110 protein-coding genes and 2 tRNA genes (2 of these 112 running past the window's edge) are annotated in these 113,700 nt (G+C 64.0%); 42 read left to right on the top strand and 70 right to left on the bottom strand.

The genetic code is table 11. The features are described 5' to 3' along the window. The 10 genes from AC0GNO_RS04450 to AC0GNO_RS04405 form a co-directional block, all read right to left on the bottom strand. On the bottom strand, window positions 1–754 hold the 5' portion of the coding sequence (locus tag AC0GNO_RS04450) for a Bug family tripartite tricarboxylate transporter substrate binding protein (protein ID WP_472903085.1). It extends 221 nt beyond the left edge of the window; only the first 754 of its 975 coding nucleotides appear in the window; its start codon is at window positions 752–754; the stop codon falls past the left edge of the window. A gap of 162 nt (window positions 755–916) precedes the next feature. Then, entirely contained in the window at window positions 917–2,140 is a 1,224-nt protein-coding gene (locus AC0GNO_RS04445; protein WP_472903084.1) for an FAD-dependent monooxygenase, read from the bottom strand. A 110-nt stretch (window positions 2,141–2,250) separates the two neighbouring features. Further along, the gene (locus tag AC0GNO_RS04440) at window positions 2,251–3,303 is read right to left on the bottom strand and encodes a VWA domain-containing protein (protein ID WP_472903429.1); all 1,053 of its coding nucleotides are present in this window, start codon (window positions 3,301–3,303) and stop codon (window positions 2,251–2,253) included. A gap of 97 nt (window positions 3,304–3,400) precedes the next feature. Beyond that, entirely contained in the window at window positions 3,401–4,411 is a 1,011-nt protein-coding gene (locus AC0GNO_RS04435) for a DUF58 domain-containing protein (RefSeq protein WP_472889356.1), read from the bottom strand. A 15-nt stretch (window positions 4,412–4,426) separates the two neighbouring features. After that, a complete protein-coding gene (locus AC0GNO_RS04430; RefSeq protein WP_472889355.1) occupies window positions 4,427–5,428 on the bottom strand; it encodes an AAA family ATPase in 1,002 nt (333 codons plus the stop codon). Between the two features lie 13 nt (window positions 5,429–5,441). Beyond that, window positions 5,442–6,386, bottom strand: a complete 945-nt coding sequence (locus AC0GNO_RS04425) for a S1C family serine protease (RefSeq protein ID WP_472903083.1) — start codon at window positions 6,384–6,386, stop codon at window positions 5,442–5,444. A gap of 59 nt (window positions 6,387–6,445) precedes the next feature. Next, window positions 6,446–9,343: an aconitate hydratase gene (locus AC0GNO_RS04420; RefSeq protein WP_472903082.1), complete on the bottom strand. Its 2,898-nt coding sequence runs from the start codon at window positions 9,341–9,343 to the stop codon at window positions 6,446–6,448. A gap of 172 nt (window positions 9,344–9,515) precedes the next feature. Further along, the gene (locus AC0GNO_RS04415) at window positions 9,516–10,370 is read right to left on the bottom strand and encodes a hypothetical protein (protein WP_472903081.1); all 855 of its coding nucleotides are present in this window, start codon (window positions 10,368–10,370) and stop codon (window positions 9,516–9,518) included. Window positions 10,371–10,471: 101 nt separating this feature from the next. Then, complete coding sequence (locus tag AC0GNO_RS04410; protein WP_472889351.1) at window positions 10,472–10,630, bottom strand: DUF3309 family protein; 159 nt, start codon at window positions 10,628–10,630, stop codon at window positions 10,472–10,474. Between the two features lie 29 nt (window positions 10,631–10,659). Next, a complete protein-coding gene (locus tag AC0GNO_RS04405; protein WP_472903080.1) occupies window positions 10,660–10,995 on the bottom strand; it encodes a collagen-like protein in 336 nt (111 codons plus the stop codon). 186 nt (window positions 10,996–11,181) lie between these two features. On the opposite strand from AC0GNO_RS04405, the gene trhP reads away from it, so the two are divergent. Further along, complete coding sequence (trhP, locus tag AC0GNO_RS04400) at window positions 11,182–12,564, top strand: prephenate-dependent tRNA uridine(34) hydroxylase TrhP (RefSeq protein ID WP_472903079.1); 1,383 nt, start codon at window positions 11,182–11,184, stop codon at window positions 12,562–12,564. 1 nt (window position 12,565) lies between these two features. Next, entirely contained in the window at window positions 12,566–13,432 is an 867-nt protein-coding gene (locus AC0GNO_RS04395) for a Rossmann-like domain-containing protein (RefSeq protein ID WP_472903078.1), read from the top strand. A 56-nt stretch (window positions 13,433–13,488) separates the two neighbouring features. Here AC0GNO_RS04395 and acnB read toward each other — a convergent pair whose 3' ends face one another. The 3 genes from acnB to AC0GNO_RS04380 all read right to left on the bottom strand — a co-directional run bounded on the left by acnB (window position 13,489) and on the right by AC0GNO_RS04380 (window position 18,190). Next, a complete protein-coding gene (gene acnB, locus AC0GNO_RS04390) occupies window positions 13,489–16,089 on the bottom strand; it encodes a bifunctional aconitate hydratase 2/2-methylisocitrate dehydratase (RefSeq protein ID WP_472903077.1) in 2,601 nt (866 codons plus the stop codon). Window positions 16,090–16,162: 73 nt separating this feature from the next. Continuing rightward, window positions 16,163–17,185, bottom strand: a complete 1,023-nt coding sequence (locus AC0GNO_RS04385) for an HpcH/HpaI aldolase/citrate lyase family protein (RefSeq protein ID WP_472903076.1) — start codon at window positions 17,183–17,185, stop codon at window positions 16,163–16,165. An 18-nt stretch (window positions 17,186–17,203) separates the two neighbouring features. Then, on the bottom strand, window positions 17,204–18,190 hold the full coding sequence (locus AC0GNO_RS04380) for a malate dehydrogenase (RefSeq protein WP_226463025.1): 987 nt from the start codon (window positions 18,188–18,190) through the stop codon (window positions 17,204–17,206). A gap of 224 nt (window positions 18,191–18,414) precedes the next feature. Between AC0GNO_RS04380 and AC0GNO_RS04375 the strand changes: the two genes are divergently transcribed. The 20 genes from AC0GNO_RS04375 to AC0GNO_RS04280 all read left to right on the top strand — a co-directional run bounded on the left by AC0GNO_RS04375 (window position 18,415) and on the right by AC0GNO_RS04280 (window position 38,787). Then, the gene (locus AC0GNO_RS04375) at window positions 18,415–19,251 is read left to right on the top strand and encodes a GntR family transcriptional regulator (protein WP_472903075.1); all 837 of its coding nucleotides are present in this window, start codon (window positions 18,415–18,417) and stop codon (window positions 19,249–19,251) included. Between the two features lie 162 nt (window positions 19,252–19,413). Then, entirely contained in the window at window positions 19,414–19,845 is a 432-nt protein-coding gene (sdhC, locus tag AC0GNO_RS04370; RefSeq protein WP_472889344.1) for a succinate dehydrogenase, cytochrome b556 subunit, read from the top strand. Between the two features lie 26 nt (window positions 19,846–19,871). Beyond that, entirely contained in the window at window positions 19,872–20,237 is a 366-nt protein-coding gene (gene sdhD, locus AC0GNO_RS04365; RefSeq protein WP_472889343.1) for a succinate dehydrogenase, hydrophobic membrane anchor protein, read from the top strand. A 4-nt stretch (window positions 20,238–20,241) separates the two neighbouring features. Beyond that, window positions 20,242–22,047, top strand: a complete 1,806-nt coding sequence (gene sdhA, locus AC0GNO_RS04360) for a succinate dehydrogenase flavoprotein subunit (protein WP_472889342.1) — start codon at window positions 20,242–20,244, stop codon at window positions 22,045–22,047. Window positions 22,048–22,086: 39 nt separating this feature from the next. Next, a complete protein-coding gene (locus AC0GNO_RS04355; protein WP_472889341.1) occupies window positions 22,087–22,791 on the top strand; it encodes a succinate dehydrogenase iron-sulfur subunit in 705 nt (234 codons plus the stop codon). 19 nt (window positions 22,792–22,810) lie between these two features. Then, entirely contained in the window at window positions 22,811–23,101 is a 291-nt protein-coding gene (locus AC0GNO_RS04350; protein WP_305362902.1) for an FAD assembly factor SdhE, read from the top strand. A 20-nt stretch (window positions 23,102–23,121) separates the two neighbouring features. Continuing rightward, window positions 23,122–24,432, top strand: a complete 1,311-nt coding sequence (locus AC0GNO_RS04345; protein WP_472889339.1) for a citrate synthase — start codon at window positions 23,122–23,124, stop codon at window positions 24,430–24,432. Window positions 24,433–24,636: 204 nt separating this feature from the next. Further along, window positions 24,637–25,587, top strand: a complete 951-nt coding sequence (locus tag AC0GNO_RS04340; protein WP_472903074.1) for a LysR substrate-binding domain-containing protein — start codon at window positions 24,637–24,639, stop codon at window positions 25,585–25,587. Between the two features lie 28 nt (window positions 25,588–25,615). Beyond that, a complete protein-coding gene (gene leuC, locus AC0GNO_RS04335; protein ID WP_472889337.1) occupies window positions 25,616–27,037 on the top strand; it encodes a 3-isopropylmalate dehydratase large subunit in 1,422 nt (473 codons plus the stop codon). Between the two features lie 35 nt (window positions 27,038–27,072). Further along, the gene (locus AC0GNO_RS04330; RefSeq protein WP_472903073.1) at window positions 27,073–27,327 is read left to right on the top strand and encodes a hypothetical protein; all 255 of its coding nucleotides are present in this window, start codon (window positions 27,073–27,075) and stop codon (window positions 27,325–27,327) included. A gap of 29 nt (window positions 27,328–27,356) precedes the next feature. After that, entirely contained in the window at window positions 27,357–28,001 is a 645-nt protein-coding gene (gene leuD / locus AC0GNO_RS04325; RefSeq protein WP_472889335.1) for a 3-isopropylmalate dehydratase small subunit, read from the top strand. Window positions 28,002–28,028: 27 nt separating this feature from the next. Further along, window positions 28,029–29,099 carry a 3-isopropylmalate dehydrogenase gene (gene leuB / locus AC0GNO_RS04320; protein WP_472903072.1) on the top strand — a complete coding sequence of 357 codons (1,071 nt, stop codon included), beginning with the start codon at window positions 28,029–28,031 and terminating at the stop codon, window positions 29,097–29,099. 300 nt (window positions 29,100–29,399) lie between these two features. Then, window positions 29,400–30,530 carry an aspartate-semialdehyde dehydrogenase gene (gene asd / locus AC0GNO_RS04315; RefSeq protein ID WP_472903071.1) on the top strand — a complete coding sequence of 377 codons (1,131 nt, stop codon included), beginning with the start codon at window positions 29,400–29,402 and terminating at the stop codon, window positions 30,528–30,530. Between the two features lie 262 nt (window positions 30,531–30,792). Next, the gene (locus AC0GNO_RS04310; RefSeq protein ID WP_472903070.1) at window positions 30,793–33,399 is read left to right on the top strand and encodes a FimV/HubP family polar landmark protein; all 2,607 of its coding nucleotides are present in this window, start codon (window positions 30,793–30,795) and stop codon (window positions 33,397–33,399) included. A gap of 74 nt (window positions 33,400–33,473) precedes the next feature. Beyond that, window positions 33,474–34,259: a tRNA pseudouridine(38-40) synthase TruA gene (gene truA, locus AC0GNO_RS04305; protein ID WP_472890076.1), complete on the top strand. Its 786-nt coding sequence runs from the start codon at window positions 33,474–33,476 to the stop codon at window positions 34,257–34,259. A gap of 104 nt (window positions 34,260–34,363) precedes the next feature. After that, the gene (locus tag AC0GNO_RS04300) at window positions 34,364–35,041 is read left to right on the top strand and encodes a phosphoribosylanthranilate isomerase (protein WP_472903428.1); all 678 of its coding nucleotides are present in this window, start codon (window positions 34,364–34,366) and stop codon (window positions 35,039–35,041) included. Between the two features lie 41 nt (window positions 35,042–35,082). Beyond that, window positions 35,083–36,372: a tryptophan synthase subunit beta gene (gene trpB, locus AC0GNO_RS04295; protein WP_472903069.1), complete on the top strand. Its 1,290-nt coding sequence runs from the start codon at window positions 35,083–35,085 to the stop codon at window positions 36,370–36,372. Further along, window positions 36,369–37,178, top strand: a complete 810-nt coding sequence (gene trpA / locus AC0GNO_RS04290; protein ID WP_472903068.1) for a tryptophan synthase subunit alpha — start codon at window positions 36,369–36,371, stop codon at window positions 37,176–37,178. The genes trpB and trpA overlap by 4 nt, the downstream gene beginning before the upstream one ends. A gap of 53 nt (window positions 37,179–37,231) precedes the next feature. Beyond that, window positions 37,232–38,110, top strand: a complete 879-nt coding sequence (gene accD, locus AC0GNO_RS04285; protein ID WP_472890066.1) for an acetyl-CoA carboxylase, carboxyltransferase subunit beta — start codon at window positions 37,232–37,234, stop codon at window positions 38,108–38,110. Continuing rightward, window positions 38,107–38,787: an LON peptidase substrate-binding domain-containing protein gene (locus AC0GNO_RS04280; protein WP_472890065.1), complete on the top strand. Its 681-nt coding sequence runs from the start codon at window positions 38,107–38,109 to the stop codon at window positions 38,785–38,787. The genes accD and AC0GNO_RS04280 overlap by 4 nt, the downstream gene beginning before the upstream one ends. A 1-nt stretch (window position 38,788) precedes the next feature. Here AC0GNO_RS04280 and nagZ read toward each other — a convergent pair whose 3' ends face one another. From nagZ to AC0GNO_RS04170, 22 genes are all read right to left on the bottom strand, one after another. Next, window positions 38,789–39,880: a beta-N-acetylhexosaminidase gene (nagZ, locus tag AC0GNO_RS04275; protein WP_472903067.1), complete on the bottom strand. Its 1,092-nt coding sequence runs from the start codon at window positions 39,878–39,880 to the stop codon at window positions 38,789–38,791. A 19-nt stretch (window positions 39,881–39,899) separates the two neighbouring features. Next, entirely contained in the window at window positions 39,900–40,355 is a 456-nt protein-coding gene (gene acpS / locus AC0GNO_RS04270) for a holo-ACP synthase (RefSeq protein ID WP_472903066.1), read from the bottom strand. A 7-nt stretch (window positions 40,356–40,362) separates the two neighbouring features. Beyond that, the gene (locus AC0GNO_RS04265) at window positions 40,363–41,139 is read right to left on the bottom strand and encodes a pyridoxine 5'-phosphate synthase (RefSeq protein ID WP_472903065.1); all 777 of its coding nucleotides are present in this window, start codon (window positions 41,137–41,139) and stop codon (window positions 40,363–40,365) included. Then, window positions 41,136–41,936, bottom strand: a complete 801-nt coding sequence (gene recO, locus AC0GNO_RS04260) for a DNA repair protein RecO (RefSeq protein WP_472903064.1) — start codon at window positions 41,934–41,936, stop codon at window positions 41,136–41,138. Before recO ends, AC0GNO_RS04265 begins: the two co-directional genes overlap by 4 nt. Before the next feature lie 18 nt (window positions 41,937–41,954). Next, window positions 41,955–42,977, bottom strand: coding sequence for a GTPase Era (gene era, locus AC0GNO_RS04255; protein ID WP_472903063.1), 1,023 nt, complete (start codon window positions 42,975–42,977; stop codon window positions 41,955–41,957). A 99-nt stretch (window positions 42,978–43,076) separates the two neighbouring features. Beyond that, entirely contained in the window at window positions 43,077–43,754 is a 678-nt protein-coding gene (gene rnc / locus AC0GNO_RS04250; protein WP_305362922.1) for a ribonuclease III, read from the bottom strand. Between the two features lie 30 nt (window positions 43,755–43,784). After that, window positions 43,785–44,132, bottom strand: a complete 348-nt coding sequence (locus tag AC0GNO_RS04245) for a DUF4845 domain-containing protein (protein ID WP_472903062.1) — start codon at window positions 44,130–44,132, stop codon at window positions 43,785–43,787. 27 nt (window positions 44,133–44,159) lie between these two features. Beyond that, window positions 44,160–45,137 (bottom strand): signal peptidase I, encoded by a 978-nt coding sequence (gene lepB / locus AC0GNO_RS04240; protein ID WP_472903061.1) that lies wholly within the window; start codon window positions 45,135–45,137, stop codon window positions 44,160–44,162. After that, entirely contained in the window at window positions 45,137–46,945 is a 1,809-nt protein-coding gene (gene lepA, locus AC0GNO_RS04235; protein WP_472890056.1) for a translation elongation factor 4, read from the bottom strand. Before lepA ends, lepB begins: the two co-directional genes overlap by 1 nt. Window positions 46,946–47,476: 531 nt before the next feature. Next, entirely contained in the window at window positions 47,477–48,973 is a 1,497-nt protein-coding gene (locus AC0GNO_RS04230; RefSeq protein WP_472890055.1) for a DegQ family serine endoprotease, read from the bottom strand. Between the two features lie 83 nt (window positions 48,974–49,056). Next, window positions 49,057–50,097, bottom strand: coding sequence for a MucB/RseB C-terminal domain-containing protein (locus AC0GNO_RS04225; protein WP_472903060.1), 1,041 nt, complete (start codon window positions 50,095–50,097; stop codon window positions 49,057–49,059). 59 nt (window positions 50,098–50,156) lie between these two features. Beyond that, the gene (locus AC0GNO_RS04220) at window positions 50,157–50,864 is read right to left on the bottom strand and encodes a sigma-E factor negative regulatory protein (RefSeq protein WP_472903059.1); all 708 of its coding nucleotides are present in this window, start codon (window positions 50,862–50,864) and stop codon (window positions 50,157–50,159) included. A 60-nt stretch (window positions 50,865–50,924) separates the two neighbouring features. Next, the gene (rpoE, locus tag AC0GNO_RS04215; RefSeq protein WP_305362929.1) at window positions 50,925–51,569 is read right to left on the bottom strand and encodes an RNA polymerase sigma factor RpoE; all 645 of its coding nucleotides are present in this window, start codon (window positions 51,567–51,569) and stop codon (window positions 50,925–50,927) included. A gap of 113 nt (window positions 51,570–51,682) precedes the next feature. After that, the gene (locus AC0GNO_RS04210) at window positions 51,683–52,171 is read right to left on the bottom strand and encodes a hypothetical protein (protein WP_472890052.1); all 489 of its coding nucleotides are present in this window, start codon (window positions 52,169–52,171) and stop codon (window positions 51,683–51,685) included. Between the two features lie 36 nt (window positions 52,172–52,207). Then, window positions 52,208–53,452 carry a beta-ketoacyl-ACP synthase II gene (fabF, locus tag AC0GNO_RS04205; RefSeq protein WP_472890075.1) on the bottom strand — a complete coding sequence of 415 codons (1,245 nt, stop codon included), beginning with the start codon at window positions 53,450–53,452 and terminating at the stop codon, window positions 52,208–52,210. A 92-nt stretch (window positions 53,453–53,544) separates the two neighbouring features. Further along, the gene (acpP, locus tag AC0GNO_RS04200; protein ID WP_177135589.1) at window positions 53,545–53,784 is read right to left on the bottom strand and encodes an acyl carrier protein; all 240 of its coding nucleotides are present in this window, start codon (window positions 53,782–53,784) and stop codon (window positions 53,545–53,547) included. Between the two features lie 119 nt (window positions 53,785–53,903). Continuing rightward, window positions 53,904–54,665 (bottom strand): 3-oxoacyl-ACP reductase FabG, encoded by a 762-nt coding sequence (gene fabG, locus AC0GNO_RS04195; RefSeq protein WP_472890051.1) that lies wholly within the window; start codon window positions 54,663–54,665, stop codon window positions 53,904–53,906. 15 nt (window positions 54,666–54,680) lie between these two features. Further along, on the bottom strand, window positions 54,681–55,634 hold the full coding sequence (gene fabD, locus AC0GNO_RS04190) for an ACP S-malonyltransferase (protein ID WP_472903058.1): 954 nt from the start codon (window positions 55,632–55,634) through the stop codon (window positions 54,681–54,683). A gap of 53 nt (window positions 55,635–55,687) precedes the next feature. Next, window positions 55,688–56,665, bottom strand: a complete 978-nt coding sequence (locus AC0GNO_RS04185; protein WP_472890049.1) for a beta-ketoacyl-ACP synthase III — start codon at window positions 56,663–56,665, stop codon at window positions 55,688–55,690. A 19-nt stretch (window positions 56,666–56,684) separates the two neighbouring features. Beyond that, a complete protein-coding gene (gene plsX / locus AC0GNO_RS04180) occupies window positions 56,685–57,749 on the bottom strand; it encodes a phosphate acyltransferase PlsX (protein ID WP_472890048.1) in 1,065 nt (354 codons plus the stop codon). A gap of 136 nt (window positions 57,750–57,885) precedes the next feature. Beyond that, window positions 57,886–58,068, bottom strand: coding sequence for a 50S ribosomal protein L32 (gene rpmF / locus AC0GNO_RS04175; RefSeq protein WP_066086119.1), 183 nt, complete (start codon window positions 58,066–58,068; stop codon window positions 57,886–57,888). A gap of 139 nt (window positions 58,069–58,207) precedes the next feature. After that, on the bottom strand, window positions 58,208–58,774 hold the full coding sequence (locus AC0GNO_RS04170) for a YceD family protein (protein WP_472890047.1): 567 nt from the start codon (window positions 58,772–58,774) through the stop codon (window positions 58,208–58,210). A gap of 49 nt (window positions 58,775–58,823) precedes the next feature. On the opposite strand from AC0GNO_RS04170, the gene AC0GNO_RS04165 reads away from it, so the two are divergent. Further along, window positions 58,824–59,426, top strand: a complete 603-nt coding sequence (locus AC0GNO_RS04165; RefSeq protein ID WP_472903057.1) for a Maf family protein — start codon at window positions 58,824–58,826, stop codon at window positions 59,424–59,426. Further along, complete coding sequence (locus tag AC0GNO_RS04160; RefSeq protein ID WP_472890045.1) at window positions 59,423–60,226, top strand: SAM-dependent methyltransferase; 804 nt, start codon at window positions 59,423–59,425, stop codon at window positions 60,224–60,226. Before AC0GNO_RS04165 ends, AC0GNO_RS04160 begins: the two co-directional genes overlap by 4 nt. A 26-nt stretch (window positions 60,227–60,252) precedes the next feature. On the opposite strand, the gene galU is transcribed toward AC0GNO_RS04160, so the two are convergent. The 6 genes from galU to AC0GNO_RS04130 all read right to left on the bottom strand — a co-directional run bounded on the left by galU (window position 60,253) and on the right by AC0GNO_RS04130 (window position 64,752). Continuing rightward, window positions 60,253–61,128: a UTP--glucose-1-phosphate uridylyltransferase GalU gene (gene galU, locus AC0GNO_RS04155; RefSeq protein WP_472890044.1), complete on the bottom strand. Its 876-nt coding sequence runs from the start codon at window positions 61,126–61,128 to the stop codon at window positions 60,253–60,255. Window positions 61,129–61,165: 37 nt separating this feature from the next. Next, window positions 61,166–62,149, bottom strand: coding sequence for a S49 family peptidase (locus AC0GNO_RS04150; protein WP_472890043.1), 984 nt, complete (start codon window positions 62,147–62,149; stop codon window positions 61,166–61,168). A gap of 12 nt (window positions 62,150–62,161) precedes the next feature. Further along, window positions 62,162–62,542 carry a Rieske (2Fe-2S) protein gene (locus AC0GNO_RS04145; protein ID WP_472903056.1) on the bottom strand — a complete coding sequence of 127 codons (381 nt, stop codon included), beginning with the start codon at window positions 62,540–62,542 and terminating at the stop codon, window positions 62,162–62,164. Between the two features lie 14 nt (window positions 62,543–62,556). After that, window positions 62,557–63,216, bottom strand: coding sequence for an HAD family hydrolase (locus AC0GNO_RS04140; RefSeq protein ID WP_472890074.1), 660 nt, complete (start codon window positions 63,214–63,216; stop codon window positions 62,557–62,559). Between the two features lie 147 nt (window positions 63,217–63,363). Next, window positions 63,364–63,648: an H-NS histone family protein gene (locus tag AC0GNO_RS04135; RefSeq protein ID WP_472890041.1), complete on the bottom strand. Its 285-nt coding sequence runs from the start codon at window positions 63,646–63,648 to the stop codon at window positions 63,364–63,366. Window positions 63,649–63,744: 96 nt separating this feature from the next. Continuing rightward, window positions 63,745–64,752, bottom strand: coding sequence for an RluA family pseudouridine synthase (locus AC0GNO_RS04130; RefSeq protein ID WP_472890040.1), 1,008 nt, complete (start codon window positions 64,750–64,752; stop codon window positions 63,745–63,747). A gap of 643 nt (window positions 64,753–65,395) precedes the next feature. On the opposite strand from AC0GNO_RS04130, the gene AC0GNO_RS04125 reads away from it, so the two are divergent. Beyond that, window positions 65,396–68,359 (top strand): Rne/Rng family ribonuclease, encoded by a 2,964-nt coding sequence (locus AC0GNO_RS04125; RefSeq protein ID WP_472903055.1) that lies wholly within the window; start codon window positions 65,396–65,398, stop codon window positions 68,357–68,359. A 153-nt stretch (window positions 68,360–68,512) separates the two neighbouring features. On the opposite strand, the gene AC0GNO_RS04120 is transcribed toward AC0GNO_RS04125, so the two are convergent. The 4 genes from AC0GNO_RS04120 to hemC form a co-directional block, all read right to left on the bottom strand. Continuing rightward, complete coding sequence (locus tag AC0GNO_RS04120) at window positions 68,513–69,799, bottom strand: heme biosynthesis HemY N-terminal domain-containing protein (protein ID WP_472903427.1); 1,287 nt, start codon at window positions 69,797–69,799, stop codon at window positions 68,513–68,515. A 26-nt stretch (window positions 69,800–69,825) separates the two neighbouring features. Continuing rightward, a complete protein-coding gene (locus AC0GNO_RS04115; protein ID WP_472903054.1) occupies window positions 69,826–70,947 on the bottom strand; it encodes a uroporphyrinogen-III C-methyltransferase in 1,122 nt (373 codons plus the stop codon). Window positions 70,948–71,020: 73 nt separating this feature from the next. Further along, window positions 71,021–71,902 (bottom strand): uroporphyrinogen-III synthase, encoded by an 882-nt coding sequence (locus AC0GNO_RS04110; RefSeq protein WP_472903053.1) that lies wholly within the window; start codon window positions 71,900–71,902, stop codon window positions 71,021–71,023. A gap of 4 nt (window positions 71,903–71,906) precedes the next feature. Further along, complete coding sequence (hemC, locus tag AC0GNO_RS04105) at window positions 71,907–72,869, bottom strand: hydroxymethylbilane synthase (protein WP_472903426.1); 963 nt, start codon at window positions 72,867–72,869, stop codon at window positions 71,907–71,909. Between the two features lie 153 nt (window positions 72,870–73,022). Between hemC and ppc the strand changes: the two genes are divergently transcribed. The 7 genes from ppc (at window position 73,023) to AC0GNO_RS04070 (ending at window position 81,388) form a co-directional block, all read left to right on the top strand. After that, entirely contained in the window at window positions 73,023–75,863 is a 2,841-nt protein-coding gene (gene ppc, locus AC0GNO_RS04100; protein WP_472903052.1) for a phosphoenolpyruvate carboxylase, read from the top strand. A 174-nt stretch (window positions 75,864–76,037) separates the two neighbouring features. Further along, the gene (locus AC0GNO_RS04095) at window positions 76,038–76,892 is read left to right on the top strand and encodes a 3',5'-nucleoside bisphosphate phosphatase (RefSeq protein ID WP_472903051.1); all 855 of its coding nucleotides are present in this window, start codon (window positions 76,038–76,040) and stop codon (window positions 76,890–76,892) included. Next, window positions 76,892–77,800, top strand: a complete 909-nt coding sequence (locus AC0GNO_RS04090; RefSeq protein WP_472890034.1) for a DMT family transporter — start codon at window positions 76,892–76,894, stop codon at window positions 77,798–77,800. The genes AC0GNO_RS04095 and AC0GNO_RS04090 overlap by 1 nt, the downstream gene beginning before the upstream one ends. Before the next feature lie 47 nt (window positions 77,801–77,847). Continuing rightward, window positions 77,848–78,483: an L-threonylcarbamoyladenylate synthase gene (locus AC0GNO_RS04085; RefSeq protein ID WP_472890033.1), complete on the top strand. Its 636-nt coding sequence runs from the start codon at window positions 77,848–77,850 to the stop codon at window positions 78,481–78,483. Window positions 78,484–78,569: 86 nt separating this feature from the next. After that, a complete protein-coding gene (locus AC0GNO_RS04080) occupies window positions 78,570–79,238 on the top strand; it encodes a site-2 protease family protein (protein WP_305362949.1) in 669 nt (222 codons plus the stop codon). An 18-nt stretch (window positions 79,239–79,256) separates the two neighbouring features. Then, entirely contained in the window at window positions 79,257–80,552 is a 1,296-nt protein-coding gene (locus AC0GNO_RS04075) for a tryptophan--tRNA ligase (RefSeq protein WP_472903050.1), read from the top strand. A 242-nt stretch (window positions 80,553–80,794) separates the two neighbouring features. Further along, window positions 80,795–81,388 carry a LuxR C-terminal-related transcriptional regulator gene (locus tag AC0GNO_RS04070; RefSeq protein WP_305362950.1) on the top strand — a complete coding sequence of 198 codons (594 nt, stop codon included), beginning with the start codon at window positions 80,795–80,797 and terminating at the stop codon, window positions 81,386–81,388. 43 nt (window positions 81,389–81,431) lie between these two features. Here the strand turns inward: AC0GNO_RS04070 and AC0GNO_RS04065 are convergent, their stop codons facing one another. Continuing rightward, window positions 81,432–82,877 (bottom strand): sensor histidine kinase, encoded by a 1,446-nt coding sequence (locus AC0GNO_RS04065; protein WP_472903049.1) that lies wholly within the window; start codon window positions 82,875–82,877, stop codon window positions 81,432–81,434. Window positions 82,878–82,969: 92 nt separating this feature from the next. On the opposite strand from AC0GNO_RS04065, the gene AC0GNO_RS04060 reads away from it, so the two are divergent. Both AC0GNO_RS04060 and AC0GNO_RS04055 read left to right on the top strand, forming a co-directional pair. Then, a tRNA-Ser gene (locus AC0GNO_RS04060) sits at window positions 82,970–83,061 on the top strand. A 272-nt stretch (window positions 83,062–83,333) separates the two neighbouring features. Continuing rightward, on the top strand, window positions 83,334–83,876 hold the full coding sequence (locus AC0GNO_RS04055; protein WP_472903048.1) for a hypothetical protein: 543 nt from the start codon (window positions 83,334–83,336) through the stop codon (window positions 83,874–83,876). A gap of 125 nt (window positions 83,877–84,001) precedes the next feature. Here AC0GNO_RS04055 and AC0GNO_RS04050 read toward each other — a convergent pair whose 3' ends face one another. The 4 genes from AC0GNO_RS04050 to AC0GNO_RS04035 all read right to left on the bottom strand — a co-directional run bounded on the left by AC0GNO_RS04050 (window position 84,002) and on the right by AC0GNO_RS04035 (window position 88,222). After that, window positions 84,002–84,661 (bottom strand): YbjQ family protein, encoded by a 660-nt coding sequence (locus AC0GNO_RS04050; protein ID WP_472903047.1) that lies wholly within the window; start codon window positions 84,659–84,661, stop codon window positions 84,002–84,004. Window positions 84,662–84,683: 22 nt separating this feature from the next. Continuing rightward, window positions 84,684–84,815 (bottom strand): hypothetical protein, encoded by a 132-nt coding sequence (locus AC0GNO_RS04045; RefSeq protein ID WP_472903046.1) that lies wholly within the window; start codon window positions 84,813–84,815, stop codon window positions 84,684–84,686. A 13-nt stretch (window positions 84,816–84,828) separates the two neighbouring features. After that, window positions 84,829–85,398: a hypothetical protein gene (locus tag AC0GNO_RS04040; RefSeq protein WP_472903045.1), complete on the bottom strand. Its 570-nt coding sequence runs from the start codon at window positions 85,396–85,398 to the stop codon at window positions 84,829–84,831. A 184-nt stretch (window positions 85,399–85,582) separates the two neighbouring features. Further along, window positions 85,583–88,222 (bottom strand): hypothetical protein, encoded by a 2,640-nt coding sequence (locus AC0GNO_RS04035; protein ID WP_472903044.1) that lies wholly within the window; start codon window positions 88,220–88,222, stop codon window positions 85,583–85,585. A gap of 74 nt (window positions 88,223–88,296) precedes the next feature. Between AC0GNO_RS04035 and AC0GNO_RS04030 the strand changes: the two genes are divergently transcribed. Next, window positions 88,297–88,584, top strand: a complete 288-nt coding sequence (locus tag AC0GNO_RS04030) for a hypothetical protein (protein ID WP_472903043.1) — start codon at window positions 88,297–88,299, stop codon at window positions 88,582–88,584. Between the two features lie 112 nt (window positions 88,585–88,696). On the opposite strand, the gene AC0GNO_RS04025 is transcribed toward AC0GNO_RS04030, so the two are convergent. Further along, a complete protein-coding gene (locus AC0GNO_RS04025) occupies window positions 88,697–88,924 on the bottom strand; it encodes a hypothetical protein (RefSeq protein ID WP_472903042.1) in 228 nt (75 codons plus the stop codon). 423 nt (window positions 88,925–89,347) lie between these two features. After that, window positions 89,348–90,685, bottom strand: a complete 1,338-nt coding sequence (locus AC0GNO_RS04020; RefSeq protein ID WP_472903041.1) for an integrase arm-type DNA-binding domain-containing protein — start codon at window positions 90,683–90,685, stop codon at window positions 89,348–89,350. A gap of 88 nt (window positions 90,686–90,773) precedes the next feature. On the opposite strand from AC0GNO_RS04020, the gene AC0GNO_RS04015 reads away from it, so the two are divergent. The 3 genes from AC0GNO_RS04015 to AC0GNO_RS04005 all read left to right on the top strand — a co-directional run bounded on the left by AC0GNO_RS04015 (window position 90,774) and on the right by AC0GNO_RS04005 (window position 93,751). Next, window positions 90,774–90,911 (top strand) — tRNA-OTHER (locus AC0GNO_RS04015). A 172-nt stretch (window positions 90,912–91,083) separates the two neighbouring features. Beyond that, window positions 91,084–92,307 carry a tyrosine-type recombinase/integrase gene (locus tag AC0GNO_RS04010; protein ID WP_472903040.1) on the top strand — a complete coding sequence of 408 codons (1,224 nt, stop codon included), beginning with the start codon at window positions 91,084–91,086 and terminating at the stop codon, window positions 92,305–92,307. A 250-nt stretch (window positions 92,308–92,557) separates the two neighbouring features. Beyond that, entirely contained in the window at window positions 92,558–93,751 is a 1,194-nt protein-coding gene (locus tag AC0GNO_RS04005) for an ATP-binding protein (protein WP_472903039.1), read from the top strand. Window positions 93,752–93,869: 118 nt separating this feature from the next. Here AC0GNO_RS04005 and AC0GNO_RS04000 read toward each other — a convergent pair whose 3' ends face one another. Continuing rightward, a complete protein-coding gene (locus AC0GNO_RS04000) occupies window positions 93,870–94,445 on the bottom strand; it encodes a hypothetical protein (RefSeq protein ID WP_472903038.1) in 576 nt (191 codons plus the stop codon). A gap of 619 nt (window positions 94,446–95,064) precedes the next feature. Here AC0GNO_RS04000 and AC0GNO_RS03995 point away from each other — a divergent pair. Next, complete coding sequence (locus AC0GNO_RS03995; protein WP_472903037.1) at window positions 95,065–95,694, top strand: hypothetical protein; 630 nt, start codon at window positions 95,065–95,067, stop codon at window positions 95,692–95,694. A gap of 466 nt (window positions 95,695–96,160) precedes the next feature. Here AC0GNO_RS03995 and AC0GNO_RS03990 read toward each other — a convergent pair whose 3' ends face one another. The 12 genes from AC0GNO_RS03990 to AC0GNO_RS03935 all read right to left on the bottom strand — a co-directional run bounded on the left by AC0GNO_RS03990 (window position 96,161) and on the right by AC0GNO_RS03935 (window position 106,362). Next, window positions 96,161–97,138 (bottom strand): D-2-hydroxyacid dehydrogenase family protein, encoded by a 978-nt coding sequence (locus AC0GNO_RS03990; RefSeq protein WP_472903036.1) that lies wholly within the window; start codon window positions 97,136–97,138, stop codon window positions 96,161–96,163. A 36-nt stretch (window positions 97,139–97,174) separates the two neighbouring features. Beyond that, entirely contained in the window at window positions 97,175–98,365 is a 1,191-nt protein-coding gene (locus AC0GNO_RS03985) for a PrpF domain-containing protein (RefSeq protein ID WP_472903035.1), read from the bottom strand. A gap of 113 nt (window positions 98,366–98,478) precedes the next feature. Further along, window positions 98,479–98,706: a hypothetical protein gene (locus AC0GNO_RS03980; RefSeq protein ID WP_472888315.1), complete on the bottom strand. Its 228-nt coding sequence runs from the start codon at window positions 98,704–98,706 to the stop codon at window positions 98,479–98,481. An 80-nt stretch (window positions 98,707–98,786) separates the two neighbouring features. Next, window positions 98,787–100,511, bottom strand: a complete 1,725-nt coding sequence (gene soxB, locus AC0GNO_RS03975) for a thiosulfohydrolase SoxB (protein WP_472903034.1) — start codon at window positions 100,509–100,511, stop codon at window positions 98,787–98,789. A gap of 122 nt (window positions 100,512–100,633) precedes the next feature. Next, a complete protein-coding gene (soxX, locus tag AC0GNO_RS03970) occupies window positions 100,634–101,284 on the bottom strand; it encodes a sulfur oxidation c-type cytochrome SoxX (protein ID WP_472888317.1) in 651 nt (216 codons plus the stop codon). Between the two features lie 16 nt (window positions 101,285–101,300). Beyond that, window positions 101,301–102,122 (bottom strand): sulfur oxidation c-type cytochrome SoxA, encoded by an 822-nt coding sequence (soxA, locus tag AC0GNO_RS03965; protein WP_472903033.1) that lies wholly within the window; start codon window positions 102,120–102,122, stop codon window positions 101,301–101,303. Between the two features lie 81 nt (window positions 102,123–102,203). After that, entirely contained in the window at window positions 102,204–102,515 is a 312-nt protein-coding gene (gene soxZ, locus AC0GNO_RS03960) for a thiosulfate oxidation carrier complex protein SoxZ (RefSeq protein ID WP_177135562.1), read from the bottom strand. A 64-nt stretch (window positions 102,516–102,579) separates the two neighbouring features. Then, window positions 102,580–103,035 (bottom strand): thiosulfate oxidation carrier protein SoxY, encoded by a 456-nt coding sequence (gene soxY, locus AC0GNO_RS03955; protein WP_305723098.1) that lies wholly within the window; start codon window positions 103,033–103,035, stop codon window positions 102,580–102,582. A 31-nt stretch (window positions 103,036–103,066) separates the two neighbouring features. Then, window positions 103,067–103,399 (bottom strand): c-type cytochrome, encoded by a 333-nt coding sequence (locus tag AC0GNO_RS03950; protein WP_472903032.1) that lies wholly within the window; start codon window positions 103,397–103,399, stop codon window positions 103,067–103,069. Between the two features lie 122 nt (window positions 103,400–103,521). Then, window positions 103,522–104,604, bottom strand: coding sequence for a c-type cytochrome (locus tag AC0GNO_RS03945; protein WP_472888320.1), 1,083 nt, complete (start codon window positions 104,602–104,604; stop codon window positions 103,522–103,524). After that, entirely contained in the window at window positions 104,604–105,950 is a 1,347-nt protein-coding gene (gene soxC, locus AC0GNO_RS03940) for a sulfite dehydrogenase (RefSeq protein WP_472888321.1), read from the bottom strand. The genes AC0GNO_RS03945 and soxC overlap by 1 nt, the downstream gene beginning before the upstream one ends. Beyond that, window positions 105,943–106,362: an ArsR/SmtB family transcription factor gene (locus tag AC0GNO_RS03935; protein ID WP_472888433.1), complete on the bottom strand. Its 420-nt coding sequence runs from the start codon at window positions 106,360–106,362 to the stop codon at window positions 105,943–105,945. Before AC0GNO_RS03935 ends, soxC begins: the two co-directional genes overlap by 8 nt. Window positions 106,363–106,722: 360 nt before the next feature. Here AC0GNO_RS03935 and AC0GNO_RS03930 point away from each other — a divergent pair, with 360 nt between their 5' ends. The 3 genes from AC0GNO_RS03930 (at window position 106,723) to AC0GNO_RS03920 (ending at window position 109,008) form a co-directional block, all read left to right on the top strand. Then, window positions 106,723–107,025: a c-type cytochrome gene (locus tag AC0GNO_RS03930; protein ID WP_305723101.1), complete on the top strand. Its 303-nt coding sequence runs from the start codon at window positions 106,723–106,725 to the stop codon at window positions 107,023–107,025. Window positions 107,026–107,040: 15 nt separating this feature from the next. Continuing rightward, entirely contained in the window at window positions 107,041–108,321 is a 1,281-nt protein-coding gene (locus tag AC0GNO_RS03925; protein ID WP_472888434.1) for an FCSD flavin-binding domain-containing protein, read from the top strand. A gap of 69 nt (window positions 108,322–108,390) precedes the next feature. Further along, window positions 108,391–109,008 carry a c-type cytochrome gene (locus tag AC0GNO_RS03920; protein WP_472888322.1) on the top strand — a complete coding sequence of 206 codons (618 nt, stop codon included), beginning with the start codon at window positions 108,391–108,393 and terminating at the stop codon, window positions 109,006–109,008. Between the two features lie 133 nt (window positions 109,009–109,141). Here AC0GNO_RS03920 and fba read toward each other — a convergent pair whose 3' ends face one another. From fba to tkt, 5 genes are all read right to left on the bottom strand, one after another. After that, on the bottom strand, window positions 109,142–110,209 hold the full coding sequence (gene fba, locus AC0GNO_RS03915; protein WP_472903031.1) for a class II fructose-bisphosphate aldolase: 1,068 nt from the start codon (window positions 110,207–110,209) through the stop codon (window positions 109,142–109,144). Window positions 110,210–110,246: 37 nt separating this feature from the next. Continuing rightward, window positions 110,247–111,446: a phosphoglycerate kinase gene (locus AC0GNO_RS03910; RefSeq protein WP_472903030.1), complete on the bottom strand. Its 1,200-nt coding sequence runs from the start codon at window positions 111,444–111,446 to the stop codon at window positions 110,247–110,249. 14 nt (window positions 111,447–111,460) lie between these two features. After that, on the bottom strand, window positions 111,461–112,468 hold the full coding sequence (gap, locus tag AC0GNO_RS03905; protein ID WP_472903029.1) for a type I glyceraldehyde-3-phosphate dehydrogenase: 1,008 nt from the start codon (window positions 112,466–112,468) through the stop codon (window positions 111,461–111,463). 42 nt (window positions 112,469–112,510) lie between these two features. Next, the gene (locus tag AC0GNO_RS03900; RefSeq protein ID WP_472888326.1) at window positions 112,511–113,221 is read right to left on the bottom strand and encodes a phosphoglycolate phosphatase; all 711 of its coding nucleotides are present in this window, start codon (window positions 113,219–113,221) and stop codon (window positions 112,511–112,513) included. Window positions 113,222–113,347: 126 nt separating this feature from the next. Beyond that, on the bottom strand, window positions 113,348–113,700 hold the 3' end of the coding sequence (gene tkt / locus AC0GNO_RS03895) for a transketolase (protein ID WP_472903028.1). Its footprint extends 1,729 nt past the window's final position; 353 of the gene's 2,082 nt are visible here — the last part of the coding sequence; its start codon lies beyond the right edge, outside the window; the stop codon is at window positions 113,348–113,350.

The raw sequence follows: 113,700 nt of genomic DNA, 5'->3' as shown, positions 1-113,700 counted from the left end.
AGATTTCCAGCTGCAGGTCTTTCACACCGGCCTCGGCCAGGCTCGGCACCTCGGGCACCACACTGCTGCGCCCGGCCGAGGTCACGCCGATGGCCTTGAGCTTGCCCGCGCGCACCTGCGCCATGGCCAGCCCGGGTGGCAGCAGCGACATCTGGATCTGCGCGCCGAGCAGCGCGGTGATGACCTGCGGGTTGCCCGGGTACGGCACATGCAGCGGCGCCATGCCGGCCTTGGCCTTGAGCAGTTCCATGCCCAAATGGGCCACGGTGCCCAGACCCGGGGTGCCGTAGTTCCAGCGGTCACCCGACTGGCGCGCGGCTTCAAAGTACGCGGCGCCGGTGGCCGTGGTGCCCGCGGGCACGGTCAGCACCAGGGGCGAGGTGGCGATCAGCGTGACCGGTGTCAGGTCCTTCAGCGGGTCGTAGTTGATGGCCGGGTTGAGGATCTTGGCAATGGTGAGGTTGCCGTTGATCATGAGTCCGATGGTGTGGTCATCGGTGGCACGGGCCACCAGCGCGGCGGCGATGTTGCCACCCGCACCGACCTTGTTCTCCACCACCACCGGCTGGCCCAGCGCCTGCTGCAGCGGCTCCGCCAGCGCGCGGGCCATCAGGTCGGGCGAGGAGCCGGCAGGGAAACCGACCACGATCTTCAACGGCTTGCTCGGCCATGCGGTCTGGGCGAACACGGTGGGCACACTGCAGGCCATGGCGATGACAGCAGCGATGACATGACGGCGTTGGACGTGGCGCATGCAGCGAATCCTTGAAGTTGAAAACAGGCCCACAGGTTAGCAGCCCGCCCGCCGGCATACCACCAGCACACACCATGGAACCGGCTTCGCCGGGCCACTGGTGTGGTCCCCCCTGGGGGGGAAGCCGCGCAGCGGCGCAGGAGGGTTACACCAGCTCGGAGGCTATACCGGTTCCGGCGGCCCGCTGTAGAGCCAGGGGTTGTCCATGAGTCCCTCGCCCATCAGACTCATGGACATGTTGCGCGCCCAGCGCAATGCACCGCTGGCATGGAAGATGGTGCCGTTGCGCTGCGAGCGGTTTTGCACCCGCGCGTTGCGCTGCCAGCGGGTCTGCGCATAACGCGCGAACAGGGCCGGCCAGTCCACGGGCTCGGCCACGGGCTGCGTCTGCAGCAGCCGGCCGAGCGTCCAGGCGTCTTCGATCGCCATGGCCGCTCCCTGCGCAAGGTAGGGTCGCAAGGGGTGTGCGGCATCGCCGAGCAGGGCCACGCGCCCCTGGGCCTGTTCCTGCGCGCTGGCCACGGGTGCGCGGTCGTTCAGTGCCCAGAGTTTCCATTCGGTCACGGCTTCGAGCATGCCCATGAGATCGCTGCACACCTGCCCCAGTGCGCGCTGCAGGTCGGCGCTGCGCGCCGCGTGGCTCCAGCTCTGCGGATCGCTGCCGGGCGGACCGCCATGGCCCTGCCCGAGCACGCCATGCACCACGGCCACGACGTTGAACCACTCCCCGCGCTTGACCGGGTAATGCACCACATGCAGCTGAGGCCCCAGCCAGGCGGTCACGCACGAAGCGCGCAAGGCCGCAGGCAGGTCTGCTGCGCGCACCATGCCGCGGTAGGCCAGGTGGCCACTCACGCGCACCGGGTGGGCGCCCAGCATCTGGGTGCGCACCCGGCTCCACAAACCATCGGCCCCAACCAGCGCCGCGCCCTGGAACACCGAGTCGTCTTCGCAGGTGGCACGCACCGAGACCTGGGTCGGCTCGTACGCCGTCAAGCGCGCGCCCAGGTGCAGACGCACGGCGTCCTGGCGCTGCACGGCCTGCAACAGCAATTCGTGGAGGTCGGCGCGGTGGATGGTGGCGTAGGGTTGGCCGTAGCGGGCGCGGATCATGGCGCCCAGCCGCAGGCGACCCAGGTGCACGCCCCGGTGGGCGTCACGCACCCGGAGTTCGTCGGGGAAAGCGGCGCGGGCGTGCAATTCGTCGATCAGGCCCCAGTCGTCCAGCACGCGCACCGCGTTCGGACCGAGCTGCAAGCCGGCGCCCACTTCACCCAGGGCACCCGATTGCTCCATCACATCGACCGAGGCACCCGTCCGCGCCAGCGCCAATGCACAGGCCAGACCACCGATGCCCCCCCCCGCCACCAAGACATGCGTATTCATCGGCGCATTTTGCCGTGCGTCCAGTCCCGGTCTTTTGACACAGCGCAGGAATCGGCTGCGCAGGCGTGCCGCCCGGGCTTGGGCAACCCGGGGCCACCGGCCAGGCCGATCTACAGCACGCGGTTGAACCAGAACAGCGACAGGCCCGAGGCGAGCAGCACCAGCAGTGCGGCCACCAGTGCCAGCAGGCCCGAGATCTCGGTTTCCTTTTTCTCCACCGTGAGCCGGGTGCTCAGGGTCTCGTAGACCTTCTTCAGGCTCTCGGCCGTCCCGGCGTAGAAGTATTCGCCTTGGGTCGTGCGGGCGACTTCCTTGAGGGTGTCTTCGTCCAGCCGCACCCGCATGGACCAGCCTTCAAAACCGATCACCTCGCCGCTCACGGTGCCCACGCCCACGGTGTACACGCGCACACCCCGGTCGGCGGCCATCTTGGTGGCCTCTTCCGTGTCCACGCCGGTGGTGCGCTGACCGTCGGTGAGCAGGATGATGGCGGCCGAGGTGTAGGAGCCGGGGGGCACCGGTTCAAACGCCTTCTTCTCGGTCTGGGGCTGGTCGATGGCGCGACCCTGGGGCGCAAACGGATCGTTGTGGCGTCCAAAGGTCATGTTGCCCAGGTCGATGCCCTGGTCCGGGAACAGCTCCGAGAGCGCCACCACGATGGCGCTGCCGATGGCGGTGGCGCGCTGCAGCTGGAACTTGTCGATCGCGGTCACCAGGTCTTCTCGGCTGAGCGTGATGGGCTGCACCACCTGCGCCGTGCCGGCAAAGGCCACGATGCCGACGCGCACATGGCGCGGCAACTCGGCCAGAAAGGCCTTGGCGGCGTTCTGCGAAGCGACCAGCCGGTTCGGCTCCACGTCGGTGGCGCGCATGCTGCCCGACACATCCATGGCGAGGATGATGGTCTGCTGGGTCGACGGCAGCAGGATGGTCGCCATGGGTCGGGCCGAGGCCAGCAGCATGGCGGCAAAAGCGAACAGCAGCAGCAGCGGCGGCACGTGCCGGCGCCAGCCCGGGCCTTTGCCCATGGCCTCGCGCACGATGGCCAGGCTCGCAAAACGCAGGGCCGTCTGCCGGCGCCGCCGCAGCAGCCACCAGTACAGCAACACCAGCAGCGGCAGGATCAGCAGCAGCCAGAGCAACTGGGGCCACAGGAAGGACACCGGCGACTGGACCAGCAGGGCGTTGAGGCTGTTCACTGGACTTTCCTCCGTGCTGCGCACTGCGGGGCTGAGCACCTTCGGAGCGGCCGGGCGGTGCTCATGCGCGTGCTCCGAGGTGCGCCGGCAACGGGCGGCGCGGTTGGGCGCGGCGCTTGCGCATGTCCACAAAACGCAGCACGGCGTCGGCCAGGTCGTCGTCGGTGGCGAGCTCCAGGGTGTCCACGCCCGCGCGGGTCAGGCTCTCGCGCAGCTGGGCTTCGCGCTGCGCGGCGATGCGGGCAAAGCGCTGGCGGAAACCGCTGTCGTGCGTGTCGACCAGCAGTTGCTCGCCGGTTTCGGCGTCGCGCACGGTGACCAGCCCCAGGTCGGGCAGGTTCAACTCCAGCGGGTCCAGCAGGCGCACGGCCACCACGTCGTGGCGCCGCGCGAGTTCACCCAGCGGCTGCTCCCAGCCCGGTTCGCTGATGAAGTCGGAGACCACGAACAGCGTGCAGCGCTGGCGCACGGTGTGGGTGGCGGCGCGCAGCAGGTCGGCCAGGCGGGTCGAGCCATCCTTGCCGGGTGTCTTGCCGCCCGACAGGGCCGGGGGGCGACGGATCATCTGCATGAGTTGCAGCACCTGGTTGCGCCCACCACGCGCAGGCAGCACCGCGTCCACCACCGGCTGGCCGCGCGAGCCGTACAGCACCGCGCCCACGCGGTTGCCGTGGCGGCTGATCAGGCGCGCGAGCACCGCCACGAAGCCCAGCAGCACCTGGCTCTTGCGCTGCTCGCCCGAACCAAAATCCACCGATGGGCTCAGGTCGAGCAGGAACCAGGCCGCCATCTCGCGGTCTTCGGTGAACACGCGCACATGCGGCGTCTGCAGCCGCGCGGTGACGTTCCAGTCGATGTGACGCACGTCGTCGTGGTGCTGGTATTCGCGCAAGTCGGCGAGGTCGAGGCCACTGCCGCGCATGAGCGTGCGGTAGTCGCCCTGCAACAGACCGTCGAGCCGGCGGATCACGGTCCACTCCAGCTCGCGCAGCAGCGCATCGGCCTTCGCCGCCTGAGCGAGCACCGGCGGCTCAGGGGCTTGGGAACGGGATTTGAACAGGCCGAACAGCATGATGGTGCCTCTGTTTCAAGCGGCCTTTTTGTCGTGCTCCAGCGGCTTGGCTGGCGGTGTGACGGCGTCCATGATGCGGGCGATCAGCGCATCGCTGTCCAGCCCTTCGGACAGGCCCTCGTAGGACAGCACGATGCGGTGGCGCAGCACGTCGGGCACCAGGTCGCTCATGTCTTCGGGCAGCGCGTAGTTGCGCCCGCGCAGCATGGCCAGGGCGCGCGCGCCCTCCACCAGGCCGATGGTGGCGCGCGGGCTGGCGCCGTAGGTGATGAAGCGCGCCGTGTCCTTGAGCCCGTGTTTTTCGGGCGTGCGCGTGGCCGACACGAGCCGCACCGCGTATTGCACCAGTGCCGGGTCCACAAAGACCTGGCGGCACAGCGCCTGCAGCGCGGCGAGCTGGTCGGTGGTCGCCACGGCCTGCACCTGCACGGCGGGGCCGGTGACACGCTCGACAATGACGTATTCCTCTTCATCGGTCGGGTAGTCCACCAGCACCTTCATCATGAAGCGGTCCACCTGCGCCTCGGGCAGCGGGTAGGTGCCTTCGGTCTCGATCGGGTTCTGTGTTGCCATCACCAGGAACGGACTGGGTACCCTGTGCGACTCACCGGCAATCGTCACCTGCCGCTCCTGCATCACCTCCAGCAGCGCGCTCTGCACCTTGGCCGGCGCGCGGTTGATCTCGTCGGCCAGCAGCAGGTTGGCAAACACCGGGCCCAGCGCGGTGCTGAAGTCGCCGGTTTTCTGGTTGTAGATGCGCGTGCCCACCAGATCGGCCGGCACCAGGTCGGGCGTGAACTGGATGCGCTTGAACCGCCCCTGCACCACGCTGGCCAGGGTCTTGACAGTCAGTGTCTTGGCCAGCCCGGGCACCCCCTCAACCAGCAGGTGGCCCTGCGCCAGCATGGCCACCATGACGCGCTCCAGGAACCGGTCCTGTCCGACCACCACGCGTTTCACTTCGTACAGGATCTGCTCCATGAGCTGGGCGGTGTCGGGGGCGTTGTTGTCGCTCATGAAGCACTCCTGTTCAGAAGGGGGGAAGGCCGACGGCGCCGGCGGCGCTTTCAATCGGCACGGCAAAACCGATACCGACAAAGGTGCGGTGGTTGGTGGGGTTGAGGATGCCGGTGACGATGCCGACCACCTCGCCATCCATGGTGACCAGCGGCCCGCCGGAATTGCCCGGGTTGGCCGCCGCGTCGAACTGGATCAGGTTGTCGATTTCCTGTTCGCCCTCGGGCGACTTGAAGGCGCGCCCCAGCCCGGATATGACGCCCGCCGAAGTGGAGGGGCCGATGCCGAAGGGAAAACCCACGGCCACCACGTGGTCACCCGGCACCAGGTCGCCGGTGCTGCGCAGGGTGGCGGCGTGCAGGTCATCGGGGATCGTGTGGGCCTGTAGCACGGCCAGGTCGTTCTCCGCCTGCACACCGGTCACGGTGGCGCCCGATTCGGAGCCGTCGGCAAACACCAGTTTGACGGTCTGCGCGGCCTGCACCACATGCAGATTGGTCAGGATGACGCCCTTGTCGAGGATCACCACGCCGGTGCCCACGCCGTGTTCCACCTCTTCGCCCTTGGTGTTCTTCACAAAGGACATCACGCGGACCACGGCGGGGCGGATCTTCTCGGCCGCACGCGCCGCCGCCGAGGGCAGGTTCTGGGTCGTGAGCGTGCGCAGCACCGCGGCGTCGATGTCTTTCTGCGTCAGCGCCCTGGCGCCCACCGGACCTTGCATCCAGACACTCGCCAGCAGCAGCGCACCGAGCAGGGCCAGAGCAGCCCACATCACGCGGGGATTGATCGCTGCGCGGGCCAGGCCGGCACGCCAGCCGCGCCGCGCAATCCGGGCGGGCGGGCGCTCGGTCACGGGTTCATCAGCGCTCGGGAGGGTGTCCGAGTCCACCGGGCGCCCGCCCGCTGGCGCAGGGCCGGCGCGGGCCGATCGGCTGTAGAGGGCAGGCTTGCGCACGGCGGCTCCTGAAACGCTGGGGGCGATGTGGCACATCATGCCGCGTTGCGGCGCGTGGCTCAAGCTCCCAGCAGTTGCCTGAGCACGTAGGGGAGGATTCCGCCCGCACGGTAATAGTTCACTTCCACCGGTGTGTCGATGCGCAGCGTGAGCGCGACCTCGCTGCGCTGCCCGTCGGGGCGCGTGATCACCATCGTGGCCTCGCTCTGCGGCAGCAGTTGCGGGTGGGGCAACACGTCGATCTGCTCCTCGCCGGTGAGCCCCAGGCGCTCCCAGCTGTCGCCAGTTTTGAACTGCAGCGGCAGCACGCCCATGCCCACCAGGTTGCTGCGGTGGATGCGCTCGAAGCTGCGCGCCACCACCGCCTTGATGCCCAGCAGCTGCGTGCCCTTGGCCGCCCAGTCGCGGCTGGAGCCGGTGCCGTATTCCTCGCCCGCGAACACCACCGTGGGCAGGCCCGCGGCCTGGTAGCGCATGGCGGCGTCGAAGATGCTCATCTTCTCCGCCACACCGCCGCCCTGGTACAGCGTCCAGCCGCCCTCCTCGCGCGAGCCGTCGGGACCCGGCGGCAGCATCAGGTTCTTGATGCGCACGTTGGCAAAGGTGCCGCGCATCATCACCTCGTGGTGGCCGCGGCGCGCGCCGTAGCTGTTGAAATCGGCCTTCAGCACGCCGCGCGCCAGCAGCCACTGGCCCGCGGGCGAGCGCTCCTGGATCGAACCGGCGGGCGAGATGTGGTCGGTGGTGATGGAGTCGCCAAACAGGGCCATGATGCGCGCGCTGCGCACCGCGGGCGCCTGTTTTGCGGGCGGCTGCAAGGCAAAGCCGTCAAAGAACGGCGGCTCGGCGATGTAGGAGCTGGCGGGCCAGGTGTAGGTCTTGCCACCGACGCCCTTGATGCGCTCCCAGAGCTTGCCGGGTTCGGTCTTCACGCGTTCGTAGTTGTCGCGGTAGGCCTTGCCGTGCATGGCGTATTTCATCAGCGCATGAATCTCGTCACTGCTCGGCCAGACATCGCCCAGGTAAACCGGTTTGCCGCCGTGGCCTTTGCCCAGCGGTTCGGTCATCAGGTCGGTCAGCACGGTGCCGGTGATCGCATAGGCCACCACCAGCGGCGGGCTGGCGAGGAAGTTGGCCTTGAGGTTGGGGTGGATGCGGGCTTCGAAGTTGCGGTTGCCCGAGAGCACGGCCGCACACACCAGATCGTTCTGCGTGATCACGGCGTTGAGCTCGGGTGTGAGGTCGCCGGCGTTGCCAATGCAGGTGGTGCAGCCATAGCCCGCGAGCGAGAAACCCAGCTTTTCCAGGTAGGGCAGCAGGCCGGTGGCCGTGAGGTATTCGGTGACGATGCGCGAGCCCGGGGCCAGCGAGGTCTTGATGTGCGGCTTGACCTTGAGTCCGGCTTCCACCGCTTTCTTCGCCAGCAGGCCCGCGGCCAGCAGCACGCCGGGGTTGCTGGTGTTGGTGCAACTGGTGATGGCGGCGATCAGCACGTCGCCGTTGCCGATGGTCAGCTTTTTCTGCACCGCCTGCGACTGCGGCTCGTCGTTGGCGTGGGCCGTGGCGCGAGCCGGCTTGTTGGCCTCCATCTCGGCCACGAAACGCGGCGCGCCGGGGGGCGTGGGTGTCGTCTTCTCGGGCGCCGGCGGATCGGCGGGCTGGCCCAGCTCGGGCTGGTAACGCGTGTGCAGCAGCGCGGCGGGCTGGTTGAAGCCGTTCTCCGCGTTGGGTTTGCTGAACAGCGAGGCGAACTGTGCCGCCACCCGGCCGAGTTCGATGCGGTCCTGCGGGCGCTTGGGGCCTGCCAGGCTGGGTGTGACCTGGCCCAGGTCCAGCGACACCACTTGCGAATAATCGATGTCGCCCGAAGCCTGCGAGGCCCCCTCGGCGCCGGGCACGCCGAACAGACCCTGGGCACGGAAGTAGGCCTCGAAGGCTTCGATCTCGGCCTTGCTGCGACCAGTGCCGCGGAAATAGTCGAGCGTCTTGTCGTCGACCGGGAAGAAGCCCATGGTGGCGCCGTATTCAGGCGCCATGTTGGCGATGGTCGCGCGGTCGGGCAAGGTGAGCGAGGCCGTGCCCTCGCCAAAGAATTCGACGAACTTGCCCACCACCTTGTGGCTGCGCAGGATCTCGGTCACGGTGAGCACCAGGTCGGTCGCGGTGCAGCCTTCGCGCAGGCGACCGGTGAGCTCGAAGCCCACCACGTCGGGCGTGAGGAAGTACACCGGCTGGCCCAGCATGGCGGCCTCGGCCTCGATGCCGCCCACGCCCCAGCCCACCACGCCAATGCCGTTGATCATGGTGGTGTGGCTGTCGGTGCCCACCAGGGTGTCGGGGTAATACAGGCCACCTTTCAGGTGCACGCCACGCGCCAGGTACTCCAGGTTCACCTGGTGCACGATGCCGAAGCCCGGCGGCACGACGCCGAAGGTGTCGAAGGCCTGCATGCCCCATTTCATGAACTCGTAGCGCTCGCGGTTGCGCTGGAATTCGAGCTTCATGTTGAGGTCGAGCGCGTTCTTCGTGCCGTAGTAGTCGACCATCACCGAGTGGTCCACCACCAGGTCCACCGGCACCAGAGGCTCGATGCGTTTGGGATCCTTGCCCAGGCGCTGCGCGGTGCTGCGCATCGCGGCCAGGTCGGCCAGCAGTGGCACACCGGTGAAGTCCTGCAGCACGACCCGCGCCACCGTGAACGGGATCTCGTCGCTGCGGGGTGCGTTCGGCTGCCACTGGGCGAGCTGCGCCACGTGTTCCGTGGTGACACGCTCACCATCGCAATGCCGCACCACACTCTCCAGCACGATGCGCAAGGACACCGGCAGGCGCTTCACCCCCGGATACTGTTTCGCCAGCGCCGGCAGCGAATAGAAACGGCCACTCTTGCCCGAGGCGCTCCTGAAGGTCTTGACCGTGGATGCGAACGGATGGGCGTAAACGGCGCTGAGGGACATGCAAGGCTCCTGACAGAATCGGTGGGATCGCGAACCATTCTGTCAGCAGCGGGTTTCACCGTGCTGCCAGTAATGGCTTGTCGCACGGCTGCCCGCCAGCGATGCCGGCTCTCCGAAGACCCGCGACCGGATCCCGCCCGGGTTCAGCGTGTACCCGTCGGGATCGGAGGATTCAGTTCCGGCCGCGGTTGCGCTCTTCGTCCGCGGGCCCGCGCCCCGGCGCCTTGCGGTCGGGTGGTTCAGCACGGCAGCCCGGTGAGCCGGGTTGGCAAGCTCCCTCAGACCGGGCTTTGTTCGGGGAGGACCTCTGGGACGGCCCGTCGTTGGCGCGCGGCTCGACGCGGCGGACCGGCTCACGCGAATCGCGTGACGGGCTGCGTGGCGGTGGGGCGGGCTCGACGCGCCGCTGCAACACCGGGGCTGGTGCCTTCAGGTGCTGACGCGACACCGCCTCGCGGGGCACATACCGGTCGTGCTCAGAGCGGATCGAGCGCTGCCGTTCAGGCGTGTTGGGGTAGCGGTCACCGGGGTATTTCTGCTGGTAGCGCGGCAACGGGGCGGCGGCGGGCACTTGGCGGCGGTCCCAGCGGTCCCATCCCGGACGGCGCCGTTCCCAGTCACGCCCCCAGTGTTCGGCCCAGCGTGGTGGTGCGTCCGCTCGCCAGCCGCTGAAGTACGCCGGCGGGTGGCGGTAGTAGCGCACGGGAATGCGCAGCACGAACAGGGGCACGTAGTCCCGACTGGTCAGCTCCCAGGGGCCGTTGTACCAGCTGCTGGCGTACCAGTTGTCGTCGGTGTAGACCCAGTACAGGCCGTCGTAGAAAAAGTAGTTGGCGCTCGCCTGGGGGTCGTAATAGACCGGATACCCGGGCACCGCGACCAGCGTCGGGTACGAGGGCATGTTCACCCCGATCTGGACACCCGGCAAGCCGATCTGGATACCCACACTGACCTGGGCGTGCACCGCCGTGGCGGGGAGAATGGACAGCGCCAGTGCGATGCCCAGGGTGCGAAGTGACGTGTTCATGCGATGCCCTTTGAACAGAAGACCGGCTGGCGCGACCGCACCCGGTTAGACCAGGGCCTGCTCACACCTTTTTCCGGTTGTGAACAGGCCCCGGAAAGCGGTCAGATGCGTCCCATCAGCAGAAGCACCACCACGATGATCAACACCAACCCCAGCCCACCGCTGGGACCATAGCCCCAGCTTTTGCTGTGCGACCAGTTCGGGAAGGCGCCGATCAGCATCAGGATCAACACGATCAGCAAGATGGTTCCCAAGCTCATAGCATCTCCTTGAATGACGTGGAAGAAACTCAGTTCGTCGGTGCGGGCACGACGATGACGGTGTCGCCAGTCTTGCCGGTATTGCCGGTGTTGCCCTGCGCGCCGGTATCGCCGGTATTGCCGGTGTTGCCCTGCGCGCCGGTGTCACCGGTGCTGCCAGTGCTGCCGGTGCTGCCGGTATTACCTGTAAAGCCTTGATCGCCGGTGGCACCCGTGGCACCCGTGGCACCGGATTCGCCCGCAGGACCGGCGGGGCCGGGCACCGTGACGACGGCGGGCGGCGTGTTGACCACCACAGGTTCGCGGTCACAGGCGGCCAGACCGAGTGTGGACAGAAGCGCCAGCAGCAAGAGGGAGTTTTTCATGGGGATTCCTTGAGGGTCAACGGGTGTGGTTCGTGCGGTAGCACCGGTCACACGGATCACCGGTTGGACCAAACTGTCCAACCGGCATGAACCGAGCGTAGCGACAGCTCCGCACCGAGTCTGTGCGCTGGCGAACACGGGCCCGAATTCAGGGCCGCAACCGCCGGTTTGCGGGACAATCCGAGGGTGAACCTCAAAGCCCCCGAACTCCTGCTCCCCGCCGGCACGCTGCAACGCATGCGCGCCGCCTACGATTTCGGCGCCGACGCCGTCTACGCCGGCCAGCCGCGCTACAGCCTGCGCGCGCGCAACAACGAGTTCCGCATGGAACAGATCGCGCAGGGCATTGAAGAGGCGCACGCCCGCGGCAAGAAGTTTTTCGTCACCAGCAACCTGATCGCCCACAACGACAAGCTGCGCACCTACCTGCGCGATCTGCAACCGGTGGTGGAGCTGCGGCCCGACGCGCTCATCATGGCCGACGCCGGGCTGATCATGCTGGTGCGCGAGCAGATGGAGAAAGGCCTCTGGCCCGAGGTGCCGATCCACCTCTCGGTGCAGGCCAACACCACCAACAGCGCGGCGGTCAAGTTCTGGCAGAAACAGGGGGTGAGCCGCATCATCCTGTCGCGCGAGCTCAGTCTCGATGAAGTGGCCGCGATCCGCAACGACTGCCCGGACATCGAGCTCGAAGTGTTCGTACACGGCGCGCTGTGCATCGCCTACTCGGGCCGCTGCCTGCTCAGCGGCTACTTCAACCGCCGAGACCCCAACCAGGGCACCTGCACCAACGCCTGCCGCTGGGAATACAAGACCCAGGCCGCGACCACCGAAACCGACACGGGCGAAGCCGTGCCGCTGGCGCAGCTCGACGGCTTCAACTTCGCCCAGGAAGACGAAGAAGCGGCGAGCGCCTTCTCCACCGTGGGCAACGGCCAGCGCCACCCCGAGGCCAACAAGGTGTGGCTGATCGAAGAAGCCGGCCGCCCCGGCGAGCTCATGCCCATCATGGAAGACGAGCACGGCACCTACATCATGAACAGCAAGGACCTGCGCGCGGTGGAGCACGTGGGCAAGCTGGCGGCCATGGGCATCGACTCGCTCAAGATCGAGGGCCGAACCAAGAGCCACTACTACGTGGCGCGCACCGCGCAGGTGTACCGCCGCGCCATCGACGACGCCGTGGCCGGCAAACCCTTCAACCCCGAACTGCTGCTGGAGCTGGAAGGCCTGTCCAACCGCGGCTACACCGGCGGCCTGATGGAGCGCCGCCCGGCGCAGGACTACCAGAACTACATCACCGGCCACTCCACCAGTCAGCGCAGCCAGTTCGTGGGCGAGGTGCTGCAGGTGCGCGAAGACGGCTGGGTCGAAGTGGAAGCCAAGAACCGCTTCGCCGTGGGCGACCGGCTGGAAATCATCCACCCCGCGGGCAACCACACCGTCATGCTGGACGCCATGCGCAACCAGAACGGTGAAGCCATCATCGTGGCGCAGGGCAGCCCCATCCGCGTCTGGGTGCCGCTGGCCGCACCCGTCGAAGGCGCGTTGATTGCGCGGCTGAGCTGACATGCAGACCGCTCACATTGCCCGGGCGCTGCTGGCCCAGCTCGCGCAAATCGGGCAGCGTTTTCCGCCGGCGCTCGTGGCACGCCTGCACGTGCCACGGCGCGCAGAAAACCCCGGGGCGCACGACGCCGAGTTCTGCGCCATCGAACTGGAAGACGGCGCCTTCGGCCTGTCCTATGTGCTGCTGGGCGACACGCTGGATGCGTTGCTGAAGTCCCACGGCGGCGCTCGGGGCACGGCACCACTTGCGGGCACCGACCCGATGGCACTGGCCAGCCGGCTTGAAAATGGCAGCCCTGTGGAGCGCGCCATCGCGCTCGCCGCCATCAACGCCCTCACCGATTCGGTGTGGCGGCAAATAGGCTACGAGCCACCGCCGGCCGGCAACTCGCTCGGCGACGTGACACTCACCGCGCAGGACCACCTGGGCATGATCGGTTTCTTCCCGCCGCTGGTGCGCAGAGTTGCCGAGGCCGGAGGCCGCCTGAGCGTGGTGGAGATGGACGCCGCGATGGTCGCGCGCCAGCGCGAGCGTTTCCCGAACGTGCACATCACGCTGAACCGCGCCGACCTCGGCCCCTGCAACGTGGTCGTCGGCACCTCCACCATGCTGCTCAATCACACGCTGGACGACATGCTGGCGGCCGCACCGAACGCTACGCGCTTCGCGGTCATCGGTCCTTCGGCCGGGCTCTGGCCCGATGCCCTGTTCGAGCGCGGTGTGACGCTGCTGGGCGGCACGCGGGTGGTCGATGCGCGGCGCTTTCGCGAAGCCATGGCCGGCGGCGAATCCTGGAGCGAGGCCACACGCAAGTTCGCGATGGCACGCGAGGGCTGGCCCGGCTGGCGCTGCTTGACCGGTCTTTGAACAGCCCAAAAAAGAAGCGGCCCGAAGGCCGCTTCTTTTTTTGGGGAGCGAATGGCTTATGCCGTCACGCCCTTGGCAGTCTCTGCGTACTCTTCGATCTGGTCGAAGTTCAGGTACTTGTAGATCGCCGCACCGTCCTGGTTCACGATGCCCATGGCTGCGTGGTACTCGGCCACGGTCGGGATCTTGCCCAGCTTGGACGCAATCGCTGCCAGCTCGGCCGAGGCGAGGTACACGTTGGTGTTCTTGCCCAGGCGGTTCGGGAAGTTGCGGGTGGAGGTGGACACCACGGTCGCGCCTTCACGCACCTGCGCCTGGTTGCCCATGCACAGCGAGCAGCCGGGCATTTCGGTGCGGGCACCGGCGGCGCCGAAGCTGGCGTAGTGGCCTTCCTTGATCAGCTCCGTCTCGTCCATCTTGGTCGGCGGGGCCACCCACAGCTTGACCGGGATGTCGCGCTGGCCGCCCAGCAGCTTGGCCGCGGCGCGGAAGTGGCCGATGTTGGTCATGCAGCTGCCGATGAAGGCTTCATCGATCTTGGTGCCGGCCACTTCGCTCAGGGTCTTGGCGTCGTCCGGATCGTTCGGGCAGCAGAGGATGGGTTCCTTGATGTCGGCCAGGTCGATCTCGATGACGTGCGCGTATTCGGCGTCCTTGTCGGCTTCGAGCAGCTCGGGATGGGCCAGCCAGGCTTCGACCTTCTCGATGCGGCGCTGCAGGGTGCGCTTGTCTTCGTAGCCGTCGGCGATCATGTTCTTCATCAGCACGATGTTGCTGGTGAGGTACTCCTTGATCGGCTCGGGGTTGAGCTTGATGGTGCAGCCGGCGGCGGAGCGCTCGGCAGACGCATCGGAGAGTTCAAACGCTTGCTCGACCTTGAGGTTGGGCAGACCTTCGATTTCCAGAATGCGACCGGAAAACTCGTTGATCTTGCCGGCCTTGGCCACGGTCAGCAAACCTTGCTTGATGGCGTACAGCGGAATGGCGTGCACCAGATCGCGCAGGGTCACGCCAGGTTGCATTTCGCCCTTGAAGCGCACCAGCACCGACTCGGGCATGTCCAGCGGCATCACGCCGGTGGCGGCACCAAAAGCCACGAGGCCGGAGCCCGCAGGGAAGGAAATGCCGATCGGGAAGCGGGTGTGCGAGTCACCGCCGGTGCCCACGGTGTCGGGCAGCAGCAGGCGGTTGAGCCAGCTGTGGATGACGCCGTCACCCGGGCGCAGGGCCACGCCGCCCCGGCTGCTGATGAACTTGGGCAGTTCGCGGTGCGTCTTCACGTCCACGGGCTTCGGATAAGCCGCGGTGTGGCAGAAGGACTGCATCACCAGGTCGGCGCTGAAGCCCAGGCAGGCCAGGTCTTTCAGCTCGTCGCGGGTCATGGGGCCGGTGGTGTCCTGCGAGCCCACGGTGGTCATCTTCGGCTCGCAGTAGGTGCCCGGGCGCACGCCCTGGCCTTCCGGCAGGCCGACGGCGCGGCCGACCATTTTTTGCGCCAGCGTGAAACCGGCGTTGGTGGCCGTGGGCACGCTGGGCAGGCGGAACAGGGTGGACGCTGGCAGGCCCAGGAACTCGCGCGCTTTGGCGGTCAGGCTGCGGCCAATGATGAGGTTGATGCGGCCGCCGGCGCGCACTTCGTCGAACAGCACGTCGCTCTTGAGCTTGAACTCGGCCACGGTCTGACCGTTTTTCACCAGCTTGCCGTCATAGGGCAGCACGTCGATCACGTCGCCCATTTCCAGCTTGGACACGTCCACTTCGATCGGCAGCGAGCCGGAGTCTTCCTGCGTGTTGAAGAAGATGGGGGCGATCTTGCCGCCCAGCGTGACGCCACCGAAGCGCTTGTTGGGCACGAAGGGGATGTCTTGACCCGTGGCCCACACCACGCTGTTGGTGGCCGACTTGCGGCTGGAGCCGGTGCCGACCACGTCGCCCACGTAGGCGACCAGGTGGCCCTTTTTCTTCAGGTCTTCAATGAACTGCATCGGGCCGCGCTTGCCGTCTTCCTCGGGCTTGAACGCCGCGTCGGGGCGGGTGTTCTTCAGCATCGCGAGGTAGTGCATGGGGATGTCCGGGCGCGTGGTGGCGTCCGGGGCGGGCGACAGGTCGTCGGTGTTGGTTTCTCCGGGCACCTTGAACACGGTGACGGTGATCTTCCTGTCAACTTCAGGGCGGCTGGTGAACCACTCGGCGTCGGCCCAGCTCTGCATCACTTCCTTGGCGACTGCGTTGCCAGCCTTGGCTTTCTCGGCCACGTCGTTGAAGAAGTCGAACATCAGCAGCGTCTTCTTCAGCGCTGCGCCGGCCACGGCCGCCACTTCGGCGTCGTCCAGCAGCTCGATCAGGGGATGCACGTTGTAGCCACCCACCATGGTGCCCAGCAACTCGGTGGCCTTGGCCTTGGAGATCAGGGCGACCTTTTCATCGCCGTGCGCCACGGCGGCCAGGAACGAGGCCTTGACCTTGGCGGCGTCGTCCACGCCCGGGGGCACGCGGTGCGTCAGCAGGTCCATGAGGAAGGCGTCTTCGCCCGCGGGCGGGTTCTTGATCAGTTCGATCAGGGCAGCGACCTGCTTGGCGTCGAGCGCCAGCGGGGGAATGCCCAGGGCGGCGCGCTCGGCGGCGTGGGCGCGGTAGTCGGTCAGGAAGGTCGACATGGTTTTCTCCAGAGAGGTGGGGAAGGATCTGATAAGGGGGAAAGGCAGGGTGCTGCGTGGGGACCAAGCAAGCTCAGTGCCGCACGGCGTGAACCACCGCAGGAGGGATCGAGGCAGCGGGCGCGAACCAGTGGCGCACAGATTCGGGCAAGGCATGCCCGGTCTGGTGTGCCCGTTCGAGCACCTGCCAGTAGAAGCGGTAGCTGGCTCGGTCGTGCAGGCGGCCTTCGAACTGCACCGGCGCCCAGTCGGCGGCGGTGGCGCGTTCGATGATGCCGGCAGCGGTATGGATCTCGCGGTCTTCGGGCGCAAAAGCGGCCAGGATGGGCCGGATCTGGTCCGGGTGGATGCTCCACATGCGGGTGTAGCCAAGCTCGCGGGCGGCCTTGTGCGCGGCGGTCTGCAGCGCGGCCGGGTCCTTGAACTCGGTGACCACATTGTGCGAGGGCACCTTGCCGTGTGCGTGGCAGGCCGAAGCGATCTCGATCTTGGCGCGCAGCACCAGCGGATGGCTGAACTGCCCGGCCACGCCCATGCCATCGGCCGGAATCGCGCCGCCATGGGCGGACACGAAATCCATCAGGCCAAAACTGAGCGACTGCACGCGCGGATGCGCGGCAATGTCGAAGGCGCGGTGCACCGCGGCAGGCGACTCGATCAGCACATGCAACGGCAACGAGGTCGCACCGGCGGCATCCATGGCAGCGACAGCACGCTGCACATCGGCCACCGACTCGACCTTGGGCACCATCAGATGCGTGAGACGTGAGGCCGCCTGGCACGCGATGGTCGCCACATCGGCGTCGAACACCGGATGGTCCACCGGGTGCACGCGCACGGCCACACGCGCGTCGGGCGCCGCACCGAGCGCCAGCGCCGTCACCAGCGCCGCGTGATCGGCCTCGCCGCCCACGGGCGCACCGTCTTCGCAATCCAGCGTGACGTCAAAGACACAGGTGCCGAACTCGGCCGTGAGATCGGCCTGCAGTTGCAGGCTCTTCTTCATCCGCGCCTCCACCCCGCTGTAGTGGTCGCAGACCGGCAGCGCGAACGCGCCGGCCTGGGCCCCGAGGAGGATGTCGCGCGGATGGATCACGCCGTGGTTACCAACGGGTTACAGCAGGTGCTTGACGCCGTCCTGCTCGCCCTGCAGCTCGGCCAGGGTCTTGTTGATGCACTCCTGCGAGAAAGCGTCGATGTCCAGGCCTTCGACCACGGTGTATTCGCCGTTGGCGCAGGTGACCGGGAAGCCGAACATGACTTCCTTGGGGATGCCGTACCAGCCTTGCGACGGGATGCCCATCGTGACCCATTCGCCGTTGGTGCCCAGTGCCCAGTCGCGCATGTGGTCGATGGCGGCGTTGGCGGCCGAGGCGGCGGAAGACAGGCCACGCGCTTCAATGATCGCGGCGCCGCGCTTGCCAACGGTGGGCAGGAACACGTCCTTGTTCCAGACCTGGTCGTTGATCATGTCCTTGACCGAAGCGCCGTCGATGGTGGCGAAGCGGTAGTCGGCGTACATGGTGGGCGAGTGGTTGCCCCACACGGCCAGCTTCTTGATGCTGGAGACGGCCTTGCCGGTCTTGGCGGCCAGCTGGCTGGCGGCGCGGTTGTGGTCCAGGCGCAGCATGGCGGTGAAGTTGCCCGGCTTCAGATCGGGGGCGGCCTTCATGGCGATGTAGGCGTTGGTGTTGGCGGGGTTGCCGACCACCAGCACCTTGACATCGCGCGATGCAACGGCGTTCAGGGCCTTGCCCTGGGTCGTGAAGATGGCGCCGTTGATGGCGAGCAGCTCGGCGCGCTCCATGCCGGGGCCGCGCGGACGCGAACCGACCAGCAGAGCGTAGTCGGTGTCCTTGAAGGCGGTCATCGGGTCGCTGTGGGCTTCCATGCCGGCCAGCAGCGGGAAGGCGCAGTCTTCAATTTCCATCATCACGCCCTTGAGCGCCTTCTGGGCCTTCTCGTCGGGGATTTCCAGCAGTTGCAGGATCACGGGCTGGTCTTTGCCCAGCATTTCGCCCGAGGCGATGCGGAACAGCAGGGCGTAACCGATTTGACCTGCGGCACCAGTGACGGCAACACGAACGGGCTTCTTGCTCATGGTGAAAACTCCAGAAAAGGACGTTGGGTAAATGAAAAGCGGGCGGGACGAACCCCGAGTCCGGGACCTCACAAAACGCGGAAAACCCGCGAACCGTGAATTTGGCTCAGCCTTGGAGTGTACCCTCGCAAACCCTGATTGGTCAATTTGTCTTATGTCTTATATAAGATATCATTGACCTCGTCGCCGGACACCCACGGCGGCACCATCGAGTTCAAAAATCCATGGCAACCCCACCCGCCTTTCTGCCCGATCCGTCATCACTGGACACCCGATCCACAGGGGATCCGGGTGGGCCGAGCAGCGGCGACGCCATCGGCTCGGCCAGCCAGGGCGCCCCGGCGTTCAGCCCGCTGTACCAGCAGATCAAGACCCTGATCCTGCGCAGCCTGCAGGCCGGCGAGTGGAAACCAGGCGACATGATTCCCAGCGAGTTCGATCTGGCCGCGCGCTACCGGGTGAGCCAGGGCACGGTGCGCAAGGCCATCGACGAGCTCGCCACCGACAACCTGCTCGTGCGCCGCCAGGGCAAGGGCACCTTCGTGGCAACCCACGCGGAACAACACATCCAGTACCGCTTCCTGCGCCTGTTGCCCGACACCGGCACGCTGGAAGCCCAGGGCCCCGCCGAACGGCGCATCATCGAGTGCCGCCGCCTGCGCGCACCAGCGGAAGTCGCGCGCCAGCTCGCCTTGCGCACCGGCGATCCGGTGCTGCAGGTCCGTCGGGTGCTGGCCTTCGGTGGCACGCCTGCCATTCTGGAAGACCTGTGGTTGCCGGGCACGACCTTCAAGGGGCTCACGCAGGAAACGCTGGCCGAAGACAAGGGTCCCATGTATGCGCTGTTCGAAACCCAGTTCGGCGTGCGCATGGTGAGGGCCGTCGAAAAGCTCAAGGCGGTCAACGCCGATGCCGATACCGCGGGCTGGCTCGGCATCGAAGCCGGACATGCCCTGCTCAGCGTCGAACGGCTGGCCTACACCTACAACGATGTGCCCATGGAGCTGCGCCGTGGCCTCTACCGCACGGAAACCCGGCACTACCACAACGAACTGAACTGAGGGCCATGGGCTGCATCGACACCACCGCTCACACGCCTCACCCAGTGTCAGGGTCCGGTATGCTGCGTTGCAATAGAATTTGCGGGCCCGTGGTCTGAGTTACCAACGAGTTACAAGAAATCCTTCCAACCTCCCTGTCTCCTCATCGGAAGAAAGCCCACCATGACCGAGTTGACCAAAAAGCGGCCCGAATTCCGCAACATCAACGCCTTCAAAGACCTGACCACCTACCGCCTGCCGCTGGCGGGATGGGTGTCGATCCTGCACCGCGCCAGCGGCGGCCTGATGTTCATCCTGCTGCCGCTGATCGTGTGGCTGTTCGACACCTCGGTCTCGTCCGAGCTGTCCTTTGAACGCTTCAGTTCGGCCTTCGCCGCCGGGATAGGTTTCGTGCCGGGCTGGTTCTTCAAGCTGGTCGTGCTGGCCATCATCTGGGCCTACCTGCACCATCTGATTGCCGGCCTGCGCCACCTCTACATGGACGTGGCCCACGCCGTCAGCAAAGAGTTCGGCAAATCGTCGGCCATCGTCACGCTGGCCCTGAGCATCGGCCTCACGCTGGTCCTGGGCGCCAAGCTGTTCGGTCTGTACTGAGCACAGTCACCAAGAGGAACAACCCCATGTCTGTCAACTTCGGTTCCAAGCGCGTCGTCACCGGCGCCCACTACGGCCTGCGCGACTGGCTCGCCCAGCGCGTCACCGCCGCCCTCGTCGCCCTGTTCACCTTCATCGTGCTCGCGCAGGTGATTTTTTCCAGCGGCCCCATGGGCTACGACACCTGGGCCGGCATCTTCGCTGCCCAGTGGATGAAGGCCCTGACCTTTGTCGTGTTCGTGGCCCTCGCCTGGCACGTCTGGTTCGGCATGCGCGACATCTGGATGGACTACGTCAAGCCCGCCGGTATCCGCCTCGTGCTGCACATCTTCACCATCGTCTGGCTCGTGGCCTGTCTGGGCTGGGCTGTTCAAGTTCTCTGGAGGCTCTGAAGCCATGACCGTTACTGCAAATCTCCCCAAGCGCCAGTTTGACGTCGTGATTGTCGGCGCCGGCGGCTCCGGCATGCGCGCCTCGCTGCAACTCGCCCGCGCCGGCCTGAAAGTGGCCGTGCTGTCCAAGGTGTTCCCGACCCGTTCGCACACCGTGGCAGCGCAAGGCGGCGTGTCCGCCTCGCTCGGCAACATGAGCGAAGACAACTGGCATTACCACTTCTACGACACCATCAAGGGTTCCGACTGGCTGGGTGACCAGGACGCCATCGAATTCATGTGCCGCGAAGCCCCGAAGGTGGTCTACGAGCTCGAACACTTCGGCATGCCGTTTGACCGCAACCCCGACGGCACCATCTACCAGCGCCCCTTCGGTGGTCACACCGCCAACTACGGCGAGAAGCCGGTGCAGCGCGCCTGCGCCGCGGCCGACCGCACCGGCCACGCCATGCTGCACACCCTGTACCAGCAGAACGTGCAGGCACGCACGACGTTCTTCGTCGAATGGATGGCGCTGGACCTGATCCGCGACGCCGATGGCGACGTGATCGGCGTGACCGCGCTGGAAATGGAAACCGGCGAGACCTACATCCTCGAAGCCAAGCAGACCCTGCTGGCCACGGGTGGCGCAGGGCGCATCTTCGCCGCCTCCACCAACGCCTTCATCAACACCGGCGACGGCCTGGGCATGGCGGCGCGTGCTGGTGTGCCGCTGCAGGACATGGAGTTCTGGCAGTTCCACCCCACCGGCGTGGCTGGCGCGGGCGTGCTGCTGACCGAAGGCTGCCGCGGTGAAGGCGCGATCCTGCTCAACAGCGAAGGCGAGCGCTTCATGGAGCGCTATGCGCCCACCCTGAAGGATCTGGCCCCGCGCGACTTCGTTTCACGCTGCATGGACCAGGAAATCAAGGAAGGCCGCGGCTGTGGTCCCAACAAGGACTACGTGCTGATGAAGCTCGACCACCTGGGCGCCGAAACCATCCGCAAGCGCCTGCCCTCGGTGGAAGAAATCGGCCACAACTTTGCCAACGTGGACATCACGCGCGAGCCAATCCCCGTCGTGCCCACCATCCACTACCAGATGGGCGGCATCCCGACCAACATCAACGGCCAGGTCGTCACGCCCGACGGCCATGGTGCGCAGAAAGTCGTCAACGGCCTTTACGCCGTGGGCGAATGCGCTTGCGTCAGCGTGCACGGCGCCAACCGCCTGGGCACGAACTCGCTGCTCGACCTGCTGGTGTTCGGTCGCGCCGCCGGCAACCACATCGTCGAGAACAACAACAAGTTGCAGGTGCACAAACCCCTGCCCGCCGACGCCGCCGACAGGACCCTGGCCCGCCTCGCTCGTCTGGATGCTTCGAGCGAAGGCGAATACGCCCAGGACGTGGCCAACGACATGCGCGCCATCATGCAGCAGCACGCTGGCGTGTTCCGCACCCAGGCCAGCATGGACGAAGGTGTCACCAAGATCAATGCCCTGCGTTCGCGAGTGGCCAAGATCACCCTGGGTGACAAGTCCAAGGTGTTCAACACGGCGCGCATCGAAGCGCTGGAAGTGGACAACCTGATGGAAGTGGCGCAAGCCACCATGACCTCGGCCGCAGCCCGCAAGGAATGCCGTGGCGCGCACACCGTGAACGACTACGAGCGTCCGGCCGACGACGCCCAGTTCCCTCTGGGCCGCAACGATGTGGAGTGGATGAAACACACGCTGTGGGACAGCGCCACCAACAGCCTGTCCTACAAGCCCGTCAACTTGAAGCCGCTGACCGTGGAATCCGTGCCTCCGAAGGTCCGTACCTTCTAAGCACCCATCCCGAACAGAACAAGCCCGGAGAAAAACACCATGGCCCTTCGCACATTCAAGATCTACCGCTACGACCCGGAAAAGGACGCCAAGCCCTACATGCAGACCATCGAGGTCGAACTCGACGGCCACGAGCGCATGTTGCTCGACGCGCTGATGAAGCTCAAGAAAGTCGATCCCACGATCTCCTTCCGCCGCTCCTGCCGCGAAGGTGTCTGCGGTTCGGACGCGATGAACATCAACGGCAAGAACGGTCTGGCCTGCCTGACCAACATGAACACGCTGCCCGGCGTGATCACCTTGAAGCCCCTTCCCGGCCTGCCGGTGGTGCGCGACCTGATCGTCGACATGACGCTGTTCTTCAAACAGTACAACAGCATCAAGCCCTACCTGATCAACGAGACCCCAGCCCCCGAGCGCGAGCGCCTGCAGAGCCCCGAAGAACGCGAAGAGCTCAACGGTCTGTACGAGTGCATCCTGTGCGCCAGCTGCTCGACCAGCTGCCCGAGCTTCTGGTGGAACCCGGACAAGTTCGTCGGCCCGGCCGGCCTGCTGCAGGCCTACCGCTTCATCGCCGACAGCCGCGACGAAGCCACCAGCGAACGCCTGGACAACCTGGAAGACCCGTACCGACTGTTCCGCTGCCACACCATCATGAACTGCGTGGATGTGTGCCCGAAGAACCTGAACCCGACCAAGGCGATCGGCAAGATCAAGGAAATGATGGTGATGCGCTCGATCTGAGCGCCCCACCCGAACCACTATGGATGCCAGTACCTGTGACGCCCTGCTCGATCAACGCGCTCTGAGCAAGCTGCGCTGGCGCTGCCGCCGTGGACTGCTCGAAAACGACCTGTTCATCGACAGCTTCTTTGCCAGGCACGCTTCTGGCTTGACTGTCAGGCAGGCTGAAGCTCTGGGGGTTTTAATGGACCTGTCCGACAACGATCTGCTCGATCTGTTGCTCGGCAGGAAACCACCCCAAGGCGAGCTGGCCCGTGACGACGTCACGCACGTATTGGGCATGCTTCGCGCAGCCCGGCTACCCGTTTAAGCCCCTCAAAAGGAAACCGAATGAAACTCGTAGACAACAAAGCCACCTTGTCGTTCTCCAACGGCAGCCCCAGCGTCGATATGCCGGTGTATGCCGGCAGCATCGGCCCGGACGTGATCGACATCCGCAAGCTGTACGCACAGACCGGCATGTTCACCTACGACCCCGGCTTCCTGTCCACCGCGTCCTGCCAGTCGGCCATCACCTACATCGATGGTGACAAGGGTGAACTGCTGTACCGCGGCTACCCCATCGAGCAGCTCGCCACCCACTGCGACTACCTCGACACCTGCTACCTGCTGCTCAACGGCGATCTGCCCAACGAAAAGCAACGCGGCGACTTCCACAAGCTCGTGATTAACCACACCATGGTCAACGAGCAAATGCAGTTCTTCCTGCGTGGCTTCCGCCGCGATGCCCACCCCATGGCCGTGCTGACCGGTCTGGTGGGAGGTCTGTCGGCCTTCTACCACGACAGCACCGACATCAACAACCCGGAACACCGTCACGTGGCGGCCATCCGCCTGATCGCCAAGATGCCCACCCTGGTGGCCATGGCCTACAAGTACGGCGTGGGCCAGCCCTACATGTACCCGAAGAACGACCTGAGCTACTCGGGCAACTTCCTGCGCATGATGTTCGGCACCCCGTGTGAAGAGTACGTGGTGAACCCAGTGCTCGAACGCGCCCTGGACCGCATCTTCATCCTGCACGCCGACCACGAGCAGAACGCGTCGACCTCCACCGTGCGCCTGTGCGGTTCGTCGGGCACCAACCCGTTTGCCGCCATCGCTGCCGGCGTGGCCTGCCTCTGGGGCCCCGCTCACGGCGGCGCCAACGAGGCCTGCCTGAACATGCTGGAAGACATCCAGCGCCAGGGCGGCGTGGCCAAGGTCGGCGAATTCATGGAGAAGGTCAAGGACAAGAACTCCGGCGTGAAGCTGATGGGCTTCGGTCACCGCGTCTACAAGAACTACGATCCCCGCGCCAAGCTGATGCAGGAAACCTGCGACGAAGTGCTGAAGGAACTGGGTCTGGAAAACGACCCGCTGTTCAAGCTGGCCAAGGAACTGGAGCGCATTGCCCTGGAAGACGAGTATTTCGTTTCGCGCAAGCTGTACCCGAACGTGGACTTCTATTCCGGCATCGTGCAACGCGCCATCGGCATCCCGGTGAACCTGTTCACCGGCATCTTCGCCCTGGCCCGCACCGTCGGCTGGATCGCCCAGCTCAACGAAATGATCAGCGACCCCGAGTACAAGATCGGCCGTCCTCGCCAGTTGTTCACGGGCGCCGAGCGCCGCGACGTCCCCGCTGGTTTCAAGCGATAAACCCCGAGCCGCCTGCGGCGCCACCCACCCAGGGAGCGCCAGCAGCGGCCCGGCAGCCGGTTCCGCGCCGGCCTCGTCCCCATCCACAAAACCCGCCATCGGCGGGTTTTGTTTTTGCGGAGACACCCATCGTGAAATACGATGTCAAAAAACAGAACAAGGTGAGAAAATTGGAAACTCATCGTCATTGACGACGAGTCAGCCATGAACAACCCGGACCGCAGCTTCACCCGCCGCCTCGACCTCACCTCGCTCCAGCTTTTTGTGGCGGTGTGCGAGCGCGGCAGCATCGGCAAGGCGGCCGAACAGGAATTCATGGCCCCCTCGGCCGTGAGCAAGCGCCTCTCCGATCTTGAAAGCGCCGTGGGCACCACGCTGCTCTACCGCCATGCCCGGGGTGCCAGCCCCACGCCCGCCGGCCAGAGCCTGCTCCACCACGCGCGCTCGGTGCTGTTCAGCCTGGACAAGATGCAGGGCGAACTTTCGGAGTACGCCGACGGTGTGCGCGGGCATGTGCGCATGCACGCCAACATCTCGGCCATTGTCCAGTTCCTGCCCGAAGACCTGGGCAGCTTCACCCGCCTGCACGACCAGGTCAAGATCGACCTGGAAGAACACCTGTCCAGCGAGGTGGTGCGGGCCGTGCAGGAAGGCGCGGCCGATCTGGGCATCTGCCACACGGGAGTGAGTGGCCCCCTGCCCGACCTGCAAACCCGCCCCTACCGGCAAGACCAGCTGGTGCTGATCGTTCCGCAGGCACACCCTCTCGCGGGTGAGAAACAACTGGCTTTCGCCGACAGTCTCGACTGGGATCATGTGGGACTGCACGCCAACAGCTCCATCTACCAGGCCATGCACCAGGCCGCCACCACCGCCGGCCGAGGCATCCGGCTGCGCATCCGCGTAACGGGGCTGGACGCCATGTGCCGCATGATCCACAACGGTCTGGGCGTCGGTCTGATGCCGCGGCGTGCTTTCGAGCTGATGCACGGCGTGGGCGAGCTCACCTGCGTGACTCTGACCGATGACTGGGCCACCCGCCAGATCGACCTGGTGGCCCGCGATTTTTCGACCTTGCCCGTCACGGCCCGACTGCTCGTTGCCCACCTGGGCGAGCAGTCCGGGCAACACACGGTTACAGACCCCCACGCATAAAATTCCATCAGCAAAGGAACCCCTCTCCATGGCACGCACGCTCTACGACAAGATCTGGGACGAACACGTCGTCCACACCGAAGAGGATGGCACGTCCGTCCTCTACATCGACCGCCACCTGGTGCACGAAGTGACCAGCCCGCAGGCGTTTGAGGGCCTGCGCCAGGCGGGCCGCAAGGTCTGGCGCGTGAGCTCGATCGTGGCCACCGCCGACCACAACACGCCCACCACCGGCTGGGAACAGGGTTACGACGGCATCACCGACCCGATCAGCAAGGAACAGATCACCACGCTGAACGACAACATCGCCGAATTCGGCGCAGCGGCCTTCTTTCCCTTCATGTCCCAGCGCCAGGGCATCGTTCACGTGATCGGTCCGGAAAACGGCGCCACCCTGCCCGGCATGACGGTGGTCTGCGGCGACAGCCACACCAGCACCCACGGGGCGTTTGGCGCACTCGCGCACGGCATCGGTACCAGCGAGGTCGAGCACGTCATGGCGACGCAGACCTTGCTGGCCAAGAAGGCCAAGAACATGCTGGTGCGCGTGGACGGGCAACTCGCCAAGGGCGTGACCGCCAAGGACATCGTGCTGGCCATCATCGGCAAGATCGGCACCGCGGGCGGCACCGGCTACACCATCGAATTCGGTGGCAGCGCGATCCGCGCCCTGTCGATGGAAGGCCGCATGACGGTGTGCAACATGGCCATCGAAGGCGGTGCCCGCGCGGGTCTGGTGGCGGTGGATGAAAAAACCATCGAATACGTCAAGGGTCGCCCGCTCTCCCCCACCGGAGTGGAATGGGAACAGGCCGTGGCCTACTGGAAAACTCTGCACTCGGACGCCGACGCGGTGTTCGACACCGTAGTGACACTGGACGCCAGCACGATCGTGCCGCAGGTCACCTGGGGCACCTCGCCCGAGATGGTGCTCGGCGTGGACGCCCGCGTGCCCGATCCCGAGAAGGAAAAAGACCCGAACAAGCGCGGCGCCATTGAGCGTGCGCTCACCTACATGGCGCTGGAGCCGGGCAAGGCCCTGAACGACATCTTCGTGGACAAGGTGTTCATCGGCTCCTGCACCAACAGCCGCATCGAAGACATGCGCGAGGCCGCAGCCGTGGTGAAGAAGCTGGGCCAGAAAGTGGCCAAAAACATCAAGCTGGCGATGGTCGTTCCCGGCTCGGGTCTGGTCAAGGAACAGGCCGAGCGCGAAGGCCTGCACGAGATCTTCAAGGCCGCAGGCTTCGAGTGGCGCGAACCCGGCTGCTCCATGTGCCTGGCCATGAACGCCGACCGCCTGGAACCCGGCGAACGCTGTGCCTCCACCAGCAACCGCAACTTCGAAGGCCGCCAGGGCGCCGGTGGCCGCACCCACCTGGTCTCCCCAGCGATGGCTGCCGCCGCCGCGATCCACGGCCATTTCATTGACGTGCGCACCATCGCCTGACCTTCCATCCCGAGTCCTCATCAAGGAGTCCTCAGATGTCCTCTACCCAACCCCTGTTCACCCTGCTGGCCACCGCAACCCTGGTGTCCCTGGCCGCCTGCAACACCGTGCAAGGCGTCAAACAGGACGCGCACGTGGTCAAAGGCAAGGCCGTGGAAGTCAAGGACGCGGTCGTTGACAAGGCCATCGAGATCAAGGACAAGACCGTCGAAGGCGGCAAAGCCGTCGGCCAGTCGGTCGGCTCCGGGCTGGAGAAGGCTGGCGAAGCCGTCAAGGGCGCGACCCACTGAGGCCAGCCACACAACCCCCACACACCATCATGCAGAAATTCACCATTCACCAGGGCCTCGTGGCCCCCATGGACCGCGAAAACGTCGACACCGACGCCATCATCCCCAAGCAGTTCCTCAAGTCGATCCGCAAGACCGGTTTCGGGCCCAACCTGTTTGACGAGTGGCGCTATCTGGACAAGGGCGAGCCCGGCCAGGATCCCGTTACACGCCAACCGAACCCGGACTTCGTGCTCAACCAGCCGCGTTACGCGGGCGCGTCGGTGCTGCTGACCCGCAAGAACTTCGGCTGCGGCTCCAGCCGGGAACACGCGCCCTGGGCCATCGACCAGTACGGCTTTCGCGCCGTCATCGCACCGAGCTACGCCGACATCTTCTTCAACAACTGCTTCAAGAACGGCCTGCTGCCCATCGTGCTGCCCGAGGCCACGGTCGCCCAGCTGTTCGACGAGGTGTATGCCTTCCCGGGCTACCAACTGACCATCGACCTGGAACGCCAAGTGATCGTGAAACCTCAAGGCGAAGAAATCCCGTTCGAGGTGCAGGCCTTCCGCAAGTACTGCCTGCTCAACGGGCTGGACGACATCGGCCTGACTTTGCGCCATAAGGACAAGATCGCCGCGTTCGAAAAAGAGCGTCTGGCGACCAAGCCCTGGCTCGCGCACACGATGTAATCACCCCTCCACACACAAGAAGCACTCATGAAAATCGCAGTTCTCCCCGGTGACGGCATCGGCACCGAAATCGTGGCCGAAGCGGTCAAAGTCCTCAACGCGCTCGATCTGAAATTCGAAATGGAATCCGCCTTGGTCGGCGGTGCCGCCTACGAAGCGCATGGCCACCCGCTGCCCGAGTCCACTCTCAACCTCGCCAAATCGGCCGACGCCATCCTGTTCGGCGCCGTGGGCGACTGGAAGTACGACAAGCTCGACCGCCCCTTGCGCCCCGAGCAGGCCATCCTGGGCCTGCGCAAGCACCTCGGCCTGTTCGCCAACTTCCGCCCCGCCATCTGCTACGAGCAGCTGGTGGGAGCGTCCAGCCTCAAGCCCGAGCTCATCGCGGGCCTGGACATCCTCATCATTCGCGAGCTCACCGGCGACATCTACTTCGGCCAGCCGCGCGGCCGCCGCGTGGCCACCGACGGCCATTTCCCCGGTGCCGAAGAAGCCTTCGACACCATGCGCTACAGCAAGCCGGAGATTGAGCGCATCGCCCACGTCGCCTTCCAGGCCGCACGCAAGCGCAACAAGAAAGTCACCAGCGTGGACAAGGCCAACGTGCTGGAAACCTTCCAGTTCTGGAAAGACGTGGTCACCGAAGTGCACGCCCAGTACCCGGACGTGGAACTGCAGCACATGTACGTGGACAACGCCGCGATGCAATTGGTCAAGGCACCCAAGGCTTTTGACGTGGTGGTGACCGGCAACATGTTTGGCGACATCCTGTCCGACGAAGCGTCCATGCTCACTGGCTCCATCGGCATGCTGCCCTCGGCCTCGCTGAACTCGAAGAACCAGGGCCTGTACGAACCCAGCCACGGCAGCGCGCCCGACATCGCGGGCAAGGGCGTGGCCAACCCGCTGGCCACCATCCTGAGCGCGGCCATGATGCTGCGCTTCAGCCTGAACCAGGAAGCCGCTGCACAACGCATCGAAGCCGCCGTGCAAAAGGTGCTGGTGCAAGGCCTGCGCACGCCCGACATCTACAGCGAGGGTACAACCAAGGTCGGCACTTCGCAGATGGGCGATGCGGTGGTGAAAGCGCTGGGCTGATCGCACTGCGAACCAACGCCCCATTGAAGGCAGCCTACGGGCTGCCTTTTTTGCGCCCGCGTGTCAGTTTCGCCCAAGCCACCATCCGGTACAATCTACACCCATGTTTGCCGCCCGCCCGTTCGACCTGAACAAAGCACCCGCCGCCCTGGCCGGTGTGGCTGCGCACGCAATCACCATCAAAACCACGACCATTAAGGGCTGATCCAGCCTGGTTCGTCGTGCGCCCTCCCGGCCCAGACGAGCCGGGCAAGTCGGTCTGGTCTGGACCTGTTTTATGTACTTGAAAGGGCGTTTGAAATGAGCAAGTTGGTTGGTTTGGTCGGCTGGCGCGGCATGGTTGGCTCGGTGTTGATGGATCGCATGGTCGAGGAAAAAGACTTCGACCTGATTGAGCCGCTGTTTTTCTCCACCTCGAACGCCGGCGGCAAGGCTCCGGCGATGGCGAAGAACGAAACCACGCTGCAGGACGCGCACGACATCGCGGCCCTCAAGCGCTGCGACATCATCATCACCGCCCAGGGTGGCGACTACACCAGCGAGGTGTTTCCCAAGTTGCGCGCCGCAGGCTGGAACGGCCACTGGATCGACGCCGCCTCCACGCTGCGCATGGAAAAGGATGCCGTCATCATCCTCGACCCGGTCAACATGCCGGTGATCAAGGACGCGCTGGCCAATGGCGGCAAGAACTGGGTCGGCGGCAACTGCACCGTGAGCTGCATGCTGATGGGCGTGGGCGCGCTGTACAAAGCCGGTCTGGTCGAGTGGATGAGCACCCAGACCTACCAGGCCGCCTCCGGTGGTGGCGCCCAGCACATGCGCGAACTGCTGACGCAGTACGGCACGCTCAACGCCGAAGTGAAGGCCTTGCTGGACGACCCCAAAAGCGCCATCCTGGAGATCGACCGCAAGGTCATCGCCAAGCAGCGCAGCCTGACCGGTGCCGAGACGGCCAACTTCGGGGTGCCGCTGGGTGGTTCGCTGATCCCCTGGATCGACAAGGACCTGGGCAACGGCATGTCCAAGGAAGAGTGGAAGGGCATGGCCGAAACCAACAAGATCCTCGGCATGGGCGAAGGCTTCGGTTCGGCCGCCATCCCGGTGGACGGTTTCTGCGTGCGCGTGGGCGCGATGCGCTGCCACAGCCAGGCGCTGACCTTCAAGCTCAAGAAAGACGTGCCAACAGCCGATATCGAAGCCATGATCGCGGCGGACAATCAGTGGGTCAAAGTGGTGCCCAACACCCGCGAAGCCACCATCAAGGACCTGACGCCCGTGGCGGTCACCGGCACCATGATCATCCCGGTCGGACGCATCCGAAAGCTGGCCATGGGCCCGGAATATGTGGGCGCCTTCACCATTGGCGACCAGTTGTTGTGGGGCGCTGCCGAACCGCTGCGCCGCATGCTGCGAATTTTGTTGGACGCCTGATTGCAGGCATGCTTGACGACAAAGTGGGCCATTGAGCCCGCTTTCTCGTTGCGAAGTCACAACGCTGGAATGCCGCCAGATATGGTGAAACGGCCCCCGGGAAACTCAAGCGAATTCTCAGCTTGTCACCGTAATGCGTTGATGTTATGGTCAATTCTCGGTTTTTTACGTCGAGGTCCACGTGCCAATTCACACCCGCCACACACCATCCATCCGAACCTGCGCCACGGCCGGCGATACCGGTTCAAGAGGTCTTGCGCGGTTGCACGCGATAGCTGCCGCGGTGGTTTTGTGCACCGGCCTGCTACAGGCCAGTGATGCGCAAGCCCTGGCGCTGGGGCGCATAGTGGTGCAATCGGCCCTGGGAGAACCCCTTCGGGCCGAGGTCGAGGTCCTCGAAATCACGGCCGAAGAGTCGACCAGTCTGCGTGTGGGTCTTGCGGCGGCAGGCGCGTTCCGTGCAGCCGGTATGGACTTCAATGCCGCGCTGGCCGACCTCCAGGTCGTTCTGCAGCGCCGCTCCGACGGCCGCGCCTTCCTGCGTCTGACGGGCAGGCGCCCAGTCAACGAGCCCTTCATGGACATGATTCTGGAGGCCAACTGGGCATCGGGCCGAATCGTGCGCGACTACACGCTGCTGTTTGACCCCCCCAGCCTGCGCCCGCCCCTGCCAGCGCCGATGGCACCCCAAGTGACCGCGCAGTCGACGACAGCACCGGTTGCGCCATCATCCACGCCGGTCCGGCCGCCCGAGGCTGCCTCCACTCCAACTGTCCGTGCACCCGCCGCCTCCGCTGCACCGGGTCGCGCCCCTGCCCCCCGTCCGGCCGCACCGACAGCCACTGCGCCTGATGTGAATGCTGGCGCCGGCACGCGCCTGAGGGTCAAAGCCGGCGACACCGCCGGGCGCATTGCGGCGAACAACCTGCCCGCCAATGTGTCGCTTGATCAGATGCTCGTGGCCATGCTGCGTGCCAACCCCGATGCGTTCATCGGTGGCAACATCAACCGCATCAGAGCGGGTTCCCTGGTGGATCTGCCCAATGAGGCCACCGCGACGGCCACGCCAACCAGCGAGGCTCGCCAGATCATCGCTGCGCAGAGCCGCGACTTCAACGAATTCCGCCGCCGCCTGGCGAGCCGCGTGCCCGCTGCCGCGGTTGCCGCAGCAGACCGGCAAGCCACGGGTCGTGTGCAGGCCGAAGTCGAGGACCAGAAGCCAGCGCCAGCAACCCAGGACAAGCTGACGCTGTCCAAGGGTGCTGCGCCGGGTCAGTCTGCACAGGAAGAAGCCAAGATCGCCGAGGAACGGCGCGCCAGCGACGCCACAACCCGCGTGGCGGAGCTCTCCAGAAACATCGACGAACTGGCCAAGATCGCCCCAGCCACAGCGCCAGCGGATGCCGCTGCCAGCGCGCCGGTCGTGCCGGACGCTCCGAAACCGGCAGCAACAGCCCCCGAAGTGGCTGTCACGCCAGCAGTTTCACCTGAGCCCGTGCCCGCTGCAGCCGCTGAACCGTCCGCTCCGCCCGTTGTTGCCCAGGCCCCGGCCCCCGCTCCCAACCCCGCTGTACCGGTGCCAGCTCCGGCTGTCGATGAACCTTCCTTCATTGGACAGTTGCTGGGCAATCCCTTCGTGCTGCCCGCTGCGGGTGGACTGCTCGTGCTGCTCGCTGGCTTGGGCCTGTACCGCATGCGCCAACGCAAGAAGACATCCGCCTCGGACAGCTCCTTCCTGGAAAGCCGGTTGCAACCCGACTCGTTCTTCGGCTCCAGCGGTGGTCAGCGCATTGACACCGCCGAAGCCTCGGCATCGGGCTCGTCCATGGTGTATTCCCCCAGCCAGCTGGATGCCGCCGGCGACGTCGATCCGGTGGCCGAGGCCGACGTCTACCTGGCCTACGGCCGCGATCTGCAGGCCGAGGAGATTCTCAAGGAAGCCATGCGCAGCACCCCCGCGCGCGTGGCCATCCACAACAAATTGCTTGAAATCTACGCCAAGCGTCGCGACGCCAAGGCCTTTGAAGTTGTGGCCACTGAAGCCTACGGGATCACCCAAGGGCAGGGGGCTGAGTGGGAACACGCCTGCGGTCTGGGCAAAGAACTGGATCCGAACAATCCGCTGTACCAGCCTGGCGGAAGTCCTGTGGGCAAGGCGGGTGCTGCTGTTGCAGGTGGCGCCAGTACGATCCCCTTCGGCAACAGCACACTTGCACAAAACACCACCCCCGGTGCACCAACCGACACAGATACCGACAACAACCTCGGCCTTGATCTTGATCTGGACATTGGGCTGGACACACCTTCGGCCCCGGTTGCGTTGCAAATGCCCGCTCGGGTGGACGCCCAGATGTCCAGCCTGGACGATCTGGACCAAACGGACGCGCTCACAAGCGCTCCCGGTGATGTCAACGATCTGGCCTCCCGACCGATGGACTTTGACCTGGACTTCCCCTCCGAGCCGGTGCCCCTGTCTTCGCCCGCGCCAACGGCGACACCCGCGGTCGTTGCGGCGGAACAGCCCGCATTGGACGACAGCGAGGTGCTGCCTGCGTTCGATTTTGATGAATCCTCCACGCCCGTGGTCCAAAGCAGCAACGGGCAAGAACGCACCGCACCCTCTGCTGAATTGTTGTCCTTTGACCTGAGCGACATTGAGCTGGATCTGAGTGACCCTCAGCAAGCCGCAAGTGAAGAGACCGCCGGACTGAGTGCCGAGAATCCGCTGGAAACCAAGCTGTCCCTGGCCGAAGAGTTTCGGGCCATCGGCGACCTTGAAGGTGCACGATCGCTGGCCGAAGAAGTGTTGGCCGAAGCCTCCGGCACCCTGAGAACCAAGGCAGGCACCTTCCTGGCCGACCTCGCCTGACACAACCCCGCGGTCTGCATTCCCCTTTGATCAAGGCCACATCTGTCGGGGCTTCACCCCGTGAAGCCCCGTCATTGCGCATGGCGCTGGGGGTCAGCTACAACGGCCATTGCTACGATGGCTGGCAGAGCCAGTCCAGTGGCCGCACGGTGCAGGACCGGCTGGAACGGGCCCTGACCGAATTCACTGCCCTCGACAAAGTCGGCACGCTGTGCGCCGGACGCACCGATGCTGGCGTGCACGGACTCATGCAGGTGGTGCATTTCGACACCCCGGTCGAACGACCGAACAACGCCTGGGTCCGCGGCACCAACCGTTTTCTGCCAGCCGACATTGCCGTGCAATGGGCGCAACGCGTACCCGCCAGCTTTCACGCCCGCGCCAGCGCCCGCTCACGCCGCTATGCCTATGTGTTGCTTGAATCCCCGGTCAGACCCAGCATCGACCATGGCCAGGTCGGCTGGGTGTTTCGCCCGCTTCAGCTTGAATCCATGCTGCAGGCGGCTCAGACGCTGGTGGGTGAACACGACTTCACCTCGTTCCGAGCCTCGGCCTGCCAGGCTCACAGCCCCGTCAAGCTGATGCAGCGCATCGACATTTCGCAGCGCGGCGCCTACTGGCGCTTCGAGTTCGAAGCATCCGCCTTCCTGCACCACATGATCCGCAACATCATGGGCTGCCTGATCGCCATTGGCAACGGAAAGTACCCGGCCACATGGATGGCCGATGTGTTGGCCGCGAAAAGCCGAGACGCGGCCGCGCCCACGTTTTCGCCCGATGGCCTGTATTTTCTGGGTCCGGTTTACGATGAGGCTTTTGGTCTGCCCACCCGCACACCCGCCTTCGACTGGTTGCCATAGCCCCCTCCCCCCGCGCCGCCTTCAACGCCACCCCCTCAAGGGGGCGACACTGGCGACCCGGCAAAGCCGGTTCCGCGGTGTCCTCGAACAAGCAACGTCCGCCGATGAAACCTTCCAGGACACGAATCAAAATCTGTGGTCTCACCCGGGAACCCGACGTAGACGCTGCCGTGCAGGCCGGTGCGGACGCGATCGGCTTCGTGCTCTACCCCCAGAGCCCTCGGTTTGTCACGCCCGAGCGCACCGCGGAATTGGCACGCCGCCTGCCCGCCTTCGTCACGCCGGTGCTGCTGTTCGTGAACGCCAGCCCGGCGTTCATTGCGCAAGGCACCGCGGCTGTGCCGAACGCCTTGCTGCAGTTCCACGGCGACGAAACACCCGCCGACTGTCTGGCCGCTGGCCGCCCGTTCCTGCGCGCGGCGCGCATACCCACCGGCCCCGCCGGGGCGGGCTTTGATCTCCTAAAATACGCGCAAGACTTTTCTGCCGCCCAGGCCATCCTGCTCGACGCCCATGTCGAGGGATTTGGCGGCGGAGGTCAATCATTCGACTGGAATCCTTTCCCTTGGTCACATCCGCTTCTAAACGCCAGCTCTCGCCTCGTTTTGTCTGGTGGACTCACGCCTGCAAACGTGATCGATGGCATCAGCCGCGTACGGCCCTGGGCCGTTGACGTGAGTTCCGGTGTCGAGGTGTCGAAAGGCATCAAGGACGCCGACAAGATCCACGCATTCGTCGCCGCCGTTCGCGCGGCCGACACCCACTTATCCCGTCCGAGCTGAACCCGTTTCCGGGTCGCTCGGGCCATTGAACCGAGACACCCATGAACACCTACGAGCAACCCGACGCCCGCGGCCACTTCGGCATCTACGGCGGCAGCTTCGTGAGCGAAACGCTCACGCACGCCATCAACGAGCTCAAAGCCGCCTACGCGAAATACCAGCACGACCCCGAGTTCCTCGCGGAATTCCAGAGCGAGCTTGCGCATTTCGTGGGCCGCCCTTCCCCTGTCTACCACGCCGCACGCATGAGCCGTGAGCAAGGCGGCGCCCAGATCTTCCTGAAGCGCGAAGACCTCAACCACACCGGCGCCCACAAGATCAACAACGTGATCGGCCAGGCCATGCTCGCCAGGCGCATGGGCAAGCCGCGCGTGATCGCCGAAACCGGCGCCGGCCAACACGGCGTGGCCACCGCCACCATCTGCGCCCGCTACGGACTGGAATGTGTGGTCTACATGGGCAGTGAAGACGTGAAGCGCCAGAGCCCCAACGTCTACCGCATGAAGCTGCTGGGCGCCACCGTGGTGCCGGTGGAAAGCGGCAGCAAGACGCTCAAAGACGCGCTCAACGAGGCCATGCGCGACTGGGTCGCCAACGTGGACAACACCTTCTACATCATCGGCACCGTGGCCGGACCGCACCCCTATCCGATGATGGTGCGCGACTTCCAGAGCGTGATCGGTGAAGAGTGCCTGGTGCAGATGCCACAGATGCTCAAGGCCGCTGGCTGCAAGACCGAACAGCCCGACGTGGTGGTCGCCTGTGTGGGCGGTGGCAGCAACGCCATGGGCATTTTTTACCCGTACATCGACCACGCCGCCACGCGCCTGATCGGCGTGGAAGCGGCCGGCGAAGGCCTGGACAGCGGCAAACACTCGGCCTCGCTGCAGAAAGGCAGCCCCGGCGTGCTGCACGGCAACCGCACCTATGTGCTGCAGGACGACAACGGCCAGGTTACCGAGACCCACAGCGTGAGCGCCGGACTGGACTACCCCGGCGTCGGCCCTGAGCATGCGTTCCTGAAAGACATCGGCCGCGCCGAATACGTCGGCATCACCGACAAGGAAGCGCTGGAAGCCTTCCACTACCTGTGCCGCACCGAGGGCATCATCCCGGCGCTGGAATCAAGCCATGCCGTGGCCTACGCCATGAAGCTTGCCAGGACCATGAAGCCCACGCAATCGATCCTGGTCAACCTCTCCGGCCGCGGCGACAAGGACATCGGCACCGTGGCCGACCTGTCGAATGCCGACTTCTATTGCCGACCGAGCTGCCGTGGGCAGTCGGTCAAAGGCGGCATGGAAACCGCCACCATCAAGGTGACCAAATGAGCCGCATCGAAATAACCTTTGCCGAACTGAAGGCACAGAACCGCAAGGCCCTGGTCCCCTTCGTCACCGCCGGTTTCCCCTATGCCGACATCACACCCGACCTGATGCACGGCATGGTCGAGGCCGGTGCCGACGTCATCGAACTCGGCGTGCCGTTCTCCGACCCCTCGGCCGACGGCCCGGTGATCCAGAAGGCGGGCGATCGCGCGCTGGCGCTGGGCATTGGCCTGACCCAGGTCATCGCGATGGTGAAGATCTTCCGCGAGCGCAACAGCACCACCCCGGTGGTTCTGATGGGCTATGCCAACCCGATCGAACGCTATGACCAGAAACACGGCGACGGCAGCTTTGTCCGCGACGCCTCGGCCGCAGGAGTGGACGGTGTGCTGGTGGTGGACTACCCGCCGGAAGAGTGCGAGGACTTCGCTGCCACCCTGCGCGCCGCCAACATGGACCTGATCTTCCTGCTCGCACCCACCAGTACCGACGAGCGCATGGCGCAGGTGGCGCGCGTGGCCAGCGGCTACGTGTACTACGTGTCGCTCAAGGGCGTGACGGGCGCGGGCACGCTGGACGTGGGTCAGGTCGAGGCCATGTTGCCGCGCATCCGCGCCCACGTCAGCATTCCGGTGGGCGTGGGTTTTGGCATCCGCGATGCCGAAACGGCCAAAGCCATAGGAAAGAGCGCCGACGCGGTGGTGATCGGCAGCAAGATCATCCAGCTGATCGAGAACGAGCCGCATGAAAAGGTGGTGTCGGTTGCCACCCATTTCCTGCGCACCATACGAAAAGCGCTGGACGCATAATCCCCTGACTTTCCCGGGCCTCATGGGCCCGGCTTCCCCATAGGAGCACACCCATGTCCTGGCTTGAAAAGCTGCTGCCACCGAAGATCACCCACACCGACCCAACCGAGCGCCGCAGCGTGCCCGAAGGGCTGTGGATCAAGTGTCCGAGCTGCGAGGCTGTGCTCTACAAGACCGATCTGGAAAAGAACCAGAACGTCTGCCCACACTGCAGCCACCACCACCGCATCGGTGCCCGGCCCCGTCTGAATGCGTTCCTGGACGCCGAGGGCCGGTATGAAATCGGTCAGGAGGTGCTGCCGGTCGACGCATTGAAGTTCAAGGACAGCCGCAAGTACCCTGAGCGCCTGAAAGAAGCGCTGGAGACCACGGGCGAGACCGATGCGCTCATTGTCATGGGTGGTGCGGTGCAAGGCGTCAGCCTGGTGGCCGCCTGCTTCGAGTTTGACTTCATGGGCGGCTCCATGGGCTCGGTGGTGGGTGAGCGTTTTGTGCGCGGTGTGGAAGAAGCCATTGCCCAGAAGGTGCCCTTTGTCTGCTTCACCGCCACCGGCGGTGCGCGCATGCAGGAAGGCCTGCTCTCGCTGATGCAGATGGCCAAGACCAACGCCGCCCTCACCCGGCTGGCCAAGAAGGGCCTGCCCTACATCAGCGTGCTGACCGATCCCACCATGGGTGGCGTCTCGGCCGGTTTCGCCTTCCTGGGCGACGTGGTGATCGCCGAACCCAAGGCACTGATCGGTTTCGCCGGCCCGCGCGTGATCGAGAACACCGTGCGCGTGAAGCTGCCCGAAGGCTTTCAGCGTGCCGAGTTCCTGATCACCAAGGGCGCAGTCGACTTCATCTGCGATCGGCGCGAACTGCGCACCACGGTGGCCAGCGCGCTCGCCATGCTGCAGCGCCAGAGTGCCGACGCGGTGGTTGCCGATTGAGTGAAACACCGGAGACAGCACCGCTGGTCCTGTCGCAACTGCCCCTGTTTCCGCTGCAGACCGTCCTGTTTCCCGGCGGCTGGATGCCCTTGCGCATTTTCGAAGTGCGCTACCTCGACATGATCAGCCGGTGCCACAAGGCCGGCGCGCCGTTCGGCGTCGTCTGCCTGTCCGAGGGCAGCGAGGTACGGCGCATCGATCCAAATGCACCGCCCAGCGGTGGCACCTTTGCGCGTGAGGTGTTTCATCCCGTGGGCACACTGGCGCGCATCGAACAGCTGGAGCGGCCGCAGCCCGGACTGCTGGTCATTCACTGCCGCGGCCTGCAGCGCTTTCATGTGACCGCCAGCCATCAACTGCCGCACGGACTGTGGGTGGGCGATGTGCAACTCGACGACGCTGAGCCCGTGATCCCGGTGCCCGAACACCTCTTGCCCACGCGCGACGCGCTGCAACGCTTGCTGCACAACCTGCAGGAGCGCGAGCCAGAGGCCATGAACGAGCTGCCGCTGCAGCCGCCCTACCAGTGGGACGACAGCGGCTGGGTGGCCAACCGCTGGGCCGAACTCCTGCCCGCACCGGCCGAACTCAAACACCGGCTGATGACGCTGGACAATCCCTTGCTGCGGCTGGAGCTGATTTCCGATCTGCTCGACCGGATGGGCGTGGAACGCTGATTCAGGGCAGCAGGGAGAGTGCGTGCATGTAGCGCGCACTCACCATCAGTGTGTCCCAGTCCATCTCCGCAGCGCGCGGCAGCAGCGCCAGGCGCCGGTCTTCACTCGCGGGATTGGGGCTCCACAACCCCTCCACCTGTGCTCGCGACAAGGCTTCAATGGCCTCGTCGATCGGCGACCCACCATCCACCACAGACTGGTTGCACAGCACCACCATGTCGCCACCCGCGGTGAGTGCAGCCAGTGCGGCCTTGGCGAAGCTCACGTCGCGCCCGTCGATATGGCGCGCCGCTTCCATGCTGAGGTCGTCGCTGAAGATGGCGCCGGTGAAACCGAGCTGGTGGCGCAGCACGTCCTGCAACCAGCGCGACGAAAATCCCGCAGGTCGGCTGTCCACCCTGGGATAGATCACGTGCGCGGGCATCACCGCCTGCAGGCTGCTGGAGAGCCAACCGTAGGGTGCGGCATCTTCGGCCAGGATGGCCTTGAGGCTGCGCTTGTCCACCGGAATCGCCAAGTGCGAGTCGGCCTTGACGAAGCCGTGGCCCGGGAAGTGTTTGCCGCAGTTGCCCATGCCGCTCTGCTGCAGGCCGAACATCAGCGCCTGCGCCAGCAACGACACCACGCGCGGGTCGCGCGCGAAGGCGCGGTCGCCAATGACCGAGCTTTCACCGTAGTCCAGATCGAGCACCGGCGTGAAGCTCAGGTCCACACCACAGGCGCGCAACTCGGCGCCGAGCACGTAGCCGGCGGCCGTGGCGGCGTTGGTCGCGCGCATCGCGGGACCGCCCTCACCTTCGCCATTCTTCGGCGGCGACAGCCACAGCCCGCCGAAGGCGGCCATGGGTGGCAGGTGGGTGAAACCGTCGGTGCGAAAGCGCTGCACACGCCCGCCTTCGTGGTCCACCGCGATCAGCAGGTCGGGCCTCACGGCCTTGATCTGGCGGCACAGTCGGGTCAGTTGGGCACGGTCCAACCAGTTGCGGGCAAACAGGATGACGCCACCCACCAGGGGATGGGCCAGGCGCTGGCGTTCGGCGGTGGTGAGGCTGTGGCCAGCGACATCGATGATGAGTGGGGCGTGTTGATGCATTTTTTGTGCAGGCAGGTGGTCAGGTTTCGTGGCCAAGTCGCACTGGGGCGGAACTCGCGGGCCCGGCGGGTGGGGTGTGGGCATCGTCTTTCTCAACCACCACGAAGCTGGCGGCGTAGTCGGTCTCGTCGGTCACGGTCACATGGACACGCAATCCCTGCGCTTCAAACCAGGTCTTGAGATCGTCGTGCAACACGATCACGGGCTGGCCGCTGGGCAGATTGGCGATTTCACAGCGCCGCCAGGTCATGGGCAAACGCATGCCCAGACCAATGGCCTTGGAAAACGCTTCCTTGGCAGAAAAACGCGTCGCGAGGTAGCTCAGGCCGCGGTGCGGCCAACGCGCGCTGCGCCGCTGCCAGACGACGAATTCAGCGTCGCTGAGCACCTTGCGTGCGAACCGCTCACCCTGGCGTTCAAAGGTCGCCGAGATGCGTCGGATGTCGCAGATATCGGTACCAATGCCGAAGATCATGGGCGGGTCAGGCGAACGCCTCGTGAATGCAACGGTTGTAGTCGTCGATGGTGGCGGCGTAGCCCAGCTCCAGCGCATCGGCGATCAAAGCGTGACCGATCGACACCTCGCTCACGCCCGGTACAGCGCGCAGGAAAGCGGTGAGGTTGTCACGGTTGAGGTCGTGCCCGGCGTTGACACCGAGGCCCGCATCCAGAGCCGCCTGCGCGGCGCCGCGAAAGCGTTCGAGCTGCGCAGCGCGTTCAGGCGTGTGCCATGCGGCGGCGTAGGGTTCGGTGTAGAGCTCCACCCGGTCCGCACCCACGGCTTTGGCCGCGGCCATCTGCGCGGGTTCGGCGTCCATGAACAGGCTCACGCGCGCGCCCAGGGCACGGGCTTCGGCCACGACGGCCTGAAGGCGCTCGGCATCCTGCGGGAAGGTCCAGCCGTGATCGCTGGTGAACTGGCCTTCGCTGTCGGGCACGAAGGTCAGCTGGTGCAGCGGCAGGCCCTTGGTTTTCACCTCGCGAGCAACATCCATCAGGTTGTGAAACGGGTTGCCTTCGATGTTGTATTCGCGATCGGGCCAGGCCTTGAGCAGTTCCGCCAGATCGAACACATCGCGGGGCCGGATGTGGCGTTCATCGGGACGGGGATGCACGGTGATGCCGTGTGCCCCGGCCTGAAGGCACAAGGAAGCCGCCCGAGTGACCGACGGGATACCCAGGTGCCGGGTGTTGCGCACGAGGGCGACCTTGTTGAGGTTGACCGACAGCGCGGTGCGTGGAAGTGAAGCCGTGGTCATGGCGTGGTCTGGAGGTTGGTGGAAGCCGCTTCGGGCGATGCGCGAGGTCGGCCCATGGCCTGCACATCCAGCATCAGCTGGCGGGTCTTGAACACCCGCACACCGCTATGGTAGTGCAGCAGGTTGCGCAACTGCGGCTGCAGCGCCTGCTGGCAACCGACACAGGCGCGCAGGGTGGCGATGAGGGGATCGGTCTCGTCCATCGCGATCTGGAGCGAACGCCACTGCTCCCCAGAAAGGGCATGCGCATCGTCGCCATGCGCCGCACGAAGTCCGCTCTCCGGGCCCAGCACATAGAACACGCCATCGTGCAGAGACGCCAGCGTGTTGCCTTCTTGCGCCAGATCGGGCAGCAGGCCGATGTCGCGCAACAACAGCAACTCGAACGCACGCAGGATGAGCTGCTGTGCATCGGCCCGCTCGGCCAGCAACTGCACCGCCAGGGTGTAGTGGTCGTACAGGGCCGCGTGCGGATCGTCCCGGGCCAGCAGGCGCATGAGCAGCTCGTTGAGATAACAACCGGAGAGCAGCGCCTCACCAGTGGGCATGACATGCCCGCCCTGCCACTGGGCCGACTTGAGCGTGCGCACCTCGGCGTCGCCGCCCCAGCTCAGGTGCAGTGGCTGCAGCGGCAACAGCACCGGACGGAACTGGGATGTGGGCCGCTTGACCCCCTTGGCCACCAGCGCAATGCGGCCATGGTGACGCGTGAACACTTCCAGCACCAGGCTGGACTCGCTCCAGTCGTAGCGGTGCAGGACGAAAGCAGGTTCTTCAGAAAACCGGCGCGTGGCCATGGTTCGCTTGCGGAGACTTCACTCGTAGCCAAACGAGCGCACGCGCGCATCGTCATCGGCCCAGCCCGAACGCACTTTGACCCACAACTCCAGAAACACCTTGCAATCCCAGAGTTTCTCCAGTTCCTGACGCGCCTCGGTACCGATGCGCTTGAGCTTCTCGCCCTTGTCGCCGATCACCATGCCCTTGTGGCCATCGCGCTCCACCACGATGGTCGCTGCGATGCGCCTTAGCCGGCCTTCCTGCTCGAACTTGTCGATGATGACGGTGGATGTGTAGGGCAGCTCGTCGCCGGTCAGGCGGAAGAGCTTTTCACGCACCATCTCGCTGGCCATGAAGCGCTCGCTGCGGTCGGTGAGCTCTTCGGGATCGTGCATCCAGGGTTGCTGCGGCAGGTATTTCTCACAGATCGCAAACAGGCGCTGGATGTCCTTGGTGTTCTTGGCCGACATCGGCACGAACTCGGCAAACGCGTGGCGCTCCTGCATCGAGCGCAGCCAGGGCGCGAGGTCGCCACGCCGGTGCACCAGATCGAACTTGTTGGCCAGCAGCACCACAGGCACGTTCGCCGGCAACAGGTCCAGCACCTTGGCATCGGCCAGGTTGAAATGCCCGGCCTCCACCACGAACAGGATCAGGTCCACATCGTTCACCGCGCCCAGCACAGTTTTGTTGAGTGCCCGGTTCAGCGCATTGCCATGCCGGGTCTGGAAACCCGGCGTGTCCACGAACACGAACTGCGTCGGCCCGACGGTGCGGTAACCCGTGATGCGGTGTCGCGTGGTCTGCGCCTTCCGCGAGGTGATGCTGACCTTCTGGCCGACCAAGGCATTGAGCAGGGTCGATTTGCCCACGTTGGGTTTGCCCACGATGGCCACGAAGCCGCAATACTGGGCCGCCGGATCGACAGGCTCGGGCTCTTGCAACGCCGCTTCGGGCTGCTCGGCTTCAACCTCACCGGGGTTGCCCAGGGCGCGGGCCAGCATGGCGTCAAGCTCAGGGTTGGCCACAGGTGTGGCAGGCTGTGACGGAGCGGGCATGGGAACGGTTTTTCGGGACATGGATTCGTGCTGACGGGTCAACGCCAGGGGCAAAGAGAGAAATGACGCAAGCGGCGTGTTTCGGGAACGGGAGGCGGGTCACTCCGCCATGAGGTGCTGCAACATGGCCGCCGCTGCGGCCTGCTCACCCGCGCGACGCGAAGCACCGATACCACGTTCGCTGCGACCGGTTTCCGTCACTGTGCATTCCACATCGAACGTCTGTTTATGGGCTTCGCCCAGGGTAGCCACCACGCGGTAAACCGGCAGCTTCATTTTGCGCGCCTGCAGCCACTCCTGCAATTCGGTCTTCGGGTCCTTGCCCATGGCGCTCATCTGGGCGTTCAGTTCAACATCGCCGTAAAGCCTGCGCACCATCGCGGCGGCCACCTCAAAGCCCGCATCCAGGTACACCGCGCCGATGATGGCTTCGAGCGCATCGGCCAGAATCGACGGGCGTTTGTGGCCCCCTGAGCGCTTTTCGCCATCGCCCAAGCGCAGGCAAGCAGAGAGTCCGAGCACCGATGCGATCTGGAACAGCGTGTCCTGCTTGACCAGGTTCGCCCGCACCCGCGAGAGATCGCCCTCGGGCAGCTGGCTGAGTTTTTCAAACAGCAGACCGGAAATGGCCAGATTGAGCACCGAGTCGCCCAAAAACTCCAGGCGCTCGTTGTGGTCGGACGTGAAACTGCGGTGGGTCAGCGCACGCTCCAGCAGGCGCGGATTGGCAAACGGGTGCTGGAGGCGCTTTTGCAGCGCGAGAAGTTCCGGGTTCAAATCAGGCGGCACCCTTTGCACAAGGCCCACTCACTTGGAGCTGCCCTTGTACTTCATCACCAGATAGGCCGGACCCACCAGCGGGATTTCGCGCTGGTAGTCGAATGAAACCACCACCCGGTCACCCTGCTTGCCCACTTCCAGGTCTTTGCCAGTGATGGTGGTGATGTCATCGATCTGTGCTGCCTTGTCAAAAATGCTGCGCACCTCGGCCACGGTGGTGCCCTCCGATGCCTTTTGAACCGCCTTCTCCACCGCCATGAACTCGATATAGGTGGGCACAAATTGCGCAAAGATCACACCCGCGAAGGCCAGCAGGATGCCGACGATCAACAAGCCAAAAAAAGTCAGACCTTGTTGCCTTTGCTTCAGTTTCATGGTTCTTTTCTCCAAAGATGGTCAAACTCACTCAAACGATCCGATGCGCCCGAGATCGCCAAAATTCATCCAGACAAAGAAGGCCTTGCCCACAATGTTGGCCTCGGGCACGAAGCCCCAGTAGCGCGAATCCAGGGAGTTGTCCCGATTGTCGCCCATCATGAAATAGTGCCCGACAGGCACCTTGCAGACCACACCCTCCACCGAATAGCGGCAGTTGTCCTTGTAGGCGAACTCGGTGGTGCCCGAGACGAAGGCCGGCCGGTCCTCGTCATTCAGGGTCTTGTAGCTCCGCCCCCCCAGGCTTTCACCAAACTGCTTGGCGTAACGCATGACATCGCTGTCAAAGAACTCAGGCTCCTGGCTGCGCGGCACCGGCTGGCCGTTGATGCTCAGCTGTTTGTTGAGGTAGGCCACTTCATCGCCAGGGACACCCACCACGCGCTTGATGTAATCCAGACTGGGCTGCGGGGGATAGCGGAACACCATCACATCGCCACGCTGCGGCTCGTTGTTCGCGATCACCTTGGTGTTGAACACGGGCAGCCGGATGCCATAGTGGAATTTGTTCACCAGGATCAGGTCCCCCACGCGCAAGGTGGGGATCATGGATCCGGAGGGAATCTTGAACGGCTCGAACAGGAAGGAGCGCAGCACAAACACCGCCAGGATCACGGGGAACAGGCCTGCCGTCCAGTCCAGCCACCACGGCTGCATCAGCAACCGCTGGCGAGCAGGCTCCACGTCGACGTCGGTCCCGCCAAAGCCCTGCTGATGCAAGGCCGCAGCACGGTCTTCCCGAGCGTTCAGCAGCCGTTGCGCATCGCGCTGGCGCTGAGGCAGGAAAACCAGCTTCTCCGCCACCCAGTACAAACCGGTGATGGCCGTGGCCAGCATCAGCAACAGGGCGAAGTTGCCTTCGACATAGCCAAAGAAAAACGCCCCCGCATAAGCGGCAAAGGCGGCCAGGACCACCGCCGTGATGGCGCTCATCGTGGATTGCATCAGTCCTGCACCTGCAAAATCGCGAGGAAAGCCTCTTGGGGCACTTCAACCGAGCCAATCTGTTTCATGCGCTTCTTGCCTGCTTTCTGTTTCTCAAGGAGTTTGCGTTTGCGGCTGATATCGCCACCGTAACATTTTGCCAGCACGTTCTTGCGCAACGCCTTGATGGTCTCGCGCGCGATCACATTGCCGCCAATGGCAGCCTGAATGGCCACGTCAAACATCTGGCGGCTGATGATTTCGCGCATCTTCGCCACCACGGCCCGGCCACGGTACTGCGACTGACTGCGGTGCACGATGATGGACAGCGCATCGACCTTCTCGCCGTTGAGCAGGATGTCGACCTTGACCACATCGGCCGCTCTGTACTCCTTGAACTCATAGTCCATGGAGGCGTAGCCACGGCTCACCGATTTGAGCTTGTCGAAAAAGTCCAGCACGATTTCACCCAACGGCATGTCGTAGGTCAGCATGACCTGTTTGCCGTGGTAGGCCATGTTGAGCTGCATGCCGCGCTTCTGGTTGGCCAGCGTCATGACCGCGCCCACGTATTCCTGCGGCATGTAGAGGTGCACGGTCACGATGGGCTCGCGGATCTCTTCCATGCGCCCCTGGTCGGGCATCTTGGACGGGTTCTCGACCATGATGACTTCGCCATCGGGCTTGACCACCTGGTACACCACGCTGGGCGCGGTGGTGATCAGGTCCTGATCGAACTCGCGCTCCAGCCGCTCCTGCACGATCTCCATGTGCAGCAGGCCCAGAAAACCGCAACGGAAACCAAAACCCAGCGCCTGCGACACCTCGGGCTCGTACATCAGCGCGGCGTCGTTGAGCTTGAGTTTTTCCAGCGCGTCGCGCAGGCCGTCGTACTGGTTCGCCTCGGTCGGGTACAGACCGGCAAAGACCTGCGGCTGCACTTCCTTGAAACCGGGCAGCGCCTCTTCGGCCGGACCGAGGTTGTTGGGCAGCTTTTTTTCCAGCGTGATGGTGTCGCCCACCTTGGCCGCCTGCAGCTCCTTGATGCCGGCAATGATGTAGCCCACTTCACCGGCCTTGAGCGCGTCTCTCGGTTCGTTGCCAGGCGTGAAAACGCCCAGGTTGTCGGCGTTGTAGACGGTGTTGGTGGCCATCATCTTGAACCGCTCGCCCTTGAGCAGCTGACCGTCGACCACGCGCACGAGCATCACCACGCCCACATAGGCGTCGTACCAGCTGTCCACAATCATGGCGCGCAGCGGTGCGTTGGGATTGCCCTTGGGTGCAGGAATGCGCGCAACGACGGCCTCCAGGATGTCTTCCACACCCATGCCGCTTTTGGCCGAACAGGGAATGGCGTCGGTCGCGTCGATGCCGATCACGTCTTCGATCTCGCTCTTGGCATTTTCGGGATCGGCGTTGGGCAGGTCCATCTTGTTGAGCACCGGCACCACCTCCACACCCAGGTCGAGCGCGGTGTAGCAGTTGGCAACGGTCTGCGCCTCAACGCCCTGGCTGGCATCCACCACCAGCAACGCGCCTTCGCAGGCGGAGAGGGAGCGACTGACTTCATAAGAGAAGTCCACGTGCCCCGGCGTGTCGATCAGGTTGAGGTTGTAGACCTGTCCGTCGCGCGCCTTGTATTTGAGCGCTGCGGTCTGCGCCTTGATGGTGATGCCGCGCTCTTTCTCGATGTCCATCGAGTCCAGCACCTGCTCGCTCATCTCGCGATCGGACAAGCCACCACAGAGGGAAATGATGCGGTCGGCCAGCGTGGACTTGCCGTGGTCGATGTGCGCGATGATCGAAAAATTGCGGATGTGGTTCATCAAGAAAACAGCTCTACCAGGGGAACAAAGTGCCCACGCACGAGGTTGCGGGGGACCATAAAAAAGGGCGCGTCAGCTGTTGACGCGCCCATAACCAACAATCAATGGCAACTGCGATAGTTGGGACTTCATTGTAGGCAAAAAGCCCGGAATGCAAACCCGACAAACGCCAACCGAGGCTTGTTGCAGCGCAGCAACATGGGACTTATCCACAATTCATTCACAGGAAATCCAGTGCTCTTGTGAAGCATCTGTGGATGACCGAGGCCGATCTGGCGCGATTCTCACATCGTGAACCGATGCAGTGCCTCGACGAAGGAATCGATCCGGAACCGGCCCGATTTTATCGAATTCGGTCAGGAGAAACCGGAGCCTTGTGAGCATTCACTCACTGTAGCGGGAGGCAAACCGTGTATCGCGGCAGACAAGCGGTGTGTGGCGTACCCGCCACCCCGCCCCACAAGCCCCAAATACCATAAAGATCAGTGGGTTATTGACCTCAGTTGGGGTGGATTCGAGTTTTGTCCGGCTTCATCGGCTCGGGCGGATCACGGTGTACTGTGCCCAATCGCCGCGACGGAACAGCACATTGACAGGGCGCGACTTGTCGAGCTTGACCAGTGCCGCCTCCAGTTCAGCGACGCTACCGGTGTCGGTGTTGGCGACGGCGACGATCACATCGCCTTCGCGCAAGCCAGCGCGCGCAGCCGCACCCTCGGTGCTCTCCACACGCACGCCGCCCTTGAGGTTGAGCTCCTTCTTCATCGCGGGCGTGAGATCAGAGAGCGTCAAGCCCAGAGCCTTGGCTGCACCCGCCGGCTGTGGCTTGGCAGGCTCAGGAGCGGTCGGGCGCGAGGCTGTGCGCTCGGGCTCCAGCTCGGCCACCGTGATGCTCAACTCCCGCTGCGAGCCGCGCCGGAACACCGTCACACGACTCTTGCTGCCGGGTCGTGTATTGCCCACCAGCCTCGGCAAGTCCACCGACTTGTCGATCTCCGTGCCATCGAAACGCAGAATGATATCGCCCGGCTCCAGCCCGGCTTTGGCCGCTGGCGAGTCGTCTTCGACACCCCGCACCAGCGCCCCCCGAGGCCTTCCCAGACCAATCGACTCAGCCACCTCCTTGCTGACCTGATCGATCTGCACACCGATGCGCCCACGCGTGACGCGCCCGGTCGCGCGGAGCTGGTCCGACACGCGCACCGCCTCGTCGATCGGGATGGCAAACGAGATGCCCTGGAAGCCGCCTGAGCGCGAGTAGATCTGGCTGTTGATGCCCACGACCTCGCCGCGCATGTTGATGAGCGGACCACCGGAGTTGCCGGGATTGATCGCCACGTCGGTCTGGATAAAGGGCAGGAAGTCTCCGGTGTCGCGCTTCTTGGCACTCACGATCCCGGCCGTCACGGTGTTCTCAAGCCCAAAGGGCGACCCGATGGCCATCACCCATTCGCCCACACGAAGGCGGTTCACGTCACCAATCTTCACCGCACTCAGACCACTCGCCTCGATCTTGACCACCGCCACATCGGTGCGCTTGTCAGCACCCACCACCTTGGCCTTGAATTCACGCTTGTCCGGCAAGGTGACGATCAGTTCGTCGGCACCGTCCACCACATGCGCGTTGGTCATGACCAGGCCGTCGCTGCTGAGAATGAAGCCAGAACCCACACCCCGCGGCTGCGTCTCGTCGGATGGACCACGCTCTTGACGTGGACCGCGAGGCGACAGGCCGGGTGGAATCGGAATACCAAAACGGCGGAAGAACTCCAGCATCTGTTCATCTGTTCCGGAAGCCGCTTCCTCGCTGGCTCTGGCTCGCTCCAGCGTACGGATATTCACCACCGAGGGCCCAACCAGATCAACCAGATCGGTGAAGTCGGGCAAGCCGCGCACGCTGGGCGCAGACAGAACGCCCTGAGCAGCCAATGGCGCAGGCGACAACAGCGCTGCGGAGCCGGCCAGCGCCAGCATCCCTGCGGCGGCCATGTTGAACAGGGAAGCGTGATTCGATTTACTGAATGTCATGTTGATCCTATTCAGACAGGCAATAGTACTGAAGACACAGGGAGAAAAGGCACATCCAGGCACCCGCCCCACAGACCGGCAGTTCAACGCGTGCGCTCAAGTGCCTGGGCAAACCGCTGGAGTGTGGCCGGCGGAACCTCGCCCAACACGGTGAGCCAATGGTTGCCGAGACGCATGCCCAGCGAATGGGTGGCGCCCATCACCGCGCTGGTTTCCGGGCCATGCCGGCGGGCATCCAGCGGCTCGACAAACAACGAGACCGAGGCCAATCCATCCGAAAAAACGCACTGCATGGGCACCGAAGAAACTTCGTTGGCATCACCGGACTCCCGGGAGTGGCAGCTCATGCGCAGGAAGCCTGGAACCGCCTCCTTGAAATGCCAGCCTTCGGCCTCGGGCGTGGTTTTTTTCAGCGACGGTCGAACCACCTCATAGCCACGGGTGTCCTTCATCATCTTGCGCAGCTTGTCCATGCGCACGGGTGCGTCCATCTGGAGCTCGGAGAAGGCAAGTTGCTCCAGCACGGCGCCCCGCTCGCCCAGTGTCTGCAGCTTCACGACCAGACCGGTTTTCTGTTCAGACCAGATACGAAAACCAAACCGGAAAGGATCTCTGGGGAGTATCTCGACCACATCGGCAGCATGCCCAGCCACGCGCTGCACCCCGGTCTCACGCACCTCGTAGTATTTTGGAATGGCGTTGGCTGGCGTGCGCAGCAACTCGGGAAACAAGCCCAGCGACTCGTGTTCTTCGATCCAGGCGGTTCTGGTGTCGGGAACAAAGGTGATCACTTCGTTGTTGCGGCGGATGGTGGTTCGCGGTGCGCCGGTGAGCATCTCGATACGCTCCATCTGCTGCACACCATCGCAGACATGCCAGATACGCGAGGTCGACATGACCGAACCAGCCGACACCACCAACGTGCCCGTATAGGCCCGCTGCCGCGATGCTTCCTGCATTCGGGTAAGCCACTCATTGACACTGCGCGCCGGCACCGCGGTCAGACCCTGTGACTGAGCCTGAGCCAAAGGCTGCCATAGCCCGAAGACCAAAGCGACCAGGACCAGCGCAGACCATGGATGCAGCCCGGTGCACCGGTGAGCGCAGTGACCGGAGCGGGTCATGGGTACGGCCAAGCCACGCGACAGAAACCGACCGAACGACAGATGAGGAGACATGAGCATCAGCGCTGCGGAGCGGTATCGTAGGTGGCATTGCGCAGGAAACCCGCCGGCATCTGCAACGCAGACATGCCGCCATACTGCCGGTGCTCCGCCAGCATCTGCTCAAGCCGCGCATCGCGAATCAAGATGCCCTGCCCGGTACTCACCGCCACGTTGGTTGACCCTGTGTTCGATCCGGCGACTACCGGATTCGCCGGTTCTGTGGGCGCTACCACCTGAGCCAGTTGAGGCGCTGCAACCACCCCACCATCCGCACCCGGCGCGCCCCGCATCACACTCCAGCTCACCGCCACCACGGCAGCCAACGAGGCCAGACCCGCGGCCATCTTCCAGCGCATCACCGGATCGTTCGCCGCATGCCCACGCACATGGGCCATCACGGCAGGCCTCGCAGGGCTGCTTTGCGGCCCTTCTTCGAGCTGCAGACGCACATGGATACCTGCCAAGAAGGCCTGCGGCGAGTGGTTCGACAAGGCAGGCGCCGCGCCACGCAGCACATCGCCAATCACCTGGTAGGCATGCCAGTCGGCGCACAACTCGGCGCGGTGGTCGTGATCGGCCAGCAGGGCATCCAGCTCGTCCGCACCGATCTCATCATCGGTCAACGCAGACAGTGCACCCGCCAGATCGCTACCCCAGTCGGCATGAAACGGCACACCGGACCCCGCAGGCTGGCGCACGTTCACGTTGTCTTGTTCGGCATTCATGGTTGATATCCAAAAAAACTCTGGGGTTCAAGCCCCGTTCACACCACGCCCCATTCGGCGTCACCAGCGTTTGCCGGACTGGCGCTCCAGCATGGGCTTGATGCGACCCGATATCGCTTCACGCGCCCGGAAGATGCGGGAACGCACCGTACCAATGGGGCAATCCAGCGCCAGAGCTATCTCTTCGTAGCTCAAACCGTCCATTTCCCGCAGGCTGATCGCCATGCGCAACTCTTCCGGCAACGCATCCATGGCGGCGTTCACCGCTTCGGCAATTTCCTTGCTGGCCAGCACCGCCTCAGGCGTCTCGTGATCGACCGCGTTGGAATTTAGTTCACGTTCGGAGCCGGAAGTTTCATCATCCTCCGCTGATTTCATCTGGGACTGGAAGATCAGCGGGTCGCGCTTGAGTTCCAGCAGCTGCTTTTTTGCCGTATTGACCGCGATGCGGTAAAGCCAGGTGTAGAACTGGGCGTCACCCCGAAACTGCGCCAGCGCCCGGTAAGCCCGGATGAAGGTCTCCTGGGCGATGTCCTGCACCAGGTCGACGTCGCGCACCATGCGCCCGATCAGGCGCTCGACCCTTCGCTGGTACTTGATGACCAGCAACTCGAACGCGCGCTGCTCGCCGGCAAGCGTACGCTGCACCAGCATGACATCGCTGTCGGGCGGCGGGGGGGCGGTGTGGTCTTCGGGTTGTGTCATGCGGCAAGAGGGGGCCGCGGAAATATACCCCAAGCCTGACGATGCCCCGATCCACGGTCACGCCGTGCAGGGACGTCATGCCGCTGGACGGGTCTGAACAACGCTGCGATGGATCAGCTGAACGCAGAGCCTTGACGCTTGTGTGCGACCAGCGCGCGACGCAATTCGTTCCAGCGCGCGGGCTCACGTGTCCGCTCGACCCAGGCCCAACTGCTCGCAGCATCCGGGTAGTGCAATCGCAAGAGCACAAGGCTTTGCAGATCCAGCACTGTATCGACCCGCAGCAAGGTCACACCGTCCTGGTACGCTTCGCTGGACCAGACCCAGGCGCCTGCGAGGGGTTGTCCCGTCGCTGAATCGGCCAGCGCATCCCACTGCAACAAGCCCTCCGGCGTTCGCTGCCAGCTCCAGGTGGCGAACCCGATCCACGACAACCAAAGCACAGCGCCCAACCATGGAACACCCGCAGCCCAGGACGTGTTGCCGCTCACCCACCATCCGCCAGCCAGTGCCAGAAGACCCAGCGCACCGAGCCCCAACAGCCACCGCGCATAGAAAGCACAACGCCCCACCGGATACAGAACCGATGGGGCGTTGCGCATGATCAGGCCGTCAGACCCCTATCGCGGTCAACGGGCTCAGACGCGTTTGAACACCAAGGTGCCGTTGGTGCCACCAAAACCAAAGTTGTTCTTGATGGCGATATCGATCTTCATGTCACGCGCCGTGTTGGCGCAGTAGTCCAGATCGCACTCCGGATCCTGGTTGAAGATGTTGATGGTGGGCGGGCTCTTCTGTTCATTCAAAGCCAGGATGGTGAAAACGCTCTCAATACCACCCGCACCGCCCAGGAGGTGCCCGGTCATGGACTTGGTGGAGTTCACCACGGTCCTTTTGGCATGATCGCCCAGTGCCGCCTTGATGGCGTTGGTCTCGTTCAGATCACCCAGTGGCGTGGAAGTCCCATGCGCATTGAGGTAATCGACCTGATCAGCATTGACACCCGCATTCTTCAACGCCATCAGCATGGAACGGCGTGGGCCGTCCACATTGGGCGCGGTCATGTGGTAGGCATCGGCACTCATGCCAAAACCCAACACCTCGGCATATATCTTGGCGCCCCGAGCCTTGGCATGCTCGTATTCTTCGAGCACCACCACGCCCGCACCTTCGCCCAGCACAAAACCGTCGCGGTCCTTGTCCCAGGGACGCGATGCGGTCGCAGGGTCGTCGTTGCGCGTGGACACCGCGCGGGCGGCGCAAAAACCGCCAACGCCCAGCGGCGACACCGTGGACTCCGAGCCACCGGCCAGCATCACGTCGGCATCGCCGTATTCGATCATCCGGGCCGACATGCCGATCGCGTGCAGACCCGTGGTGCAGGCCGTCACGATCGAGATGTTGGGGCCCTTGAACCCGAACTTGATCGAGACATGGCCAGAGATCATGTTGATGATCGAGGCGGGCACGAAGAACGGCGAAACGCGGCGCGGACCCCGGTTCATGAGTTCAGTGTGCGTGGCTTCGATCATCGGCAGGCCGCCGATCCCGGAGCCGATGTTGCAACCGATCCGGGTGGCCATTTCTTCACCCAGCGCATCACACGTGGGCAGACCGGAGTCCGCCACGGCCTGTGCGGCAGCTGCGATCCCGTAATGGATGAATGCGTCCATCGTGCGTGCTTCTTTCGAAGACATGTACGACTCGACATTGAAGCCCTTGACCTCGCCTGCGATCTGGCAAGTGAAATTTGACGCGTCAAACTTGGTGATGCGATCAATACCGGATTTGCCGGCAAGAATGTTGGCCCAGGACTCAGACACCGTGTTGCCCACGGGGCTGATGCATCCCAGGCCGGTCACGACGACGCGACGACGACTCATTGAATTCCCCCACGCATCAGGGTGCGTGAAATGCAATGCTTTCCCCGGGGAACCGTGCCCCATGGGAAGGCCCTGCGTTGGACCATGAAGGATCAGGCCTTCTGGTGCGCCATGGCGTAATCGATGGCGTTTTGCACCGTGGTGATCTTCTCGGCGTCTTCGTCCGGGATCTCGATACCGAATTCGTCTTCCAGGGCCATCACGAGTTCCACCGTGTCGAGCGAGTCGGCGCCCAGGTCGGCTACGAAAGATTTTTCATGCGTGACCTGGCCTTCTTCCACACCGAGTTGTTCGGCAATGATTTTCTTAACACGTGCTTCGATATCGCTCATAAGTCCCTCTGAGGGTGGTTGGATGACAGACCGTCATTTTAGCCGGGCTAGAGAGTGGCCTCCAGACGGCCCGCCGGACGGCTTTGTCGGCGTCGAAAATTGAATGGGGCGTCCTGCCTTCAGGACATGAACATGCCACCGTTGACGTGCAGTTCCTGTCCTGTGACATAGGCCGCCTGCGGGCTCGCGAGGTACGCCACAGCGTGCGCAATGTCGGCCGGCTTGCCCAGATGACCCAGCGGAATCTGGCCCAGCAGCGCCTTTTGCTGCTCTTCCGGCAACGTTGCCGTCATGTCGGTTTCGATGAACCCCGGCGCCACGCAGTTGACCGTGATGTTGCGGCTGCCCAGCTCACGGGCCAGCGCGCGCGTCATGCCCGCCACACCGGCCTTGGCCGCCGCGTAGTTGGCTTGTCCGGGGTTGCCCGATGCGCCCACCACACTGGTGATGCTGATGATGCGGCCATAGCGCTGCTTCATCATGGGACGGATCACGGCGCGGCTCATGCGGAACACGGCCTTCAGGTTGGTATCGAGCACGGCATCCCAGTCCTCATCCTTGAGGCGCATGGCGAGCATGTCGCGCGTGATGCCGGCGTTGTTCACCAGCACCTGCAGTCCCCCATGCGCCTTGGTGATGTCGTCGATCAGGGCTTCAGCGGCAGCGGCATTGTTCACATCCAGCGTCGCGCCGCGGCTGCCTGCGGCCGCACCGGGCACGCCTGCGAGCGCCTGGGTGATCCGGGCAGCGCCTTCGTCGCTGGTGGCGGTACCGATAACGATCAGACCACGCACCGCCAGTTCGTGCGCAATGGCCGCACCGATGCCACGCGTTGCACCCGTGACCAGGGCCACCTGGCCCGCATATTTGATTTCAGTCATGTGTTGTATCTCCGATCAGCTGACCAGCAGGTTTTTGACTTCGGCCAGTGTGGCCGGATCGTAAAGCGCCGCTCCCGTCAGCCCCGCATCGATGCGCTTGACCATGCCGGCCAGCACCTTGCCAGGGCCGCACTCCACCAGCGTGGTGATGCCGCGCTCCCGAATGGCACTCACGCACTCGACCCAACGGACCGGCCCGAAGGCCTGGCGGTACAGCGCATCGCGGATGCGTTCCGCATCGGTTTCAACGGCCACATCGATGTTGTTGATCAACGGAATCTGAGGCAGAGCAAAGGCGGTTGCCGCCAACTGCTCTTTCAGCTTGTCCGCGGCAGGCTTCATCAGGCTGGAGTGAAACGGAGCCGACACCGGCAGCGACAGCGCCCGCTTGGCGCCATGGGCCTTGAGGACTTCACAGGCCTTTTCGACAGCGGCCTTGCTGCCCGCAATGACGGTCTGCGCCGGATCGTTGAAGTTCACCGCCTCCACCACTTCCAGGCTGGCGCCGCCGAATGTGGCCTGCGCTTCGGCACAGCCCGCCATCACTTTCGCCGCATCCATGCCCAGAATGGCCGCCATCGCGCCGGTTCCTACAGGCACCGCCTCCTGCATCGCCGCCGCCCGAAAGCGGACCAGCGGAGCCGCCTGAGCCAGCGTCAGCACACCCGAGGCTACGAGCGCCGAATACTCGCCCAACGAATGACCGGCAACAACCGAAGGGACAGCGCCACCTTCGGCGCACCAGACGCGCCAGGCGGCCACACCGGCCACCAGCATCACCGGTTGCGTGTTGGTGGTCAGGGCCAGCGCTTCCTTGGGGCCTTGATTGATCAGGCGCGCCAGATCCTCGCCCAAGGCGTCCGAAGCCTCCTGCAGGGTTTCGCGCACGGCAGGGTGATCACCCCAAGCGTCCAGCATGCCAACGGATTGGGAACCCTGGCCCGGAAAGACAAAAGCAAAAGAAGTCATGGAAGATACAGAACTGTAAATGGGGCGGATGGCCAGCCTGGCGACACGCAGACTCAAAGATCGAGCAGCACGGCACCCCATGTGAAGCCGCCACCGACGCCTTCGAGCAGAAGGGTGTCACCCTTTTTCACCTGACCGGCACGCACCGCATGGTCGAGGGCCAGCGGGATCGAAGCCGCCGAGGTGTTGCCGTGCTGATCCACGGTGACCACGACCTTGTCCATGGACAATTTCAGCTTGCGGGCTGTGCTCTGCATGATCCGGATGTTGGCCTGATGAGGGATCAGCCAGTCGATATCGGCATCGCTGCGACCCGCCTTGGCCAACACCGCACGCGCCGTTTCCTCCAGCACACCCACCGCCAGCTTGAACACCGCCTGACCATCCATCTTGAGCAGGGGGTCCCCGAGGATCTCGCCGCCGGACACGTGCCCTGGAACACACAGGATGCCGGCGTGCTTGCCGTCCGCGTGGATGTCGGTGGCAAGAATGCCTGGCGTATCGCTGGCTTCCACCACGACCGCGCCCGCGCCATCACCGAACAGAACACAGGTGGTCCTGTCATTGAAATCGAGCAGACGGGAAAAAACCTCGGCGCCCACCACGAGCGCTTTCTTCGCGGTGCCTGTGCGAATCATCGCGTCAGCGACCGTGAGCCCGTAGATAAATCCGCTGCAAACGGCCTGCAGATCAAACACGGGACACCCCGAAATCCCCAGCTTGTGTTGCAGGATGGCCGCCGTGGACGGGAACACCATGTCCGGCGTAGAGGTAGCCACGATGATCAGATCGATGTCGCTGCCATCCAACCCCGCAGCGTCCATGGCCTTGCGGCAGGCCTCGGCAGCCAGGTCGCTGGCAAAAACGCCGTCGGCGACAAAATGTCGTGCCCGGATACCGGTGCGCTCGACAATCCACTCGTCACTGGTTTCAACCCCGCCAGCGGCCAGTCGGTCGACCATGTCGGCGTTGGTCAGACGCTGGGGCGGCAGGCTGCTGCCGGTGCCGGAAATACGGGCGTAGCGTGTCATGCTGGTTGAAGGTGGCAAATTAAAGGGTGGGAATGCTTCTGATCTCGCTGGGCACCCCGGCTGGCGACAGCAGCGGCGCGGCGTGGGCGATGCGCTCCTGCACACTCTTCAGCAACCCGTTGTGGGCCGCATCATAAGCCCGCACCAGCGCTTGCTCGAAAGCAAAGGCATCGGCCGAACCGTGGCTCTTGAAAACAAGGCCGCGCAGTCCCAACAGTGCGGCACCATTGTACCGACGGTGGTCCACCCGTTTTTTAAAAGACGATAAGACCGGATAAGCGACGATAGCCGCCATTTTCGTCAGAATGTTCTTTGAGAACGCTTCACGGATGAGGCCACTGATCATTGTCGCCAGGCCCTCGCTGGCTTTGAGCGCCACATTGCCCACAAAACCATCGCATACCACGATGTCCGCGCTGCCTTTGAAGATGTCATCACCTTCAACGTTACCGAAAAAATTCAAGTCACCGGTGTTCGCCGCATTTCGCAGCAGGACCCCCGCTTTTTTGATCACTTCGCTGCCTTTGATCACCTCTTCGCCGACGTTGAGCAATCCCACGGTGGGCTCGGGCTTGCCCGTGATCGCAACCACCAGAGCCGACCCCATGACAGCAAACTGCAACAAATGCTCGGCCGTGCAATCCACGTTGGCGCCCAGATCCAGGACCGTGGTCGCGCCACCGCGTGCGTTGGGCAACTGACTGGCAATCGCTGGCCGGTCAATGCCATCCAGGGTTTTGAGCAGGTAGCGGGAAATGGCCATGAGCGCACCCGTGTTGCCTGCCGACACCGCCGCCTGCGCAGCGCCATCCTTGACCTGCTGGATCGCGACCCGCATGGAAGAATCTTTCTTCTTGCGCAGCGCGATTTCGATCGGATCGTCCATGGCGACCACTTCGCTGGCGGGCACCACGCGACAGCGCACGTTGTTGAGCAGCTGAGGCCGGGACTTCTTCAACATCTCGGGCTGACCCACGAGCAACAGATGGGCCTGCGGATGGCTGGCCAAAAAGGCCTCGCAGGCTGGCAAGGTCACCCCCACGCCAACGTCTCCACCCATGCAATCCACAGCAACGGTGATCATGCAAACATCTCAGTGGTGGCGCCCCAAAGCGCCACAAGAATGAAAAAAGCCCGCATGGCACATGCGGGCCTGTTCAAGTACAGCGGTCTCCACCCCGGACGCGGTATCGCGACGGGATCGGCGACCCGCCGTCACTTTAGGCTTCGGACTTGTTCTTCAGTACCTGGCGGCCACGGTAGAAGCCGTTGGGGCTGATGTGGTGGCGCAGGTGCACTTCACCGGTGGTCGGCTCAACGGCAATGCCGGGCACGTTCAGCGCATTGTGCGAGCGGTGCATGCCGCGCTTGGAAGGGGACTTTTTGTTTTGCTGGACGGCCATGGTGGGCTCCTGAATTCAATAGGGTCAATCGGGGTGCGCCTAGGGTTCGCCTACCACCATATTCGTGTACACCGTACACCTCACAGTGAAATCGATACCAGCGCAAAGCCAAGCATTATAGCCCGAAGATCACCCTGCGTCACTTTTTCAGGCGGGACAACGCCGCAAACGGGTGCGGGCGCTGTTCTTCTGCAGGGCCGTCTGCGGCGGCCACATCGCCGGACTGCATGGACACCGGCACCGGACAGGCGTCGTGCATCGGCACCAGCGGCAACGCCATCAACAGCTCATCTTCCAGCAATTCGTACAAGCTGGGACGCGGCTCCAGCGGCAACAGGTCCTCTTCGCAGTCATTGTCTTCTGCCGCAGCCGTGGTTTCGTCGGCCACAAACCGAAACCAGCGGTCCACCTGGAGCGGGGTTTCCACCGCGCCCAGACAGCGCTGGCAGGTCAAGGGCGCCACCGTTTCCGCCAGCAAATGAAGCCACACCGCAGGCTCGCCGCCCTCGGACGCCGCACGCAAAGCGCCATGAGCCTGCCAACGGACACCCGGCAGATCGGCCGCGCCGCACTCGGGGTGCAACTCGTCTTTCAGGCGCCCAAACAGACCCATCGGGTCGTCCGCGTTCACACCGGCGCCGGCCTGGGCAAAAGCTCGCACGTCCAGCCGGGCCGGGTTCCACGCAGTGTTCGGATTCGGTTTCATGGAGGGCAGTGTAAAAGAATGCGGGGACAATACCAGCATGCCCATGCACATGCCCACCCCTGAAAACCTCTCGAAGAAGCGCCTGATTCTGGGCTCCACGTCGCCCTACCGGCGCGAATTGCTGGCGCGACTGGGCATCGCCTTTGATGTCGAACGTCCCGAAGTCGATGAAACCCCGCAACCGGGCGAAAAGCCCGCCGGACTGGCCATGCGTCTGGCGTTGGCCAAGGCGCGCGAGGTGGCCCGGCGCCACCCCGAAGCGGTGGTGATCGGTAGCGACCAGGTTGCCGACCTGGGCGGCGAACCCCTGGGCAAACCCGGCAACCACGAGCGCGCGGTCGAGCAGCTTCGCCGAATGAGCGGCCAGACGGTGGTTTTCCAGACTGCGGTGGCCGTGGTGTGCCTGTCCAGCGGTTTTGAGCAGAGCGATCTGGCCGCCGTCCAGGTGGCATTCCGCCCACTGACCGAGGGGGAAATCGAGCACTACCTGCGGACCGAGCAGCCCTACGACTGCGCGGGCAGCGCCAAGAGTGAAGGTCTGGGCATCGCCTTGCTCGAACGCATTGAAAACGACGATCCGACCGCGCTGGTCGGTCTGCCGCTGATCCGCACCTGCCGCATGATCCGCGCTGCGGGGGTACCCATTCTGTGAAGCCGGCGCAACCCACGCCCGGTACGCTGTATCTGGTGCCCACACCGCTGGACTTTGGCTGCCTGCCGGAAGGTGCGCATCCCGCACCCATTACCGAATGTCTGCCTGCCGAAACCGTGGCGGTCGCGGCGCGGCTGACCCACTGGATCAGCGAAAACGCGAAGAGCACACGCGCCTTTCTCAAGCGTGTGGAGGCGGTGAACGGGCTCGCCGCACCGCTGCAAGCCCAAGCCATCATCGAACTCCCCCGGCAGGCGCACAAAAAAGGCGACCACACCCCGGCCGCAGAGGGCGACAGCCAGGCCAAGGCCCTTCTCGCACCGGCTTTGCTGGGCCACGACATCGGCCTGGTCAGTGAAGCCGGCATGCCTGCCATTGCCGATCCCGGCAGCTCTGTCGTGCGCGCTGCACACGCACTGTGCATGCCGGTGGTGCCCCTCGTCGGCCCGGTGTCGCTGATGCTGGCCCTGGCGGCCAGCGGACTGAATGGACAGGGGTTCGCTTTCGTGGGCTACGTGCCTCAGGAGTCGACCGAGCGCGCCAAACGCCTGCGCGAGCTGGAGGCGCTGGCCCTGAAAACCGGGCAGACGCAGATCCTGATCGAAACGCCCTACCGCAACACTGCCTTGCTGCAGGCCTTGCTGCAGATCCTGCACCCGCACACGCGTCTGGCCGTCAGTTGCGGCCTCATGCTGCCGCAACAGGTCACCCGCAGTGCCCTGGCGAACGAGTGGAAGACCCGATCACTGCAGCAGGGTTTGCCCTTGGACGCACCGGCGGTCTTCCTGATCGGCCGCTGAGAAGCACTCAAGGCGCTCCCCCAGGATCAGCCCAGCACCTTGACCATGTGGGCTCGAACCGCTTCGCGCAGCGACGGATCGGCCAGCGCCAGGTCAATGGTCGCTTCCAGAAAACCTGCCTTGCTGCCGCAGTCGTAGCGCTGACCTTCGTAGCGGTAGGCATACACCTTCTCGGTGCCGATCAGCGCCGCAATGCCATCGGTGAGCTGGATCTCGCCCCCCGCGCCACGGGGTTGCCGGCGGATGCTCTCGAACACCGCAGGTGTGAGGATGTAACGACCGGCCACAGCCAGGGTGGAGGGTGCCACATCGGGCATGGGTTTTTCGACCATGCCGAACACTTCGGCCAACGCCTCGTTGACGCCATGCACGTCCACCATGCCGTAGCGACGGGTGTGCTCGCGTGGCACGTCCTGCACCGCCAGCACGGTCCCGGGATTTTGTTCGTAAGCCGCCACCATCTGCTGCAACACCGAAGGGCCGCCCGCCAGCCCCACCATCAGGTCGTCGGCGAGCAGCACGGCAAACGGGTCATTGCCCACCACGCGCTCAGCGCACAGCACCGCATGACCCAAGCCCAGCGGGCGCGGCTGGCGGATGAACACACAGTCCATGTCATCGGGCTTGATGTCGTGTACCAGCTTGAGCAGGTCGGCCTTGTTGCCGCGCTCCAGCTCGTGTTCCAGCTCGAAAGCCGCATCGTAGTGATCACCGATGGCCCGTTTGTGGCGTCCGGTGATGAAGATCATTTCGCGGATGCCCGCCGCGTAGGCTTCATCCACCGCGTACTGGATCAGCGGCTTGTCCACCACCGGCAACATTTCCTTGGGGATGGCTTTGGTGGCCGGCAGGAATCGGGTGCCCAGGCCACCGACGGGAAAAACAGCTTTCTCAATTTTCATAATCACCCTGTTCACTGATTGGCGTTGAGTCCATAACTTACTTGAATTGCAATCCGCTGGAGCGGGCCGCCAGGTACATGCCCTCGCCGACGCTGGCACCCAACTGCCGGGCCAGGCGCATCCCCAGATTCTCGCGCTGCGTGTAGTCCACCACCTCTTCGGCCTTGACCACCTCGCGTGCCACGTAATCGAGACTGCCCAGCCCATCGACCAGCCCCAGCGCAATCGCCTTCTGGCCGCTCCAGACCAGGCCGCTGAAGGTGTCCGGCGTTTCCTTGAGCCGGTCGCCGCGCCCGGCCCGCACGACGGTGATGAACTGGCTGTGAATCTCGCCGAGCATGGACTGGATGTAGGCGGTCTGTTCCGCGTCCTGCGGACTGAAGGGATCGAGCATGGCCTTGTTGGCGCCCGCCGTCATCAGGCGGCGCTCGACACCCAGCTTGTCCATCAAGCCGGTGAAGCCGAAACCATCCATCAGCACGCCGATGCTGCCCACCAGACTGGCTTTGTCCACGTAGATATTGTCAGCAACCGCAGCGATGTAATACGCGGCCGAGGCGCAGGTTTCTTCCACCACCGCGTAGACCTTCTTGTTGTGCAAGGCCTTGAGTCGGGTGATCTCGTCGTTGATGATGCCGGCCTGCACCGGACTGCCGCCGGGCGAATCGATGAGCAACACGACGGCTTGTGCGCCTGCGTCTTCAAATGCCGCCTTCAGCGAACTGACCACGTTGTCGGCGCTGGCTTCTGCACCAGCCGCAATTTCACCCCGGATTTCGATCAGCGCCGTATGGGGCTTACGTGGGGAAGAAACGCCTCCGCCCGAGAAGAACATCACCCACACCAACGAACCAGCCAGCAGCAGCCACATCAATCGCCAGACGATGGTCCAGCGTCGGGCAGACCGCTGCTCCACCAAGGCAGAAAATGCCAGTTTTTCCAGCGCCGCGCGCTCCCACCCCACATCCGCACGGTGCCCGGTTGTGCCTGGGGACGGTGTTCCCACTGGATCGTCGTTCATGTTTGGCTGCTCTCAGAGTAGGAAAGGTTTCAACGCGTATTGTGACTGCCAGTGCACCACGCCATCGCGCTCGACCAGCCGGATCTTGATCAGGCTGCCGCGGCAGGGGCCGCTGCGGCAGGCGCCTGTGGTGGGGTCATAGATGGCCCCGTGGCTGGCGCAGATCAGCCAGCGGCCACTGTCGTCAAAAAAACGGTCGGGTTGCCAGTCCATCTCCATCGCCACGTGGGCACACCGGTTGAGGTAAGCGTGTGCTTCGCCCTGGTACCGGATGGCAAATGCCCGGCAGGTCTGTCCGGCGTAGACCACATCGAACGACACCGCCAACCCCGAATCCACGAGGTCGCGGCTGTTGCACAACGGATAGAGAGGGTCCTGCTCCGACGATGCCATGTGTGACGCCGGCCTCAGGCGTTGGCCGTGAGCCAGTCCCGCAGATCCTGCACCGAATGCGCCACGTGCAGGGGCGAAAGTTCGGCAAAAGCATCCGGTTCGTGGGCCCCGTAGCTGACGCCCACACTGGCGCAGCCGGCGTTGAGCGCCATCTGGAGGTCGTGCGTGGTGTCGCCAATCATCAGCGTGCGTCCGGGATCGATCCCGAACTCGCGCATCAGTTCGTGCAACATGAGCGGGCTGGGCTTGCCCGCAGTTTCGTCCGCTGTGCGTGAGCCGTCAAAGACACCGTGCAACTCGACCGTTCGCAGGGCGGTGTCCAGCCCCTGTCGGCTCTTGCCCGTGGCAACCGTCAACCAGTGATGCCGTTGCTTGAGCTCGGCCAAAAGCGGCAGGACACCATCAAAGAGGCTGATGTCGTCCTGGTGTTGCTGGTAGTGGTACCGGTAGCGCTCGCCCAGCAGGGGGTACCGTGCGGGCGGCACATCGGGTGCCGCGTGAGCGAGCGCCTGCATCAGGCCCATGCCGATCACATAACTGGCCGCCCGATCGGAAGGAATGCGCCCACCCACGTCGTGCACTGCGGCCTGGATGCACCGCACGATGAGGGCCGTGGAGTCAAAGAGGGTGCCATCCCAGTCGAAGGCAATCAGGTCAAATTGGCGCGGGCGCATGCGGCTGAAAAAGGTTTGAGACAAGTTTCCATTATCGATGCCCGACATGACGGTGCGATGGCGCCGCACCACGGCTGCGCCCGCGCAAAGGCGACACCAAGAACAAAGGGCACCCGAAGGTGCCCCGTCAAAGCCGTATCGTGATGATCAGATGCGGAAGTCTTCGATGCTTTTGCCCGATGCCAGCACGGCGCGCACCCACTCGGGCTTGCGACCCGGACCACCCGCCCAGAGCTCGCCCTGAGGGCCACGGTATTTTGCCGCAGCGGTGGATTTGGATTTGGCAGGCTTCTTGCCCCCCGATGCGCCACCCAGATCAGCCACCGTGATACCAAACTCTTTCATTTTGGCTTTGATATCGGCGATCGTCGAGGCGAGCTCGCTTTTGCGAGCTTCCTCGGCCTGCGCCATCAAAGCCTGTGCCTGCGCCATGAGTTCAGCGTAATTTGCCATTGATCGTCCTTTTGAGTTTGCGGATTGTCTTGGTTGGATTCTGCATCCGAACGATGCAAATTCCATTCTATAGGGTTATTGGGTCCGATGCGGTGCATCGGGCAACCAGTTTTTCAATTCCAGTGGCAATTCCGAATGCAACTCGACGCTTTCGCCGCTAATCGGGTGGGCCAGCCGCAACCGCCAAGCGTGCAGAAACATGCGCTTGAGGCCCACCCGGCTCAATTGCCGATTGAGTTCGAAGTCACCGTATTTGTCGTCCCCCGCAATCGGATGGCCTGCGTGCGCCAGATGCACGCGAATCTGATGCGTGCGCCCGGTCTTGATGGTCACCTCCAGCAGGCTGAATCCGTCAGGGTATGCGGTCGCCAGGGCCGCGGGCGCAGGCAGGCGCCCGACCACCTTGACCAGCGAGACGGAACGCATACCGTCCGGATCATCGGGGCCCACCACCTTCACACGCCGTTCGCCATCGGGCAACAAATACTTGTGCAGCGGCTGATCCAGCACCTTGAGGCGCGCCGGCCAGCCCCCTTTGACCAGGGCCAGATAGGTTTTCCCGGTTTCCCGCTCGCGGAATTGATCCTGCAAAGCTTTGAGGGCCGATTTCTTCTTGGCAATCAGCAGCAAGCCACTGGTTTCACGATCCAGCCGGTGCACCAATTCGAGAAAACGTGCGGCGGGACGCGCCTGCCGCATTTGTTCGATCACGCCAAAGCTCACCCCGCTGCCACCATGCACCGCCACTCCGGCGGGTTTGTCAATGGCCATGAAAGCATCATCTTCATACACCACGGGAAATTCGCGCGCAGGCGCCGGATGGGCCGTTTTTTCCTCGGCACGCTCAGACAAGCGGATCGGTGGAATGCGCAACACGTCGCCCGCGGCCACCCGGTCGTCCGCCCCCACGCGGCCCTTGTTCCGCCGCACCTCGCCCGAGCGGATGATGCGGTAGATGTGCGTTTTTGGTACGCCCTTGAGCAGGCGAATGAGAAAATTGTCCAGCCGCTGGCCGGCCGATTCTTCGTCAACCGTGAGGAATTGGACCGCCGCGGCGGTCTGGACAGATGGCTTGGCGTTCAAGGAAAACCCGCTGGAAATACCGGCCCCATGGATCGGGGAGCACACTATAATGTGCTGTGCCAGTCGTGTGCTGTAAGTGATTGATTTCCTTGAGTTTAAGGCAGTCACCGCAGACAGGCTCCTCCGACCTTTGATACCGGGGACCCGATTGGCCACTAGTTGCCACCCGTTGCACCCTGTTCCGACGCCTGCTCCCGAAGCCCTCTCCGAAGAGGCTGGAGCCGCACCGGTCAGGTAGAAGCAGCGGGCGAATCCGTGAGTAAAACTGCGAACCCGAATACGGAATACCCCAATCGGCCAGCCGCGTTCCCGAGAAGGCACACGCTCTCGGTGGACAGGCTGGTTGAGGATGAAGTGAAGCCAGAGACATCACCGGCGAGATCCATGTCACCGACAGCCATCAAGCCTTCTCTGCTCAGCCCAGTCCACGCGCCTACGCCCTGACCCGGCAGTTCAACGCGGCACACACACAGCGTGCCCCGTCCCGAACACTCCCTCGCCCCCTGGCCAACACCGGGTGGGCATCGGGTCGGTGGCTCTCCGGCAATTCCTCCCCCGTTCGCGTTTTTCCACTGGTTCACGGCAGGTCGGCGCCTGGGTTCAACCCGGCGCCATGTCAGTGTCAGACCGAAGGAAACGCATCATGAAACGCATGCTGATCAACGCCACGCAGGCCGAAGAGCGCCGCCTGGCGATCGTGGACGGGCAGAAACTGCTCGACTACGAAATCGAAATCGAAGGGCGCGAACAGCGCAAGGGCAACATCTACAAGGCCGTCGTCACGCGCGTCGAGCCGTCGCTTGAAGCCTGCTTCGTTGACTACGGCGAGGACCGCCACGGTTTCCTGCCGTTCAAGGAAATCTCGCGCCAGTATTTCGCCGCTGGCGTGCCGGTCAACCAGGCCCGCATCAACGACGTGATCAAGGAAGGCCAGGAACTGCTGGTCCAGGTCGAAAAAGAAGAACGCGGCAACAAGGGCGCAGCCCTGACCACCTTCGTGAGCCTGGCTGGCCGCTACGTGGTGCTGATGCCCAACAACCCGCGCGGTGGTGGTGTGAGCCGCCGCATCGAGGGCGAAGACCGCCAGGATCTCAAGGCTGCGCTGGACCAGCTCGAATACCCCAATGGCATGAGCATCATCGCGCGCACTGCCGGCATCGGTCGTGAAGCGCCCGAACTGCAGTGGGACCTGAACTACCTGCTGAAATTGTGGACTGCCATCGACGGCGCAGCCCAGGGCGGCAAAGGCGCCTACCTGATCTACCAGGAATCCAGCCTGGTGATCCGCGCCATCCGCGACTACTTCAACAGCGACATCGGCGAGATCCTGATCGACACCGACGACATCTTTGAGCAAGCCCACCAGTTCATGAGCCACGTGATGCCCGAACACGGGCACCGCGTGAAGCGCTACCGCGACGACGCACCGCTGTTCAGCCGCTTCCAGATCGAGCACCAGATCGAGACCGCCTACAGCCGCACGGTGAACCTGCCTTCGGGTGGCGCCATCGTGATCGACCAGACCGAAGCGCTGGTGGCCGTGGACGTGAACTCGGCGCGTGCCATCAAGGGCGGCGACATCGAAGAAACCGCCACCCGCACCAACCTGGAAGCCGCCGACGAGGTGGCGCGTCAGGCCCGCCTGCGCGACCTCGGCGGCCTGATCGTGATCGACTTCATCGACATGGACGAGTCGAAGAACCGCCGCGAAGTCGAGAACCGCCTGCGCGACGCCCTGCGCCAGGACCGCGCCCGCGTGCAGTTCGGCTCCATCAGCAAGTTCGGCCTGCTTGAAATGAGCCGCCAGCGCCTCAAGCCCATGCTCAGCGAAGGCTCGTCCATTCCCTGCCCGCGCTGCGGTGGCTCCGGCCACATCCGCGACACGGAAAGCTCGGCGCTGCAGATCCTGCGCATCATCCAGGAAGAGTCGCTCAAGGACAGCACGGCCGCCGTGCTGGTGCAGGTGCCGGTCGAAGTGGCCAGCTTCCTGCTGAACGAAAAGCGCACCGAGATCACCAAGATCGAACTCAAGCAGCGCATCAACGTGCTGCTGGTGCCCAACAAGTCGCTCGACACGCCGAACTACAAGCTGGAACGCCTGAAGCACGACGACCCGCGTCTGGACGACCTGGACGCCAGCTACAAGCTGGCCGACGAGCCGGACGAAGCCACCGGCTTCACGCGCCGCAGCCAGGAACGCACCAACAAGCAGGAACCGGTGATCAAGGGTGTGCTGCCCGACGGTCCGGCGCCTGTGGCCGCACCCAAGCCGGAAGCACCCGTTGCCGTCCCGGTGGCTGCACCCGTTGCCGTAGCGCCCGTGGCCAAGGTGGCTGCACCGGCTGAAAAGGGTTTCTTCGGCTGGCTCAAGAGCCTGTTTGGCGGTGGCGAAGCCCCCGCCGTCACGGCACCACCCACCGTTGCACCCGTCGCCAAAACCGGTGATCGCAGCGAGCAGCGCCCCGATGGGCGCCGCGAAGGCGGTCGCGACAGCCGGGGCCGGGGTGGTCGCAACGGCAACGAAAGCCGTGCACCGCGTGAAGGTCGCGAGGGTCGCGAAGCCGGCCGCAACACGCGGGGTGGTGAAGGCCGCAACGTGGAAGGCCGCCCGGAAGGCCGCGAAAGCCGTGAGGGCCGTGAGGGCCGTGAAGGGACCCGTCGCAACGAAGGTCGGGTGGACGGTCGCGGCGAGGCACGTGGCGAACCGCGTGGTGAGTCGCGCAATGGCGGTCGCCGTGACAACCGCCGTGATGCGGCCCCGCTGGACCAGACCCAGGGCACCGAAGCGTTGCTGAATGCCGCACCGGCGGCGACTGGCGAAATGCCCGACATGGCCGAAGGCCAGCGCCGCGAGCGCCGTCCGCGCAACGACAACCGCCGCCGCCCCCAGGGTGTGGAAGGCGTTGAGGTCGCGCAGCAGGACGGTGCGGAAGGCGCTGCGCAGCGCCTGGAGCCGGACGCCCGTGCCAGCGGCGCCGAAGCGCCCGCCACAGAAGGTGATACGGACAACGGTGGTCAGCGTGCGCCCCGCGAACGCCGCAGCCGCGACCGTTATGGCCGTGACCGTCGGGAGCGTGCTCCGCGCGATGCGTCCGAGCAGGGTTCGGAAGCTGACGCCGCGCCAGCGATGTCCGTGGCGCCGGTTGAAGAGGTGGCCACCGAGGCACCCGTTCGCAGCAGCTATTTCAGCCTGCCGGTGGAGAGCAGCCCGGTCGCGGTCGAAGAAACGGTGGTTGAAGCCGCTCCCGTCGTGATCGAGCCGGTGCCGGTTCTGGCCACGCCAGCACCCCGACCCGTGGCAGCACCCGCGGTAAGCACGAGTGCACCCGCCGCCGTTGCAGCCGCACCCCGCGGTCTGCCCCAGGTACAGGCCTACACGGTGTCGATCGACGAGTTGAACCAGGTGGCCGCAGCCAGTGGTCTGGTGTGGGTCAATTCCGATACCGACAAGGTGGCCCAGGTGCAGGCAGCGATCGCCGCTGAACCCAAACCCATCCACGTGCCGCGCGAGATCAAACCCGCGGTGATACTGGACGAAGGCCCGCTGGTGCTGGTGGAAACCCGCAAGGACCTGCGCAGCATGCCGCTGCCGTTTGAGACCCAGTGAAGAGGTGAATGGCCGCGGGTAACCGGGGCCTGAATCCAACAGGAACGCCGGCTTCAAGCCGGCGTTCCTGTTTCTGGTTGTGCGTACTGCGGGGCACGCCCATCAACCTCTGTCAACCGGGATAGCACCACCACCGGGCAACCGGCCAGAGACTCAGTCCAGCAGGGCTGCCTTTTTCCAGGCCGACTGGGCGGCCACGGCATCGCCCCGTTCTTCGGCCAGGGCCGCAAGCGAGCGCCAGGTTCGCCGCAGCAGGGAAGGCTCGGTCAGGCTGTGGCTGGCCTGCCCGAGCAACTGTGCAGCCTTGCCCCAGAGCTGGCGCTGCATGAAAGCCTGACCGGTCAGGTACTGGAGGTAAGCGTTGTTGGGTTGCTGGCGCTGTGCCTGCTCCAGTCGTGCGAGCCAGGTGCCATCGAGCTGGGCCAGTCCGGGCTCCATCGTGCGCACCAGCTGGCGCTGCTGCGCGGCATCCAGCTCGGCGAACTTGTTCCACACCGGCTCCAGCCAGCTGAGCACCAGCGCGGTGGTGAACGCCTGGTTCTCGTCCTCCGGTTCGCCAGGTTGCATGCCCAAATGGTTGGCGCGCTGGGCGGCCGCCAGAGCCAGCTCGGGCATGGCGCGCTCGTTGGCATCCAGACGGCTCCAGAGCGCTTGCAGCTGCGAGAGATCGTGCGATTCGCCCAAGGCATCGAGCGCCAGCCCGCGCACGATGCTGCGCGAAGCATCCGGGGAAAACGCGCGGTGCTTGGCCAGCACCCGGGCCGTTTCCAGCGCTTCACTGGTGGCCCCACCAAGGCGGGCAATGCGCAACTTCAGACGCAGCGCCTGGATGCGACGCGCCGCACCTTGCGGCAGTTCAGCCAGGCGGCTTCGTGCGGCGTCGGCGTCACGGTCTTCGACCGCCCAGCGAACCGCGCGCAGCAACGCGCCTTCGTGGGCTTCGGGTGCGCTCCTGGCAAGCCTGGGATGCAGTGCCGCCTGCAGGTGTTCGTCCCTGGACTTGCGGTTTTGCAGCGACTGCGCACTCTCGGCGACCAGCAGGTGGGCCAGCAACAGCAGTTGGTGCCGCCGGGGCCACTGGGCCGACGGCAAGGCATTGAGCTGCTCCAGCGCAGCCAGTCCGGCGGCCTGCGCACGCACAAAACGGCCCGACAGCTGGTAGGACAGAGCGTCCAGCACCGATCCGACGGCCGCACGCTCCACCTGCTGCGCCCGCCAGCGCTGGGCCTGCGCCGGCAATTCGCGCAGCACGACGATGGCCCTGAGCGCGAAGTAGACCAGCGCAAAGCCGGCGATCAGGCAGAACACCACAAAGTTGAACGACACGTCAAAGCGGTACGGCGGCCAGAACAGCGTGACCATGGCCAGGTTGTGCCCCACCAGCAAAGCCAGGGCCACCGCCAGCGCACCGAGTCCCAGCAACCAGAACACGCTGCGCATGGCGCCACCCTGTTTGTGATCGACCATCACCGGCCTCCCGCGGCGGCGGCAAGCGCCGCGAGGCTTTCGTCAGGTCGCGGCAAGTCCGCCGTCGACAGCTCGGTCCGCAATTGCCCCAGCGTCTTCTGCGCCGCCATCACCTGGGGCGCCGTGGTGTCGAAGTACCGACCCAGCGCCAGCTCGGTGGATTTCAGATCGGCCTCAACGGCATTGAGCTGACGGCTCAGCAAACCAAGCCGTGCATTGAGCAGCCGGAGCTTGATGTTTTCCCGCAGGAAGAAAGCCTGCTCGGGGGCGAGCAGCGCGGCTTCGGGCCTGTCGATGCGGCTGACGCGCACCAGTTCGCGACCGCTTCGGGTCACATCGGTCCAGACACGCTGCCAGAACGAAGACCAGGCCATGGAAACACGCGACCAGCCGGTTTCCTGCGCAGGCAGAGAGGGTGCCGGTTCCGCCAAATCCGGTGCACCCGCTTTCGCAGCGGGCGGCTGCACAGCAGCTTTGCCAGACGCTGCCACATCCGCCCGACGGGAAATGGTGCTGGCCGTCTTCACACCGACATCGTTCTGCACGGGCCAATCGTCCACCTGACGGGCCAGCTCATCCACCCGCAACACCAGCGTGGGCACATCGGTCAGCGCGGCGCCCTGAATACGTTCGATATCGCGCTGGATGGCCCGTTGCACCGGATTCAGGCGTGGCTGAGCAGCCCTCGCGATGCGCTGATCAGCGGCCTGCAGCGCCGACACCAGGGGCTGCACGCTGCCCGTGAGCTGGGTCTGCTGCAACGCGAGTCGCAGGGCGGATTCAATGTCCTGCACCAGGTTGTCATCGCGCGAACGCGACAGCGCGAGCATGAGTTCTTCGAGCTGGCTGCGCTGCAGGGTCACCTCGGACAATTTGATCTCGGCCACCGCCAGGCGCGCCTGCAGTTCCTGCGTGAGGGCCTCCGCCTGTTTCGCCACGGTGCGCACCTCCACCGCCTGCACCGTGCTGTCCTGACTGCGCCTTGCCAGCTCCTGCTGCGTGAACCCGAGCTTTTGCCAGATCAGGCCGGCCAGCACCAGCGAGATCGCGGCCACCACGAGCGCCAGCATCGACATCCACGACACCGGATGGCGGGCTTTCACCACCGGTGGCGCAACCACGGGCGCAGCCCCCCCACCGCCGCTGCGGACGCTTCTTTCACTGGGCTTGGGGGAATGTCGGGGGTATCTGGGCTCATGTGGGGCTCCAGTTCGATTCTAGGGCCCGCAACACGTCTGGCAAGGCGGGCCGGGTTTCGATCACGCGGCCAAAACCGGCGGCCTTCGCGCTGGCAGCGATGCGGGGATGGGTGGCGATGGCACAGGCGGACGACCAATCGGTGTGTGGTGTGGCGCTCGTCAGATGGTGCACGGCTTCCGAACTGCTGAACAGCCAGGCGCTGCCGGCCGAGGCCGCGGCACGGGCCACCGCCGCATGCCCGGCCGTCCACCGGGGGGCCGACCGCTCGTAGGCCACGCAACTCTCAACGCTGGCTCCTGCGGCTTCGCATTGCTGGATCAGCCAGTCGCGACCGTTGCCAGCGTGCTGGCGTTGCGGTAGATCCGGCTCCGGCGCAGCGGCCATCCCGGGCGAAGCACCACGCACCACCAGGATGCGCTGGCCCGCTCGCACCTGCGACGCCACCATCGGCCACAGCGCTTCGGAATCGAACTGCCCGGCATCAGGGGGTGGGGCATCGATGCGCGCTGCGTTCAACCCCAGACCGGTCAGCGCCTGGGCCAGTGCCCGCACCGTGCCCGGACCGGGTGCCCAGAACCGTGTGCCCCCATCAGGCCGCGTGGGAGCTCGCACATCCTGCGCAAAAAAATGGCTGACAGCGGCCCCGCTCACAAAAAGCAACGCATCCATGTCCAGCCAGTGGGCGCGCCAGTACCGCAGCGAAGCCAATGTGGCTGTGTCTTGCGGTTCCGAAATGTCGATCAAGGGCAGCGCCTGGGCCGGCCAGCCCTGCGCCTGCAGGGCCTGCACCCAGCTCGCCGCCTCGGCTGCGGGACGGGTGACGATGAGCCGCTCCATCGGTCTCAACACAGGCGCTGGCTCGGGCAGGTCGGTCAAGGCGTCAAGCCCCTGCCGCTGGCGGCTGGGCGCCGGCAGCGCGCAGCGCCTGCGCCACGCGCTGCCCCAGGGCTTCGGCCTGCTGCAGCGTCTGGACTTCGGCCTGGTCACTCACCTGCACCAGTGCCAGAGCACCTTCCGGGTCCCCCCAAGCGGCACGCAGCACCAGGTGACCGGCATCGCCGTCGGTCCAGTCGGCGTAGGCCGCCAGCGGCATGGAGCAGCTGCCGCCCATGGCGCGCGACACCGTGCGCTCGGCCGCCACCCGCAACCAGGTGGGCATGTGCACCAGGGGCTTCAGGGCCTCAACGAGGTCGCTGCGATCGGCGCGGACTTCAATGCCCAGCGCCCCCTGGCCCGCAGCAGGCAAGGATTCAGCGGGTTCAAAGATGTGCCGGATACGCGCACCCAGACCCAGCCGCTTCAGGCCCGCAGACGCCAGCACGATTGCGTGGTACTGGCCCTCGTCCAGTTTGCGCAGTCGCGTGTCCAGATTGCCCCGCAGCGGCTCGATGCGCACGTCGCTGCGGCCCAGCGCATCCAGCGCGGCGCGCAGCAGCACCAGCCGGCGCAGGCTGGAAGTGCCAACGACGGCGCCCGCGGGCAGCTCGGCCAGCGTCGCGCAGGCGGGCGACACCCAGGCGTCACGCGGGTCTTCGCGCTCCATCACGCAGGCCAGTGCAAACCCCGTTGGCAGGTCCATGGGCACATCCTTGAGCGAGTGCACGGCGATGTCGGCGCGGCCTTCTTCGAGCGCGACTTCCAGCTCTTTCACGAAAAGACCCTTGCCGCCCACCTTGGAGAGGCTGCGGTCCAGGATCTGGTCGCCCAGGGTCGTCATGCCCAGCAACTCGACACGGTGGCCCAAGTCTTGCAACAGGGCCTTGACGTGTTCGGCCTGCCACAGCGCCAGACGGCTTTCACGCGTCGCGATGGTGATGGACAGCGCGGAGGTTGGGTTTGAAATGGCCACGATGAAGGTTCAAAAAAAGATCAGCCCCCAACCGATGTCGGGAGCGTTTTCGTACCCGCTTGGTAACGGGAAAGGCAACTTTGGATGCTAGCATGACCCCTGCCCAAAAAATCAGCAACCCAAGCCCCAGAGCCACCCTTGCCCACCATGAGCCGAACGCCCGCCCGATCCGCCGCCCCGTCCAACCGCTCTGGTGCCGGACGCACCATATCCGGCTCCGACAAGGACCAGCCACTGATCGACGACATCCGCCTGCTGGGCCGGGTGCTGGGTGACGTGATCCGCGAGCAGGAGGGCCAGGCTGCCTACGACCTGATCGAGCAGATCCGCCAGCTTTCGGTGGCCTTCCGCCGCCACGCCGACCAGGACGCCGACAAGGCGCTGAAGAAACTGCTCAAGGGTCTCTCGGGCCAGCAGACGGTGAGCGTGATCCGCGCCTTCACCTACTTCAGCCACCTGGCCAACCTGGCCGAAGACCGCCACCACATCCGCCGTCGCGCGGTGCACGACCGCGCCGGCGATCTGCAGGAGGGCAGCCTGGCCATGACGCTGCAGCGCCTGAAAAAGGCCGGCATCGCGCCGTCCGAAGTGGTGCGCACGCTCGCTGCGGCCCACATCTCGCCCGTGCTCACCGCGCACCCCACCGAGGTGCAGCGCAAGAGCATTCTGGACGCCGAACGCGCCATCGCCCACCTGCTGGCCGAACGCGAGCAGTTGCTGCCGAGCGACCACGCCGACTTCGAAGCGCAGCTGCGCGCCCGCGTGACCCAGCTATGGCAAACGCGCCTGCTGCGTTTCACCAAGCTCACCGTGGCCGACGAAATCGAGAACGCGCTGAGCTACTACCAGGCCACCTTCCTGTCGGAGATCCCGCGCATCTACCGCGACCTCGAAGAAGGCCTGGAAGACCAGGACGTGGCGCCCTTCCTGCGCATGGGCCAGTGGATCGGCGGCGACCGCGACGGCAACCCCAACGTGACCGCGAAAACCCTGGAGCTGGCCCTGCACAGCCAGGCCGACCTGGTGCTGCGCCACCACCTCACTCAACTCCACCACCTGGGAGCCGAGCTGTCGGTGTCGGCCATGCTGGCGAGCGTGAGCCCGGCCATGCAAGCCCTGGCCGAACGTTCGCCCGACACCAATGCCCACCGCCAGGACGAACCCTACCGCCGAGCCCTGACCGGCATGTACGCGCGCCTGGCCGCCACGCTGACCGCGCTGACCGGCGGAGAAGCCGCGCGTCACGCGGTCGCGCCGCAAGACGCTTACCCCAGCGCCGCCGAACTGCTGGCCGATCTGCGCACCATCGAAGCCTCGCTGGTGGCGAACCACGGCGCCGCGCTCACCCGCTCCCGCCTGCGCCCTTTGATCCGCGCGGTGCAGGTGTTCGGCTTTCACCTGGCGACCATCGACCTGCGCCAGAGCTCCGACAAACACGAGGAAGTGGTGGCCGAGTTGCTGGCCACGGCGCGCATCGAGGCCGACTACAGCGCGCTCGACGAAATGGGCAAACGCGCGGTGCTGCTGCGCCAGCTGAACGACGCGCGGCCCCTGCGCGTGCCCGGCACGCCCTACTCGGCCCACACCCTGGACGAGCTGGCCATCTTCGACACCGCGCGCAGCGGCCGCGAACGCTTCGGCGCCCAGGCCATCCGCCACGCCATCATCAGCCACACCGAAACCGTGAGCGACCTGCTCGAAGTGCTGCTGCTGCAGAAGGAAGCGGGCCTGGTGCGCGGCCTGCTCGCCGAAGACGCGGTGGCCGACCTGATCGTGGTGCCGCTGTTCGAGACCATAGAAGACCTGCGCAACGCCGCGCCCATCATGCGCGACTACTACGCCCTGCCCGGCGTGCGCGCCATGGTGCACCGCGGGATGCACGACGGCTACTGCGAGCAGGACATCATGCTCGGCTACTCGGACAGCAACAAGGACGGCGGCATCTTCACCAGCAACTGGGAGCTGTACCGCGCCGAGATCGCGCTCGTGGAGCTGTTCGATTCGCTCAACAAGGGCCACGAGAAAACGATCCGGCTGCGCATGTTCCACGGACGCGGTGGCACGGTGGGCCGTGGCGGCGGTCCGAGCTACCAGGCCATCCTCGCCCAGCCACCGGGCACCGTGCGCGGCCAGATCCGCCTGACCGAACAGGGCGAGGTGATCGGCTCCAAATACGCCAACCCCGAGATCGGCCGGCGCAACCTGGAAACCCTGGTCGCTGCCACGCTGGAGGCCACCCTGCTGCAGGCCACGCGCAACGCCCCCAAAGCCTTCCTCGACACCGCGGCCGAGCTCTCCACGGCGAGCATGGCCGCCTACCGCGCCCTGGTCTACGACACCCCGCGCTTTGCGGAGTATTTCTTCGCCGCCACACCGATCCGCGAAATCGCCGAACTCAACATCGGTTCGCGTCCGGCTTCGCGCAAGGCCACGCAGAAGATCGAAGACCTGCGCGCCATCCCCTGGGGTTTCAGCTGGGGCCAGTGCCGCCTGACGCTGCCGGGCTGGTACGGCTTCGGCTCGGCGGTGCACACCTTCCTGCACAAGGAAGGTCCCAAGGGCGTGGCGAAGCAAAAGGCGCAGCTGCAGAAGATGGTGAAACAGTGGCCCTTCTTCAGCACCCTGCTGTCCAACATGGACATGGTCATGGCCAAGAGCGATCTCGCGCTCGCCACGCGCTATGCCGAGCTGGTCGAAGACAAGCGCCTGCGCACCAAGGTGTTCACCGCCATTGAAGCCGAATGGCACCGCACGGCCGATGCGCTGGCGCTGATCACGGGCGAGAAGCAGCGCCTGGTCAACAACGCCGCACTGCAGCGCTCCATGCGCCACCGCTTCCCCTACATCGACCCGCTGCACCACCTGCAGGTCGAGCTGGTGCGCCGCTACCGGGCGGGTGAAAACCACGCTGACCGCGACGAAAAGGTGCGCCGCGGCATCCACATCTCGATCAACGGCATCGCGGCCGGGCTGCGGAACACTGGATAGCCCCCCGCGACAGATCGGCTCCCCCCGCGCCGCCTGCGGCGTCACCCCCCAGGGGGCAACACCTGCGGCCTGGCGGAGCCAGTTCCGCGGTGTTCTCGGCGGGAGTCACGCCCGTCGGCAAAGGTTTTGGTCTTGGCGTCAGCGCGTTGAACCCGTCAAACCTAAAATGAAATGGTGACCCACATCCTCAACGCCGATCTCCATTGCCATTCCGTCGTCTCTGACGGCACCCTCACTCCCGAGGAGCTGGCGCCTCGCGCCAAAGCCAACGGCGTGGCCTTGTGGTCGCTCACCGACCACGACGAGATCGGTGGTCAGGAGCGCGCCATCGCTGCGGCCCGCCAGGCCGGTCTGCCCTATCTCACCGGCGTGGAAATCTCCATCACCTTCGCCAGCGCCACGGTGCACATCATCGGCCTGGGTTTCGACCACACCGATCCGGCCCTGGTCGAGGGCCTGCGCCAGACCCGTGGCGGGCGCGAGCAACGCGCCCGCGCGATGAGCGACGACCTGGCGCGCGTGGGCATCCCGGGGGTCTACGAAGGCGCACTCAAATACGTCGGCAACCCGGAGCTGATCTCGCGTTCGCACTTCGCGCGCTACATCGTGGAGGCGGGCTACAGCACCGATACCAATGCCGTGTTCCGGAAATACCTGGCTGAGGGCAAACCTGGTTTCGTGCCTCACCGCTGGGCGTCGCTGCGCAACGCCCTGAGCTGGATCACCGGCGCCGGTGGTCTGGCGGTGATCGCCCACCCCGGCCGTTACAACCTCACCGCCAACGAAGAGTACGCGCTCTTCACCGAATTCAAGGCCCACGGTGGCCAGGGCGTGGAGGTGGTCACCGGTGCCCACGGCCAGGCCGACTACGTGAAATACGCCGGGTTCTGCAGCGAGTTCGACCTGCTCGCCTCACGCGGCAGCGACTTCCACAGCCCGACCGAAAGCCACACCGATCTGGGCAAGCTGCCCGACCTGCCGGGCAGCGTCACACCGGTGTGGGAGCCGCTCGCAGCGCGTTTCCACTGATGAGCGCCGCCGTTGCCCGACCCGGTGCACAGGCCGCGCTGGGCATCACGTTCCTGGTGATGGCGGTGGCCTGCTTCGCGGTGCTGGACACCGCGGTCAAGTACGTCGGTGCCTTCGTGCCCATCCTGGTGGCGGTGTGGTTCCGCTACGTGTTCCAGGCCGTGGCCGTCAGCACCGTCATGCTCCCCATGCGCGGACGCAGCCTGCTGGCCACCCGGCACCCGCGCTTCCAGGTGCTGCGTGGCTGCCTGCTGCTGATGGTGAGCGTGCTGTCGTTCATCAGCGTGCAATACATGCCCGTAGGCGAATTCACCGCCTTTGTCATGACCACGCCGCTGGTGGTCACCCTGCTGGCGGCGCTGTTCCTGAAAGAGCGCGTCGCTCCGATGCGCTGGGCCCTGGTGGGTGGCGGTTTCGTGGGCGCCCTGCTGGTGGTCCAGCCGGGTGGTGACGTGATCGGCTGGGCCAGCCTGTTGCCGTTGCTGATGGTGGTCACCTACGCCTGGTTCCAGATCCTCACCAGCCAGATGGCACGCACCGAAGACCCGATGACCATGCACTTCTACACCGGCTGGGTGGGCGCGCTGGTGGCCAGCGCGATCCTGCCCCTGGTCTGGCAAACCATCCCGGACTCCCGCACTTTCGCCCTGCTCTGCCTGGTGGGCCTCATGGGCACGGTCGGCCACTTCCTGCTCATCCTCGCGTTCGCGCGCGCGCCAGCGTCCACACTCACGCCTTACCTGTACACCCAGATCGGTTTTGCCATGTTGTGCGGCTGGCTGGTGTTCAACCACATTCCGGGGCAACTGGAACTGACCGGCATCGTGCTCATCGTGGTCTGCGGCGCAACCGCCAGCTGGATCACCGCGCGCGAACACCGCCTGCCCGTGGAACCACCCGAGGCCTGAACCAGCGGCGCCTTGGCTATGCCCACGGGCCGCGCACAATACGCACCATGTCCCAGTACTTCGAAGTCCATCCCGAGAACCCGCAACCCCGGCTGCTCAAGCAGGCGGTGCAGCTGCTCGAACGGGGCGGCGTGCTGGCAGTGCCCACCGACTCCAGCTACGCGCTGGTCTGCCACATTGACGACAAGGCTGCGGCCGACCGGCTGCGCCGCATCCGCCAGGTCGACGACAAACACCACCTCACCCTGCTTTGCCGCGACCTGAGCGAGCTCGCCAGCTACGCCAAGGTGGACAACCGCCAGTACCGCCTGCTCAAGCAGGCCACGCCGGGCCCCTACACCTTCATCCTCGAAGCCAGCAAGGAGGTGCCGCGCCGCCTGAGCCACCCCTCGCGCAAGACGATCGGCCTGCGGGTACCGGACCACAACGCCCTGCTGGCCTTGCTGGACCTGCACAACGGCCCCCTGCTGGCCACCACGCTGATCCCGCCCGGCGAGGTGCATCCCCTCAACGATGCGCAGGACATCCGCGAACGCTTCGAACACGATCTCGCTGGCGTCATCGATGCCGGCGCCTGTCCGCTCGAAGCCACCACCGTCGTCGACCTCACCCCCATGGGGTCGGGTGGCGAACCCGAGCTGGTTCGAGAGGGCCGAGGCTCGCTGTCCACGCTGGGCTTGTGAGCCCGATGCCGGTACCCGGACGGCAAGCGCCTGCGGGTGCGCCACCCCTTCTGGGACAATAGCCCTTTGCCCGCCCGCCGCCCCTCATGGATTTCGCCCAGATCATTCAAACCGTAGCCCTCTACGCCATTCCGGTGCTGTTCGCCATCACGGTGCACGAAGCCGCTCACGGATACGCAGCACGGCACTTTGGCGACAACACCGCGCACATGCTGGGCCGCATCACGCTCAACCCGCTCAAGCACATCGACCCGGTCGGCACGATCGCCATGCCGCTGCTGCTGTACTTCGCCACCTCCGGCGCCTTCCTGTTCGGTTACGCCAAACCCGTCCCGGTGAATTTCGGGCGCCTGCGCAACCCGAAACGCGACATGGTCTGGGTCGCCCTGGCCGGCCCGGGCGCCAACCTGGTACAGGCGGTGATGTGGACCGTGGGCCTGTACCTGCTGGTGGCCGCCGGGGTGGAAGAACGCTTCTTCCTGGACATGTGCCGCGCCGGCGTGCTGGTGAACCTGGTGATGTTTGCCTTCAACCTGTTTCCGTTGCCGCCACTGGACGGCGGGCGCATTCTGGTGGGCCTGCTGCCCAACCACCTGGCCTACCCGGTCTCGCGCGTCGAACCCTGGGGTTTCTTCATCGTGATGGCCCTGGTCATTACCGGCGTCGTGGGCAACCTCTGGCTGCGACCGCTGATGATGCTCACCGGTGGCGCGATCGAGTTGCTGCTGACGCCGCTGCGCTTTCTGCTGTTTTAATTTCAGATATCCCTGTTCATGAGCCACCAACGCGTCCTCACCGGCATCACCACTTCGGGCACACCGCATCTGGGCAACTACGTGGGCGCTGTCCGCCCCACGGTGCGCGCCAGCCGCCTGGCCTCGGTCGAGAGCTTCTATTTCCTGGCCGACTACCACGCCCTGATCAAGGTCGGTGACCCGGCGCGCGTGCAACGCTCCACGCTGGAAATCGCCGCCACCTGGCTGGCCTGCGGCCTGGACCCGGAGAAGGTCACCTTCTACCGCCAGTCCGACATCCCCGAAATCCCCGAACTCACCTGGCTGCTCACCTGCGTGACCGGCAAGGGCCTGCTCAACCGGGCCCATGCCTACAAGGCCTCGGTCGACAAGAACACCGCCAGCGGCGACGAACCCGACAACGGCGTGACCGCGGGCCTCTTCATGTACCCGGTGCTGATGGCGGCCGACATCCTGATGTTCAACGCCCACCAGGTGCCGGTGGGGCGTGACCAGATCCAGCACATCGAGATGGCGCGCGACATCGCGTCGAGCTTCAACCACCTCTACGGTGAACACTTCACCCTGCCCGAGGCTGCGATCGAAGACCACGTGGCCACCCTGCCCGGGCTGGACGGCCGCAAGATGAGCAAGAGCTACGACAACACGATTCCGCTGTTCGCGCCCAAGGAACAACTGCGCAAGCTCATCATGGGCATCGTCACCGACTCGCGCGCGCCCGGTGAACCCAAGGACCCCGAAGGTTCGGCCCTGTTCCAGCTCTACCAGGCCTTCGCCAGCGCCGAAGAAACCGCCGGGCTGGCCAGGGCCTACGCCGACGGCATCGCCTGGGGGGATGCCAAGCAGTTGCTTTTTGAACGCCTGGACGCCGAGATCGCCCCCATGCGCGCGGTCTACGACGAACTGATCCAGGACCCGGCGCAGATCGAGCGCACCCTGCAAGCGGGTGCAAAAAAAGCGCGCGTCCTCGCCACGCCGTTCACCGCGCGGCTGCGCCACGCCGTCGGACTTCGCCCGCTGGACAGCCAGCCAACCCCCGCCAAGGCGTCCAAGGCCACCCGGGCGGCCGCGCCCAGCTTCAAGCAATACCGCGAAAAAGACGGCCTGTTCTACTTCAAGCTGCTCGACGCGCAAGGCCACCTGCTGCTGCAAAGCACCGGCTTTGCGTCGCCGCGGGAAGCAGCAGGCACAGTCGCCCGTTTGCAGCAACAAGGTACGGATGCCATCGCCGACCTGCAAAGCCAGCTGATCGTTTCGGCCGATCCGCAGGTACTGGCACAAGCCCTCGGGTGTTTTGCAGCGCCAGCCGACTGATGCAGCAGCGAAGGTTTCGCATTCCCGAACCTGCGACAATCGGTTTCCGGGATGGACGTCGACGAGACACCGCCTCATCAAGGCAGCACACCGCTGGTGTTTACCGAGTTCCCAACTTCATGGAACACGGGCATCAAAAACTAAAAACAAGGTGTACAAACATGCCCTTATTGCTATCGCCAAAAGCTGCCAATGCCGATATGCTGTCACTCTGAATACATAACTTAACAGCACATCCCCCCATGAGTATCTTTGTCATTGACGATCATCCGCTGATGCGCGAAGCCGTCGTCATGCTTCTGCGTCGTCTTCGGTCCTCCACCCAGGTGATCGAACTGGAACGCCTGGCGACTGTGAGCAAGGCCATTGCTGAGCACGGGGAACCTGAGCTGGTCTGCCTCGACCTGAAGTTACCCGACACCCATGGCGTCTCTGGCGTGCGCGAGGTGCGCCAAATGCTCCCCGACACGTCACTGATCGTGCTGTCTGCATCGCCGGCCTCTGACTACGAAGACCTGGCCAGGGAAGCAGGTGCCGACGCCTACGTCGAAAAATCGGCCGGTGCCGCCCAGATCGGCAAGGTGCTGCGCGAATTCCTGGCCGAAGAGCCAGAAGACGAAAACGCACCGACCATCCCTGAAAAGTTGTCCAAGCGACAAAAACAGCTGCTCGTCATGCTGGACCGCGGCCTCTCCAACCGCGACATTGCCGAACAACTGCAGATCAGCGAACACACCGTCAAAGTGCACCTGTGGCGCCTGTTCCGGCGCCTCAATGTCAAGAGCCGATCCCAAGCCAGCCATCTGGCGCGCACCGCCGGCTTGCTCGACCTCTGAGCTTTGCCCGTGTGCTCCCCGGGAGCAGACTGATCAGCCTGCTTCAGCCGCCAGCACTTGCAGCCGAGCGCGGCATCAAGGTATCTGGCGTGGCCTCCACCGCTGCTTTCTGTGTGTACGCGGGCAGCAGCACGCGGAATACGCTGCCCCGATCCGCCTGTGAAGACAGCGCCAACTGATAGCCCATGAGCGTGGCCAGTTTGGAAACGATGGTCAGACCCAGACCCAGACTGTCTTCGGTCCCCTGGTGCTGCGACACCCTGAAGAACTCCTGAAATATCGCCTGCTGGTGTTCGCGCGCAATGCCCACGCCGGTGTCCCAGACTTCAAAAACCAGCATCTCCTCCCGCCGCCTCAGACCCAGCAAGACGCCACCTCGCTGTGTGTGACGAAACGCATTGGACAGCAGGTTGCCCAGAATCCGGCGCAACACCACCGGATCGGCCCATATCGTCGCGGGTTGGGCATACGTCTTGAACTTGAGTGACTTACCGACCGCAACGGGCTCAAACTGCGTGGTCAGCTCGGCGAAGAGTTGCAGCACGTCCACGTTCTGCAAGCGCACCTTGTAATTGCCCGCATCGATGCGCGTCAGGTCAAACAGGGAGTCAAACAGCTCGTTGATGGCCCGGGTCGATTGCAGGATCCGCGGCGATATATCGCGCGCCATCTCCGGCTCGGTGGCCAGCCAGTCGGCATACAGACTCAGGGCATGCACCGGCTGACGGAGATCGTGAGCAGCCGACGCCAGAAACCGGTTTTTGGTCGCCACAGCCCGGATCGAGGCCCGCGTCTGCTGGGTCAGCGAATCGATCAGTTCCTGGTTGGAGAACTGGAGTTCAAAACTGGCGCGGTAGATCTGATGCAGGCGCTTCCCCGCCACCAGCAAAAGCCACCAGAACACCATCAACAGGGCCATCAAAGCGAGGCTTTGTTCCATCACAGACGTTGCGTCTGGTGCGCGCAAGGTGTTGAGGGTGAGGCCCAGCAAGACCGATATCACAAGGGCATGCACATACCGCCGGAAGACCGGCAAATAGGCACTGAAAGCCGTCAAGGTGAGCAGCCCCTGCCCAAGCACCACGATGCCGCAGACAAACTGCGTCGCGGTACTGGCTTGCAGGTAGCTCAACAGCACCCCACCACCCCAAAGGAAGCCCACGGCACTCCAGGTCCACTGGTAGCGGTCTGCAAACGCCATGCGCTGCGGCCCCTCGGAACTGTCGTAGCGCAACTGGTAAATCCCGATCAGACGGTAGCGGTAGACCAGCACAGTCACCAAAAGGCACGTCCAGATCAGCAAGGAGGCCAGGTCCACCTCACCAGCCATCATGAACACCAGCACCGGCAGCGCCAGTGTCGCAGCCAGCAGCGATGGAACCATGTTGTCCATCAGGACACCGATCAGCTGGGCGTTCACCCACTGGTCTATCACCTCGGGCGAGGCCGGCAGATGCAGGTGGGTTGCGGGCTGGGTATCGACAAGCATGAATAACCACGAACAGACGGTGAGCCATTGTCACACCGGAGGGCCTGTAAAAAGCAGTGCCTGTCTCCTGCTAGAATACAAGGCTTCGACGCGGAGAGGTGGCAGAGTGGTCGAATGCACCGGATTCGAAATCCGGCGTACAGTTTCAACTGTACCGAGGGTTCGAATCCCTCCTTCTCCGCCACAGACAAGGCCCTGATGCTCACTTTTTTGTAGCAGTCAGGGTTTTTTGTTTTTGGGTCCAAATGCGATGTAACGGCGCATGTAAGAGCATTTCCCGGCGTGGTCACTACGCCATGAAAGCACGCTCTATGCGCGCGCCCCTCTCCTGCCCTTTCAACTGCGCGGCGAGCGCTAGATCGGTCGTGTTCTTCGCGTATTCGGTGAACTCGTTGAGCGTGCTGCAAAATGCGGTCATAAACGACGATCAAGTCGAAAGTGCGGACAGGAGGATTCATGGAAACCCGCTTCACTGTTGTGCTCGCCTGCGCCATCGCAGGTGCAGCATTTGCCGCCCCTGCGTGGGCCATCAACAAATGCACCCAGCCTGACGGTTCCGTCACCTTTCAAGATGCGCCCTGCGCGGGCAAGGGCGAGGCCCTCACTGTGCGGCCGGCATCGGGTCGCGCGAGGGCTATTGAACCGGTCACTGCTGCAGAAGGCGCACCCGCTCCGGGGCGAAAAACCGAGGCTCAGCGCATTGAAGAACAGGTGGCCGCCAGTCAGCAAGAGCGACGTTTGAAAGAGTTGGTGGTCAGACTCGTACCCGATGCCGAAGCAGCGATATACAGAAGCCGCGAGCAGTGCGCGCGCGACTTGAAAGCGCTGCAGCTCAAGAAGCAACAGGCAAACAACAACTTGGCCGGTGCGACATGGGAAGGCTCCATTTCCGGTGAAATGACTGCACTGGCCACAACCTGCGACACAAGAAACCGCGAACTACGCGAGGACGCTGCAGCCTTGCGTACAGAGTGCCGACAGCTGGGCGGGTGCAAATAAGCAACCTGCGAAACTTTGCATGCTAGATTCAAGTTTCATAATTTGAAATTGCGTGATCACTGCGCCTCTCCGTCCCCGCGTGGCTTGGACGAGGTGCCAGGGTCCCCGCTGTCTTGCAGTGGGACTTAACCCAGTGGGGGTTCCCCGACAACTGCCAAGGTCACCGCTGTCCCTGTCGCAACCACCATCAACATCGTCTTCCCGGCTCCTGCTAGCTCGCTGTAAGTCAGGTTGACCGCTATTAGGCCATCTGCACCCAACACAAATGCCTCTTCCTTCAGTTGCGCCATGACCACACGCTTTGCGTCCCGCAACGTGTTTTGAATGGTGACACTGCGCCCTCCTACAAAGTCTGTCACCCCAGCGAAAAGCTCCTTGATGAGGTTGACACCAAATACGCACTCAGCAGAGACCACATCAATCAACTTTACGATCTCGTGCCCAGGAATATGGTGCGCAGTTGTTATCGGTAAGTTCCTTGCGGCCTGACCGATGCAATCCGAAGGAATCTGGTCTCGGGGAAATGCAGACCAGTCACCTGTGCTACGGGCGTGTGTGACAAGCTCCTTCGCCTGCTCGGCTTTGCGGGTTGCAAGCTCCCTCTCCTGCTCGGCCTGGCGCATGGCAAGCTCCCTCTCCTGCGCGGCCTTGCGCAAGACAAGCGACCTCTCGTGCGCGGCTTTGTCAAATTTCGCGTAGATGATTCCGCACTTTGGGCATTCATAGTCAGGCGCGCGGTCGGTGGGCTGTCGAAGATAACCACATTTTGGGCAGGTGATGTTCATGGTCAGAATCTTAGACGTTGCTTCAATGCGCGCTGATAGGGCCGTTCTGCATAGTCCATCGCACGCATTGCTGCACCAGCACCAGCACCAGCACCAGCACCAGCACCAGCACCAGCACCAGCACCAGCACCAGCACCAGCACTGGCACTGGCACCTGCAATGCGTCGTCAGCCGTCAGTATCTTCGCGAGGCTCAGCAGGGAGCAACAGCAAAGCGGCATCACCTGAGATATCGAAATACTTTTTCAGAGTTTCAGAAAAAGGCGCCAGGGCTGCGGTCAAGTCCAAAAGGACCTGATCAGCTTCGAGTGCGCGCACCTCGGCAGATGCGTCGTTTACCAGGGAACTGGCATCGGTGACATCCGACTGCAGGTTCCTCAGCTCTTGGGCTACCTTGGGCAGTGCGGCCTCGACAACAGACACACGAGCTTGCTTCATAGCCACGTCACTGACGGATGCTGTGCCCCTAGCCACGGCCGTGATGTCGTCGTCACTCGTTGCGGTCGCCTCGGCACGTTCGGCGTTCAGGGCATCACGTCGGGCCTTGACCACGTCCCTTTCAGCTTCTTTCGCGCTCAGTTCATCCTGCAGTCTTTGCAGTCGGGTTGTTGCGTGGCGCAGTTTGGCCCGCAACGCTGGGCGCGTACCCGGCGTGACGTCGCGATAGGCAATCGGGTTTTCGTCAAGCTGGATGGTCCATTTCAACGGCTTGATCAGAGTATCTACAACGGGCGGCATGGTTAAACCCTTTCTGTGGTTTGGTGGAGAGAACAAAAGAACTTTGCAGAAATCTGCAGATGCGGGGTTTGCGGGGTTTTAGGGGGGTGGTTCACCTATGGCTTGGCAAAAATGAATTTTTAAAAAAGTGTTTCTATGCAGTAGCAGGTGAAAGCAGCCCTTTTTGACCCAGCAAACCCCGCACCTACGCAGACGCCACGCGGTACAGGGTCACGCCGTCACGGTTTGGTGAACCCTGCAGCTTCAGCGCCTGCCCATCGACCATGGCCGGGCGGTCGGTCTGCGCTGCAAGCAAACGCCCGAGAGATCGGCTTTGATGTGGGTTGCGACACTTCAGCGCCTCCAGCGCGTCGGTCAAGTCGGTCCCACTGATAACCAGGCGGTCGATGACCTCACGCGCTGAAAACTTCGCGTCCTTGAATTCCGTGTGCAGGCAGCGCAGCAAACAGCGCAGCGCGGCCAGGTGTTCGGCGTTGTCGGCGTTCTGCTCGAACACTTCGGCAACATCGCAGCCACCAGCCCACAGCAGCGACTGGCGCACGGCCACGTCCCAGCGCGCGAATCGTGTGCGGGTCGGACAGGTAGCCCCGCTGCGCAGGTACCCGGCGACGATGCCGACCACATGGGTCAGCACCTGCCACCGGATACCCTGGGCGTGGCTCACGACGTCGGCGTTTGCGAACTGACGCGCCTCGGGTCGGACGGCGGCCGGTGCCAGGCGCGTTATCAGCGTCCGGCTGGTTTCGTCGGCACCCAAGCGCAGGTTGTTGCCTGTGATCACGACAGCACTCGCGGTGCTCGCGCGCGCGATCTGGGTGGCGCCCAAAATCCGGCCCTCCAGCACGGGCGCTGTGAGCATGGCGTTCAGCGGACCCAGCGACAGCGCCATACCGTCGGGCACGTTGTCGAAGGTGATCTGAGCGGGCGCGGTCAGCAGCAGCGCCAGCAGTCGCTTTTCTAGCTCTTCATCATTCCCGAGCGGCAGGTTTGTCAGTGGCGCGTCACGCCCGGTCAAAACCAGATGCTGCCGGCGCGCGAGCGTGGTCTTACCGCTCGATTGCGCAGCGGCCAGGATCGCAAGGGCCGGCGCCATATCCAGTACCGGGCGCTGCACTGCCGTGAACAGGCCGGCCAGCGCAGCGTCGGCATCCAGGGGGCTGGCGAACTCGAACCCGTCCAGGTAGTGCAGGCGCAACCACGCGAGTGCGGCCACAGCTTCGGCCTTGCTGTAGGCATGCAGTGCAACGCCTTGGGGACACCCATGCACCACAAGGCCCGTGCCTTGATGCAGTCCGTTCGTCGCGAGCACTTCACCCGCCCCCGTCACCAGGGGCCAGGAAACGACACCATTGATATCGGGCACCAGGCCGGCGTCGCAGGTGATCAGGTGATCAATCACGGCATGGGGGATGCCGATATGCCGTGGTCCACCTTTCGCAGTCACCGTGAACAGTGCAACAGCCTCAGCAGCGGCCACCAGCGTCGGGCGGGAGTGCGCAGACACCAGCACCTGTTCGGGGGCTTCATCGCCCGTGGCACCGTGGCTGTAGAGCGGGGTCACAGAGGCGATGCGGACGGGGCGGCCGGCGTGGCGCACAAGCCCAAGCGGGTCCCGTGCGCGGATCAAACCGGCCACCTCTTGGGCCTGTGTCGCGGACATCTCAGGCCGGTGTCGGATGGTCCGTCTGCCGCATGCGCTTGACTGCAGCAGCATGGCGGCATGGTGCTGTCTAGCCTCTCTCAGTTCGGTGCCCAGCACGCGCAAGCCTTGACCTGTACGGCGGTGCACCTCTTCCAGCACCGCCCGACCCTCGGTCTCGGTCAACCCCGCAGCGCGTGGCGCCCACTCCGAGGCGATGCGCTCGGCTTCCATGTCGCGCAGGTCTCGCATCAGGTCTGCGTACAGGTCCACGTCGGTGAAACCGTCCGCAGTGTTGGCGGGTTCGGGCACCAGGGTGAACACCGTTCGCCAGTGCGCGTGTGGTGTCTCTCTGTCCCACTTGCGCGCCCACTCTTTTTGCTTGCGCAGCGTGCCGAACTCCAACACTTTGGATTCGAAGATGTCCCGGGCGATCGGATGACCGCATTTCTCGGCATGCAGGCTGCACATCAACAGCGGCAGGTATCGCTGAAGGTATGACCCATCGCCGAAATATTCAGCCCCCGCAGTCTGCAGGCGCTCGGTGAAGTCGTGCATTTCGGCCTGGGTCATGGGCTCGGTCGGCAATGCCTCGGTGCGGCGTTCGGCCATGACTGGGAACACCGGTTCAATGAACAGCCCGGCCAGGTCCACAGGTTCTCCGGCGACATGCACAGAACGATATTTAGCCCCGGCAAGGCGGCCGAAATAGAACGATTGCGACGGCCTGAATGATTCAGTCGCCAGCACTCCCCCCAGCGCCGCATTCAGCACGCCCACGTGGTGCCGGCGGGCGCTGGGCTCACAAGGTGCCGACAGGGGTGCCAGGACACGCCAGCGCGGCGCGGCGGGCGTGTTGCTGGCGGTCGTGTAAAACATGGCATCGATACCTGCAGCGCGCGCCAGCACGGCCGCTTCATCGATGGTCACCAACTCGCTGTCATAGTCCCCTTCGACGGCGTACACCGCACGCATGTTTTCATCGCTGCGCAGTGAGCCCTTGTCCGAGCGCTGGTCTCCGAACGTCGCGCACTTGAACAGCGGCATGTCTTTCTTGATGCTGTACTCTGGCGGGTTCGTCAGCAACTCGCACAGATCGGCCCACGTGCCAGCGTGCGCCATTACCTGTTTCGCGTTCACGTCGGGGAACACTGTCCACGTGATCGGGGTAACGGCGGGGCTCATGAACGTGCTCCCACCAACAATGAATACGAACCGAGACCACAGTCTGCGACCCTGTGACCAAAAGTGGGCAAGACATGCGCGCCACCACCGTGGTGATGATCGGCGCCGCAGAAAGGGCACCTCACCTTGATGTGAAAGCCGGTTCCTTCGAACGTAAGGCGGGTTACCTCGGCAGTCGGGCCGGTGCCATCGTGTTGAGCCCGGGACAGGCGAGCAAACACAGGCGATGCCAGAACGAACACGGTGGTCTTTGTGCCCGGGATGGTTCTCCCCGCGCTCAGAACTTCATGGACGTCCTGCCCTTGCGGAACCAAGTCGAACAGCCAGGCAGGGACCGACGATTGCCAATCTGGGGAGATTGAAATAGCATTCATTTTCAGCTTTGAATCTGTGCCCGCTCTGTGAGAGCGGGCTTTTTTTTGATGTGCCGGTCTCTTCAAGACCGGCTGCGGGAGACAGCGCAGCTACTGGTGATCAACCCGTAGCCGATGCGCATACCCATTGCAGAGCGACCACACAGACGGCCAGGGTGTCGGGCGTGTACAGGCTCGCCAGATGGCGCAGGTCATCGCCCAAGCGGTAGCGCGTAGTCAGTACCGCATCACCGTCGATCAGGGTGCGCAGGTCCGCACCTGCCCGCTGCGCATCGGCATACCAGGGCGATGCTGTGTCCATCGCCTGTACAGTGGGCGTGCTGCTCATGCTGCGCCCACCAGTGCGCGAATCTCAGCTACAGGCCAGGCAAGCCTTCCGTTGACCCTGCGGGCGGTAATTGGCGCAGGACGTTGTCCGCACGCCCAAAGTCGGAGCGTCTGGGGTCGTCGGTTCAGGTAGTAGGCGGCATCCTTAGTCGATAGGATGTCGGCGGTCACGTCGCTCAAACGGGCGCGGGGTGGTGCTGCAGTGGTCATCATCAGTTCCTTTGCCCCGTCAACTGCGGTGCATTGAACGGTATGGTGTCGACTAACTCGAAAACAGCTCTGCGGCACTCCTGCGGTGCTAAAAAGTGCATTATTCCAGCACTTTTGATCGATTTTTTTACTAACGGTATCGAATCAGCAGTCAAAAGACAGGGAGAAATGACCACGGCCTGCGGGACCGCTTCGCATCCGTCGGGCGGCCTCGTCAAGCGACCAACTGCAGCCCACCAGCAGCAACGGTCTTGGGGTCGAACTTGATCCCGGCTTGCTCTAGCATCCAGGACACGATTTTTTCGTGCCAGACCCTCAGCAGGTCAATCGGTCGGTTGCGATAGTGCTTCTCGGCCGTGGCGCTGGGCTTGTGCCCCATGAGTTGGGCCACCACACCGGCCGGGCACTCCACCCATTCCGCAAGCGATCCAAACGAGCGCCGCAGACCATGCAGTGACACATGGGGCAGGCCACCAACGGCAAGGGCCTTGCGGTGGTTGTAGGCGGCGGTGTGCCCCACGTTGGGCACTGCGCCATCGGGGCCGAACACCCATGGACCGCGCCTGGGCAGTTGCGCCAGGATGTGCGCAAGGTAAGCCGGGCATGGGATCACGCGCAGGCCCTCCACCTTGTCACGGATGGTCATGCTGCCGCCGAATCGAAAATCGACATCCACCCAAGCCAGACCCGACAGTTCGTTTTTCCGCGCCCCGGTCAACAGCAGCGCGAGCAGGTAGGCGCGTGCATGGGGGTTGCCATCGGCCAGAACTGCGGCGAACCATGCGGGCAGGTGTTCGCGCTGCAGCACATCATCCTTGGGAACCTGCTTTCGAATGAGACGGCGCACGTCCTTTGGTTTATGGGCGTCGGCGTGTGCGATGGTCCCGTATTTCGGGTGCTCTCCGCACCAGTTCAGAAAACCACGCAGCAGGCGAAATGCGAGGGCGGCGCGCGCTGGCCGCATGGCGCTTTCATCTTTAAGCCACTGCGCCACGTTGGAGGAAGTCACATCGACCAGCGGGCCGGACAGCAGCGCATAGAGCGGCCCCGGTTGCGTCACGCCTTCGCTCTTCCGCTTGTAAGCCACGCCACCAGCGGCCACCATGGTGTCGTGGTCTGCGACATGTCGGGCGCTCCATGGGCCACGTTTGGTGAAGCCCACCTTCCGCCCTTCTTTGACGTATTCGGCCCATGCGTCCAGCCCCGTGGTTTCACGCTTGGCGCGTTCGGCTGCCTTGCTCAGCTTATCGGCCCTCTCCGCTGCTTTGGCCGCACGCTTCACACCAGCAGGGTCCCGCCCGCTGTCAATCTCCCGCTGCAGTTCGCGTGCCTTTTCGCGAGCATCGAGAACTGACCAAGAATCGCACCCGCCGATGGTCACACGCCTTGTGGCGCCATCGTGTTGACGTTGGAAGATGTAGGCCGGTTTCCCTGCGGGTGTGACTCGAACCCCCAAGCCTTGCGTGTCGCTGTCCCACATGAACGCCTGTGTCTTGCCTTGGGGACACTTGAACCCGGCCACGCGGCCGGCTGTGAAGTTGATTTTTGCCATGCTGCCCTTCTCTTACATCACACGATGTAACGGCTAATGTAAGAGATTTTTTGATAAAGAAGGGTATCTTTGTCAACGCATTCGCATGGGAAAAGTCATATAGATAGTTGATTTTTAAAGACTATTTCAACATCTGTCAACAATCACGAATCCCTTACAGGCCGGATTCGAAATCCGGCGTACAGTTTCAACTGTACCGAGGGTTCGAATCCCTCCTTCTCCGCCAAAGATTGGTTTCAGGACGTCCCAAAAGATCCCGAAAACCCCCTGGAAGCCCTGCACTGCGGGGCTTTTTTGTTTCTGGACGTCCCACGAAGTCCATTTACAGCCCACCCCTTCCGGGGGCATATTTGGGGGCATAAATCGGGTTCTTCCGATCTTCCAGCAAATATGCCCCCATGCCCCTGACCAAAATCGAGTGTGACCGGGTCACTTGCCCACCCGGTAAGCCCTATGTCCGACTGGCCGATGGTCAAGGCATGTACCTGGAAGTCACTGCGACCGGCGGCAAGTACTGGCGAATGAAGTACCGCCACGCCGGCAAGGAGAAACGGCTGGCACTCGGGGTGTTCCCCGCGGTTTCGCTGGCTGAGGCGCGCAGGAAGCGCGACAAGGCCAAAGCCGATCTGGCCGTGGGCGGGGACCCTGGACAGATCAAGAAAGTGGCCAAGCTGACGCGATCCCTGCTGGACGCGACGACTTTCGAGAAGGTGGCCCGGCAATGGTGGGAACACTGGAGAGGGCCGCGCAGCCCACGCCATTCGGACTATGTGATACGTCGCCTGGAAGCTGACGTGTTCCCTGCCCTGGGCCCGCGACCGATTTCCAGCATCACCGCTCCCCAACTGCTGGCCATGGCCAAGCGCATCGAGTCGCGTGGTGCGCTGGACATCGCCAAGCGGGCATTGCAGACCTGCGGGCAGATCCTGCGGTTTGCGGTGGCCCACGGCGTGATCGAACGCAATCCGTCCGCCGACGTGAAACCTTCGGACGCCCTCAGGCCGCGTCGAAAGGAAAACTACGCCCGACTGGACGCCAAGGAAGCACCTGACTTGCTTCGCAAGATCGAGGCCTACCAGGGCAGCGCCTATACGCGGCTAGCCATGAAACTGATGGCATACACGTTTGTGCGCACGGGTGAGCTCATCGGCGCTCGCTGGGAAGAATTCGACCTCAGTGCAGGTGAGTGGCGGATTCCCGCTGCTCGCATGAAGATGCGTACGCCTCATATCGTGCCGCTCGCGCCGCAGGCTGTGGAAGTCCTGCAGGCTCTGCAAACCCTGTCCAACGGCAGGTCGCTGCTGTTTCCAGGTGAGCGTGATCACGAGCGCCCCATGTCCAACAACACCATCCTGGCTGCCCTTAAACGCATGGGCTACGCTGGTCGCATGACGGGGCACGGATTCAGGGGCATGGCATCCACCATCCTGCATGAGCAGGGCTACGCACACCACCTGATCGAGTTGCAGTTGGCACATCAAGAGCGCGACCAAGTAGCCGCTGCGTACAACCACGCCACGCATCTGGCGGAGCGGCGGGCGATGATGCACGCGTGGGCCAAGCACCTCGACAATCTTCGCAAGGGAGCGGATGTTATCCGAATGTCCCGTCGGTCCGGATAAGTTGCACCGATGCCCTCATGGCTTTGAATGCCTGGCAAGAGTGGTCGGCGTCAACGACCCTGACGACCTTGCTCACGAAGAAAAAACCCCGAGTGGTCAGTTGAGCAGGCGCAAACAAGCGGTGAAAGCAATCGTGGCCAAGGCACCGCTGACTTGGCTCATCCAAGTAGTATGACGTTTTGGCGGTTATTTTATTGACTTTTATTTTTTTTTAGATAAATTATCCAATCAAAACTAAAAAGTCATAAACATGATCGCCTACCCCCGCACGACCCTGGCCGACGAACTGGTGCACCAACTGCAAGGCAAGACCGCCTTTGGCGACGCCCACAACGGTCTGTTCCTGGCCGCGCCCCGGCGCACCGGGAAAACCACTTTTCTGCGCGGCGACCTGTGCCCGGCGCTGGAGCGTGCCGGTGTGGTGGTGGTTTACGTGGACCTGTGGGCCGACGCCGCGCGCGACCCTGGCGTGCTGATCGCCGACGCGATTGGCCGCGCCCTGCAGCCGCACCTGGGTTTGGTGGCCCGCACCGCCAAAAAGGCCGGCGTGGACAAGCTGAGCCTGGCTGGCTGGCTGAACGTTGACACCAGCCGCATCGGCAAGCTGGACGGGCTGACGCTGGTGGACGCGCTGCGCGCCCTGCACGAAACGGCTGGCAAACCGGTGGCGCTGGTGATTGACGAAGCCCAGCACGCGCTGACCAGTGAAGCCGGTGAAGCCGCCATGACTGCACTGAAGTCGGCTCGCGACCAGCTGAACCGCCCGGGGTTGGTGAACCTGATGCTGGTGATGTCGGGCTCGGACCGCGACAAGCTGCTGCGCCTGGTGAACACCAATGGCTCGCCCTTCTTCGGCTCGCAGATCAAGACCATGCCCGCGCTGGGTGCCGACTTCATGGCGCACATCGTGCAGCTGATCGAAGCGCAGCGCCCGGACTTGGCGCCGGTGGACCAGACCACGCTGCAAAAGGCGTTTGAGGGTTTTGGCAACCGGCCGCAGTTCTTCATGGAAGCGCTGGGTCAGGTGCTCAGCCCGCTATCGGGGCTGACGGGCCGATTCGAGCCCGCCATGCAGCAGGCCGCCGAGCAGCGCCAGCGGGACGACGAGGCCCAGATGGAATCGGACTTCCTGGGTCTGAAACCGCTGGAGCAGGCTGTGCTGTGGCGCATGCTGGAGCAAGGCGTGCGGTTCCGGCCTTATGACGCCGAAGCCCTGCGCTTCTACCGCGCGAAGACCGGACGCGACAAGGTTGTGACGCCTCAACAGGCGCAGAACGCACTGGAGTCGCTGCGTCAGCGCTCGCCAGCGCTGGTGTGGAAGTCGGCCCGGGGGGAGTACGCGGTGGAAGACGCCGCCATGCACCGTTGGTACGAAACACGGGCAGCGGCGGGCAGATGGCCACCGCTGAGTCGGCAGGGCAATCTCCTGCCCGATACCGAGTAGCACCCCAGCCGATCCCCGTGCTGGCCGCTGAATCAAGCACGTGACCTCCAACGTGAAACGTCGCTGCTGCTGGGTGCCTGGGTGGTTCGGCGCTTGGGACATGGGGTTCTTCTTCAGTTCAGCGTTTGGATCGATGCTGGAATTCGACGGTCTTCCCGCGCGGGCGCAGATCGGCCAGCAAGGCTGAGGCCTGGACGAGGTGTCGCTGCACATCCCCGTTCAGCGTGTCAAGCATGTCGCGGTAGTCCAGCGCTTGCGACACATTTCCCTGGGTCAGCAACCGCGTAAGGATGTAGACATTGCGGCTGAAGCTGGCGAGGTCTGCGTTCGACGCCGTGAGCGCGGCAAGCTGCTCGACTCCGCTGGCCCCGGATGTCAGCGCAGGGATACCCGCGATGAGACCGGCCAGGTAGGCACCCCTCGAAAGGCCCGCTGAACGTGCACCAGCAATCAGCCGGTCCGCCTCTGAAGTTGTCAATCTGATTGACAACTTGACTCTGGCGCCTCTGGGTACTGAGCCTTTCGCGGCTTCATGACCCCGCGGTGCGGACGGGTCTTCCAGCCCAAGATCGCAGGCCACGGCCCGCCGGACCAGCACTGAAACGCTGACCCGTTGTGCCTGCGCGCGGGCCACCAGAGCACCTTTCAAACCGCGCATATCGACCGTGACGAAATCAGGGTTATGGGTGTTCATGGACCAACCGAAAGGTGCAAAACGTGAACGAAGCGAGGCGCTTGTGAAATCGGCGGCGGGCCGCCTTTCCTGCACTCAACCATGGAGGCAGTCTGGGCCTGGATCGACTCCCGCTATGTGCTCGATTCGGCCCTGAATCCAGCGCCGGCAAGGTGCTTTTTCGGGTCGATGATGGGTCTCACTCCCGTGAACAAACAGCCAAGCGCACTAAGGGCGATCCGGCACCGGGACAAACCAACCGAGAGCGGGTCACCCCCGATGCAACAGCGAACCAGAAACGGGTCGGGAGTGAAACACCACCGAATCAGAGGACCGTCATGAAGCTGGCACCGAAGGATCCACCGGGTCAAAGCACGCGCCGCACCCGTGGCTTCGCGGCCGACATCCGACAGCTTCGTGCACAGGGCTACACCCTCGAAGCGATCCGCACAGCCCTGGCCGAAGCCGGGGTGAGCGTGAGCAAGAGCACCGTGCAGCGCGAGGTGGCGCGGCTGGCTTTGGGCCTGGCTTCCGGTTCGGTCCGAGCTCATCGTCATCGAGAGCCTGAACGCCGACGAGGGTCAGGGGCAGGCATTGCGGGGCCGCCAGTTCGGCGAGCTGCAGGAAGTACCTGCAGACCGTGGCCAGCGTGGTCGTGGACATCGGGGCCAGCAACGTGGAGGACCTGATGGGCCAGATGCAGCGTTACCGGGGCAGTCATGAAGATTTCGATGGGTTTGTGGTGCCCGCGGTGCCCAGGCTGAAACAGCAGATGGACACGATCGCCACCCTGGTCGAGCTGAACCGGATCGGCGTGCCGGCTGCGCGCCTGAAGCTGGTGTTCAACATGATCGAAGACGGGGACAAGGTGGCGCAGGCCTTTGATCCCCTGCTGACGTTCCTCAAGCAGCACCCGATCGCCCGCGCGAACCCGAAGTGCTGTCTGGGCGCCAACGAGATCTATGCGCGGATCAAAAGGTACCAAGATCGATCTGGCCACCTTGGCGAACGATCCGACGGATATCTGACCGAGGCGACAGCCTCCTCGCGCGAGGCTCAACTCAGGGCCATGCAGGAAGGTGCGCTGGAAATGTTCAAGAAGGAAGTCGACCCGGTCGTGCGACGAGTGAGTGCCAAGCTGCAGCAGCTGGCATTGCTCGCCCAGCCCCGAAAGAATCTCTGGATGCCCTGGCTGACGCACGGTTCGGCCTTCGTAACGGGCGCAGCGCTGACCAGGGTGGTGGTGGTGGTGGCGATCTGGGTGCGGTGAGCGGCAGGCCGCAGAAAAAAAGGGCTCTCAGGCCCGATCTCGGATGAGGTCCGACTCGGCCATAGAACGCCACATTTCGCCGGTCACGATGACGTTCTCCAACACTCCAGGTACGTGTAACCATGGGGCACGCGAAAATGGTCTGCCGCCACCCTCAAGGCCATCAAACCCGCATCAGCTAAGGTTTGTAATAAGCCATCCCGAGCTGGCGCGGCGACGACACACGCCGAACACCGAGAGTGGACGTCGTACAAGCCTGAACCAGACCCGACATCACCATGTGCAAGGTTGCAGTTGCGTTTACGCTCCGGGGTCAGCTCACAACGGGCAACCGCGATCGGCGGGCAAGTCGATGACGGTCACGCACTGACCATGGTCCCTGCACTCATTGAACGGGACACGGTGAATAGCGTCATCCTTGAGGTGACCCCTCAGGCGGATGCCTGTTTACCGACATCGCCGTGCTTCAGCAGCCAGGCTTCTGTATTGAATCGTTGGCTTGAGCGGCAAAGTCCACCACATTGCGCAAAGCGGCGGAGAAGTACAACTCGTATCCTTTTTGCTCCACATAGCCCAGATGGGGGGTGGTCAGCACGTTGTCCATCTGCAGCAGCGGGTCCTGAGGGTTGACGGGTTCGTGATCGAACACGTCGAGCGCCGCAAAACCGGGCCTGCCCTGCTGCAAGGCAACCAACAGGGCGCCCGCTTCGATCAGCTCCGAGCGACTGGTGTTGACCAGCAGCGCAGTCGGTTTCATCAGCGCCAGATCACTGGCTTTCACGATACCGCGGGTGGCTTCGTTGAGCCGGAGGTGCAAGGTGAGGACGTCGGCCTGCTCGAACAGGGCCTGTTTCGACCCGGCCATCCGACAGCCGTCAGCAAGCGCCTTGTCGCGGCTGGCCTCCCGGCCCCAGACGAGCACATCCATGTCGAATGCCCGGGCATAGCGCGCCATGCGCTGGCCGATCTTTCCGTAGCCCCAGATGCCCAGGACATCGCCTTTGACGGCCCGCCCGATGCCATTGTGGGCAGGGTCGGCCGAGCTCATCTGCCAGCGGCCGGCCTTCATGTGCGCCACATACTGCGGAATGCGCCGGTAAGCGGCCATCATCAAAGCCCAGCTCAGCTCGGCCGGTGCGGTGGGGTCGCCCATGCCTTCCTTCACCGTGACCCCGCGCCGTTGTGCCGCCTCCATGTCCACATTGCCGCTGACCTTGCCGGTCTGGGAAATGAGGCGAAGCCTGGGCAGTCGCGCCAGCAAGGAGGCCGTCATGTGACTTCTTTCCCGGATCAGCACCACTGCTTCGTGCTCGGCCAGGCGTTGTGCCAGCTCATCCTCGCCCATGGGCTCGGTGAACACGTCCACAGCGTGGCCATCGATCAGTGCAAAACACGGCAGGCTGCGCACGGCGTCCTGGTAGTCGTCGAGGATGGCGATCTTCATGACAGAAATTTCCAGCTGGGTCGATGGGGCATGACTTCAGAACGTGTCACGCCGCCCCAAGGCGCGCATCGTCTCAACAAGGGCCTCGGAAGGCCGGTGGATGTGAAAACAACCGTCCATGAAGAGCTGTGCATTGCGTTCGTAGGCGACCCAGGGAAAAGCAAGGTCCCCCTCGGCCACCTGGCGACCGAACACACGCGCCCGCAGAATGCCTGCCGGATTTTCCATGGCCACAGCGCGCTCCGCATAGTGTGCGGCCAGCGGCTCCAAGCCCTCGGCGGTGCCATTCGCGGTGGTACCAGGGATCAGGCAGGCGGCGGCGAGGCAGCATCCGCCCGTCACGGCCAGCGATGCGTGCGACTCCTGGGGCGTGAAATAGCGTGCCGAGATGTGCCCACCCTGGGTCGGTAACGACACCAGACAGACCTTGGGCACGGTTTCGCTGGCGGCAAGCTCGTCCCCGGTCATGGGCACACCCTTCTTCTTGAGCTGCATGGCCAGACCGGCCTGCACCCAGATCGAGCGCAACCGCAACTTGAGCGACTCGTTGGCATTCAGGCTGGCCACCGACTCGTCGCCCCGCAGACCCACCGCGTCGGCACGCAGGATCACCATCGGCACGGCCACGTCGACGCAGCTGACTTCGATGCCATCGAACACGTCGCGCACGCGGCCGGTGGGCAGCAGCAAACCGGTCTTGGCGCCCACCGGATCCCGCAGGCTCAGCTCCACACCCGGAAACCGGCCATGGACCCCGGGAATCTCGGTGTCGGCCGGAACCACCGGCACACCGCCCGGGGTGCGCACCCTGCAGTCCGTCACCACAGCGGTATTGGTGTTGAAGATCCGGACTTCGGTGCTCGGGTCGCCTGCGCGGAGCAAGCCGTTGTGCAGCAGGAACATCGGGATGGCCGCCGACATGTTGCCGCAGTTGACGCTCCAGTCGATGGCGGATTTTTCTGCGGCCAGTTGGGCCAAGGTGCTGTTGAAGTCGGCGCGCACGCCATCGCCCGGTTCGATGATGAACACCTTGTTGCTGGTGGCCGGGCCGCGCCCCAGGCCGGTGATCTGCCTGTTGCCCTTGAGCTCACCCGCCTCGGGCACACCCATGATCTTGCGGATGATCTCTTCGCCACAGACTGGTTTCCGGACTTCCCAAGGAGTCCACAAGACCAACCACAAGCCCCGTACTCCGGGGCTTTTGTGTTTCTGGGTATATCCCCCCACGGCGCCCGTTCAGCCAACGCTTTCCTGGGGACATATCGGGGGCACAAAAAAATCCCCTTCACAGCCGCGCCGCGAGGGGATTTTTTGCTGGTGACTCAGCGCCCCACGGGTGCTCAGCTGTCGTTGGCCAGCAGCCGGAAGCCCTTGCCGCGCATGCAGTGCGCCACCATGAGTTCCTGCTCTGATTTGGGAACCTTGTTCAAGCCCACCTGGAAGCGACACTCGGACAACTGGGTGTAGGTGTCATCGGAGGACACGTTGGGCTTGGCCCAGAAGGGTTTTGAAGATGCACAACCCGCGAGCACCAGCACCGCGATCAGCATCCCTGCGTTCTTGATCATCGAAAATTCCTTGGAGAGTAAACAGGCGGAGGAAGCATATCAAACGCGCCATCCACCTGTTCACGCCCGGGGCATACCGCTCAGGCAGCTATGCCGGGATTGCCTTGCATGCCTTCCACTTTGGGGGTGTTGAGCTTGCGCGTGGTGATGGTTTTGTGGCTCTTGAAATAGGTCTCCATCACGTCCCAGATCGGCTCGCCCTTGGCACCTTCGGCCACCGGCGCCCAGCCAGCCACCTTGTAGGTCTTGCCAGCTTCGATGGTCTTTCCCTTGAGCATCATGTTGCTGATGCGCTTGCCCGAGCCGGCCTTGGGGTCGCAGGTGTAGGCCAGACCGCCCACACGCACCATGTCGCCGCCCTGCTGGTAGTAGGGGTCGGGGTTGAACAGGTTGTCGCACACGTCTTCCAGCACGGTCTTGATGGTCTCGCCGCTCATTTCGGTGAGCGTGCTGGTCGGGTAGGTGATGGCCACCTGGTCCATCATGAGTTCGCGCGTGATCGCCTGGCCCGGCAGGATGGTGGTGCCCCAGCGGAAGCCGGGCGAGAACGCCAGGTCGGCACCCTTCACTTCCATCAGCGCGTCGACAATGAGCTGGTCCCACGAGCCGTTGAAGTTGCCACGGCGGTAGAGCAGGCCTTCGGACACGGCCAGCTTTTCGTCGAGCTTGGCCTTGTAGGGCGCGCGCACCTTGTCGATGTAGGTCTGCATCTCCTGGTCGGCCGGCAGCAGGTTGGCAAACACCGGCAGCAGCTTGTAGCGGAAGTCCTGCACCTTGCCACCGCGCACGTCGAAGTCGAGCACGCCGAGGAACTTGCTGTTGGATCCGGCGTTGGTCACCAGGGTCTGGCCTTTGGCGTTCTTCACCACGATGGGAGCGGGCATGCCGTCGTGTGTGTGGCCGCCGAGAATGGCGTCGATGCCGGTCACGCGCGAAGCCATCTTGATGTCCACGTCCATGCCGTTGTGCGAGATGACCACCACGGCCTGTGCGCCCTTGGAGCGGGCCTCGTCCACCATCTTCTGCATGTTCTCGTCCTGGATACCGAAGGTCCAGTTCGACACCATGTAGCCCGGGTTGGCGATGGGCGTGTAGGGAAAGGCCTGGCCGATCACGGCCACCGGCACGCCGTTCATTTCCTTGATGACGTAGGGCTTGAACACCGGGTCACCGAAGTCGTTGGTCTTGACGTTCTGCGCCAGGAAGTCGAGCTTGCCGGCAAAGTCCTTCTCCACGATTTCCTGCACGCGCTTTTCGCCCAACGTGAATTCCCAGTGCGGGCACATGGCGTTGACGCCGAGCAGCTTGCAGGCGTCGACCATGTCCTGGCCATTGGTCCAGAGCGCGGTGGCACTGCCCTGCCAGGTGTCGCCACCGTCGAGCAGCATGGCGTAGGGGCGGCTGGCGCGCATCTGCTTGATCAGCGTGGCCAGGTGCGCAAAGCCGCCGACCTTGCCATAGGTCTTGGCAGCGCTTTCAAAGTTCAGGTAGGTGAAGGCATGGGCCTCGGGGGTCCCGGGGCGGATATTGAAGTGCTTGAGCAGACCCTCGCCCACGATGTGCGGCGGACGGCCCACGGCCTCGGCCACGCCCAGGTTCACGTTGGGCTCGCGGAAGTAGATGGGCATCAGCTGCGCGTGGCAGTCGGTGAAGTGCAGGAAGCTGACGTTGCCGAACTTGGGCAAGTCGTACATCGCTTGACCCGCACCCGGCTTGCCGGCCAGCACATCCTTGTGGTCCAGAGCCATGCCACCCGCACTGGCCACGGCCAGCACCTGCATGAATTCACGACGACTGAAGCTCATAAACATTCCTTAACAATTGATTGCTGATATTTGCGCCAAATTTTTTTGCCGACATCCTGCCCCCGGTTCGATACCGGGAGCAGGCCGCACCACAGGTCAGGCGTCCTGTGGGCGTGGTTTCATCACTGGTTCACCGGTGAAGCGGGGTCGAGCAACAGCGCCATCACGTGTTGAAGCTGCTTCTCGTTGAGAATGCCCTTGTGGCCTGCGCGCGGCATCTGGGAACAGGCGTTGTAGGCACGCGAGTTCCACAGCTTGCCCCAGGTGTATTCCACGATCGCCTTGGATGCGGCGGCATTCGGATCCGTCACACCGCGCAGCTTGCCGTAGTTGTACAGGCTGGGACCCAGGTTGCCGAAAGAGATTTCCTTCTTGTCCATCTGGTGGCAGTTGTAGCAGTTGCCCCCATTGGCGGCTTCGGCCTTGTCTGTCCAGGTCAGGCCACGGCCGCTCTGGGCAATTTTTTCGCCCTCTTTCCAGTCACCCAGGAACTTGCCGTCACTGGGCATCTTCACGGTCTTGAGCTCGGCGGCTTCGATGGCTTTGGCGGTCTTCTCATCCAGGGGCTTGCCCGCGACATCGGCAGCGCTGCACAGGCGGTTGGTTTCGTCCTGCTTGAGGTATTCCATCGTGGCAATGCCTTTGGGCTGGAAAGAAGAGGCCACCACATTGGCGTGCATCTTGTCGTAGTCCGCTCCACCGACGCCTGTCGTGCAGGCGCTGAGCGCAACCACGGCCAGAGGAACGAGTGCAAAAGAGATCGATTTTTTCATGGGTTGAGTCTCCTGATCAGCGCTTGATGGCCGGCACAATGGATTCGGCGGTCTTGGCGTTGACGCCCATGTAAACGCCCAGGGCAATGGTGGCATCGCTGCCGAACTTGGGTTCAGGGAAGCGCTGCTGGCGGTAGCAATCGTTCAGGCGCTTCTGCATGGTCCACATCTGCGAGTTGGAGACCCGATAGGCAGGCCATGCGGCGAAACCAATGCCGTCACCCGGATTCTTGGTCAGGTTGGGCAAGTCCTGCAGGCGGATGCGCCCCCCTTCGACGCCGTGGCAGGACGAGCACGCAAAGTCGTGCGGGCCACTGCGCTGAAAGAACAGGCGTTTGCCCACTTCGTACATCGCCTTTTCCTGCTCGGTGTTGTTCGGCAGGTTGAAGCGCATACCCTTGGACTGGGTCGCTACGTAGGTTGTGATGGCCACCAGATTGGCGCCTTCACCCTTGCCGATCGATGGCGCTGCCTTGTAAAGCTCGGCCGAATCAAACCCCTGCAAGGTGGTCATGCAGTGGATCAGGCGCGTCTCCAGGTCCATCACCTTGCCGGTGTCCTTGAAGTAGCGCGGCAACTCGGTGAACGCCCCCTTCAGCACGCCAGGCCCCTTGCCCAGATCGCACTGTTCCAGCGTGGCAGCCTTCGGACCGCGCTTCTGTTTCCAGAGCTCTTCGCCCTTCATTTCGAACAGCTCGGCCGGATTGCCATCCTGCAGCATCTCACGGTACTTGGCGATGCCATCGAGCGTGGCATTGCCCTGGGCAGACGCCGCAGCAGCACCCAGTGTCAGTGCGGCGGCCACAAAAGCGCTGCGGTAAACCACGGCTTGTTTCATCTGGGGGTCTCCTTCTTGTGCAGTGAAAAATCAAAAACGGCCAGCACCTGGCGTGACTGGCCGTCTCTTGCCCGCGCCCGATCAGGCGATGGCGGCTTCGTCGGTGCGGGAATCGCCTTTGCTGTCGGTCCACTTCACCACGACCTTGTCACCCTTGGCGCCGCCCTTGAACTTGAAGGACAGGAAGGGATTCTGCGACACGGAGCCACTGAACATCGCCTTCAGAACGGTCTTGCCGGCGCTGGTGGCTTCCACATCCTTGATGAAGTGGGCGGGAATGAGGGCGCCGGCCGCGTCCTTGCGGGTACCGGGTTCCATGGGGTGGGACATGAGCACGCGAACGGTGGTTTCGTCGCCAGCGAGGGCGGCACGGATGCGCATCGGATCAGCCATGATGGACTCCTATCAATTCAAAAAATATGGTTAGCGGGGGATGTGTGGTGTGAGCTCGGGGCGATCAGCCGCCGCAGCCACCCAGCGTCACTTTGGTTTCTTTGGTGGCCGAGAACAGCTTGCCGTCGGCCTTGACCACGGCAACCACGTTCGTGCTCTGGCCCATCTTCAGACGGGTCTGCACGTCGGCAGCTGTACCGGCGGGGATCATGAAAGCGCACGACAGCGGGGTCGGGTTCTTCTCGACGATGAGGTACATCTCGGTCGTGTTGGGCAGCTTGCTGGTGGCGCCCACGGGCACCACGGCGCCGTTTTCAGCGATGTCGGGCGACACCACGGAAACCTGGTCGCTGGAGGCAGCGGTGCCACCGATGGCCTTGAGGGCATCTTCCAGGGTCTTGACCTGGAAGCTGGCGTGATCCACGGCGGCCTGGGCCTGGCTCTGGGTGACGAGGCCCAGGGCGATCAGGGAGGCGAACGCGCCGGTGGACTTGATGGCTGTGCGACGGGAACTGTTCATGGGGAACTCCTGAAAAAAAGTGAGGGTGAGTTTACTTATCGGGGGCACCGGCCAGGACCCAGGCGGCGAGCAGCTTGAGCTCGTCATCCTTCAGGTTCGGCTGGGGAGGCATGGGCACCGGACCGTACATGCCGGAACCGCCAGACTTGATGCGTGCGACCACCTTGGCTTCGGCATCGGCCTGGCCCTTGTGCTTGGCGGCCACGTCCTTGTATGAGGGTCCCACCAGCTTCTTGTCCGCAGCGTGGCAGGCCAGGCATGCGTTCTTGGAAGCGAGTGCCTTGGCAGCGGCAGCGTCCACGGCATAAGCACCTGCGGTGATCAGCAGGGCCGAAGCGGCGAGGACAACCTGTTTGAAATCCATCTTCATAGCTTAGGGTCTCCTTGGTAAAAAACGTATGGGGGTTAACGATTAAATGCGCATATTTGAAGAGACACGTGGATCACGTCACCTCCGCGGCGCATACAAGTTGGGAGAATTCCGGTTTATTTCGCGCCCTCCACAATCCATTTGGCGATGGTCTTGGCGTCAGCGGCCGAGAGTTGGTCCTGGGCCGGCATGGGCACGGCACCCCAGACACCCGAACCACCCGCCTTGATCTTGCCTTCCAGATAGGCTTCGGCGTCGGCCTTGCCCTTGTATTTGGCAGCGATTTCGTTGAAGCCGGGGCCGACGATCTTGCTCTTCAAGCCGTGGCAGGCCGTGCAGGCGTTGGTGTTGAGCATGCCTTTGGTGTCAGCGCCACCGGTGGCCGTGCGGGCGGCCAGCACCACCGGAGCCGGTGCAACCGAACCCACAGGACCTTTGGGCGCGGGCTTGGTGGTGTCGGCACCACGAACCGGACCGATCACCCGGTTCTGCTCCTGTATGTTGCCGTGAGCATCGCGGGCAAAGTCGGGCAGGAATGAGCGCACGGTGGGATCCACCGAGCAGTCTTTCATGCAGGCTACGTTCTTCACATCGCCCTTGCCGTTCGCCTTCCACAGCGGCTCGTAGAACACCATGCCGTTGCGGTTGGGCATGCGCTTCTGAACCTCGGCGATGTTCTTGTCGGTCAAGGTGAAATCCGCCGGAACGATCTCGGCCAGGCTCAGCAGGTAAGCCGTCACGCCATAGACCTCGTCGGTGGTCAGCGTCTTGGGCGCGTTCCAGGGCATGGCGCGGTTGATGTAATCCCAGATCGTGGAGACCGTGGCCACCTTCATGATGGTGGTCTTCTGGGGCGAGATGCTCTTGCCCTCTTCCAGGCCCTTCACGCGACCGTTCTTGATATCGTCCTTGGTGGTGCCGCCGATGATGGGCGTGAACACCTCGTTGGACTCACCAAACGAACCGTGGCAGGAAGCGCACTTGACTTCCCAGACCGCTTCACCCTGCGAGACGCTGCCCGCACCAGCGGGGAGGCCTTTGAAGTCGGGGCGCACATCGATGTCCCAGGCTTTCACCTCGGCGGGCGTGGCGTCGCGGCCCATGTTGTGCCACGGCGCGGTCTGCGCAAAGGCAGAACCCAGCGAGAGCGCAGACGCCAGAACAACGGCTTTCGTTGAGAGTTTAAAAATGGATTTCATCAGTACACCTGCACGTTGGAGACTTCACCGTTTTCGGACACCAGCCAGCTCTGGATGGCGTTCTGGTGGTAGACGGACTTGGTGCCGCGCACGGCACGCAGCTGGTTGATCTTGGGCTGCACATAGCCGGTGCTGTCGATGGCACGGGCCTGCAGGATGGCGGGTTTGCCATCCCACACCCAGTCGATGTTGAAGCGCGTCATGGCCTTGGGCAGCACCGGGCCTTCGATGCGGGCGGTGCGCCAGTTGCGGCCACCGTCCACGCTCACGTCCACGCGCTTGATCGAGCCGCGGCCCGACCAGGCCAGACCGGTCACGTTGTAGTAACCCTTGTCCAGCAACGTCTGGCCAGCCGAAGGCGTGGTGATCACGCTCTTGGTTTCCTGGATGCCGGTGTACTGGCGGTGCGTGCCATCGGGCATGTGATCGATGTAGTGCACCGCCTCGTCTTTGGTCGCGTATTTCTGGTCGCCCACTTCGATGCGGCGCAGGTACTTGACCCAGCTCACGCCCTGGATGCCCGGCACCACGAGGCGCAGCGGATAGCCGTTCTCGGGGCGCAGCATTTCGCCGTTCATGGCCCAGGCCACGATGCAATCGTCCATGGCGCGCTCGATGTCGATCGTGCGGGTCATGGAAGAACCGTCGGCCCCTTCGGCGAGCACGTATTTGGCGGCCTTCTTGTCGTAGCCGCACATTTCCAGCAGCGTGGACAGCAGCACGCCGGTGAACTCGGAGCAGCTGACCATGCCGTGCGTGTACTGCACGGTGGGCACGGCCACGTTGCCCCATTCGGTCGCGGTGTTGGCGCCGCACTCGATGAAGTGGATGCGCGACACGCTGGGCAGGCGCATCAGGTCGTCCATGGTGAAGACGCGCTGGCGCTTGACCAGACCGTTGATCATCAGGCGGTGCTTGGACGGGTCGATGTCCCACCAGCCCTGATGGTGGCGCTCGAAGTGCAGGCCGCTGGGCGTGATGATGCCGAACAGGCCCTGCAGCGGCGTGAAGCTCACCGAAGCCTGGTCCACACGGGTCAGGCCCGGGCTCTGGCGGCGGCGCAGGTTGGTTTCCCACTTGCTGGGCTTGCCATAGCCGTCTTCGATAGCCACCGCCTGTCCCAGCCCGGTGGAGTGCTCGGGCATCTTGAGGATGGCTTCCTCGCCATCAGCGGCCATGGCGCGCGTGGCGGCTCCGGCCGTGGCGGCCACACCGGCGCCCATGGCCAATGCCTTGCCCATGAAGCTTCGACGGGCCTTGCGCGCCTGTTCGAGCTTCTCGGGACTCAGAAAATTTTCGGGCGCGGGGATCACGCGTCCAATCACTTCGCTCAGGTCTTTAGACACTTGCTTCTTCCTTCTGGTTGGCGGGGGGATTGCGTTTGGCCCTGGCTTTGGTTTTGACCTTGGGGCTTTGGCGCGGGGTCATGTCTTCAACAAAATGGTTGAAACTTTCTCGGGAAACTGACGTGCTGTCTGCTCGATCGGCCACCTGCATCGACACCGTGCGGCACAGCTCGACGTACATGGGATCGGCCACCTTGTAAAAAATCTGGGTACCCTCACGGCGGCGCGACAACATGCCAGCCTGGTACATGAGACCAAGATGGCGCGACACATTGGCCTGCGCCAGCGCCGTCACCTTGATGATCTCGTTGACGCACTTTTCTTCCTGACACAGCGCGTACAGGATGCGCAGCCGCGTAGGCTCGCCGAGCACGCTGAAGTAGCGCGCCACGGACTCAAAAACCTCGTGCATGTCATCCACCGGTGGTCTCCAGATCTGTTTGACTTCGATCAATCAACTATATGATTGAATGCCTATATACAGATTAGTGTAAACCCGAATTTCCACACTTTTCTGACAGGAGGCGCACCAACAGGCCCCCGAAACATGGACATCCCTCGTCGACCTGGAAAACCGCAAACCCTTACCCCGCGCTGACTTTTTCGCCCGATTGCGAACGAAATCCGATAGGGTTTTTACGGTTTGGAGGGTCCGATCACGGTGCTAGCATCAATCATCTAAATATGCGGAATTACTGATGCTTGGCGCACCGGAAGACCCTCTGCTACAGTTTTAGATGGTGTTTTTTCCAACCACACTCTGGAGGTGACGATGATCAAAACAATGAAATGGCTGGCAGTGGGAGCGCTGAGCGCAGCCGCTTTTGGTGTGCAGGCCGAGGTGAGCCAGGTGCGCGCGTGGGCGGCGGCTTGTGCCAACTGCCACGGCACCATGGGCAAGGCCGAGGCCGGCATGGAATCCCTGGCCGGCAAGGACAAGGACGAACTGCTCCAGAAGATGATGGACTTCAAGACCGGCAAGAAGCCCGCCACCATCATGCACCAGCTCTCCAAGGGCTATTCCGACGAACAGCTGCAACAGCTGGCCGCCTACTTCTCAGCCCTGAAAAAATAAGGAGAACCCACCATGATGCAACGTCGTCAATTTGTTCAAACGCTGGGCGCCGGTTCGGCGGTTGCGGGTCTGGGCCTGCTGGGTGGCTGTGCGGCTGGAGGCGCCAGTGGTGCCAAGGTGGTGGTGGTCGGGGGTGGCTACGGCGGCGCCACCGCCGCCAAATACGTGCGCCTGTTCTCCGACTACGGTATCAATGTCACGCTGATCGAGCCGAATCCGGCCTTCGTCTCCTGCCCGATTTCCAACCTGGTGATCCAGGGCAGCAAGACCATCGCCGACATCACCACGCCCTACGACAACCTGGAAAAACGCCACGGCGTGAAGATCGTGCGCGACATGGTCGCGAGCATCGACGCCGAGAAACGCATGGTGAAACTCGCCAGCGGCGGCGAGCTGCCCTACGACCGCCTGATCCTCTCGCCCGGCATCGACTTCATGTGGGACACCCTGCCCGGCATGGCCAAGCCCGGCGCGCAAGACAAGGTGCTGCACGCCTGGAAGGCCGGCGCGCAGACCGTCGCCCTGCGCAAGCAGCTCGAAGCCATGCCCGACGGCGGCGTCTACGCCCTGTCGATCCCACTGGCACCTTACCGCTGCCCGCCCGGCCCTTACGAGCGGGCCTGCATGGTGGCCAACTACTTCAAGAAGGCCAAACCCAAGAGCAAGGTCGTGATCTTCGATGCCAACGACGACATCCAGTCGAAGAAGGGCCTGTTCATGAAGGCCTGGAAGGACCACTACGACGGCATGATCGAGTACCGCCCCAAGCACAAGGTGGTCGACGTGGACGCCGCCACCAACACCCTGAAGTTCGAATTCAACGACGACTTCAAGGCCGGTGTCGCCAACGTGGTGCCCAACATGCGCGCTGGCGCCATCGCCGTCTCCACCGGTCTGGCCACCGCCAACAACCGCTGGTGCGAAGTCGACTTCCTGACCTTTGAATCGAAGGCGAGGAAGAACATCCACGTGCTGGGTGACTCGATCCAGATCGCGCCCGGCATGCCCAAGTCGGGCCACATGGCCAACCAGCACGGCAAGACCTGTGCGGCCGCCGTGGTGGCCCTGCTGGCAGGCAAGGAGCCGCTCGCATTGCCCATCTATGCCAACACCTGCTACAGCTTCGTGACCGACGAAGACGTGGTGCACGTGGCCAGCGTGCACCGCTACGACGCCGAGAAGAAGACCATGCTGACCGTGCCCGGCTCCGGAGGTGTGTCGACCGCTGCCAGCGAGCTCGAAGGCCGCTATGCCCACGCCTGGTCGCGCAACATCTGGGCCGACACCCTGGCCTGATGCTCCACAACGCCCTGGCGCAGGCCGGGGCGTTTTTTTGGCTTTCAAATATCAGTCAGAGGTTATGCAATGAAAGTTGCCAGACTCACCCTTACCACCCAGGTGGTTGCCGTCGCCGCACTGCTGCTGGGCAGCGCCGGCGCCTGGTCCCAGGCCGACGAAGCACGGGCCAAAAAAATCGCTGGCGGCTCCTGTTTCCTCTGCCACGGTGCCCAAGGCGAGTCCACCAGCGAGGTGTTTCCGCGTCTGGCAGGACAACACGCCGAGTACGTCGCCAAGCAGCTCAACGCTTTCAAGAGCGGCCAGCGCAAGAGCACAGCCATGGCCGAGATGGTGAGCAAGCTCACACCCGACGAGATGCTGGCGCTGGGCAAGTACTACGAGAAGTTCAGCATCCCGCGCGAGGAGGCCAAGGAGCCGCAACTCGCGGCGATGGGCCGGTACATCTACCACAACGGCAACAAGTTCAGCGGCGTGCCGGCCTGCGTGAGCTGCCACGGACAAAACGCCGAAGGTGCAGCCAACCTGCCCCGCCTGGCGACCCAGTTCTCGGGTTACATCCACACCCAGCTGAAGTCGTTCAACAAGCGCGACCGCACCAACGACAACGCGGTGATGCACGTGGTGGCGGAGAAGATGACGGAGCTGGAGATGGCGGCTGTGGCGGAATACGTCAGCAGCAAGTAGAGGTACCCCCCGCGCCGCCTGCAGCGTCACCCCCCAAGGGGGCGATGCGAGTGGCCCGGCTAAGCCGGTTCCACCGCATCCTGGGTTGGGAGAGCCCCTTCTCGCCGGAGGCTCCCCCTGCGCCGCACTTTGATCACGCCACTTTGGCGGCCAGCTCACCCTTGTCGTAGCGCTTCTGCATCGTCTCCAGACTGTGCACCTGGGTGATCTTGCTGGCCATGCCGGCGGCACCAAAAGCCTCGTAGCGGGCTGCGCAGATCGCCTGCATGGCCTTGGTGGCTTCCTTGTAGAACTTGCGCGGGTCGAAGTTCTTGCGGTCTTCGGCCAGGTGCTTGCGGATGGCACCGGTGCTGGCCATGCGCAGATCGGTGTCGATATTGACCTTGCGCACGCCGTTCTTGATGCCTTCGACGATCTCTTCCACCGGCACGCCGTAGGTCACGCCCATGTCACCGCCGTACTGGTTGATGATGGCGAGCCAGTCTTCCGGCACGCTGCTGGAGCCGTGCATCACCAGGTGCACGTTGGGGATGCGTTGGTGGATTTCTTTCACACGGTCGATGCGCAGCACCTTGCCGCTGGGTTTGCTGGTGAACTTGTAGGCACCGTGGCTGGTGCCGATGGCAATGGCCAGCGCGTCCACCTGGGTCTTGCTCACGAAGTCGGCCGCTTCATCGGGGTCCGTCAGCAAGGACGAATGGTCCAGAACACCCTCTGCGCCGTGGCCGTCTTCTTCGCCGGCCTTGCCGGTTTCCAGCGAGCCCAGGCAACCGAGTTCACCTTCGACCGACACGCCGCAGGCGTGGGCCAGGTCCACCACCTGGCGGGTGGTTGCCACGTTGTACTCATAGCTTGAAGGTGTCTTGCCGTCGGCCAGCAGGCTGCCGTCCATCATCACCGAGCTGAAGCCCGACTGGATGGAGCGGAAGCAGATGGCGGGCGCGGCGCCGTGGTCCTGGTGCATGCAGACGGGAATGTGCGGGTACATCTCGATGGCGGCAGCGATCAGGTGGCGCAGGAAGGGTTCGCCCGCGTAGGAGCGCGCACCGGCCGAGCCTTGCAGGATGACGGGGCTGTTCACCTTGTCGGCCGCCTGCATGATGGCCTGCACCTGCTCCATGTTGTTGACGTTGAAGGCCGGCAGGCCGTAGTTGTGCTCGGCGGCGTGATCGAGCAGTTGGCGGAGGGAAATGAGGGCCATGGGGAATGTCCTTGGAAAGATGAAATGAAGTCGTGAATCAGGGGGTCTCGGCCCGGCGCGCCAGCACCTCGAACGCCGGCAAGGTCTTGCCTTCCAGCACCTCGAGGAAGGCACCACCGCCGGTGGAGATGTAGCCCACATCTTTCTCGATGCCGTATTTGGCAATGGCGGCCAGGGTGTCGCCACCGCCGGCGATGCTGAAGGCGCTGCTCTCGGCAATCGCGTGCGCAATCACCTTGGTGCCGTTCTCGAAGGCGGCGAATTCGAACACGCCCACCGGGCCGTTCCAGACGATGGTGCCGGCCTTCTTCAACTGCTCTGCCAGCAACGCCGCGGTCTGCGGGCCGATGTCCAGGATCAGGTCGTCGTCGGCCACGTCGGTGGCGGCTTTGACCGTCGCCACGGCGTCGGGGCTGAAGCTCTTGGCGCAGACCACGTCGGTCGGGATCGGCACCGCGGCGCCGCGCGCTTTCATGGCTTCGATCACGGCCTTGGCTTCGCCGATCAGGTCGGGTTCGGCCAGGCTCTTGCCGATCTTCAGACCGGCCGCGAGCATGAAGGTGTTGGCGATGCCGCCGCCGACGATCAGGCCGTCCACGTTCTTGGCCAGCGCCTGCAGGATGGTGAGCTTGGTGCTGACCTTGCTGCCGGCGACGATGGCGATCAGCGGGCGCTTCGGGTTGGCGAGCGCCTTGCCGATCGCGTCCATCTCGGCCGCCAGCAGCGGGCCGGCGCAGGCGATGGGCGCGGTCTCGGCGATGCCGTAGGTCGTACCCTCGGCGCGGTGCGCGGTGCCGAAGGCGTCGTGCACGAAGATGTCGCACAGGGTACCGAGCTTCTTGGCGAGTTCGGGGCTGTTCTTCTTTTCGCCTTTGTTCAGGCGGCAGTTCTCCAGCATCACCACCTCACCGGGCGCCACGGAGAAGTCGCCATCCACCCAGTTGGCGACGACGCGGATGTTGCGGCCCATGAGCTGGCCCATGCGGGCAGCGACAGGGGTCAATGAGTCTTCGGGTTTGAACTCGCCTTCGGTGGGGCGGCCCAGGTGCGAGGTCACCATGACGGCGGCACCGGCGTCCAGCGCCATCTGGATGGCGGGCATGCTGGCGCGGATGCGCGTGTCTTCGGTGATCTTGCCTTCGTCGTCTTGGGGCACGTTGAGGTCGGCGCGGATGAAGACGCGTTTGCCGCGGGCGAAACCGCTGGCGCAGACATCGCTGAATCGGAGGAATTTCATGGTGGTCCTCCCGATCAGTGGCGACCGACGTGCTGCACGAAGCGCATCATGTTGCAGGTGTAGCCGTACTCGTTGTCGTACCAGGACACGACCTTGACGAAGGTGCTGTCGAGTGCAAGGCCGGCTTCAGCGTCAAAAATCGAAGGCATGGAACAGCCGCGGAAATCGGTGGAAACGACCTTGTCGCTGGTGTAGCCCAGCACGCCCTTGAGCGCGCCTTCCGAGGCCGCCTTCATGGCCTTGCAGATGTCTTCGTAGCTGGCTTCCTGGTTCAGCTCGACCGTCAGGTCCACCACCGACACGTCGGAGGTGGGCACGCGGAAGGCCATGCCGGTGAGCTTCTTGTTCAGTTCGGGCAGCACCACACCCACGGCCTTGGCGGCACCGGTGGACGAGGGAATGATGTTCTCCAGGATGCCGCGTCCGCCGCGCCAGTCCTTGCTGGAGGGGCCATCCACGGTCTTCTGTGTCGCGGTGGCGGCGTGCACGGTGGTCATGAGGCCGCGCTTGATGCCGAAGTTGTCGTTGAGCACCTTGGCCACGGGGGCCAGGCAGTTGGTGGTGCAGGACGCAGCGGACACGATGGCCTCGCCCGCGTACTTGGCGTGGTTCACGCCGTAGACAAACATCGGTGTTGCATCCTTCGATGGCGCGGACTGCACCACCTTTTTCGCACCGGCATCGATGTGCTTCTGGCAGGTATCGCCGGTCAGGAAGAAGCCGGTGGACTCGACAACGACGTCGGCACCGATGTCGTTCCATTTCAGGTTGGCGGGATCTTTCTCGGCGGTCAGGCGGATTTTCTTGCCGTTGACGACCAGGTGGTTGCCCTCGACGGCCACGGTGCCCTTGAAGCGACCGTGCACGCTGTCGTATTGCAGCATGTAGGCCAGGTACTCGGGCTCCAGCAGGTCGTTGATGCCGACAACCTCGATGTCCTTGAACTCGGCTTCCTGCGTGACGGCACGGAACACCATGCGCCCGATGCGCCCGAAGCCGTTGATACCGATCCTGATGGTCATGGGGAAGTCTCCTCGATGGATAAAGAAAATAAGAAAAGGCGTTCAGGCACTCGCCGCGGTGTCGCGGGCCGAGAGCGAGGTGGTCAACGCCGAAAAGTCGGGGATCACGCGGTCGGGGTTGCAGGCCTCGATGGGCTCGCCCATGTTGTAGCCATAGGGCAGCGCCCAGACGGCGATGCCCGCGTTGCGTGCGGTGGCCACGTCGATACTGGAGTCGCCCACGAACAGCGCACGATCACTGCTCATGCCGAATTGCTTCAGGCAGTCGGTGATACCAGCCGGGTTGGGCTTCTTCACCGGCAAGGTGTCGCCGCTGATGACGCGGTCGAACAGGGGTGCCATCTGGTGCGCATCGAGCACCGTCTGGGTATAACGCCCTTCCTTGTTGGTCATCACCACCAGCTTCACGCCCGCAGCGCGCAGCGCCTGCAGCGTTTCGCGCACGTGCGGGTAGAGGTGGCTGCGGGTGCCGCAGCGCTGCTGGTAGTGCTTGCCGAACTCGTGCTCGATGAGCTTGAAGCTGTCGGACTGGCGCACCGTGTCGGCCGTGGTGTCGCCGGTGAAGGCGAGCGCCTGGATCAGCAGCTCGCGCGTGCCGTGGCCGATCCAGTCGTTCACCTGTTGCTGGGTCACCGGCGGCAGGTCGAACTGCTTGAGCGTGTCGTTCACTGCGTCGGCGATCTCGGGCGCGGTCTCGATCAGCGTGCCATCGAGGTCGAACAGGATGAGGTCGTAGGGATATTTTTCAGTCACATCAAACACCATCAGGTTGAAGAAGCATTGCGGGCGATGGGCAGCTCACCCAGAGCGCCGCGGAACTGGCTTTGCCAGGCCGCAGGCGCTGCACCTTGAGGGGCGAAGCGCAGCGACGGGGGTGGTTCAGTGCGATCCGACAACGATGTGCTCGGGCAACGCTTCTTCGCGGCGGTGCGCCGCGCGGTGCACCAGGGTGCGCACGGCATCGCACACGCGGGCGCTGGTGATGCCGAAGTGCTGGTACAGGTCTTTCGCCGGGGCAGATTCGCCGAACGTCGCGATGCCGACCACCACGCCGGTGCGGCCCACGTACTTGCGCCAGAAGTCCGGTTGCGCAGCCTCCACCGCCACCGTGGGCAGCGACAGCGGCAGCACCATGTCCTGGTAGGCCTCGGACTGGCGGTCGAACACGTTGCTGCTGGGCATGGACACCACGCGGGTGCTGATGCCTTCGGCAGCGAGCGCCGCGTGTGCTT

Source organism: Hydrogenophaga sp. L310 (assembly GCF_055703065.1).
This window is presented reverse-complemented; position numbering and strand designations above follow the sequence as displayed.

Bases quoted from the DNA above. Each gene is read 5' to 3' on its own strand.
- AC0GNO_RS03980 (WP_472888315.1), bottom strand. From the start codon at position 98,706: ATGATCAAGAACGCAGGGATGCTGATCGCGGTGCTGGTGCTCGCGGGT.
- soxZ (WP_177135562.1), bottom strand. From the start codon at position 102,515: ATGGCTGATCCGATGCGCATCCGTGCCGCCCTCGCTGGCGACGAAACC.
- galU (WP_472890044.1), bottom strand. From the start codon at position 61,128: ATGAAAATTGAGAAAGCTGTTTTTCCCGTCGGTGGCCTGGGCACCCGA.
- era (WP_472903063.1), bottom strand. From the start codon at position 42,977: ATGCCCGCTCCGTCACAGCCTGCCACACCTGTGGCCAACCCTGAGCTT.
- AC0GNO_RS03990 (WP_472903036.1), bottom strand. From the start codon at position 97,138: ATGAAGATCGCCATCCTCGACGACTACCAGGACGCCGTGCGCAGCCTG.
- AC0GNO_RS03935 (WP_472888433.1), bottom strand. From the start codon at position 106,362: ATGCACGAGGTTTTTGAGTCCGTGGCGCGCTACTTCAGCGTGCTCGGC.
- nagZ (WP_472903067.1), bottom strand. From the start codon at position 39,880: ATGCATCAACACGCCCCACTCATCATCGATGTCGCTGGCCACAGCCTC.
- rpoE (WP_305362929.1), bottom strand. From the start codon at position 51,569: ATGACACAACCCGAAGACCACACCGCCCCCCCGCCGCCCGACAGCGAT.
- sdhC (WP_472889344.1), top strand. From the start codon at position 19,414: ATGACCGAGTTGACCAAAAAGCGGCCCGAATTCCGCAACATCAACGCC.
- AC0GNO_RS04185 (WP_472890049.1), bottom strand. From the start codon at position 56,665: ATGACACGCTACGCCCGTATTTCCGGCACCGGCAGCAGCCTGCCGCCC.
- AC0GNO_RS04435 (WP_472889356.1), bottom strand. From the start codon at position 4,411: ATGCTGTTCGGCCTGTTCAAATCCCGTTCCCAAGCCCCTGAGCCGCCG.
- AC0GNO_RS04230 (WP_472890055.1), bottom strand. From the start codon at position 48,973: ATGACATTCAGTAAATCGAATCACGCTTCCCTGTTCAACATGGCCGCC.
- accD (WP_472890066.1), top strand. From the start codon at position 37,232: ATGTCCTGGCTTGAAAAGCTGCTGCCACCGAAGATCACCCACACCGAC.
- AC0GNO_RS04330 (WP_472903073.1), top strand. From the start codon at position 27,073: ATGTCCTCTACCCAACCCCTGTTCACCCTGCTGGCCACCGCAACCCTG.
- AC0GNO_RS04075 (WP_472903050.1), top strand. From the start codon at position 79,257: ATGAGCCACCAACGCGTCCTCACCGGCATCACCACTTCGGGCACACCG.
- AC0GNO_RS04445 (WP_472903084.1), bottom strand. From the start codon at position 2,140: ATGAATACGCATGTCTTGGTGGCGGGGGGGGGCATCGGTGGTCTGGCC.
- trpB (WP_472903069.1), top strand. From the start codon at position 35,083: ATGAACACCTACGAGCAACCCGACGCCCGCGGCCACTTCGGCATCTAC.
- sdhA (WP_472889342.1), top strand. From the start codon at position 20,242: ATGACCGTTACTGCAAATCTCCCCAAGCGCCAGTTTGACGTCGTGATT.
- AC0GNO_RS04420 (WP_472903082.1), bottom strand. From the start codon at position 9,343: ATGTCCCTCAGCGCCGTTTACGCCCATCCGTTCGCATCCACGGTCAAG.
- AC0GNO_RS04300 (WP_472903428.1), top strand. From the start codon at position 34,364: ATGAAACCTTCCAGGACACGAATCAAAATCTGTGGTCTCACCCGGGAA.
- soxB (WP_472903034.1), bottom strand. From the start codon at position 100,511: ATGAGCTTCAGTCGTCGTGAATTCATGCAGGTGCTGGCCGTGGCCAGT.
- AC0GNO_RS04375 (WP_472903075.1), top strand. From the start codon at position 18,415: ATGGCAACCCCACCCGCCTTTCTGCCCGATCCGTCATCACTGGACACC.
- fabF (WP_472890075.1), bottom strand. From the start codon at position 53,452: ATGAGTCGTCGTCGCGTCGTCGTGACCGGCCTGGGATGCATCAGCCCC.
- AC0GNO_RS04070 (WP_305362950.1), top strand. From the start codon at position 80,795: ATGAGTATCTTTGTCATTGACGATCATCCGCTGATGCGCGAAGCCGTC.
- AC0GNO_RS04225 (WP_472903060.1), bottom strand. From the start codon at position 50,097: ATGACCCGCTCCGGTCACTGCGCTCACCGGTGCACCGGGCTGCATCCA.
- AC0GNO_RS04265 (WP_472903065.1), bottom strand. From the start codon at position 41,139: ATGACCACGGCTTCACTTCCACGCACCGCGCTGTCGGTCAACCTCAAC.
- AC0GNO_RS03920 (WP_472888322.1), top strand. From the start codon at position 108,391: ATGAAAGTTGCCAGACTCACCCTTACCACCCAGGTGGTTGCCGTCGCC.
- AC0GNO_RS04050 (WP_472903047.1), bottom strand. From the start codon at position 84,661: ATGAACATCACCTGCCCAAAATGTGGTTATCTTCGACAGCCCACCGAC.
- AC0GNO_RS04035 (WP_472903044.1), bottom strand. From the start codon at position 88,222: ATGAGCCCCGCCGTTACCCCGATCACGTGGACAGTGTTCCCCGACGTG.
- AC0GNO_RS04090 (WP_472890034.1), top strand. From the start codon at position 76,892: ATGAGCGCCGCCGTTGCCCGACCCGGTGCACAGGCCGCGCTGGGCATC.
- leuB (WP_472903072.1), top strand. From the start codon at position 28,029: ATGAAAATCGCAGTTCTCCCCGGTGACGGCATCGGCACCGAAATCGTG.
- AC0GNO_RS03910 (WP_472903030.1), bottom strand. From the start codon at position 111,446: ATGAAATTCCTCCGATTCAGCGATGTCTGCGCCAGCGGTTTCGCCCGC.
- AC0GNO_RS04150 (WP_472890043.1), bottom strand. From the start codon at position 62,149: ATGAACGACGATCCAGTGGGAACACCGTCCCCAGGCACAACCGGGCAC.
- AC0GNO_RS04405 (WP_472903080.1), bottom strand. From the start codon at position 10,995: ATGAAAAACTCCCTCTTGCTGCTGGCGCTTCTGTCCACACTCGGTCTG.
- AC0GNO_RS04145 (WP_472903056.1), bottom strand. From the start codon at position 62,542: ATGGCATCGTCGGAGCAGGACCCTCTCTATCCGTTGTGCAACAGCCGC.
- AC0GNO_RS04170 (WP_472890047.1), bottom strand. From the start codon at position 58,774: ATGAAACCGAATCCGAACACTGCGTGGAACCCGGCCCGGCTGGACGTG.
- fabD (WP_472903058.1), bottom strand. From the start codon at position 55,634: ATGACTTCTTTTGCTTTTGTCTTTCCGGGCCAGGGTTCCCAATCCGTT.
- acpP (WP_177135589.1), bottom strand. From the start codon at position 53,784: ATGAGCGATATCGAAGCACGTGTTAAGAAAATCATTGCCGAACAACTC.
- acnB (WP_472903077.1), bottom strand. From the start codon at position 16,089: ATGTCGACCTTCCTGACCGACTACCGCGCCCACGCCGCCGAGCGCGCC.
- AC0GNO_RS04030 (WP_472903043.1), top strand. From the start codon at position 88,297: ATGCGCGCCACCACCGTGGTGATGATCGGCGCCGCAGAAAGGGCACCT.
- AC0GNO_RS04430 (WP_472889355.1), bottom strand. From the start codon at position 5,428: ATGAGCGACAACAACGCCCCCGACACCGCCCAGCTCATGGAGCAGATC.
- asd (WP_472903071.1), top strand. From the start codon at position 29,400: ATGAGCAAGTTGGTTGGTTTGGTCGGCTGGCGCGGCATGGTTGGCTCG.
- soxY (WP_305723098.1), bottom strand. From the start codon at position 103,035: ATGAACAGTTCCCGTCGCACAGCCATCAAGTCCACCGGCGCGTTCGCC.
- fba (WP_472903031.1), bottom strand. From the start codon at position 110,209: ATGGCCCTCATTTCCCTCCGCCAACTGCTCGATCACGCCGCCGAGCAC.
- lepB (WP_472903061.1), bottom strand. From the start codon at position 45,137: ATGCAATCCACGATGAGCGCCATCACGGCGGTGGTCCTGGCCGCCTTT.
- AC0GNO_RS04080 (WP_305362949.1), top strand. From the start codon at position 78,570: ATGGATTTCGCCCAGATCATTCAAACCGTAGCCCTCTACGCCATTCCG.
- ppc (WP_472903052.1), top strand. From the start codon at position 73,023: ATGAGCCGAACGCCCGCCCGATCCGCCGCCCCGTCCAACCGCTCTGGT.
- AC0GNO_RS04395 (WP_472903078.1), top strand. From the start codon at position 12,566: ATGCAGACCGCTCACATTGCCCGGGCGCTGCTGGCCCAGCTCGCGCAA.
- AC0GNO_RS04380 (WP_226463025.1), bottom strand. From the start codon at position 18,190: ATGAGCAAGAAGCCCGTTCGTGTTGCCGTCACTGGTGCCGCAGGTCAA.
- soxA (WP_472903033.1), bottom strand. From the start codon at position 102,122: ATGAAACAAGCCGTGGTTTACCGCAGCGCTTTTGTGGCCGCCGCACTG.
- plsX (WP_472890048.1), bottom strand. From the start codon at position 57,749: ATGATCACCGTTGCTGTGGATTGCATGGGTGGAGACGTTGGCGTGGGG.
- AC0GNO_RS04410 (WP_472889351.1), bottom strand. From the start codon at position 10,630: ATGAGCTTGGGAACCATCTTGCTGATCGTGTTGATCCTGATGCTGATC.
- AC0GNO_RS03925 (WP_472888434.1), top strand. From the start codon at position 107,041: ATGCAACGTCGTCAATTTGTTCAAACGCTGGGCGCCGGTTCGGCGGTT.
- AC0GNO_RS04165 (WP_472903057.1), top strand. From the start codon at position 58,824: ATGCCCACCCCTGAAAACCTCTCGAAGAAGCGCCTGATTCTGGGCTCC.
- AC0GNO_RS04140 (WP_472890074.1), bottom strand. From the start codon at position 63,216: ATGCGCCCGCGCCAATTTGACCTGATTGCCTTCGACTGGGATGGCACC.
- AC0GNO_RS04340 (WP_472903074.1), top strand. From the start codon at position 24,637: ATGAACAACCCGGACCGCAGCTTCACCCGCCGCCTCGACCTCACCTCG.
- AC0GNO_RS04040 (WP_472903045.1), bottom strand. From the start codon at position 85,398: ATGCCGCCCGTTGTAGATACTCTGATCAAGCCGTTGAAATGGACCATC.
- rpmF (WP_066086119.1), bottom strand. From the start codon at position 58,068: ATGGCCGTCCAGCAAAACAAAAAGTCCCCTTCCAAGCGCGGCATGCAC.
- AC0GNO_RS04135 (WP_472890041.1), bottom strand. From the start codon at position 63,648: ATGGCGCAGGCACAGGCTTTGATGGCGCAGGCCGAGGAAGCTCGCAAA.
- AC0GNO_RS04350 (WP_305362902.1), top strand. From the start codon at position 22,811: ATGGATGCCAGTACCTGTGACGCCCTGCTCGATCAACGCGCTCTGAGC.
- fabG (WP_472890051.1), bottom strand. From the start codon at position 54,665: ATGACTGAAATCAAATATGCGGGCCAGGTGGCCCTGGTCACGGGTGCA.
- AC0GNO_RS04020 (WP_472903041.1), bottom strand. From the start codon at position 90,685: ATGGCAAAAATCAACTTCACAGCCGGCCGCGTGGCCGGGTTCAAGTGT.
- AC0GNO_RS04010 (WP_472903040.1), top strand. From the start codon at position 91,084: ATGCCCCTGACCAAAATCGAGTGTGACCGGGTCACTTGCCCACCCGGT.
- AC0GNO_RS04120 (WP_472903427.1), bottom strand. From the start codon at position 69,799: ATGCGCAGCGTGTTCTGGTTGCTGGGACTCGGTGCGCTGGCGGTGGCC.
- recO (WP_472903064.1), bottom strand. From the start codon at position 41,936: ATGGCCACGCGCCGGTTTTCTGAAGAACCTGCTTTCGTCCTGCACCGC.
- AC0GNO_RS04355 (WP_472889341.1), top strand. From the start codon at position 22,087: ATGGCCCTTCGCACATTCAAGATCTACCGCTACGACCCGGAAAAGGAC.
- AC0GNO_RS04000 (WP_472903038.1), bottom strand. From the start codon at position 94,445: ATGAACACCCATAACCCTGATTTCGTCACGGTCGATATGCGCGGTTTG.
- AC0GNO_RS04245 (WP_472903062.1), bottom strand. From the start codon at position 44,132: ATGAAACTGAAGCAAAGGCAACAAGGTCTGACTTTTTTTGGCTTGTTG.
- trpA (WP_472903068.1), top strand. From the start codon at position 36,369: ATGAGCCGCATCGAAATAACCTTTGCCGAACTGAAGGCACAGAACCGC.
- AC0GNO_RS04065 (WP_472903049.1), bottom strand. From the start codon at position 82,877: ATGCTTGTCGATACCCAGCCCGCAACCCACCTGCATCTGCCGGCCTCG.
- sdhD (WP_472889343.1), top strand. From the start codon at position 19,872: ATGTCTGTCAACTTCGGTTCCAAGCGCGTCGTCACCGGCGCCCACTAC.
- AC0GNO_RS03945 (WP_472888320.1), bottom strand. From the start codon at position 104,604: ATGAAATCCATTTTTAAACTCTCAACGAAAGCCGTTGTTCTGGCGTCT.
- AC0GNO_RS04415 (WP_472903081.1), bottom strand. From the start codon at position 10,370: ATGAACACGTCACTTCGCACCCTGGGCATCGCACTGGCGCTGTCCATT.
- AC0GNO_RS04005 (WP_472903039.1), top strand. From the start codon at position 92,558: ATGATCGCCTACCCCCGCACGACCCTGGCCGACGAACTGGTGCACCAA.
- AC0GNO_RS04025 (WP_472903042.1), bottom strand. From the start codon at position 88,924: ATGAGCAGCACGCCCACTGTACAGGCGATGGACACAGCATCGCCCTGG.
- soxX (WP_472888317.1), bottom strand. From the start codon at position 101,284: ATGAAAAAATCGATCTCTTTTGCACTCGTTCCTCTGGCCGTGGTTGCG.
- AC0GNO_RS04345 (WP_472889339.1), top strand. From the start codon at position 23,122: ATGAAACTCGTAGACAACAAAGCCACCTTGTCGTTCTCCAACGGCAGC.
- AC0GNO_RS03930 (WP_305723101.1), top strand. From the start codon at position 106,723: ATGATCAAAACAATGAAATGGCTGGCAGTGGGAGCGCTGAGCGCAGCC.
- AC0GNO_RS04210 (WP_472890052.1), bottom strand. From the start codon at position 52,171: ATGCGCAACGCCCCATCGGTTCTGTATCCGGTGGGGCGTTGTGCTTTC.
- gap (WP_472903029.1), bottom strand. From the start codon at position 112,468: ATGACCATCAGGATCGGTATCAACGGCTTCGGGCGCATCGGGCGCATG.
- lepA (WP_472890056.1), bottom strand. From the start codon at position 46,945: ATGAACCACATCCGCAATTTTTCGATCATCGCGCACATCGACCACGGC.
- AC0GNO_RS03950 (WP_472903032.1), bottom strand. From the start codon at position 103,399: ATGGATTTCAAACAGGTTGTCCTCGCCGCTTCGGCCCTGCTGATCACC.
- leuD (WP_472889335.1), top strand. From the start codon at position 27,357: ATGCAGAAATTCACCATTCACCAGGGCCTCGTGGCCCCCATGGACCGC.
- leuC (WP_472889337.1), top strand. From the start codon at position 25,616: ATGGCACGCACGCTCTACGACAAGATCTGGGACGAACACGTCGTCCAC.
- AC0GNO_RS04055 (WP_472903048.1), top strand. From the start codon at position 83,334: ATGGAAACCCGCTTCACTGTTGTGCTCGCCTGCGCCATCGCAGGTGCA.
- AC0GNO_RS04085 (WP_472890033.1), top strand. From the start codon at position 77,848: ATGTCCCAGTACTTCGAAGTCCATCCCGAGAACCCGCAACCCCGGCTG.
- acpS (WP_472903066.1), bottom strand. From the start codon at position 40,355: ATGATCTTCGGCATTGGTACCGATATCTGCGACATCCGACGCATCTCG.
- AC0GNO_RS04125 (WP_472903055.1), top strand. From the start codon at position 65,396: ATGAAACGCATGCTGATCAACGCCACGCAGGCCGAAGAGCGCCGCCTG.
- AC0GNO_RS04220 (WP_472903059.1), bottom strand. From the start codon at position 50,864: ATGAATGCCGAACAAGACAACGTGAACGTGCGCCAGCCTGCGGGGTCC.